The organism is Micromonospora sp. ZG13, from assembly GCF_059359355.1.
Map to the genome: position 1 here is coordinate 282,409 of NZ_JCADBQ010000001.1, position 115,343 is coordinate 397,751.

At 73.0% G+C, this 115,343-nt stretch carries 97 protein-coding genes and 6 pseudogenes (1 of these 103 running past the window's edge); 40 read left to right on the top strand and 63 right to left on the bottom strand.

Annotated features, from left to right (window positions below; translation table 11 throughout):
* Positions 1–757: the 5' portion of a bifunctional methylenetetrahydrofolate dehydrogenase/methenyltetrahydrofolate cyclohydrolase gene (locus AC5L34_RS01315; protein WP_441175592.1), read on the bottom strand. It extends 104 nt beyond the left edge of the window; the window shows 757 of its 861 coding nt (coding positions 1–757); its start codon is at positions 755–757; its stop codon lies off the left edge, out of view.
* Between the two features lie 430 nt (positions 758–1,187).
* Here AC5L34_RS01315 and AC5L34_RS01320 point away from each other — a divergent pair, with 430 nt between their 5' ends.
* The 5 genes from AC5L34_RS01320 (at position 1,188) to AC5L34_RS01340 (ending at position 7,017) form a co-directional block, all read left to right on the top strand.
* Entirely contained in the window at positions 1,188–2,792 is a 1,605-nt protein-coding gene (locus AC5L34_RS01320) for a peptide ABC transporter substrate-binding protein (protein WP_494823662.1), read from the top strand.
* A gap of 85 nt (positions 2,793–2,877) precedes the next feature.
* The gene (locus tag AC5L34_RS01325; protein WP_088998468.1) at positions 2,878–3,816 is read left to right on the top strand and encodes an ABC transporter permease; all 939 of its coding nucleotides are present in this window, start codon (positions 2,878–2,880) and stop codon (positions 3,814–3,816) included.
* Positions 3,817–3,914: 98 nt separating this feature from the next.
* On the top strand, positions 3,915–4,871 hold the full coding sequence (locus AC5L34_RS01330; protein WP_441175590.1) for an ABC transporter permease: 957 nt from the start codon (positions 3,915–3,917) through the stop codon (positions 4,869–4,871).
* Between the two features lie 96 nt (positions 4,872–4,967).
* Positions 4,968–6,005 (top strand): ABC transporter ATP-binding protein, encoded by a 1,038-nt coding sequence (locus tag AC5L34_RS01335; RefSeq protein ID WP_441175589.1) that lies wholly within the window; start codon positions 4,968–4,970, stop codon positions 6,003–6,005.
* Positions 5,989–7,017: an ABC transporter ATP-binding protein gene (locus tag AC5L34_RS01340; protein WP_441175588.1), complete on the top strand. Its 1,029-nt coding sequence runs from the start codon at positions 5,989–5,991 to the stop codon at positions 7,015–7,017. Before AC5L34_RS01335 ends, AC5L34_RS01340 begins: the two co-directional genes overlap by 17 nt.
* A gap of 109 nt (positions 7,018–7,126) precedes the next feature.
* Here AC5L34_RS01340 and purH read toward each other — a convergent pair whose 3' ends face one another.
* Both purH and purN read right to left on the bottom strand, forming a co-directional pair.
* A complete protein-coding gene (gene purH, locus AC5L34_RS01345; protein ID WP_441175587.1) occupies positions 7,127–8,698 on the bottom strand; it encodes a bifunctional phosphoribosylaminoimidazolecarboxamide formyltransferase/IMP cyclohydrolase in 1,572 nt (523 codons plus the stop codon).
* Positions 8,695–9,315 carry a phosphoribosylglycinamide formyltransferase gene (gene purN / locus AC5L34_RS01350; protein ID WP_357714131.1) on the bottom strand — a complete coding sequence of 207 codons (621 nt, stop codon included), beginning with the start codon at positions 9,313–9,315 and terminating at the stop codon, positions 8,695–8,697. Before purN ends, purH begins: the two co-directional genes overlap by 4 nt.
* 181 nt (positions 9,316–9,496) lie before the next feature.
* On the opposite strand from purN, the gene AC5L34_RS01355 reads away from it, so the two are divergent.
* Both AC5L34_RS01355 and AC5L34_RS01360 read left to right on the top strand, forming a co-directional pair.
* Positions 9,497–9,796 carry a CD225/dispanin family protein gene (locus AC5L34_RS01355; protein ID WP_441175586.1) on the top strand — a complete coding sequence of 100 codons (300 nt, stop codon included), beginning with the start codon at positions 9,497–9,499 and terminating at the stop codon, positions 9,794–9,796.
* 20 nt (positions 9,797–9,816) lie between these two features.
* Positions 9,817–10,452: a DUF4190 domain-containing protein gene (locus tag AC5L34_RS01360; RefSeq protein ID WP_441175585.1), complete on the top strand. Its 636-nt coding sequence runs from the start codon at positions 9,817–9,819 to the stop codon at positions 10,450–10,452.
* 112 nt (positions 10,453–10,564) lie between these two features.
* Here the strand turns inward: AC5L34_RS01360 and AC5L34_RS01365 are convergent, their stop codons facing one another.
* Positions 10,565–11,839: a cell division protein PerM gene (locus AC5L34_RS01365; RefSeq protein WP_494823663.1), complete on the bottom strand. Its 1,275-nt coding sequence runs from the start codon at positions 11,837–11,839 to the stop codon at positions 10,565–10,567.
* Between the two features lie 158 nt (positions 11,840–11,997).
* Between AC5L34_RS01365 and AC5L34_RS01370 the strand changes: the two genes are divergently transcribed.
* A complete protein-coding gene (locus AC5L34_RS01370) occupies positions 11,998–12,264 on the top strand; it encodes a hypothetical protein (protein WP_088998459.1) in 267 nt (88 codons plus the stop codon).
* Positions 12,265–12,334: 70 nt separating this feature from the next.
* Here AC5L34_RS01370 and sucD read toward each other — a convergent pair whose 3' ends face one another.
* From sucD to icmB, 3 genes are all read right to left on the bottom strand, one after another.
* A complete protein-coding gene (gene sucD / locus AC5L34_RS01375; RefSeq protein ID WP_088998458.1) occupies positions 12,335–13,222 on the bottom strand; it encodes a succinate--CoA ligase subunit alpha in 888 nt (295 codons plus the stop codon).
* Between the two features lie 2 nt (positions 13,223–13,224).
* Positions 13,225–14,403, bottom strand: a complete 1,179-nt coding sequence (gene sucC / locus AC5L34_RS01380) for an ADP-forming succinate--CoA ligase subunit beta (protein WP_441175583.1) — start codon at positions 14,401–14,403, stop codon at positions 13,225–13,227.
* 475 nt (positions 14,404–14,878) lie between these two features.
* The gene (gene icmB, locus AC5L34_RS01385; RefSeq protein ID WP_101412721.1) at positions 14,879–15,283 is read right to left on the bottom strand and encodes a coenzyme B12-dependent isobutyryl CoA mutase small subunit; all 405 of its coding nucleotides are present in this window, start codon (positions 15,281–15,283) and stop codon (positions 14,879–14,881) included.
* A 431-nt stretch (positions 15,284–15,714) separates the two neighbouring features.
* Here icmB and AC5L34_RS01390 point away from each other — a divergent pair, with 431 nt between their 5' ends.
* Complete coding sequence (locus tag AC5L34_RS01390; protein WP_441175582.1) at positions 15,715–16,431, top strand: M23 family metallopeptidase; 717 nt, start codon at positions 15,715–15,717, stop codon at positions 16,429–16,431.
* A gap of 272 nt (positions 16,432–16,703) precedes the next feature.
* Complete coding sequence (locus AC5L34_RS01395; RefSeq protein ID WP_441175581.1) at positions 16,704–17,462, top strand: M23 family metallopeptidase; 759 nt, start codon at positions 16,704–16,706, stop codon at positions 17,460–17,462.
* Between the two features lie 59 nt (positions 17,463–17,521).
* On the opposite strand, the gene pcrA is transcribed toward AC5L34_RS01395, so the two are convergent.
* Positions 17,522–19,927, bottom strand: coding sequence for a DNA helicase PcrA (gene pcrA / locus AC5L34_RS01400; protein ID WP_494823664.1), 2,406 nt, complete (start codon positions 19,925–19,927; stop codon positions 17,522–17,524).
* A 264-nt stretch (positions 19,928–20,191) separates the two neighbouring features.
* Between pcrA and AC5L34_RS01405 the strand changes: the two genes are divergently transcribed.
* Together AC5L34_RS01405 and AC5L34_RS01410 are read left to right on the top strand one after the other, a co-directional pair.
* A complete protein-coding gene (locus AC5L34_RS01405) occupies positions 20,192–22,042 on the top strand; it encodes a bifunctional metallophosphatase/5'-nucleotidase (RefSeq protein ID WP_494823665.1) in 1,851 nt (616 codons plus the stop codon).
* Between the two features lie 269 nt (positions 22,043–22,311).
* The gene (locus AC5L34_RS01410) at positions 22,312–22,704 is read left to right on the top strand and encodes a chorismate mutase (RefSeq protein ID WP_494823666.1); all 393 of its coding nucleotides are present in this window, start codon (positions 22,312–22,314) and stop codon (positions 22,702–22,704) included.
* 121 nt (positions 22,705–22,825) lie between these two features.
* On the opposite strand, the gene AC5L34_RS01415 is transcribed toward AC5L34_RS01410, so the two are convergent.
* The 8 genes from AC5L34_RS01415 to AC5L34_RS01450 form a co-directional block, all read right to left on the bottom strand.
* Positions 22,826–23,839, bottom strand: coding sequence for an ABC transporter ATP-binding protein (locus tag AC5L34_RS01415; protein ID WP_494823667.1), 1,014 nt, complete (start codon positions 23,837–23,839; stop codon positions 22,826–22,828).
* Entirely contained in the window at positions 23,832–24,854 is a 1,023-nt protein-coding gene (locus tag AC5L34_RS01420; protein WP_357660633.1) for an ABC transporter ATP-binding protein, read from the bottom strand. The genes AC5L34_RS01415 and AC5L34_RS01420 overlap by 8 nt, the downstream gene beginning before the upstream one ends.
* Before the next feature lie 26 nt (positions 24,855–24,880).
* Positions 24,881–25,858: an ABC transporter permease gene (locus tag AC5L34_RS01425; protein ID WP_357660506.1), complete on the bottom strand. Its 978-nt coding sequence runs from the start codon at positions 25,856–25,858 to the stop codon at positions 24,881–24,883.
* 72 nt (positions 25,859–25,930) lie between these two features.
* A complete protein-coding gene (locus tag AC5L34_RS01430) occupies positions 25,931–26,857 on the bottom strand; it encodes an ABC transporter permease (protein ID WP_441175577.1) in 927 nt (308 codons plus the stop codon).
* Between the two features lie 148 nt (positions 26,858–27,005).
* Entirely contained in the window at positions 27,006–28,649 is a 1,644-nt protein-coding gene (locus AC5L34_RS01435) for a peptide ABC transporter substrate-binding protein (protein ID WP_441175576.1), read from the bottom strand.
* A gap of 838 nt (positions 28,650–29,487) precedes the next feature.
* On the bottom strand, positions 29,488–30,648 hold the full coding sequence (locus tag AC5L34_RS01440) for a thioester domain-containing protein (protein WP_441175575.1): 1,161 nt from the start codon (positions 30,646–30,648) through the stop codon (positions 29,488–29,490).
* Between the two features lie 190 nt (positions 30,649–30,838).
* Positions 30,839–31,525, bottom strand: a complete 687-nt coding sequence (locus AC5L34_RS01445) for a response regulator (RefSeq protein ID WP_088998445.1) — start codon at positions 31,523–31,525, stop codon at positions 30,839–30,841.
* Positions 31,522–32,790, bottom strand: a complete 1,269-nt coding sequence (locus AC5L34_RS01450; RefSeq protein WP_089003206.1) for an ATP-binding protein — start codon at positions 32,788–32,790, stop codon at positions 31,522–31,524. Before AC5L34_RS01450 ends, AC5L34_RS01445 begins: the two co-directional genes overlap by 4 nt.
* A gap of 171 nt (positions 32,791–32,961) precedes the next feature.
* Between AC5L34_RS01450 and AC5L34_RS01455 the strand changes: the two genes are divergently transcribed.
* The 3 genes and pseudogenes from AC5L34_RS01455 to AC5L34_RS01465 all read left to right on the top strand — a co-directional run bounded on the left by AC5L34_RS01455 (position 32,962) and on the right by AC5L34_RS01465 (position 36,795).
* Positions 32,962–34,626, top strand: coding sequence for a PspC domain-containing protein (locus AC5L34_RS01455; RefSeq protein WP_441175574.1), 1,665 nt, complete (start codon positions 32,962–32,964; stop codon positions 34,624–34,626).
* A pseudogene (locus AC5L34_RS01460) lies at positions 34,623–34,868 on the top strand (hypothetical protein); the annotation flags it as partial. The gene AC5L34_RS01455 and the pseudogene AC5L34_RS01460, both read left to right, overlap by 4 nt.
* A gap of 673 nt (positions 34,869–35,541) precedes the next feature.
* Positions 35,542–36,795: a phosphatidylserine decarboxylase gene (locus AC5L34_RS01465; RefSeq protein WP_441175573.1), complete on the top strand. Its 1,254-nt coding sequence runs from the start codon at positions 35,542–35,544 to the stop codon at positions 36,793–36,795.
* 66 nt (positions 36,796–36,861) lie between these two features.
* On the opposite strand, the gene AC5L34_RS01470 is transcribed toward AC5L34_RS01465, so the two are convergent.
* From AC5L34_RS01470 to AC5L34_RS01480, 3 genes are all read right to left on the bottom strand, one after another.
* Positions 36,862–37,782, bottom strand: a complete 921-nt coding sequence (locus tag AC5L34_RS01470; RefSeq protein ID WP_441175572.1) for a CDP-alcohol phosphatidyltransferase family protein — start codon at positions 37,780–37,782, stop codon at positions 36,862–36,864.
* A gap of 362 nt (positions 37,783–38,144) precedes the next feature.
* A complete protein-coding gene (locus tag AC5L34_RS01475) occupies positions 38,145–39,071 on the bottom strand; it encodes an NUDIX hydrolase (RefSeq protein WP_441175571.1) in 927 nt (308 codons plus the stop codon).
* Positions 39,072–39,200: 129 nt separating this feature from the next.
* On the bottom strand, positions 39,201–40,148 hold the full coding sequence (locus AC5L34_RS01480; RefSeq protein WP_441175570.1) for an NUDIX domain-containing protein: 948 nt from the start codon (positions 40,146–40,148) through the stop codon (positions 39,201–39,203).
* A 144-nt stretch (positions 40,149–40,292) separates the two neighbouring features.
* On the opposite strand from AC5L34_RS01480, the gene AC5L34_RS01485 reads away from it, so the two are divergent.
* Positions 40,293–40,598, top strand: coding sequence for a PspC domain-containing protein (locus AC5L34_RS01485; RefSeq protein ID WP_441175569.1), 306 nt, complete (start codon positions 40,293–40,295; stop codon positions 40,596–40,598).
* A gap of 7 nt (positions 40,599–40,605) precedes the next feature.
* On the opposite strand, the gene guaA is transcribed toward AC5L34_RS01485, so the two are convergent.
* Positions 40,606–42,159: a glutamine-hydrolyzing GMP synthase gene (guaA, locus tag AC5L34_RS01490; protein WP_441175568.1), complete on the bottom strand. Its 1,554-nt coding sequence runs from the start codon at positions 42,157–42,159 to the stop codon at positions 40,606–40,608.
* Between the two features lie 46 nt (positions 42,160–42,205).
* Positions 42,206–43,030 carry a bacteriorhodopsin gene (locus tag AC5L34_RS01495; RefSeq protein ID WP_441175567.1) on the bottom strand — a complete coding sequence of 275 codons (825 nt, stop codon included), beginning with the start codon at positions 43,028–43,030 and terminating at the stop codon, positions 42,206–42,208.
* Positions 43,031–43,242: 212 nt separating this feature from the next.
* On the opposite strand from AC5L34_RS01495, the gene AC5L34_RS01500 reads away from it, so the two are divergent.
* Both AC5L34_RS01500 and AC5L34_RS01505 read left to right on the top strand, forming a co-directional pair.
* The gene (locus AC5L34_RS01500; protein ID WP_441175566.1) at positions 43,243–43,941 is read left to right on the top strand and encodes a bacteriorhodopsin; all 699 of its coding nucleotides are present in this window, start codon (positions 43,243–43,245) and stop codon (positions 43,939–43,941) included.
* The gene (locus AC5L34_RS01505) at positions 43,919–45,031 is read left to right on the top strand and encodes a Brp/Blh family beta-carotene 15,15'-dioxygenase (RefSeq protein ID WP_441175565.1); all 1,113 of its coding nucleotides are present in this window, start codon (positions 43,919–43,921) and stop codon (positions 45,029–45,031) included. The genes AC5L34_RS01500 and AC5L34_RS01505 overlap by 23 nt, the downstream gene beginning before the upstream one ends.
* 18 nt (positions 45,032–45,049) lie before the next feature.
* On the opposite strand, the gene AC5L34_RS01510 is transcribed toward AC5L34_RS01505, so the two are convergent.
* Positions 45,050–46,747: an FAD-dependent oxidoreductase gene (locus AC5L34_RS01510; protein WP_441175564.1), complete on the bottom strand. Its 1,698-nt coding sequence runs from the start codon at positions 46,745–46,747 to the stop codon at positions 45,050–45,052.
* A 135-nt stretch (positions 46,748–46,882) separates the two neighbouring features.
* On the opposite strand from AC5L34_RS01510, the gene AC5L34_RS01515 reads away from it, so the two are divergent.
* Entirely contained in the window at positions 46,883–48,007 is a 1,125-nt protein-coding gene (locus AC5L34_RS01515; RefSeq protein WP_441175563.1) for an LCP family protein, read from the top strand.
* 35 nt (positions 48,008–48,042) lie between these two features.
* Here AC5L34_RS01515 and AC5L34_RS01520 read toward each other — a convergent pair whose 3' ends face one another.
* The 4 genes from AC5L34_RS01520 to guaB form a co-directional block, all read right to left on the bottom strand.
* Complete coding sequence (locus tag AC5L34_RS01520; protein ID WP_441175562.1) at positions 48,043–49,506, bottom strand: M1 family metallopeptidase; 1,464 nt, start codon at positions 49,504–49,506, stop codon at positions 48,043–48,045.
* Between the two features lie 185 nt (positions 49,507–49,691).
* Positions 49,692–51,104: a M1 family metallopeptidase gene (locus AC5L34_RS01525; RefSeq protein ID WP_441175561.1), complete on the bottom strand. Its 1,413-nt coding sequence runs from the start codon at positions 51,102–51,104 to the stop codon at positions 49,692–49,694.
* 49 nt (positions 51,105–51,153) lie between these two features.
* Positions 51,154–52,272, bottom strand: a complete 1,119-nt coding sequence (locus tag AC5L34_RS01530; protein WP_441175560.1) for a GuaB3 family IMP dehydrogenase-related protein — start codon at positions 52,270–52,272, stop codon at positions 51,154–51,156.
* A gap of 29 nt (positions 52,273–52,301) precedes the next feature.
* A complete protein-coding gene (gene guaB, locus AC5L34_RS01535) occupies positions 52,302–53,864 on the bottom strand; it encodes an IMP dehydrogenase (protein ID WP_441175559.1) in 1,563 nt (520 codons plus the stop codon).
* 186 nt (positions 53,865–54,050) lie between these two features.
* Here guaB and AC5L34_RS01540 point away from each other — a divergent pair, with 186 nt between their 5' ends.
* Complete coding sequence (locus AC5L34_RS01540; RefSeq protein WP_363894221.1) at positions 54,051–54,461, top strand: DUF5319 domain-containing protein; 411 nt, start codon at positions 54,051–54,053, stop codon at positions 54,459–54,461.
* A gap of 132 nt (positions 54,462–54,593) precedes the next feature.
* Here the strand turns inward: AC5L34_RS01540 and AC5L34_RS01545 are convergent, their stop codons facing one another.
* Positions 54,594–55,418, bottom strand: coding sequence for a helix-turn-helix transcriptional regulator (locus AC5L34_RS01545; protein WP_441175558.1), 825 nt, complete (start codon positions 55,416–55,418; stop codon positions 54,594–54,596).
* A 252-nt stretch (positions 55,419–55,670) separates the two neighbouring features.
* Between AC5L34_RS01545 and AC5L34_RS01550 the strand changes: the two genes are divergently transcribed.
* Positions 55,671–56,054, top strand: a complete 384-nt coding sequence (locus AC5L34_RS01550; RefSeq protein ID WP_089003203.1) for a WhiB family transcriptional regulator — start codon at positions 55,671–55,673, stop codon at positions 56,052–56,054.
* A 111-nt stretch (positions 56,055–56,165) separates the two neighbouring features.
* Here AC5L34_RS01550 and AC5L34_RS01555 read toward each other — a convergent pair whose 3' ends face one another.
* From AC5L34_RS01555 to groES, 3 genes are all read right to left on the bottom strand, one after another.
* Positions 56,166–57,788 (bottom strand): molybdopterin-dependent oxidoreductase, encoded by a 1,623-nt coding sequence (locus AC5L34_RS01555; RefSeq protein ID WP_494823668.1) that lies wholly within the window; start codon positions 57,786–57,788, stop codon positions 56,166–56,168.
* 112 nt (positions 57,789–57,900) lie between these two features.
* The gene (gene groL / locus AC5L34_RS01560; RefSeq protein ID WP_441175556.1) at positions 57,901–59,547 is read right to left on the bottom strand and encodes a chaperonin GroEL; all 1,647 of its coding nucleotides are present in this window, start codon (positions 59,545–59,547) and stop codon (positions 57,901–57,903) included.
* 70 nt (positions 59,548–59,617) lie between these two features.
* The gene (gene groES, locus AC5L34_RS01565; RefSeq protein WP_088998427.1) at positions 59,618–59,932 is read right to left on the bottom strand and encodes a co-chaperone GroES; all 315 of its coding nucleotides are present in this window, start codon (positions 59,930–59,932) and stop codon (positions 59,618–59,620) included.
* Positions 59,933–60,181: 249 nt separating this feature from the next.
* On the opposite strand from groES, the pseudogene AC5L34_RS01570 reads away from it, so the two are divergent.
* The 8 genes and pseudogenes from AC5L34_RS01570 to AC5L34_RS01605 all read left to right on the top strand — a co-directional run.
* Positions 60,182–60,625 (top strand): annotated as a pseudogene (locus tag AC5L34_RS01570) (DUF8688 domain-containing protein); the annotation flags it as partial.
* A gap of 393 nt (positions 60,626–61,018) precedes the next feature.
* Positions 61,019–61,432, top strand: a pseudogene (locus AC5L34_RS01575) (THUMP-like domain-containing protein); the annotation flags it as partial.
* 85 nt (positions 61,433–61,517) lie between these two features.
* Positions 61,518–61,997: a Cys-tRNA(Pro) deacylase gene (gene ybaK / locus AC5L34_RS01580; protein ID WP_441175555.1), complete on the top strand. Its 480-nt coding sequence runs from the start codon at positions 61,518–61,520 to the stop codon at positions 61,995–61,997.
* A gap of 193 nt (positions 61,998–62,190) precedes the next feature.
* Positions 62,191–63,288, top strand: coding sequence for a sugar ABC transporter substrate-binding protein (locus tag AC5L34_RS01585; RefSeq protein WP_441175554.1), 1,098 nt, complete (start codon positions 62,191–62,193; stop codon positions 63,286–63,288).
* A gap of 105 nt (positions 63,289–63,393) precedes the next feature.
* A complete protein-coding gene (locus AC5L34_RS01590; protein WP_441175553.1) occupies positions 63,394–64,218 on the top strand; it encodes an ATP-binding cassette domain-containing protein in 825 nt (274 codons plus the stop codon).
* Positions 64,215–65,474, top strand: a complete 1,260-nt coding sequence (locus AC5L34_RS01595; RefSeq protein WP_441175552.1) for a sugar ABC transporter permease — start codon at positions 64,215–64,217, stop codon at positions 65,472–65,474. Before AC5L34_RS01590 ends, AC5L34_RS01595 begins: the two co-directional genes overlap by 4 nt.
* A gap of 28 nt (positions 65,475–65,502) precedes the next feature.
* On the top strand, positions 65,503–66,684 hold the full coding sequence (locus AC5L34_RS01600) for an ROK family protein (RefSeq protein ID WP_441175551.1): 1,182 nt from the start codon (positions 65,503–65,505) through the stop codon (positions 66,682–66,684).
* Between the two features lie 196 nt (positions 66,685–66,880).
* Positions 66,881–67,618: a DUF4142 domain-containing protein gene (locus AC5L34_RS01605; protein WP_441175550.1), complete on the top strand. Its 738-nt coding sequence runs from the start codon at positions 66,881–66,883 to the stop codon at positions 67,616–67,618.
* 596 nt (positions 67,619–68,214) lie between these two features.
* Here AC5L34_RS01605 and AC5L34_RS01610 read toward each other — a convergent pair.
* From AC5L34_RS01610 to AC5L34_RS01630, 5 genes and pseudogenes are all read right to left on the bottom strand, one after another.
* A pseudogene (locus AC5L34_RS01610) lies at positions 68,215–68,336 on the bottom strand (IS3 family transposase); the annotation flags it as partial.
* A 1-nt stretch (position 68,337) separates the two neighbouring features.
* Positions 68,338–68,694, bottom strand: coding sequence for a transposase (locus AC5L34_RS01615; protein WP_441175549.1), 357 nt, complete (start codon positions 68,692–68,694; stop codon positions 68,338–68,340).
* A gap of 154 nt (positions 68,695–68,848) precedes the next feature.
* The gene (locus AC5L34_RS01620) at positions 68,849–69,253 is read right to left on the bottom strand and encodes a hypothetical protein (protein ID WP_441175548.1); all 405 of its coding nucleotides are present in this window, start codon (positions 69,251–69,253) and stop codon (positions 68,849–68,851) included.
* Positions 69,254–69,476: 223 nt separating this feature from the next.
* A complete protein-coding gene (locus AC5L34_RS01625; RefSeq protein WP_494823669.1) occupies positions 69,477–70,550 on the bottom strand; it encodes a hypothetical protein in 1,074 nt (357 codons plus the stop codon).
* A gap of 212 nt (positions 70,551–70,762) precedes the next feature.
* On the bottom strand, positions 70,763–71,509 hold the full coding sequence (locus AC5L34_RS01630) for an ATP-binding cassette domain-containing protein (protein WP_441175546.1): 747 nt from the start codon (positions 71,507–71,509) through the stop codon (positions 70,763–70,765).
* A gap of 807 nt (positions 71,510–72,316) precedes the next feature.
* Between AC5L34_RS01630 and AC5L34_RS01635 the strand changes: the two are divergent.
* Together AC5L34_RS01635 and AC5L34_RS01640 are read left to right on the top strand one after the other, a co-directional pair.
* A pseudogene (locus AC5L34_RS01635) lies at positions 72,317–72,936 on the top strand (transposase); the annotation flags it as partial.
* 91 nt (positions 72,937–73,027) lie between these two features.
* Positions 73,028–73,486: pseudogene (locus AC5L34_RS01640) on the top strand (transposase); the annotation flags it as partial.
* A 132-nt stretch (positions 73,487–73,618) separates the two neighbouring features.
* Here AC5L34_RS01640 and AC5L34_RS01645 read toward each other — a convergent pair.
* From AC5L34_RS01645 to AC5L34_RS01710, 14 genes are all read right to left on the bottom strand, one after another.
* Complete coding sequence (locus AC5L34_RS01645; protein WP_441175545.1) at positions 73,619–75,196, bottom strand: Na+/H+ antiporter; 1,578 nt, start codon at positions 75,194–75,196, stop codon at positions 73,619–73,621.
* Positions 75,197–75,357: 161 nt separating this feature from the next.
* Positions 75,358–77,160 (bottom strand): ABC transporter ATP-binding protein, encoded by a 1,803-nt coding sequence (locus tag AC5L34_RS01650; RefSeq protein WP_441175544.1) that lies wholly within the window; start codon positions 77,158–77,160, stop codon positions 75,358–75,360.
* On the bottom strand, positions 77,160–78,860 hold the full coding sequence (locus tag AC5L34_RS01655) for an ABC transporter ATP-binding protein (protein WP_441175543.1): 1,701 nt from the start codon (positions 78,858–78,860) through the stop codon (positions 77,160–77,162). The genes AC5L34_RS01650 and AC5L34_RS01655 overlap by 1 nt, the downstream gene beginning before the upstream one ends.
* Positions 78,861–78,963: 103 nt before the next feature.
* Positions 78,964–79,218 carry a hypothetical protein gene (locus AC5L34_RS01660; protein ID WP_088998417.1) on the bottom strand — a complete coding sequence of 85 codons (255 nt, stop codon included), beginning with the start codon at positions 79,216–79,218 and terminating at the stop codon, positions 78,964–78,966.
* Between the two features lie 18 nt (positions 79,219–79,236).
* On the bottom strand, positions 79,237–80,283 hold the full coding sequence (tsaD, locus tag AC5L34_RS01665; protein ID WP_441175542.1) for a tRNA (adenosine(37)-N6)-threonylcarbamoyltransferase complex transferase subunit TsaD: 1,047 nt from the start codon (positions 80,281–80,283) through the stop codon (positions 79,237–79,239).
* Complete coding sequence (gene rimI, locus AC5L34_RS01670) at positions 80,280–80,735, bottom strand: ribosomal protein S18-alanine N-acetyltransferase (RefSeq protein ID WP_441175541.1); 456 nt, start codon at positions 80,733–80,735, stop codon at positions 80,280–80,282. Before rimI ends, tsaD begins: the two co-directional genes overlap by 4 nt.
* 55 nt (positions 80,736–80,790) lie before the next feature.
* Positions 80,791–81,468, bottom strand: a complete 678-nt coding sequence (gene tsaB / locus AC5L34_RS01675) for a tRNA (adenosine(37)-N6)-threonylcarbamoyltransferase complex dimerization subunit type 1 TsaB (protein ID WP_121399839.1) — start codon at positions 81,466–81,468, stop codon at positions 80,791–80,793.
* A gap of 58 nt (positions 81,469–81,526) precedes the next feature.
* Positions 81,527–82,378 carry a maleylpyruvate isomerase family mycothiol-dependent enzyme gene (locus tag AC5L34_RS01680; protein ID WP_441175540.1) on the bottom strand — a complete coding sequence of 284 codons (852 nt, stop codon included), beginning with the start codon at positions 82,376–82,378 and terminating at the stop codon, positions 81,527–81,529.
* A gap of 83 nt (positions 82,379–82,461) precedes the next feature.
* Entirely contained in the window at positions 82,462–83,163 is a 702-nt protein-coding gene (ung, locus tag AC5L34_RS01685; protein WP_441175539.1) for a uracil-DNA glycosylase, read from the bottom strand.
* A 60-nt stretch (positions 83,164–83,223) separates the two neighbouring features.
* The gene (gene tsaE / locus AC5L34_RS01690; protein WP_441175538.1) at positions 83,224–83,706 is read right to left on the bottom strand and encodes a tRNA (adenosine(37)-N6)-threonylcarbamoyltransferase complex ATPase subunit type 1 TsaE; all 483 of its coding nucleotides are present in this window, start codon (positions 83,704–83,706) and stop codon (positions 83,224–83,226) included.
* A complete protein-coding gene (locus tag AC5L34_RS01695) occupies positions 83,703–84,794 on the bottom strand; it encodes an alpha/beta fold hydrolase (RefSeq protein ID WP_441175537.1) in 1,092 nt (363 codons plus the stop codon). The genes tsaE and AC5L34_RS01695 overlap by 4 nt, the downstream gene beginning before the upstream one ends.
* Positions 84,791–85,909: an alanine racemase gene (alr, locus tag AC5L34_RS01700; protein ID WP_441175536.1), complete on the bottom strand. Its 1,119-nt coding sequence runs from the start codon at positions 85,907–85,909 to the stop codon at positions 84,791–84,793. The genes AC5L34_RS01695 and alr overlap by 4 nt, the downstream gene beginning before the upstream one ends.
* A 130-nt stretch (positions 85,910–86,039) precedes the next feature.
* Positions 86,040–87,509: an NAD(P)H-hydrate dehydratase gene (locus tag AC5L34_RS01705; RefSeq protein WP_494823670.1), complete on the bottom strand. Its 1,470-nt coding sequence runs from the start codon at positions 87,507–87,509 to the stop codon at positions 86,040–86,042.
* Between the two features lie 51 nt (positions 87,510–87,560).
* Positions 87,561–87,929: a holo-ACP synthase gene (locus AC5L34_RS01710; RefSeq protein ID WP_088998407.1), complete on the bottom strand. Its 369-nt coding sequence runs from the start codon at positions 87,927–87,929 to the stop codon at positions 87,561–87,563.
* A 174-nt stretch (positions 87,930–88,103) separates the two neighbouring features.
* Here AC5L34_RS01710 and AC5L34_RS01715 point away from each other — a divergent pair, with 174 nt between their 5' ends.
* Complete coding sequence (locus AC5L34_RS01715) at positions 88,104–88,400, top strand: type VII secretion target (RefSeq protein WP_441175534.1); 297 nt, start codon at positions 88,104–88,106, stop codon at positions 88,398–88,400.
* Between the two features lie 71 nt (positions 88,401–88,471).
* Positions 88,472–90,238: an alpha/beta hydrolase gene (locus AC5L34_RS01720; protein WP_494823671.1), complete on the top strand. Its 1,767-nt coding sequence runs from the start codon at positions 88,472–88,474 to the stop codon at positions 90,236–90,238.
* A 66-nt stretch (positions 90,239–90,304) separates the two neighbouring features.
* Here AC5L34_RS01720 and glmS read toward each other — a convergent pair whose 3' ends face one another.
* On the bottom strand, positions 90,305–92,218 hold the full coding sequence (gene glmS, locus AC5L34_RS01725; RefSeq protein WP_088998405.1) for a glutamine--fructose-6-phosphate transaminase (isomerizing): 1,914 nt from the start codon (positions 92,216–92,218) through the stop codon (positions 90,305–90,307).
* A gap of 203 nt (positions 92,219–92,421) precedes the next feature.
* On the opposite strand from glmS, the gene AC5L34_RS01730 reads away from it, so the two are divergent.
* Entirely contained in the window at positions 92,422–93,612 is a 1,191-nt protein-coding gene (locus AC5L34_RS01730) for a pyridoxal phosphate-dependent aminotransferase (protein WP_494823672.1), read from the top strand.
* A gap of 108 nt (positions 93,613–93,720) precedes the next feature.
* Here AC5L34_RS01730 and glmM read toward each other — a convergent pair whose 3' ends face one another.
* From glmM to AC5L34_RS01765, 7 genes are all read right to left on the bottom strand, one after another.
* A complete protein-coding gene (gene glmM / locus AC5L34_RS01735; protein ID WP_101412773.1) occupies positions 93,721–95,076 on the bottom strand; it encodes a phosphoglucosamine mutase in 1,356 nt (451 codons plus the stop codon).
* A gap of 110 nt (positions 95,077–95,186) precedes the next feature.
* On the bottom strand, positions 95,187–95,651 hold the full coding sequence (gene rpsI / locus AC5L34_RS01740; protein ID WP_088998399.1) for a 30S ribosomal protein S9: 465 nt from the start codon (positions 95,649–95,651) through the stop codon (positions 95,187–95,189).
* A gap of 20 nt (positions 95,652–95,671) precedes the next feature.
* Positions 95,672–96,115, bottom strand: coding sequence for a 50S ribosomal protein L13 (rplM, locus tag AC5L34_RS01745; RefSeq protein ID WP_088998398.1), 444 nt, complete (start codon positions 96,113–96,115; stop codon positions 95,672–95,674).
* Between the two features lie 192 nt (positions 96,116–96,307).
* Positions 96,308–97,693, bottom strand: a complete 1,386-nt coding sequence (locus AC5L34_RS01750; protein WP_441175531.1) for an MFS transporter — start codon at positions 97,691–97,693, stop codon at positions 96,308–96,310.
* A gap of 124 nt (positions 97,694–97,817) precedes the next feature.
* Positions 97,818–98,111 (bottom strand): type II toxin-antitoxin system PemK/MazF family toxin, encoded by a 294-nt coding sequence (locus AC5L34_RS01755; protein ID WP_088998396.1) that lies wholly within the window; start codon positions 98,109–98,111, stop codon positions 97,818–97,820.
* Entirely contained in the window at positions 98,101–98,358 is a 258-nt protein-coding gene (locus AC5L34_RS01760) for a DUF6364 family protein (protein ID WP_088998395.1), read from the bottom strand. Before AC5L34_RS01760 ends, AC5L34_RS01755 begins: the two co-directional genes overlap by 11 nt.
* Before the next feature lie 51 nt (positions 98,359–98,409).
* On the bottom strand, positions 98,410–99,105 hold the full coding sequence (locus tag AC5L34_RS01765) for a class I SAM-dependent methyltransferase (RefSeq protein ID WP_441175530.1): 696 nt from the start codon (positions 99,103–99,105) through the stop codon (positions 98,410–98,412).
* 147 nt (positions 99,106–99,252) lie between these two features.
* Between AC5L34_RS01765 and AC5L34_RS01770 the strand changes: the two genes are divergently transcribed.
* The 5 genes from AC5L34_RS01770 to AC5L34_RS01790 all read left to right on the top strand — a co-directional run bounded on the left by AC5L34_RS01770 (position 99,253) and on the right by AC5L34_RS01790 (position 106,926).
* Positions 99,253–101,376 carry a molybdopterin oxidoreductase family protein gene (locus tag AC5L34_RS01770; RefSeq protein ID WP_494823673.1) on the top strand — a complete coding sequence of 708 codons (2,124 nt, stop codon included), beginning with the start codon at positions 99,253–99,255 and terminating at the stop codon, positions 101,374–101,376.
* 37 nt (positions 101,377–101,413) lie between these two features.
* A complete protein-coding gene (locus AC5L34_RS01775) occupies positions 101,414–102,853 on the top strand; it encodes an FAD-dependent oxidoreductase (RefSeq protein ID WP_494823674.1) in 1,440 nt (479 codons plus the stop codon).
* 76 nt (positions 102,854–102,929) lie between these two features.
* Positions 102,930–105,449: a nitrite reductase large subunit NirB gene (gene nirB, locus AC5L34_RS01780; protein WP_441175527.1), complete on the top strand. Its 2,520-nt coding sequence runs from the start codon at positions 102,930–102,932 to the stop codon at positions 105,447–105,449.
* Positions 105,450–105,483: 34 nt separating this feature from the next.
* On the top strand, positions 105,484–105,837 hold the full coding sequence (nirD, locus tag AC5L34_RS01785) for a nitrite reductase small subunit NirD (protein WP_396869379.1): 354 nt from the start codon (positions 105,484–105,486) through the stop codon (positions 105,835–105,837).
* Positions 105,838–106,926, top strand: coding sequence for a uroporphyrinogen-III synthase (locus tag AC5L34_RS01790; protein ID WP_441175526.1), 1,089 nt, complete (start codon positions 105,838–105,840; stop codon positions 106,924–106,926).
* Positions 106,927–106,954: 28 nt separating this feature from the next.
* Here AC5L34_RS01790 and AC5L34_RS01795 read toward each other — a convergent pair whose 3' ends face one another.
* The 4 genes from AC5L34_RS01795 to AC5L34_RS01810 form a co-directional block, all read right to left on the bottom strand.
* The gene (locus AC5L34_RS01795; protein ID WP_088998389.1) at positions 106,955–107,578 is read right to left on the bottom strand and encodes a GTP-binding protein; all 624 of its coding nucleotides are present in this window, start codon (positions 107,576–107,578) and stop codon (positions 106,955–106,957) included.
* On the bottom strand, positions 107,559–107,924 hold the full coding sequence (locus AC5L34_RS01800; RefSeq protein ID WP_363894328.1) for a DUF742 domain-containing protein: 366 nt from the start codon (positions 107,922–107,924) through the stop codon (positions 107,559–107,561). The genes AC5L34_RS01795 and AC5L34_RS01800 overlap by 20 nt, the downstream gene beginning before the upstream one ends.
* Positions 107,925–108,013: 89 nt before the next feature.
* Positions 108,014–108,421 (bottom strand): roadblock/LC7 domain-containing protein, encoded by a 408-nt coding sequence (locus AC5L34_RS01805; RefSeq protein WP_067359650.1) that lies wholly within the window; start codon positions 108,419–108,421, stop codon positions 108,014–108,016.
* Complete coding sequence (locus AC5L34_RS01810; RefSeq protein ID WP_494823675.1) at positions 108,418–111,597, bottom strand: sensor histidine kinase; 3,180 nt, start codon at positions 111,595–111,597, stop codon at positions 108,418–108,420. The genes AC5L34_RS01805 and AC5L34_RS01810 overlap by 4 nt, the downstream gene beginning before the upstream one ends.
* Positions 111,598–112,042: 445 nt before the next feature.
* Between AC5L34_RS01810 and AC5L34_RS01815 the strand changes: the two genes are divergently transcribed.
* Entirely contained in the window at positions 112,043–113,224 is a 1,182-nt protein-coding gene (locus AC5L34_RS01815; protein WP_441175524.1) for an ABC transporter substrate-binding protein, read from the top strand.
* 57 nt (positions 113,225–113,281) lie between these two features.
* Here AC5L34_RS01815 and AC5L34_RS01820 read toward each other — a convergent pair whose 3' ends face one another.
* Both AC5L34_RS01820 and AC5L34_RS01825 read right to left on the bottom strand, forming a co-directional pair.
* The gene (locus tag AC5L34_RS01820; protein WP_494823676.1) at positions 113,282–114,127 is read right to left on the bottom strand and encodes an ABC transporter permease; all 846 of its coding nucleotides are present in this window, start codon (positions 114,125–114,127) and stop codon (positions 113,282–113,284) included.
* Between the two features lie 97 nt (positions 114,128–114,224).
* On the bottom strand, positions 114,225–115,256 hold the full coding sequence (locus AC5L34_RS01825) for an ABC transporter substrate-binding protein (protein ID WP_441175522.1): 1,032 nt from the start codon (positions 115,254–115,256) through the stop codon (positions 114,225–114,227).
* Positions 115,257–115,343: the final 87 nt, after the last annotated feature.

Sequence of the window (115,343 nt, forward strand, 5' to 3'; positions counted from 1 at the left end):
CCTCGGTGGCGACGTCGCCGGTGTAGCGGCCCTTGCCGTCGGGGCCGATCACCCGGGTGATGCCGACGTCGACGACCACCGCGCCCGGCGTGATCATGTCGGCGGTGAGCAGGCCGGGCACGCCGGCGGCCACGATGACGATGTCGGCGGCCCGGGTGTGCGAGGCCAGGTCGAGGGTGCCGGTGTGGCAGAGGGTCACCGTGGCGTTCTCGCTGCGCCGGGTGAGCAGCAGACCGAGCGGACGGCCGACGGTGTTGCCGCGACCGACCACGGCGACCTTGGCGCCGCGCAGCGCCACGTCGTGCCGGCGGAGCAGCTCGACGATGCCGCGCGGGGTGCAGGGCAGCGGGCCGTCGTAGCCGAGCACGAGCCGGCCGAGGTTGACCGGGTGCAGCCCGTCGGCGTCCTTGTCGGGGTCGATCAGCTCCAGCACCCGCTGGGTGTCGAGGTGGCCCGGCAGCGGGAGCTGGACGATGTAGCCGTGGCACGCCGGGTCGGCGTTCAGCTCGTCGAGCACGGCGTCGACCTGCGCCTGGGTCGCGTCGGCCGGCAGCTCCCGGCGGATCGAGGCGATCCCCACCTCGGCGCAGTCGCGGTGCTTGCCGTTGACGTACGCCTGGGAGCCGGGGTCCGCACCGACCAGGACCGTGCCGAGCCCGGGGGTGATACCGCGTTCCGCCAGTGCCTTGACCCGTGTCCGCAGCTCGTCCTTGATCTCGGCCGCGGTCGCCTTGCCGTCCAGAAGCGTCGCCGTCACGCCCAGATCGTCTCACGGTCCACGGCCGGTGATCCGACGACCCGCGTCAAGCCGGCCGCGCGATCACGAAGAGTGAGGTGCCGTTAATCACCCTGAGTCACGCCAGGGTGGCCGGGAGGCCTCCCCGATCCGGACGGAACGGTGGCGCGGGGGCCGGATCGGCACGGCCGGGACGGGCGGGACCAGACGGGCCGACCGTCGCGACCGGCCTCGGCGGCACCGAGAGTCTCCGCAGCCACACCCCACATCAGGGGCCCGACAGCCATAGCAGATGCGGGCCACCTCGACAAGGCTCAAGCCGGCACTCCGTTACCGGTTCGCAACCGACTCGTTGTCGATCGCCGACCGGCGACCTACCGTTGCCCAACGTTGCGCAGCGTTAACCCAGCGCCGGGCCTGACTGCGCAGCGTGAGGAGATGAGGAGGCTACATGCGTGTTCGTAGGCTCGCTGCCTGGACCGCCCTCCCGCTCGCGGTGACCCTGGGCCTGGTGGCCTGCGGCTCGGGCGGCGACGGTGGATCCGGCGAGAGCAACCCCGACGCGGCCGTGCGGATCGAGATCGCCGAGCCGCAGCACCTGGTGCCGACCAACACCAACGAGACGAGCGGCTCGCAGGTGCTCGCCGCCCTGTTCAGCCCGTTGGTCGACTACGACGAGGCCAACAAGCCCTACGAGGTGGCGGCCGAGTCGGTGACGTCCGAGGACAACACGACCTGGACGGTCAAGCTGAAGGACGGCTACACCTTCCACAACGGCGAGAAGGTCACCGCCGACAACTACGTCGACGCCTGGAACTACGGCGCCTACGCCCCCAACGGGCAGAACTCCAGCTACTTCTTCGAGAAGATCGCCGGCTACGAGGACCTGCAGGGCGAGACCCCCAAGGCCAAGACCCTCACCGGTCTGAAGAAGGTCGACGACCTGACCTTCACCGTCACGCTGTCCCAGCCGTACAGCGAGTTCAGGACCATGCTCGGCTACACCGCCTTCTACCCGATGCCGAAGGCCGCGTTCTCCGCGCCCGGCGTGCTGGCCGAGGCCTACGAGCAGGCGCCGATCGGTCAGGGCCCGTTCAAGATGAAGGGCACCTGGCAGCACGACGCCAAGGTCGAGGTCGAGAAGTACGACGCCTTCCCCGGCGAGAAGCCGAAGGTGGCCGGCGTCGAGTTCCGGATCTACCAGCAGCCGACCGCCGCGTACGCGGACGTGCTCTCGGACAACCTGGACGTCATCAAGACCATCCCGACCGAGAACCTCTCGACGGCCGGCACCGACCTCGGTGACCGGTTCAAGCAGAGCTCCGCGTCGTCGCTACAGGTGCTGGCCTTCCCGACGTTCCAGGAGGAGTTCAGCAACCCGGACGTGCGCAAGGCCATCTCCATGGCGATCGACCGGGACGAGATCACCAGGTCGATCTTCAAGGACTCGCAGCAGCCGGCCCGCTCGTTCGTCTCGCCGGTCGTCGCGGGCTACCGCGACAACACCATCGGCGAGGCCGGCGAGTTCGACGCGGCCAAGGCCAAGGCCCTGTACCAGGCCGCGGGCGGCCCGGCGAGGATCGAACTGTCCTACAACGGCGACGGCGGCCACAAGGACTGGATCGACGCGACCTGCAACCAGCTCAAGACCAACCTGGGCGTGGACTGCGTGGGCACCGCCGAACCGAAGTTCGCGGACCTGCTGACCAAGGTCAAGGCCAAGCAGCCGGTCGGCCTGTTCCGGATGGGCTGGGTCATGGACTACCCGTCCATGGAGAACTACCTGGGCCCGCTGTACAGCAGCAACGGCTCGTCGAACTACTACGGCTACGGCAACCCGGAGTTCGACAAGCTGCTCGCCGAGGGCGCCAGCGCCGCGAACGAGGACGAGGCGATCAAGAAGTACCAGGCGGCGGAGGACCTGCTGGCGGAGGACCTGCCGGTGATCCCGCTGCGGTACGGCCAGAACAACTTCGGCCACTCGACCAAGGTCACCAACGTGGAGATGGATCTCTTCGACCGGATCGACCTGCTGGAGATCGAGGCCGTCAAGTAACACCACGGTAGGACGGGTCGGGTCATCGGCGTACGGTGGCCCGACCCGCCTTCCTCTTCGCACTTTTTCCGCCAGACTGCCAAGTATGTTCCGCTTCATCCTGCGGCGTCTGCTCCAGATGGTCCTCGCGTTCTTCGGGACCACGCTGATCGTCTACGCGCTGATGTTCGCCGGCCAGGGCGATCCCATCCAGGCGCTCGCCGGCGAGCGCCCGGTCACGGCGGCCCAGCGGGCATACCTGACGGAGAAGTTCCACCTCGACCGCACCGGGGTCGGGGGCTTCTTCTACCGGTACTTCGACTACCTCAAGAACCTGCTCCAGGGTGACCTCGGGCAGTCCCTCACCGGACGCTCGATCGGCGACATCCTGGCCGCCGCCTGGCCGGTCACGGTCAAGCTGGCGCTAATCGCCATGGCGGTCACCATCCTCTTCGGGGTCACCGCGGGCGTCCTCGCCGGCATCCGGCGGGCCAGCATCTTCGACAACTCGACCCTGCTGCTGACCCTGCTGGTGCTCGGCATCCCCACGATCGTGCTCGCCCCGCTGGCGCAGTACCTCCTCGGCGTCAAGTGGCAGCTCTTCCCGCCCACCGCCGGCGCCGACCCGGACCTGTACGCGCTGCTGCTGCCGGGCATCGTGCTCGGCTCGCTCTCGCTGGCCACCGCGCTGCGGCTGACCCGGACGTCGGTGGCCGAGAACCTGCGCGCCGACTACGTCCGCACCGCCCGGTCGAAGGGGCTCGTGAAGCGGCGGATCGTCAGCGTCCACGTGCTGCGCAACTCGCTCATCCCGGTGGTCACCTTCCTCGGCGTCGAGCTGGGCAACCTGATGAGCGGCGCGATCATCACCGAGGGCGTGTTCAACATCCCCGGGGTCGGCTTCAACCTCTTCCGCGGCATCCGCACCGAGGACGGCCCGCTGGTGGTCGGCATCGTCAGCGTGCTCGTCGTGGTCTACCTCGTCTCCAACCTGGTGGTGGACGTCCTGTACGCCGTACTCGACCCGAGGATCCGCTATGAGTGAGCGCAGCGAACGAATCGGCAGCGCAGTGTTTCGCACCTCGGCGCGCCCCGGAGCGCAGCGACGGGGAGCGCCGAGCCAGTGCACCGAAGGAATCGGGCATGAGTGACTTCGAGACTGTCGCCGCGAGCGAGAACCAGGCCGCGCGGCGGGGGCCGTCGGGTGAGCCCGGCGCGCCGAACCAGGTGGGCGTACCGCAGAAGCCCCGCAGCCTGGCCGGCGACGCCTGGCGCGACCTGCGCCGCAAACCGATCTTCTGGGTCAGCCTCGCCCTGGTGGTGCTGGTCGCCGCCATGGCCGCCGTGCCCGGCCTGTTCACCGCGAACGACCCGCGCGACTGCGTGCTGGCCCGCCAGCACGCCGGTCCGTCCGGCGGGGCCATCTTCGGGTACGACTTCCAGGGCTGCGACACGTACTCCCGGGCGGTGTACGGCGCCCGCGCGTCGCTGCTGGTCGGCGCGCTCTCCGCGCTGCTCACCGGCCTGATCGCGCTCGCCGTGGGGATGCTGGCCGGCTACTTCGGCCGCTGGGTCGACGCGGTGCTCTCCCGGGTGATCGACATCGTCCTCGGCATCCCGCTCCTGCTCGCCGCGATCGTCCTGCTCAAGCGGGTCAACAGCGACAGCTCGGCGGTCCGGATCGGTGCGGTGATCTTCGTGCTGGCGGTCCTCGGCTGGACCACGGCCGCCCGAGTCGTCCGTTCCTCGGTGATCACGGCCAAGGAGCAGGACTACGTCGCGGCGGCCCGGATGCTCGGTGCCGGCAACGGCCGGATCATGCTGCGGCACATCCTGCCGAACGCGCTCGCCCCGGCGATCGTGGTGCTGACCATCGCCCTCGGCTCCTTCATCGCCGCCGAGGCCACGCTCAGCTTCCTGGGCATCGGCCTGAAGGCGCCGACCATCTCCTGGGGCATCGACATCGACGCCGGCCGGGTCCACATGCGCGAGTCGGCCACCCCGCTGCTGGTTCCCTCGGTCTTCCTGGCGCTGACCGTGCTGGCGTTCATCATGCTCGGCGACGCGATCCGCGACGCCTTCGACCCGAAGCTGCGCTGACCCCGCCCACCACCGTCACGAGCGAGAGGCAGAGACCATGCGAGCGCGAGGAGTGAGCGCAGCGAGCCCCGCAGGCGCGGGCGAAAGGCGTGAACCGTGAGCCAGTCCGCCGTCCGGCCCACGCCGGCCTCCCCCACGCCCGAGGGCGGCCACCTGCTGGACGTACGGGACCTGCACGTCGAGTTCCGCACCGGCGAGGGTGTGGCCAAGGTGATCAACGGGGTGTCGTACCACCTGGACCCCGGCGAGACGCTCGCCGTGCTCGGCGAGTCGGGCTCGGGCAAGTCGGTCACCGCCCAGGCGATCATGGGCATCCTCGACACTCCCCCGGCCGTGATCCGCTCCGGCGAGATCCGCTACCGGGGCCGGGACCTGCTGAAACTGCCGGAGGAGCAGCGCCGGCAGGTGCGCGGCAAGGAAATCGCCATGATCTTCCAGGACGCCCTCTCCGCGCTGAACCCGGTCTTCGGAGTGGGCTGGCAGATCGGCGAGACGCTGCGCCAGCGCGAGGGGATGTCGAAGGCCGCCGCCCACGCGCGGGTCGTGGAGCTGATGGACCTGGTACGGATCCCCGGCGCCGCCAGCCGGCTCGGCGACTACCCGCACCAGTTCTCCGGCGGCATGCGGCAGCGCGTCATGATCGCGATGGCGCTGGCCATGAACCCGAAGGTGCTCATCGCCGACGAGCCGACCACGGCCCTGGACGTCACCGTGCAGGCCCAGATCATGGACCTGCTGGCCGACCTGCGCCGCGACCTCGACATGGCGATGATCCTGATCACGCACGACCTCGGCGTGGTCGCCGGCGTCGCGGACCGGATCGCCGTCATGTACGCCGGCCGGATCGTCGAGCACGCCGACGTCCACTCGCTGTACCGGGCGCCGGCCCACCCGTACACGAAGGGGTTGCTGGAGTCGATCCCGCGCCTCGACGTGCGGGGTCAGGAGCTCTCCACGATCAGGGGGCTGCCGCCCAACCTCATGCGGATCCCGTCCGGTTGCCCGTTCCACCCCCGGTGCCCGTACGCCCAGCAGGTCTGCGTCGACGTGGTGCCGCACGACCTGGTGCTGGGCGACGGCCGGACCAGCGCGTGCCACTTCGCCCAGGAGGTCCGTGATGACAGCGCCCGCTAGCCCGACCAAGGTGCGTGGCGAGACCATCCTCGCCGTCGACGACCTGGTCAAGCACTTCCCGATCCGGCAGGGCGTGCTGTTCCAGAGGCAGGTCGGCGCCGTGAAGGCCGTCGACGGGGTCAGCTTCGAGCTGCGCCGGGGCGAGACCCTCGGGGTGGTCGGCGAGTCGGGCTGCGGCAAGTCCACGTTGGCCCGGCTGCTGATGCGGCTGGAGACGCCGACCGCCGGGCGGGCCACCCTGGAGGGCAGGGACCTGTTCTCCGCCTCCGGTGCCGAGCTGCGCCGGCTGCGGCGCAACATGCAGATGGTCATGCAGGACCCGTACACCTCGCTGAACCCACGGATGACGGTCGGCGACATCATCGGCGAGCCGTTCGAGATCCACCCGGACGCCGCGCCGAAGGGCAGCCGACAGACCCGGGTGCGGGAGCTGCTCGACCTGGTCGGCCTGAACCCGGAGCACATCAACCGGTACCCGCACCAGTTCTCCGGCGGTCAGCGCCAGCGCATCGGCATCGCCCGGGCGCTCGCCCTGCGGCCCGAGATCATCGTATGCGACGAGCCGGTGTCCGCCCTGGACGTGTCGATCCAGGCGCAGGTGATCAACCTGCTGGAGAAGCTCCAGGACGAGTTCGGTCTGTCGTACATCTTCATCGCGCACGACCTGTCGGTGGTCCGGCACATCTCGGACCGGGTCGCGGTCATGTACCTCGGCAAGATCGTGGAGATCGGCACCGAGGACGAGATCTACGAGCGGGCCACCCACCCGTACACGCAGGCGCTGCTCTCGGCCGTGCCGGTGCCCGACCCGGAGGCCCGCGACCAGCGCACCATGATCAGGCTTACGGGCGACGTGCCGAGCCCGGCCGACCCGCCCAGCGGCTGCCACTTCCGCACCCGCTGCTGGAAGGCCCAGGAGGTCTGCGCGACCCAGGAGCCCCACGCTGTCCCCCGCGCGGCGGACCCGCACCCCTCGGCCTGCCACTTCGCCGAACTCCGCCCCGCACCCTGACCCACCCCGCCCTGTCCCCCCGGATCATGCAGTCGTGGTGGGCGGATTCCGCCTTCACCCCTTTCGCGGGGCACCACAACTGCATGATCCACAAAGGAGGGAGGTCGGCTCAGTGGAAGAAGTGGCGGGTGGAGGTGAGGTACATGGTGACGCCGGCCTCCTTGGCGGCGGCGATCACCTCCTCGTCGCGGATCGAGCCGCCCGGCTGCACGATCGCGCGTACGCCGGCGTCGATGAGGATCTTCGGGCCGTCGGCGAACGGGAAGAACGCGTCCGAGGCGCAGACGGCCCCACGGGCCCGGTCCGCGCCGGCGCGGCTGACCGCGAGCTGCGCCGAGTCGACCCGGTTGACCTGGCCCATGCCGACGCCGACGGTCGCGCCGTCCTTGGCGAGCAGGATCGCGTTGCTCTTCACCGCGCGCACGGCCCGCCAGGCGAAGGCCAGGTCGCGCAGGGTCGCCTCGTCGGCGGCCTCACCCGTGGCCAGTCGCCAGTTGGCCGGGTCGTCGCCCTCGGCGTCGATCCGGTCGGCCACCTGCACCAGTACGCCGCCGGTGACCTGCCGCCACTCCGCCGGCAGCGGGTCGAAGGCCGGCGCGTGCAGCAGCCGGATGTTCTTCTTCGCCTGGAGGACCTCCACCGCACCCTCGTCGAAGCCCGGCGCCACCAGCACCTCGGTGAAGATCTCCGAGACCTGCCGGGCCAGCTCGACCGAGACCGGCCGGTTGACCGCGATCACCCCGCCGTACGCGGACACCGGGTCGCAGGCGTGCGCCTTGCGGTGCGCCTCGGCCACGTCGGCGCCGACGGCGATGCCGCACGGGTTGGCGTGCTTGATGATCGCCACGGCCGGCTGGTCGGCGAAGTCGTTGGCCGCCCGCCACGCCGCGTCGGCGTCGACGTAGTTGTTGTAGGACATCTCCTTGCCGTGCAGCTGCTCGGCCTGGGCGAGCCCGGCCGGGCTGGCCGGGTCGACGTAGAGCGCGGCCGGCTGGTGCGGGTTCTCGCCGTAGCGCAGCACCGCCTGCCGGCGCAGCGACAGCCCGGCGAAGTCCGGCCAGCCGTTCTCCTCGGGCGCCAGCGTGGTGGCGCACCACTCGGCCACCGCGACGTCGTACTCGGCGATGACGGCGAAGGCGCGGGCGGCCAGCACCCGCCGCTGGGCCAGCGTGAAGCCGCCCCCGTCGAGCGCGGCGAGCAGCGCCGGGTACGCGGCCGGGTCGGTGACCACGGCGACCGAGGCGTGGTTCTTGGCGGCGGCCCGGACCATGGCCGGCCCACCGATGTCGATCTGCTCGACGCACTCCTCGACGCCCGCGCCGGAGGCGACCGTGGCCTGGAACGGGTAGAGGTTGGACACCAGCAGGTCGATACCGGCGATGCCGTGCTCGTCGAGCTGGGCGACGTGGGTGTCCTTGCGCAGGTCGGCGAGGAGCCCGCCGTGCACCTTCGGGTGCAGCGTCTTGACCCGCCCGTCGAGGATCTCCGGGAAGCCGGTCACCGTCTCCACCGGGGTCACCGGCACGTCCGCGCCCGCGATCGCCGAGGCCGTGCTGCCGGTCGAGACGATCTCCACCCCGGCCGCGTGCAGCGCCCGGGCCAGCTCGACCAGGCCGGTCTTGTCGTAGACGCTGACCAGCGCCCGCCTGATCGGGCGGCGTTCGTCCTGAGTGGAACTCACGGAACCGTGACCTTTCTTCCGGTGATCGTCCAACCTTCGCGGACCAGGCGGCCCACCTGCTCGACGAGCTGGCGCCGCTCGGCTTCCTTGATGCGCTCGGTGAGCGTCTCGACGTCGTCGTCGTCGTGCACCGGCACCGCGACCTGCGCGACGATCGGGCCGGTGTCCATGCCGGCGTCGACGAAGAAGAGGGTGGCCCCGGTGACCTTCACGCCGTAGGCGAGGGCGTCGCGCGGGCCGTGGATGCCGGGGAACGCCGGCAGCAGCGTGTTGTGCGTGTTGAGGTAGCGGTCGCCGAAGGCGGCCAGGAAGCGCGGGCCGACCAGCTTGAGGAAGCCGGCGGAGACGACCAGGTCGGGCCGGTGTTCGGCGACGCGGGCGGTCAGCGCCGCGTCCCAGTCCTCTCGGGTGGGGTGGTCGGCGACCCGCTCGACGAAGGTCGGCACCCCGGCCGCGGCGGCCCGGTCCAGGCCCGCGATGCCGTCCCGGTCGGCGCCGACGGCCACCACCCGGGCCCCGTACGCCGGATCGGCGCCGGCGTCGAGCAGTGCCTGGAGGTTGCTCCCGGAGCCGGAGACGAGGACGACGATGCGGGCGACGGACGCGGGCTCGGTCACCGGGCCACCCTATCGGGCCTGCCGCCGGGTCCATCCGCTGGGCATTGCGACATTCACCGACGACGCGAATGGCCCGGACCAGGTACGCTGCCGGTCGCTCGGGCCCGGCGCGCGTCCGGCCCGCACCCGTCAGTGATCCGACGCCCCGCAGGGTGTCGAGTGGAATGAGGAGTACGCCGAGATGCAGCCCGGATACCAGCCGCAGCAGCCGCAGATCAACAACAACATGACGATGTCGATCGTCGCCATCTTCCTCTTCTGGCCGCTGGCCATCCCGGCGATCATCAACGCCTCCAAGGTGAACCCGCTGCTCCAGCAGGGCGACTACGCCGGGGCCCAGGCCGCCGCCGCCGAGTCGAAGAAGTGGTCCAAGTGGGCGCTCATCGTCGGCATCAGCTGGTACGTGATCGTGCTGGTGTGCTGCCTGCTCGGTGGGCTCGCCGGCGTGGTGGGCGGCAGCACCTCCACCAGCAGCTACTGACAGATCGGACGAGGAGTCGCATGCAGCCCGGTTACCCCGGACAGGATCCGTACGGCCAGCAGCCGCACCAGGATCCGACCGCGCCGCACCACGACCCGTACGCCCCGCCGCCGGCGGCGCCGTACGGTCAGCAGCCCACCTCCGGGCAGCCGAACGACCCGTACGCCGCGCCGCAGGATCCGTACGGCCAGCAGAACCCGTACGGCCAGCAGGACCCCTACGGGCAGCCGCCCACGTCGGGTCAGCCCTACGGGCAGCCGATCTCCGGCCAGCCCTACGGCCAGCCGGCGTCCGGTCAGCCGTACGGGCAGCAGCCGTACCAGGACCCCTACGGCCAGCAGGCGTACCCGCCGCCCATGTATCCCAACGCGGGGTTCGCCGCGAAGGGGCCGGGGCAGCAGCAGAACACCCTCGGCCTGGTGTCCATGATCCTCGGCATCGCCTCGATCCCGCTGGTCTGCTGCTACCTCGGCATCCCGCTGGGTCTCGGTGCGCTGGTGACCGGGTGGCTGGGCAAGCAGAAGGCCGCCCAGGGGCTGGCCGACAACAACGGTCAGGCCCTCGCCGGCATGATCTGCGGCGCCGTCGGCGTCGTGCTCGGCCTGCTCCAGATCGTCTTCCTGGGCTTCAGTCTGACGCTGCCCAACCAGCCCTGACCGGCATGCGACAGGGGCGTCCCGGCTCGTCCGGGGCGCCCCTTCGGCGTCTGCCGGCTCGCCGCGCCTGCCGGGCCCTCCGCGTCTGCCGGCTCTCGGCGTCTGCCGGCCCTCAGCGGGACGAGCGGGACAGCACCCTGGTCGCGGCGGCACCGAGGAGTGCCCCGACGGCGACGACCGCGGTGGCCACCGCCGCCACCTGCCAGGCGACGGGCCCCACCTCGGCCAGCCGGCCACCGCCGAGCGATCCGGCGGAGCCGGCCGCGGCGGCGCCCAGCAGCAGACCGGCCACCGGGCCGGCGATCACCGCCGGCCCGAGCAGCGGCCCCCAGCGCAGCGGTGCCCGGTCGTCGGCGGCGAGCCGGAGCAGCCGGCGGGCGAGCAGCCAACCCGCGGCCATCCCGGCGAGGACCGGCACCGCGAGCAGCCCGGCCCCGAGCCCGTCGACCGGCCCGCGCGGCAGCCCGGCCAGCAGCGGTACGGCCGGCAGCGCCCCCACGGATACCTCGCTGGTGCGTACCGCGGTGTCGGTGCCGACGGCGAAGCCCGGACCGAGCAGGTAGCTGACCGCCCAGATCGCGGCGTTGGGCGCGTAGGCGAGGCTGACCAGTGTGATCCCGGCCTGGCCGGCGACCCCGGTGCGGTAGGCCCCGATCAGGTCGGCGGCGTCGCCGCCCCCGACGGCAACGGCGAGCCCCGCCGCACCGGCCCCCGCGCCGAGGAGCAGCAGCGCGGCCACCAGCCCGGTGCGGATCCCGTCGCGCAGCGGCGCCGGGGAGCGCACGGCGAGCAGGCCGGCCACGTGCGTCGTCCGGGCCGAGCCGACGAGGGCCCCGAGTGTGCCGAGCACCACGAGGGTCAGCCCGGCGCGCACCGGTGACGCGCCGGCCAGGACCGCGCCGAGCACCCCGAGCAACGCGTACGCGACGCCGACCGCGCCGGCGGCGAGGAGCGCCTGCCGGGGCGACCGCCCGCCGCGCGCGCCGATGGCCCGGCTGGCGTGCACGCCCGCCCTGGTCAGCCGCCAGAGCACCAGCGCGGTCAGCGCCAGCGGGGTCAGCCCGAGCGGGCCGGCGGGGGTGTCCAGCGGGACGCCGTGCCCGAGCAGCGAGCCGGCCAGCCCGGCGCGCAGCGCGCCCGGCACGGAGGCGGCGCCCTCGCTGAGCTGGAACAGCCAGAGCACGAGCGCGACCGGCAGCCACGAGGTGAGCGCCGCCCACCCGGCGGCGACCCCGGCGGCGACCACGAGCGGCGCACGGCTGCGGCGCGGCTCGCCGGCGCGCGGCGCGGGCACCCGCCGCCCCCGCCCGACGGGCGCGGCCGGGCGGGCGCCGGGGCCGACGTCGACGCCGGGACGGCTGGGCTGATCAGGGGTGACGGAGGACATCGCGTCTACTCTGGCATGCCGGGCCGGCGGTGGCAGTCCGATACCGCCCCCCAGGGGCGACGAGTTCCGTGATCCACCGTCTTCGGCCCCCGTTCCGGTCTAGCGTCAGGCGCAGGGACGCGATCGAGAGTCGCGGCACCGACGCCCGGAGGAGAGTCGTGAACACTCCGTATCCGCCGCCCCCACCACCACCGGCCGCGGCCGGCAGCGACCGCACGGTGCTCTGGGGCGTGCTCGGCATCATCCTCGGCCTGCTGTGCTGCGGCATCCTGGGGATCGTCTTCGGTTACCTGTCGATCCGGGACGCCAAGCGCTACGGCCAGTCGCCCGTGCTCGGCTACCTGGCGATCGCGTTCGGCGTACTGAACATCGTCGGCAGCGGCATCCTCTGGGCCGGCGGCAACTACCCGCTCTACAACGACTGAGGCCGACCGGCCCACGACGACGGAGGGCCGACCGCGAACGGTCGGCCCTCCGGTCGTACGTCAGTCGGGCTCAGCCCGCGGACATGATCTCCCGCATGAGCTTGGCGGTCTCGGTCGGGGTCTTGCCGACCTTGACGCCGACGGCCTCCAGCGCGCTCTTCTTGGCGTCGGCGGTGCCCGCCGAGCCGGAGATGATCGCACCGGCGTGGCCCATGGTCTTGCCGGGCGGCGCGGTGAAGCCGGCGATGTAGCCGACCACCGGCTTGGTCACGTTCGCCTTGATGAACTCGGCGGCCCGCTCCTCGGCGTCGCCACCGATCTCACCGATCATGACGATCGCGTCGGTGTCGGGGTCAGCCTCGAACGCGGCGAGCGCGTCGATGTGGGTGGTGCCGATGATCGGGTCACCGCCGATGCCGACGCAGGTCGAGAAGCCGATGTCGCGCAGCTCGTACATCATCTGGTAGGTCAGCGTGCCGCTCTTGCTGACCAGGCCGATGCGGCCGGTGCCGGTGATGTCGGCCGGGATGATGCCGGCGTTGGAGGCGCCCGGCGAGGCGATGCCCGGGCAGTTCGGGCCGATGATCCGGGTCCGCTCCCCCTTGGCGACGTTGTACGCCCAGAACGCGGCGGTGTCGTGCACCGGCACGCCCTCGGTGATCACCACGGCCAGATCGATCCCGGCGTCGATCGCCTCGACGACCGCGCCCTTGGTGAACTGCGGCGGTACGAAGATCACGGTCACGTCGGCACCGGTCTGCGCCATCGCGTCCGCGACGCTGGCGAAGACCGGCAGCTCGGTGCCGTCGAAGTCGACCGTCTGGCCCGCCTTGCGCGGGTTGACGCCGCCGACGACGTTGGTGCCCGCGGCGAGCATCCGCCGGGTGTGCTTGGAACCCTCGGAACCGGTCATCCCCTGGACGATGACCTTCGAGTCCTTGGTCAGCCAGATAGCCATTGTCAGACCCCCGCAGCCGCCAGCTCGGCGGCCCGCTCGGCCGCGCCATCCATCGTGTCGACCCGCTGGACCAGCGGGTTGTTCGCGCCGTCGAGGATCGCCCGGCCGGCCTCGGCGTTGTTGCCGTCGAGGCGGACGACCAGCGGCTTGGTGACCTGCTCGCCGCGCTGCTCGAGCAGGGCCAGCGCCTGCACGATGCCGTTGGCGACCTCGTCGCAGGCGGTGATGCCGCCGAAGACGTTGACGAAGACGCTCCTCACCGACGGGTCGGACAGGACGATCTCCAGCCCGTTCGCCATCACGGCGGCGCTCGCGCCGCCGCCGATGTCGAGGAAGTTGGCCGGCTTGACGCCGCCGTGCCGCTCACCGGCGTACGCGACCACGTCGAGGGTCGACATGACCAGGCCGGCGCCGTTGCCGATGATCCCGACCTCGCCGTCGAGCTTGACGTAGTTGAGGTCCTTCTCCTTGGCGGCCTGCTCCAGCGGGTCCACGGCGGCCTGGTCGACCAGCGCCTCGTGGTCCGGGTGCCGGAACGCGGCGTTCTCGTCGAGGGTGACCTTGGCGTCGAGCAGCAGCAGCTTGCCCTCGCCGGTCTTGGCCAGCGGGTTCACCTCGACCAGCGTGGCGTCCTCGGCGACGAAGGCCTTCCACAGCCCCACGGCGACCTCGACGACCTGGTCGGCGACCTCGGCCGGGAAGTTGGCGGCGGTGACGATCTCGCGCGCCTTCGCCTCGTCGACGCCGGTGTTGGCGTCGATCGGAGCCTTGACGACCTTCTCCGGGGTCTCGGCGGCGACCTGCTCGATGTCCATTCCACCCGCGACGCTGGCGATGCAGAGGAAGGTGCGGTTCGCCCGGTCGAGCAGATAGGAGAAGTAGTACTCCTCGGCCACGTCCGCGGTCACGGTGATCATGACCTTGTGGACGGTGTGGCCCTTGATGTCCATGCCCAGGATGTCGGTGGCGCGGGCCACCGTCTCCTCGGCGCCCTCGGCCAGCTTCACGCCGCCGGCCTTGCCTCGGCCACCGACCTTCACCTGCGCCTTGACGACCACCCGACCGCCGAGGCGTTCGGCGATCGCGCGGGCCTCCTCCGGGGTCGTGGCGACGCCGCCGGCGAGCACGGGCAAGCCGTGCCGCTCGAACAGGTCCCGCCCCTGGTACTCGTACAGGTCCACGTTTGCGCGTCCCGTCCCGTCTCCGCGGCGCGCCGTCGCGCCGCCACCAGCGTTATGGAAAACAGTTTGACGCCTGTCATCACTTGAAACAGGCCATTGGGCGCAGCCTAGCGAGGTGGACACCGCCGGCAACCGAGCGGGTGCGCGTTGTGTGGTAATGCACATTCGGCGGCGTCACGCGGCCTTTTCGCGACTTCGGCCCGATCTCAGCCGTCCGGGCGATGTTGCCGGGGGTGCGTAACCCCGCCGTGGGGGCGTCGTTGAGTCAGGTGTCGGAGCGCTGATCGCAGCGCGACGGCGGGAGCGGCCGATGCCCTGTCGGTCGAGGGGTGGCGGCGGGGCATCGTGCATAGAGGGGCCGGACGTGTGAGGGGTGCGTCCGGCCCCTCCCCCTGTCCGGCTCCGGCCGACCGGCCCCGCGGCTGCCGTCAGACGGCAGGCTGCGCGACTGCTGTCAGGCGACCCGCGGCTGCCGTCAGGCGACCGGCTGGGCGACGTTCTGCCGGACCCACTCGACGATCGACTGGGTGGTCGCGCCCGGCGTGAAGATCTTCGCGACGCCGATCCGCTGCAACTCCGGGATGTCGGCGTCGGGAATGATGCCGCCGCCGAACACGACGATGTCGCGGGCGTCGCGCTCACCGAGCAGCTCCACCACCCGCCGGAACAGCGTCATGTGCGCCCCTGACAGCACGGAGAGCCCGACCGCGTCGGCGTCCTCCTGGATCGCGGTCTCCACGATCTGTTCCGGGGTCTGGTGCAGGCCGGTGTAGATGACCTCCATGCCGGCGTCCCGCAGGGCACGCGCGACGACCTTTGCACCACGGTCGTGGCCGTCCAGGCCCGGCTTGGCGACGACGACCCGAACACGAGAGCTCATCAGCGCATCCCTTTCACCGGCTCCGCGGCTTCACTGAACGAACGGTAACCCGCCCGGCCCCGCCCGGGAAATCCGGGCGGCGAACCGCACGGCAACCGGGCGCGGTCGCAGCTCTGCGGGAGCGGGCGCGGCAGACCGCGCCAACGGCCGGCGTCAAGCCGGACACCTCCGCCGTTCGGTCACCCTGCGCGACGAACGGGCAGTTAGGGGGGCACCGTTCGAGGGGTACGAGCCATGACAATCACGGACGCAAAGGGACAGAACGCGGTAGCAATTCGGCGCTTCGGCTTGTGACGGGACTGGTGGTTGGCTAACGTGTCCACGGTTGTCATCAGGTCCACGGACGGGTGACGACGCGGCCAGGCGACGTTCACCCGAGTCTCACGGGCGTCGAGGAAGCCGCATCGGATCCCCGACAACGGAGGGTGTGCGTGCGCCAGCGCCTGTCGTCTGAGCCCGATCGATATCGCGGTCGTCGCCGCGTACCCACCCCCCCGCGTAGCCGCTACGCGGCCGTCGTCACCACCGCGTTCGTCGGGGCCGGCATCGTCGCGATCGGCGCGGGCGCCCTGCCGGACGCCAAGAGCGTCAGCCCGTCGGTCCTCGACGAGCTCAAGGCCGCCTCGACCATCAACCAGGACACCGCGGCCCGCGCCGATTCCGCCAACCGGGCCAGCCGCGACAGCGACCGGGCCGGTGCCGACGAGTCCGCCGAGTCCGAGGTCTGGCTGCTCCCCCTCCAGGGCTACGAATTCAACTCCCCCTACGGCATGCGCTGGGGCAAGCTGCACACCGGCGTCGACCTGGTCGCCGCCGAGGGCACGCCCTACGTGGCCATCCACGGCGGCACCGTCACCAAGGCCGGCTGGTTCGGCGGCTACGGCTACACGGTGATCGTCCAGCACGCCGACGGCAGCGAGGCGATCTACGGCCACTCCTCCGCGCTCAGCGTGAAGGAGGGGCAGCAGGTGAAGGCGGGCGACCAGCTCGGCCTCGTCGGCAACACCGGCCACTCCTACGGCTCCCACCTGCACCTCGAGGTGCATGTCAAGGGTGAGCCGCTCGACCCGGTGCCGTGGCTCAAGGAGCGCGGAGTGGACATCCAGCTACAAGTCGAGGCTTACTACAGCGAGGTAGCCGCGCCCTGACGCTGCGCATCGCACGGTGACCGCCCGGATCTGTCGATCCGGGCGGTTTTTCGTTGGCGACAATTAGCCGAAGTAAGCCGCGTCACACTCACGACTGTGACGGGCGCCATTCACCGGCATGATCACTTTTGCCCGCGAATACCCCTAACGGGCACGCAACAGACGGCGACGGCCGCCACGGCCCGCCCCGACTCCGTATCCCTACCCGTCACGCGGCGTGGCGACACCAGTATTTCGAGGTCAAGTGCCCCCTCGATCAGTGAAGGTCCGCCGTGCAGGAAGACATTCGGAACGAGAACACCCCCGACGCCCCCGTCCGGCACCGGCGGCGGATCGGCAGCCGTACCCGCGTGATCATCGCAGCGGCGGCCCTGGCCGGCCTCGGTCTCGGCGGAGCCGCCTTCGCGGCCACCGGGAACGACGAGCCCTCCGTGCCGGCCGCCGCCGCGGAGCCGCAGGCCCGCGCGCAGGCCGCCGACCGCGCCGACCGCGCCGCCCGGGAGACCACCGCCCCGGCCACCCCCTCGGCGAGCCCGACGCCCAGCCCCACGAAGGCCAGCCCTTCGGCGAAGCCCCGCCCCAAGGCCACCACCGCCAAGCCGAAGCCGAAGGCGACCACCAAGCCGAAGCCCAGTTGGGTGATCCCGATGAAGGGCGCGGCGATCACCTCCTGCTACGGCCCACGCTGGGGCACGCAGCACGCCGGCATCGACTTCGCGCTGCCCGCCGGCACCCCGGTCCGCGCGGCCTTCGGCGGCACCGTCACCAAGGCCGGCGACGTCGGCGACGGGTACGGCATCTCCGTCTTCGTCGACCACGGCAACGGCTACCTGACCCACTACGCGCACCTGAGCACCACCAAGGTGGGCGTGGGCGACAAGGTCGACGCCGGGCAGACCATCGGCCTGGAGGGGTCCACCGGCGACTCCACCGGCCCGCACCTGCACTTCGAGGTGCACCAGGGCCAGATGTGGAACCAGATCGATCCCGCGCCGTTCCTGCGTGCCCGGGGCATCGACGTGGCCTGCTGACCCCGTAGCCACCGGGACGGCCCGGTCCGGCGTGCTGCCGGGCCGGGCCGCGGCGCGTCTCAGAGCTTGTCGATCGGGGCGTGCCGGAGCACCAGCCACATCGTCTGGTCGCCGAAGTCGATCTGCGCCCGCGCGCCCGGGCCGTGCCCCTCGACGGCGAGCACCCGGCCCAGGCCGTAGCGCTGGTGGTTGACCCGGTCGCCCACGGCGACCTTCGGCCCCTGCGGCAGCTCGCTCGCCGTGGTGAGGCGGCTGGCGTCGACCCCCAGCCGCTTCGCCAACTGCGCGGCCTTGGGAGTGCCGCCGTTGAAGCCCCCGCGCCCGCCGGGCACCCGGTCCGCGCGGCCACCCACGCCGCCGCCCCCGCCGGCCCACGAGGTGTACGAACCCTCGGTGCGCTCCCAGCGCACCAGCTCCGGCGGCAGCTCCTCCAGGAAGCGCGACGGCGGGTTGTAGGCCGGCTGCCCCCACGCCGAGCGGGTGACCGCCCGGGAGAGGTAGAGACGCTGGCGGGCCCGGGTGATGCCGACGTACGCCAGCCGGCGCTCCTCCTCCAGCTCCCGGCTGTCGCCCAGCGAGCGCAGGTGCGGGAAGACGCCGTCCTCCAGGCCGGTCAGGAAGACCACCGGGAACTCCAGGCCCTTGGCGGTGTGCAGCGTCATCAGCGTGACCACGCCCTGGTGGTCGGGGTCGTCCGTCGGCACCTGGTCGGCGTCGGCGACCAGCGCGACCTGCTCCAGGAAGCCGGCCAGGGTGGCCCGCTCCCCCTCCTCGCCGAGGGCCTCGATCCGCTCGGTGTACTCCCGGGCGACGCTGACCAGCTCCTGGAGGTTGTCGACCCGCCCCGCGTCCTGCGGGTCGAGGCTCTCCTCCAGCTCGGTGAGGTAGCCCGAGCGGGTCAGCAGCGCCTCCAGCACCTCCTCCGGGGTGCCCGTCTCGGCCAGCTCGCGGGCGCCGTCGAGCAGGGCCACGAAGTCGGCGATGCCGTTGGCCGCCCGAGTGGAGATGCCCGGGGCGTCCTTGGCCCGCCGCAGCGCCGCCCCGAAGGAGACCCGGTCGCGGCTGGACAGCGCCTCCACGCACGCCTCGGCCCGGTCGCCGATGCCACGGCGCGGCGTGTTGAGGATCCGGCGCAGGCTGACCGTGTCGTCGTCGTTGACCACCGCGCGCAGGTAGGCCAGCGCGTCGCGGACCTCCTTGCGCTCGTAGAAGCGCACCCCGCCGACCACCTTGTAGGGCAGGCCGACGCGGATGAACACCTCCTCGAAGACCCGGGACTGGGCGTTGGTGCGGTAGAAGACGGCCACGTCACCGGGGCGGGTCTCGTCGGCGTCGACCAGCCGGTCGATCTCGCGCGCCACCCAGTCGGCCTCGGCGTGCTCGGTGTCGGCCACGTAGCCGACGATCGGCTCGCCGGCGCCCGCCTCGCTCCACAGCCGCTTCGGCTTGCGCGACGTGTTGCGGTCGATCACCGCGTTGGCCGCGTTGAGGATGGTCTGCGTGGAGCGGTAGTTCTGCTCCAGCAGGATCGTCCGGGCGTCGCCGAAGTCGCGCTCGAACTCCAGGATGTTGCGGATCGTGGCGCCCCGGAACGCGTAGATCGACTGGTCGGCGTCACCGACCACGCAGAGCTCCGCTGGCTCGATCCCCTCCGTGCCGGCGACCAGCTCCTTGATCAGCACGTACTGGGCGTGGTTGGTGTCCTGGTATTCGTCGACCAGGACGTGCCGGAACCGCCGGCGGTAGCTCTCCGCGACGTGCGGGTGGGACTGGAGCAGGTGCACCGTCGTCATGATCAGGTCGTCGAAGTCCAGCGCGTGCGCCTCGCGCAGCCGCCGCTGGTAGAGCGTGTAGGCCTCCGCCAGCGCCCGCTCGTTGGGCCCCTTGGCGCGGCCCGCGAACTCCTCGGGGTCGACCAGCTCGTTCTTCAGGTTGGAGACCTGGGCGGCCAGCCCGCGCGCCGGATAGCGCTTCGGGTCGAGGTCCAGCTCCCTGGCGACCATCTGCATGAGTCGGCGGGAGTCGTCCGCGTCGTAGATCGAGAAGGTCGACTTCAGCCCGGCGTGCTCGTGCTCGGCGCGCAGGATGCGTACGCACGCCGAGTGGAACGTCGACACCCACATCAGCCGGGCGCGGGGACCCACCAGGTGGGCGACGCGCTCCTTCATCTCGCCGGCGGCCTTGTTGGTGAAGGTGATCGCGATGATCTCGCCGGGGTGCACGTCCCGGGCGGCCAGCAGGTAGGCGATCCGGTGGGTGAGCACCCGGGTCTTGCCCGAGCCCGCACCGGCCACGATCAGCAGCGGCGAGCCGGCATGGGTGACGGCGTCGCGCTGCGGGCCGTTCAGGCCCTCCACCAGGGCCTGCGGGTCGAGGTGGACGGCCGACGACCTGGGCCGGTGCGGCGAGGTCGGGGCGGGCGCCGGCGCGGGCGGGGACGCGGGGATGTCGAAGAGAGGATGCATCGCACGGCGAGTCTATGCCGCCGGGCGGACAGTTCCCCCGCCGCGCGTACCCCGGCTCGCCCGAGCCGTTCCCCGGCCGGTCGATCCGCCCGGTCCGCGTCGCCGCCGGCTGCCCGCCGAGGCGCGGGGTGGAGGGAATCGTCCCCCGACTCATCCGGTCGAGACGAAGATGTCACCCTGTCGTGTCTGGTGCCGCCGTCCCCCGTGCAGAACGATGACGGTGAAAATCCGGCTCCTCCCCCGTACACGACTGGGAGAACGACCATGACTCAGCCGCGTTCGCGCGGTCGGGCGGTGCTGCGCCACCTCGCCGCGCCCACCCTCGCGTTGGCCGTCGTCGCCACGCTGTCCCCCGCTTCCCGGCCCGCGCCGGCCCCCGCCGCCGACCAGACGGCCGGCCTCACCCCCGTCTCGGTCTCCTACGCCGCCCCGACCAGCGGCGAGGTCAGGGGCAACTTCCTGAGCTACAACGACTTCCACGGCGCCATCGACCCGCCCGGCGGCAGCGGCGCGGTGGTCAACGGCACCCCCGCCGGAGGCGTGGAGTACCTCGCCACCTGGCTGAAGAAGCTGCGCGCCGAGGCCCGGGCCGAGGGGCGGAGCACCACCACCGTCGGGGCCGGCGACCTGATCGGCGCCACCCCGCTCGTCAGCGCCGCCTTCCACGACGAGCCGACCATCGAGCTGATGGACGAGATCGGCCTGGACGTCAGCAGCGTCGGCAACCACGAGTTCGACGAGGGCGTCGACGAGCTGATCCGGATCAACAAGGGTGGCTGCCACCCGGTCGACGGCTGCCAGGACGGCGACGGTTTCGCCGGCGCGAAGTTCACGTACCTGGCCGCCAACACCGTGAGCAGGAAGACCGGCCTGCCGATCCTGCCCCCGGTGGACCTGCGGTTCGTCGGTGGCGTGCCGGTCGGCTTCGTCGGCGTGACCCTGGAGGGCACCCCGGGCATCGTCAACCCGGCCGGCATCGCCTCCGTACGCTTCACCGACGAGGTGGCGACCGCCAACAAGTGGGGCGGCCTGCTCAAGCTCTTCGGCGTCAAGGCGATGGTGCTGCTGGTGCACGAGGGCGGCGCCCAGTCGCCGCCGCCGGCCACCCCGGGCGTCTCGGACTGCGCCAACTTCTCCGGCCCGATCGTGGACATCGTCCGCGGCCTGCGGCCGGAGTTCGGGCTGGTCGTCTCCGGCCACACCCACCGCTTCTACTCCTGCTCCCTGCCGAACTCCTCGGGCGCCCCCAGCGTGGTCACCAGTGCCGGCAACAACGGTCAGTTGATCACCGACGTCGACTACTCGCTGGACCGGCGCACCGGCCGGTTCACCGGGATCACCGCCCGCAACGTGGTCGTCGAGAACGGCGTCCGCAACCCGGACGGCACCTGGCAGCAGAGCACCCCGGGCACCTACGTGCGCAACCCCGACCTGGTGGACCCGGGCGCCAAGGCCCTGGCCGACAAGTACCGGGCGGCCGTTGCGCCCATCGCCAACCGGGTGGTGGGCCGGATCTCGGCCGACATCGTCCGCGACGCCCGCCCCAGCGGGGAGAGCCCGCTCGGTGACGTCATCGCCGACGCCCAGCTCGCGTACACCCGCTCGAACGGGGCGCAGATCGCGCTGATGAACCCGGGCGGCATCCGGGCGTCCCTGCCGTACGCGGCCTCGGCCGGGGGCGAGGCGCCGGGTGAGGTCACCTACGGCGAGGCGTTCACCGTCCAGCCGTTCAACAACCTGGTGGTCACCCAGACCCTCACCGGCGCGCAACTGCGCAACGTGCTGGAGCAGCAGTTCGTGGGCTTCAACGGGCAGACCACCCAGCGCATCCTCCAGGTCTCGGCCGGGCTGACCTACTCGTACGACAGCACCGCCCCGGCGGGCTCGCGGGTCAGCGCCCTGGCGTTCGACGGCGCGCCGGTCGACCCCGCCGCCAGCTACCGGGTCACCACGAACGACTTCCTGGCCAACGGCGGGGACGGGTTCACCGAGTTGCGGGCCGGCACGGCGCGGACCACCGCTCCCGGCTTCGACGTCGACGCGCTGATCGCCTACCTGGGCGCCGGCGCCCCGGTCGCCCCCGGGCCGGCCGACCGGATCACCCGCCTCGGCTGAGGCGCGGCCGGTCCCGGCGTCACGACGGCGCCGGGGCCGCCCGTCCGGGCACAGGTTGCGCCGAATCCTTGCGCCGGCCGGGCCGGGGTCGGCATACTCGACGACGTGTTCGGTCAGCGCTTCTACTTTTACTACGGCACCGGGAGTCCGGCAGCCGTAGGTCGCGCCTGATCGACAAGACCTACGAGAAAGCCCCGGGCTCCTGGAAGCCCGGGGCTTTCTCCGTCCCGGGATCCGGGCACCGGGCACCTGACGGCGAGGGGTACCCGATGATGACAGACGTGGTGGAGTCCAACGGCAGCCTGACGCGACCCGAGGCGGGCCGGCCCGGCCCGGGTGCCTCCGGGTCCCCGGCCGACGGCCCGAACGGCGCAGACGACGCCAGGCCGGAGGCGAGCACCGGCACCCCGGAGCCGGCCGCGGCCGCCCGGATCGTCGAGATCCGGGAGCGGATCGACGAGATCGACCGGGCGTTGATCGAGCTGTGGCAGGAGCGGGCCCGGCTCTCCCAGGAGGTCGGGGTGACGCGGATGGCCTCCGGCGGCACCCGGCTGGTGCTGTCCCGGGAGCGGGAGATCCTGGAGCGCTTCCGGGTCGCCCTCGGCGCCGACGGCACGCAGCTCGCGCTGCTGCTGCTGCGCGCCGGCCGCGGCCCCCTGTGAGGCGTACGCCGGCAGCGGCCCGCCGTGCGCCCCCGTGGGGCCCGGGCGGGTCGCCCGTGCCCGGAAACGACGAAACCGCCCGCCGTCGTCGCGGTGACGTCGGCGGGCGGTTCCGTGGGGCTCACACCTCGTGCGTCTGCACGATCTCGCGCTTCTCCGCGAAGTGGCAGGCGCTCGGGTGGTCCGAGCTCGGGCGGACCTCCAGCAGCGGGACCTGCTCGGCGCAGATGTCCTGCGCCTTCCAGCAGCGGGTCCGGAACCGGCAGCCCGACGGCGGGCTCACCGGCGAGGGCACGTCACCGGTGAGCCGGATGATCGCCTTGTTGTCCCGCACGGTCGGGTCCGGCACCGGCACGGCCGAGAGCAGCGCCTGCGTGTACGGGTGGGTCGGCCGCTCGTAGATCTCGTCCTCGGTGCCGATCTCGGCGATCTTGCCGAGGTACATGACCGCGACCCGGTCCGACAGGTGCCGGACCACCGACAGGTCGTGCGCGATGAACACGTACGACAGGCCGAACTCGCCCTGGAGCTTCTCCAGCAGGTTCATCACCTGCGCCTGGATCGACACGTCCAGGGCGGACACCGGCTCGTCGCAGACGATGATCTCGGGCCGCAGGGCGAGCGCCCGGGCGATGCCGATGCGCTGGCGCTGACCGCCGGAGAACTGGTGCGGGTACCGGTTGATGTGCTCCGGGTTCAGACCCACCAGGTCGAGCAGTTCCTTGACCTTGTCCCGGCGGCTGGCCTTGGGCGCCACCTCCGGGTGGATCTCGAACGGCTCACCGATCAGGTCGCCGACCGTCATCCGCGGGTTCAGCGAGGTGTACGGGTCCTGCATCACCAGCTGGATCTGCCGGCGCAGCCGACGCAGCGCCGTGCCGGACAGCTTGGAGATGTCCTGGCCCTTGTAGAGGACGCTGCCACCCGTCGGCTTCTCCAGGTTCATCAGCACCCGGGCCAGCGTCGACTTGCCGCAGCCCGACTCGCCGACCACACCCAGGGTCTCGCCGGCCTTGAGCTCGAAGGAGACCCCGTCGACCGCCCTGACGTGACCGATGGTCTTCTTGAACACCACGCCCCGGGTCACGGGATAGTGCTTGACCAGGTCACGGACCTCGAGGATGTTCTCAGTCACGGTTCACCAGCTCCTCGGCGAAGTGGCAGGCGCTGGCCCGGCCGGAGCCGACCTGCAGCAGCGGCGGGACCTTCTCCCGGCAGACCGGCTGCGCCATGGGGCAGCGCGGGTTGAACGGGCAGCCCGGCGGGATGTTCATCAGGTTCGGCGGGAGACCCTTGATCGTCCGGAGCTGCTGCCCCTTCTCGTCGAGCCGCGGGATCGAGTTGATCAGGCCGATCGTGTACGGGTGCGCCGGCTTGGCGTACAGGTCGTAGACGTCGGCTTCCTCGACGATCCGGCCCGCGTACATCACCGCGATCCGGTCCGCGACGTCGGCGACCACGCCGAGGTCGTGGGTGATCAGGATCAGGCCCATCTGCCGCTCACGCTGGAGCTCGGCGAGCAGGTCCATGATCTGCGCCTGCACCGTCACGTCGAGCGCGGTGGTCGGCTCGTCCGCGATCAGCACCTCCGGGTCCAGGGCGAGCGACATCGCGATCATCGCGCGCTGCCGCATACCGCCCGAGAACTGGTGGGGGTAGCTGCTGAACCGCCCCTTGGCGTTCGGGATCTTGACCTGGTCGAGCATCTCGATCGCGCGCTTCTTCGCGTCGGCCCGGCTCATGCCGCGCCGCACCCGGAACTGCTCGGCGATCTGGAACCCGACGGTGAAGACCGGGTTCAGCGCCGAGAGCGCGTCCTGGAAGATCATCGCGATGCCCTCGCCGCGGATGCGGCGCCGCTCCTCGAAGGACATGGCGAGCATGTCCTTGCCGTGGAAGCGGACCTGGCCGCCGGTGACGTAGCCGGGCGGCGTGTCGAGGATGCCCATGATGGTCTGCGCGGTGACGCTCTTACCGGAGCCGGATTCGCCGAGCACGGCGAGGGTCTCCCCCGCGTCGACGTGGTACGTGACCCCGTTGATGACCTTGGCGATGCCGTCCCGGGTGCGGAACTCCACCCGGAGGTCGTCGACCTCGAGCAACCTGCCCGAGGGGCGGCCGGACGCACCGGCCGCGGACTGCTCGGACACCAGAATGTCGGACAACTGAATCTCCCCTAGCGGAGTTTCGGATCGAGGGCCTCGCGGACCGCCTCACCGAGCATCACGAAGCTCAGGACGGCGGCGACGAGGAACGCGGCGGGGAAGAAGAGCAGGTAAGGCGCCACGCGCAGGAGGTTCTGCGCCTCGTTGATCATGATGCCCCAGGAGACCACCGGGCTCTTCAGGCCGACGCCCAGGAAGGACAGCGTCGCCTCGGCGCCGATGTACGAGCCGACCAGGATCGTCCCGTAGACCAGCAGCGGCGCGAGGCAGTTCGGCAGCAGGTGCTTGAGGATGATCCGGCCGGTGCCGGCGCCCAGCGCGCGGGCGGCGACGATGTAGTCCGCCTCCTTGGTGGCCAGCACCGAGGAGCGCATCAGCCGCATCACGACCGGCCAGCCCAGCACGATCAGCGAGATGCTCACCAGGGCCATGATCTCGGCCTTGCTGTTGCTCGTGCCCGACCCGTTGAAGGTGGTCAGGATGACGATGGCGCCCAGCACGAACGGCAGACCGAAGAAGACGTCGGCGATGCGGGAGAGCAGCGCGTCCACCCAGCCGCCCCGGTAGCCCGCGACGATGCCCATCGCGCCACCGAAGAGCAGCACGCCGAGCACGGAGAGCAGGGACACCACGATGGACGCGCGGGCGCCGTAGATCACCCGGGCGAAGACGTCGCGGCCCTGGAAGTCGTAGCCGAACCACGCCTCCGACGACGGGCCGACCAGGCTGTTCTGCAGGTTGCCGTTCTCCGGGTCGCCGGAGCTGAACAGCGAGGGGAACGCGGTCATCAGCATGAAGACGAGGATGAACGTCGCGGAGATCCAGAACAGCGGCTTGCGCCGCAGGTCGCGCCACGCGTCGCCGAGCAGGCCGCGCGGCTTCTCCTTGCGGGCGTTCTCCGGCAGGCCGGCGTTGGTCGGCGCCCCGATCTCGTCGGGGGCCTGCGCGGGCGGCGTGCTGACGATCGAGGCGGAACTCGGGTCGCTCATGCCCGCACCTCACTCCGCTCGGCGCGGGCGCTCGTGCCCGCGGACGCTGCAATCATGATTCGTTCGCTGCGCTCACTCATAGCGGATCCTCGGGTCCAGGGCGGCGTAGAGCAGGTCGACCAGCAGGTTCATCACCAGGTAGACGAGCACCAGGACCACCACGATGGAGACAACGGTAGCGCTCTCCTTGGTGACGATCGCGCGGTAGACCTGGCGGCCGATCCCGTTGATCTGGAAGATGCCCTCGGTGACGATCGCGCCGCCCATCAGGGCGCCGAGGTCGGTGCCGAGCAGCGTCACCACCGGGATGAGCGAGTTGCGCAGCAGGTGGATTCCGACCACCCGGCGCATCGGCAGGCCCTTGGCGATCGCGGTGCGCACGTAGTCGGCGCGGCGGTTCTCCGCGATGCTCGTGCGGGCCAACCGGGCGATGTACGCCATCGAGGCGCTGCCCAGCACGAAGCCGGGCACGATCAGCTCGGAGAGCCGCATCTCGCTGGAGACCGTCGGCTTGACGATGCCCCACTGCACGCCGAGCAGCCACTGGGCCACGAAGCCGATGACGAAGATCGGCAGCGCGATCAGGAAGAGGCTGGAGACCAGGACCAGGTTGTCCAGGAAGCCGTTGCGACGCAGACCCGTCAGCACACCGGCGGTGAGGCCGATGACCGCCTCGATGGCCAGCGCGACCAGCGCCAGCTTCAGGGTGTTCGGGTACGCCGTGGCAATGATGTCGCCGATGTCCCGGTTGTTGAACGTCTGCCCGAAGTCACCTTGGAACAGGTTCTTCATGTAGTTGCCGTACTGCACGACCAGCGGCTCGTCGAGCTTGAACTTCTCGGTCATCTGGTTGACGAAGCTGTCGGGGCAGCGTCGCTCGCCGCACTTGCCGGCGAACGGGTCGCCGGGCACCGACCACACGAGCCAGTAGATCAGGAACGTCGTCCCGATGAAGACCGGGACGAGTTGGAGCAGCCGTCTCAACAGATAACGGCCCATGGGGTGGTCCTCCAGACAGGGGGCGCGCGTCGGACGGCCGACACGGGGATGACAGACGTGGCGAGGAAGTGTGGTGACACCTCCTCACGGAACGGCCCGGGTCGGGCTCACCGGTAGGTGAGCCCGACCCGGGGTCAGACCGTTCGGATCAGAGCTCGACCGAGGTGAGGTCGAGTTCACCGACGTTGGAGAGCTCGAGCTTCTTGATCTTCTCCGAGTGGCCGGACTGCTGACCACCGAAGTAGACCGGGATCGAGGGGACGTCCTGGTCGATCAGGGCGACCGCCTCGGCGTACTTGGCGTGCGAGGCCTCCAGGCTCGGCGCGGAGGCGGCTTCCTTGGCCAGCGCGTCGACCTGCGGGTTGCTGTACTTGCCGTCGTTCGAGGAACCGCCGGTCACGTAGAGCGGGCCGACCCAGTTCTCCACGTCCGGGTAGTCCTGCTGCCAGCCGGCGCGGTACATGCCGGTCATCTTGCCGGCGTTGATGTTCTGGCGGAACACCGCGAAGGTCGGGACACCCTCGGCGCGGGCGTTGATGCCGAGGTTCGTCTTGACCTGCTGCGCGACGGCCTCCATCCACTCCTTGTGGCTGGCGTCGGCGTTGTAGAACATGACCAGCTCGCCGGAGAAGCCACCGGCCTCGGCGAGGAGCTTCTTGGCCTCCTCGACGTTGAACTGGCACGCGGTGCAGTTGCCCGCCTTGGCGCCCGGGGTCAGCGGGTTGGCCCAGCTGTCGGCCGGCTTGCGCGAACCGAAGAAGATCTTGTCGCTGATCTCCTGGCGGTTGATCGACATCGAGATCGCCCGACGCAGCTTCGGGTTCTGGAAGCGCTTGTCGTAGATCGGGAAGGCGATGATGCCGGTCGACGGCGTGGTGGAGGGGATGGCCCGGTCAGCCAGGTCGGTCTTCCACTTGTCGCCCGCGATCGCGGAGACCGGAACCTGCTGCTGGAAGTCCAGGTTGCCGGCGAGCAGGTCGTTGTACGCCGCCGTGTCGTCCTGGTAGAGCTTGATGTTGACGTCCTTGATCTTCATCTTGTCGTTCAAGGAGTAGTCATCGAAGCGCGTCAGCTTGATCTGGACGTCGTCTTCCCACGACACGAACTTGATCGGGCCGTTGCCGATCGGCTTCTTGCCGAACGCCTCGGCGCCCTGGGTGAAGAACGCGTCCGGCAGCGGCATGAAGGTGCTGTAGCCGAGCTTGGTCGGGAACACGGCGGTCGGCGCCGCGAGGGTGACCTCGAAGGTGAAGTCGTCGACGACCTTCAGGCCGGACATCTCCTTGGCCTTCGGCTCCGGGGCCTTCTGCGGGCCCTCGGCGCCGTCCGGGTCCTCGGTGTGGACGTCCGCGAAGCCCTGGATGTCGCCGAAGAAGCTGCCGTTCTGCGCGCCGTTCGGCGAGTAGGCGCCCCAGTTCCAGGCGTCCACGAAGTTCTTGGCCTTGACGACGGTGCCGTCGTGGAACTTCGTGTCCTTCTTGATCTTGATCGTGTAGACCTTGGAGTCGGTCGTCTCGATCGACTCGGCGACCGCGTTGCGCGGGGCGCTGCCGTCGTTCGGGTACTCGACCAGACCGGTCCAGATCCAGTCGATGATCGCCCCACCACCGGTCTCGGTGGTGTTCGACGGGACCAGGCCGACCTCCGGCTGCGTGCCGTCGATGGTGATCGCGCCGTCCGAGCTCGCGCCGGCGTCGCCGCCGTCGCTGTCACTGCTCGAGCAACCGGACGCGACGAGCGCGAACGCCGCGCCCAGCGCGACCGCGCTGCTTGCCCGCTTCGAGACTCTCATTCCGAGGGGCCTCCTCTTTCTGAACCTGGTTCCGTCGTGGGTATCACGCACGTTGGGGGGTGACACGTCCGGCGCCCGCACCGCGGGAGCCGGTTTCACCGCAGAGAATTCGGGACAAGATGTTGTACGAATCCGCCGGGCCGCCCCGCCCTTGACGCTCGGCACCGCGCACACGAGACCACCACGGAGCACCGTCAACAGGCGGATCCCATGGTCGTCAGGCCGTACGGAGTGCCTCACATGAGGGGTGAGGTGCTGCCACTGTGACACCCACCGGCCCGTTCCGTGAAGGTGCCGTTATCAAGCCGTTAGTTGGTCGCCACGTTGCCGATACTTGAAAAAAGATCATGATCTACGCCGGTCGTACCGCTCTGAGCAGGAAAGACACGGTTCGGCGGGGGCGCCGGCCCGGGCGTGGAGGCTGCGGCTGTGACCTTCCCCGCGCCCGCTCCGGCGCTCACGGACGCCGTCCGGGCGTTGGCCGTTTTTGCCCATCCGGAGGATGCCGACCCCGGCTGTGCGGGCACCATCGCCACCTGGGTGGACGAGGCCATCGACGTCGCGTACCCGCCTGTCACCCAGGGTGACCCGACGGTTGCGGCACGACGCCCGCGCGGCGAAGGGCGGCGCCGATCCCCTACCGCTGGCCGAGGGCCGTGGCGCGGTCACCGCGCAGGAGTCGGCCGATGGCGGCGTCGATCAGCGTGGTGCGGTCGCCTCCGGCGGGGCTGGAGCCGTGGGTGGTCCCGGCGATCCGACACGCCGGGTAGGCCGGACAGCGGACGGCCCCGACACCGCGCGGGCGGTGCCGGGGCCGGGGCCGTGGAACGGGTGTCGATCAGGCCGTGAAGCGCAGCTTGCGACGGCGGAACAGCAGCACGGCGACCGCGCCGGCGGCCAGCAGCGCCACGCCGGCGGCGATCGAGGCGGCGATCGGGGAGCCGGTCAGCGGCAGGTCCCCGCCGCTGCTCGCGGGCGAGGTCGACGGGGCCGGGCTGTCGACCGGGGCGCTCGGCGACGGCGACTCCGCCGGGGCGCTGGGCGACGGCGACTCCGCCGGCGCGCTCGGCGACGGCGACTCGGTCGGGGCGGCGGTGAACGCGGCCTCGGCCTTGGCGGTCACGGTGGCGCCGGTGCTGCCACCGAGGATCAGCTTCTGCGCGGCGCGCTCGCCGGTGAAGAGGAACACCCGGCCGAAGGAGACCGAGTCCTGGGCGGAAACGGTCACCTTCACCTCACCGGCACCGTCGGCGACCAGCCAGAACTGCCCGCCGTTGGTGGTCGTGGTGACCGGCTTGCCCTCGGCGTCGACCGCCGAGCCGCCGTCGACCGCGACGGTGATCTCGCCCGCCGGGCCCTTGACGGTGAAGGGGCCGGCCTTCTCGCCGACGGTGGCCTTGGCGCTGGCCGGGTCGACGCTCAGCTCGGCCTTCGGCTCGGGCTGGTCGGTGGCGTTGGCGACCAGGTAGTCGTGGACCTTCTTGACCACGTCGTACTGGTTCTTGCCGAGCAGCTTCGAGTTGTCGACCCAGTCACCCAGCTTGACGCCGTCGCTGAAGTTCCAGATGGCGGTCTGGGTGCCGAAGTAGAGCAGCTTGTCGGCGTCGGCCTTCGCCGGGGCGGTGGCGCCGGCGGCGGCCAGCAGCTTGGCGGCGTCGGCGTTCGGGTAGCCGTGGGTGAGCACCCACTGCACCTTGCCGAGGTTCTTCACCTGGGACTCGTCCCAGGTGCCCTCCTTGTACTTACCGTCGATCGCCACGTTGGTGTGGTAGTCGATGCAGAAGGCGGGGACGAGCTTGCCATCGATCTTGAGCGCCAGCGCACCGGTGCTCTTCGGCTGCCCGTTGAGCATGAGCGTGACGTTGCTGCCCTTGACCGACTTGGCCACGCCGGTCTTGTCGGCGGCGGCGGCCGGCGCCACCGCGCCGAGTGCCAGCGCGCCACCGGCGACGGTCGCCAGGGCGATCCGCGCCCAGCGCCGTCCTCGTTGTCCGAACATCAGATTCGTGCACCTCTCCCCAGGGGTGACCCGCGCACGGCGGGTTGCGTGAAGCCGCCGTTCCCGCGGGATGCGCACCACCCGCACGCGAGAACGCGACGGGGCATTATGTGACGTCAGTTGATCGTTTGTCAGCCCCTGTGGGCCACATTCGTCACTTCCGTCCCAAATGACGGGGAAAAGAAATGGATCACACGAGCCGACGGTCGGCCGCCCAGCGGGACAACTCGTACCTGTTGGACATCTGGAGCTTGCGCAGCACGTTCGACACGTGCGTCTCCACGGTCTTGATGGAGATGTAGAGCTCCTTGGCGATCTCCTTGTAGGCGTACCCCCGGGCGAGCAGCCGCAGCACCTCGCGCTCGCGGTTGGTGAGCTGGTCCAGCTCGGGGTCGGCCACCGGGGCGTCCGGACGGGCCGCGAACGCGTCGAGCACGAACCCCGCCAGCCGGGGGCTGAACACCGCGTCGCCGTCGGCCACCCGCCGGACCGCGGCGGCCAACTCCTCCGGGGAGATCGTCTTGGTGACGTAGCCCCGCGCGCCGGCCCGGATCAGCCCGATCACGTCCTCCGCCGCGTCCGAGACGCTCAGCGCCAGGAACTTGACCTGCGGGTGGGTACGCCGCATCGCCTCCAGCACCGCGCGGCCGCCGCCGTCGGGCATGTGCACGTCGAGCAGCACCACGTCGGGCAGCGTGACGGCGATCCGGGTGACCGCCTCGCCGACGGTGCTCGCCTCCCCCACCACCTCGACGTGCGCGCCCAGCTCGGCGCGGACCCCCGCGCGGAACATGGCGTGGTCGTCGACGAGGAAGACCCGCAGCCGCTCGGTACGGGCAGCAGCCCCCTCGACCGGTTCCATCGACTGCTCGGTCATCCCTTGTCCCTTTCCGCCGTTGCCGAGTCCCGGCTGATCGGCAGGATCAACCGGACCTCGGTCCCTTCCCCCGGCCCGGAGCGGATCTCCGCCCGGCCGCCGTGCCGCTTCATCCGCCCGATGATCGAACCCCGGACCCCGTGGCGGTGATCCTCCACCGTATCCGGGTCGAAGCCCTTCCCCCGGTCCCGGACGAAGACGCTGACCTGTTCGGGCTCGACCTCGGCATAGAGCGAGACGGTCTGCACCCCCGCGTGCCGGGCGGCGTTCACCAGCGCCTCGCGCGCCGCCGCCACGAGCGCGCCGACCCGTTCGTCGGTCTCCCGGTCGCCGACCACCACCGCCTCCACGGTGATCGCGAACGTGTCCTCGACCTCGGCCGCGGCCTGCTCCAGGGCGGCGGCGAACCGCTCCGTGGGCGAGCCGGTGGGCTTGTAGAGCCAGTTGCGCAGCGAGCGTTCCTGCCCCCTTGCGAGCCGCTGGACGGTCTTCACGTCGCTCGCGTTGCGCTGGATCAGGGCCAGGGTGTGCAGCACCTGGTCGTGCACCATGGCGGCCAGTTCGGCCCGCTCCTGCTCGCGGATGCGCCCCTCGCGCTCCGAGCGGAGCTGGTTGTACGTCCGCCACAGCACCGGCGCGGCCACCACGCCGACCCCGGCGAGCCCCACCAGGGCGAAGATCACGCCGTTGAGCACGGCGTCGAAGTTCTGCGCCGGGGAGTAGACCGCGGCGACGCCGATGATGCCGACCGCGACCAGCACCCCGCCGCCGATGAACCGGAGCACGAAGGCCCGCCGGTCGCTCTCCTCCACGACCGCGCCAAGCCAGGGCACCGGCATGGAGTCGCCCCACTGCCGCCGCCGCTCCGGGGCCGACTGGTGCCAGATCACGCCGGCGCCGACCGCGATGATCGCAACCAGCCAGCCGGCGGTGCCCGCCGCGCCGATCGAGTCGAAGACCATCACCTGCACCAGCAGCACGCCGAGGCCGATCACCACGAACGGCAGCAGCTGGGCGACGTCCCTGCGGGGCGGTACGGCGGTGTCGCCCGGGCGCAGCGGCACGACCGCCCAGAAGGCCGCGTAGAGCAGCAGGCCGAGGCCGCTCAGCCCGAGCAGCACCATGAAGGCGACGCGTACCCGCAGCACCGAGATGCCGAGGTGGTCGGCGATGCCGGCGGCCACCCCCGCGGCCATCCGGTGCTCGGGGGCGCGGTAGAGGCGCGGTGGCTGGGTCACGGCACTGATCGGAGACTCCCTGGTCACGACGGGCACGCGGCGGGCGACGGTCCGTCGCCGGCGCCGGGTCGATCGTCACACGGCGCGCCGTCGCCCGACCACGGGGACGCCCCCGACATTCGGGCCACCGGGATCTCAGGGTGGGGTCAGGGTCGGCTCCTGAGGCCGTCCGGCGGGTCGGGGCAGCAGGATCGAGGCATGAACGAGGAAGCTGCCCAGTCCGCCGGTCCCGGGGCGGCACAGCCGGGTGGGCCACCGGCCGCCGCGACGCCGCCCGGCGGCTCTGCGACACCGCCGCCCGTGGCCGCGCCGGCCGCCGGGGGCGCGGGTGCGCCGCCACCACCCGGGCCCGGCCCCGGACCGCAGCCGTCGTTCGGCGGCGCCGGCTTCACCTCGCGGTACGGGCTGGTGCGCCCCCGCGACGGCCGCTACCTGGCCGGCGTCTGCGCGGCGATCGGCCGGGCCACGAACACGGACCCCGTCCTCTGGCGGGTGCTGCTGGCGGTGCTCGGCTTCTTCGGCGGCATCGGCATCCTGGTCTACGTCACCGCGTGGCTGATCATCCCGGGCGAGGGCGACAGCGCCTCCCCCGTCGAGTCCATGCTGGGCCGGGGCCGGTCCAGCATGTCCCCGGTCACCGTGATCGTGCTGAGCATCCTGGTCGCGATCAGCTTCGGCTACATCGTCACGGACGCGTTCCGGGCGGTGCTGCTCGGCGCCACCATCCTGGTCGGCGGCGCGCTGCTGCTCAACCGCGACAACAGGGGCGCCCAGCAGGCTCCGGTCGGCCCCGTGTCGCCCGGTGCCCCGCCCGGGCCGGTGCCGCCGGTCACCCATCCCGCCCCGGTCGCGTACGCGGCCCCGCCGACCGTGACCGTGCCCCCCGGCGCGGGCCCGGTCCCGGCCCCGCCGGCGACCGCCACCCAGGCCGCCTGGAGCGCCCCGGTCCCCACCCCGCCGGCCGACCAGACCGCCGGGCTGCCCGCCTGGCCGCCGGCCGCCCCGGCCGCGCCCGCCCGCCCCTCGACGGGTACGCCGACCGCCGGCTGGCCGCCGGCCCCGCCCACCTCGGGCTGGCCCGCCCCGACCTCGGGCTGGCCCGCCGCGACGTCGGGGGCACCGGCTCGCCCGGTCGCCCCGCCGCTGCCGCCGGGCTACCGGCCCCCCTTCGCCCCGCACGGCCCGTACGCCGCGCAGACCCCCGTGCCACCGGCGCCACCGAAGCCGCGGGTGAAGCCGCCGAAGCGACCCCGCGAGCGCTCCCCGCTCGGCGCGGTGACGTTCTCGCTGATCTTCCTCGCCCTGGGCGTGGTCGCCGTCGTCGACCTGCTGGACGTCTTCGACGTCGGGGCGTCGGCGTACTTCGCCGCCACGCTGGCCACCATCGGGTTCGGGCTGCTGGTCGGCACCTGGTTCGGGCGGGCCCGCTGGCTGATCGCGCTCGGCGTGGTGGCCGCCGCCGCGCTCGGGGTGGCCACCGTCGCCGAGTCCTACGACCGGATCCGGGGCGTCGACGGCAACGTCACCTGGGCGCCCACCGACCACCGCGACCTGGCCCTGCGGTACGAGAACAGCTTCGGTGACACCGTGCTGGACCTGCGCGCGGTCGACTTCGACAAGAAGAACACCGAGATCACCGTCGCCGTCAACTTCGGCGAGTGCACGGTGGTCGTGCCGCCCAACGTCGACGTCACCACCGTGGCCGACGTCAACGCCGGCGACGCGCTCGTCTTCGGCAAGCGCTCCGGCGGGCTCGCCGGCGAGCTGCGGGAGACCACCGACCTCGGCCCGGACGGCACCGGCGGCGGCGCGCTACGGCTCTACATCCACGTCAACGCCGGCAACCTGGAGGTGACCCGGTGAAGGCCCACCGCACCGACATCGTGTCGTTCGCCTTCGGGCTGATCTTCCTCGGCCTCGCCGCGTGGTGGCTGCTCGCGCAACTGCTCGGGCTCGCCCTCCCGGCGGTGGGGTGGTTCCTGGCCGGCGCCCTGATCCTGATCGGCCTGCTGGGCCTGGTGGGCGCGCTGCGCTCCGGGCGGCCCGCCGACACGGCCCCGCGACGCGACGCCGCCGCCCCCGACGACGGCCCCGGAGCCTCGGAGCCGGCCGGCTCCGACTCGGCCCCGCCGGAGCCGTCGGGCCGGGTGGGGACGGACCAGCCCGCCGAGGTCGACCCGACCCGCTGGGACCTCGACCGGCCCGCGCCGGCCGACGAGCCGACGGCGTGGGGCGGCCGGCGCTCCGACTGGGGCGAACCGACCGACTGGGGCACGCGGTCCGAGTGGGACGTCTCCGCGCCGACGACCGGCGCACCGACGACGGCCGGATGGCCGCCGAGCGGAGCGACGACGGAGGAGCCGACGGCCGCCGGACCGATGGCGGAGGGTCCGGGGGCCGGCGGGCCGACGGCGGAGGGTCCGACGACCACCGGGCAGACGACGGACGGGCCGGCGACAGGCGGGCTGCGGGCGGGGAACGAGGCCGACGAGTGGCCGACGGAGGCCGCCACCGACGTCCGGCCCGAGGCGGTGGAGGACCGCGCCGCCGACGAGGGCGCGCCGCAGCGGCGCACCGACCGGCCGCCCGCCGACGAGGAACGCCCGCGCGGCTGACCACAGCGGTGCGGACGCTGTCGGCGGCGGCCTATGCTGGCCGTGGAGAACTCGCCCTCCGCCGGCCGGCCCGCGCCGACCGGGGCGCCGCGCCGGCCGGACCGCGCCGCCGTGGCGGTCCCGCCGCGATTCCCGTCTCTACCCCGTCAGGAGTCCGTCCGACATGACGCAGTCCCCCGCCGTGCGCACCTCCGGCCGCTCCGGTCCGGTCCGCATCGGCGAGCGAGCCGCCCGTACCCTCGTCTCCGAGCTCGCCCGGATCAACGACCCGAAGGCCGCGCTGCTGGTCGGCGCGACGCCCGAGTCCGCGGTGCTGGCCGCGGCGATCGACGCGCTGCTGCCCGGCGACACCCTCACCCTGGTGCCCGCCGGTTCGGCTTCCGCGGCGGCCCTGCGCGAGCACGTCACCGCCCAGGGCCGTTGGGTGGCCGACCGGGTCCGCGTGGTCGACACCCTCGCCGAGGCCGAGCCCGCCGCGGTGGTCGTCGCCGCGGAGCCGCTCACCGGCACGGCCGACGAGACCCGCGCCACCGTCGAGGGCCTGACGAAGTACCTCACCGACGGCGCGGTGCTGAGCGTTGCCACGACCGCCACGCCGGGACGTACCGCGGGCGCGGCCGCCGAGCTGGAGCGGCAGGGCGCGCTGTACGGCGTCGGCGTCGACCTGGTGCTGCGCAACACGCCACCGCTGCGGGTGTACCGGCTCCGCTACACGCCGGCCGACGCCGCGTCGGCGGTCGGGCTGGCCCCGGCGTACCGCCCGTCCAGCGTCCCGCTGACCCGCGGCATGCACATCGACTCCAACGGGGTGGCCGCGGCCGGCATCGCGCTGGGCCTGGCCGCGGTGGCCCGGGCCACCCGGCCGAAGTCGAAGCTCTGGCTGCTCCCGGCCCTGGCCGCCGCCCCGGTGGCCGCCTTCTTCCGGGACCCGGAGCGCGACGTACCGGAGGACGCGTCGGCGGTGGTCGCCTCGGCCGACGGTCGGGTGCTGTCGGTGCAGCGGCTGCACGACGAGCGCTTCGGCGAGGGCGAGTGGCTGCGGATCGCGGTCTTCCTGTCGGTGCTGGACGTGCACGTCAACCGTGCCCCGGTGGCCGGCAAGGTGGTCGACTACTTCGTCGCCGACGGTGGCTTCGCCAACGCCATGAAGCCGGCGGCGGAGCACAACGCGGCCGCTTACACGGTGCTGGACACCGCGCACGGCACGGTGGTCGTGGCGCAGCGCACCGGCCTCATCGCCCGGCGGATCGTGCAGCGGGCGCCGATCGGCGCGCTGCTGGCCCGGGGTGAGCGCTTCGGCCTGATCCGGTTCGGCTCGCGCACCGACGTCTACCTGCCGGCCGACGCCGCGGAGCCGCTGGTCGGCCCCGGGGACAAGGTCGTCGGGGGTTCGAGCGTCATCGCCCGCTGGCGCTGACGGACCGGACGGACGACACGAAGAAGGGGCGCCGCGGATCGCGGCGCCCCTTCTCGCGTACGTGCCTCAGGCGGTGCGACGCTGACGCAGCCAGAGCACCGGGCCGCTGACCAGGTAACCGACCACGATCAGGGCGAAGGTGAGCCGGATGTCGATCAGCGCGCCGATCACCGGGGCCAGCCACAGCCACGGCGGAAGCTTCACCAGCCGCGCGAGCTTCGCGTAGGGGAAGCTGGAGACCATGGCGAAGGCCAGCAGCGCCACGCCGGCGACCAGGACGATGCCCGGCACGGGCAGCCCGATGGCGACGGTCAGGGCGAGCACGGCGGCCGCCATGGTGGTGGGCACGCCGCAGAAGAACCGGCCGTCCTTCGGCGAGACGTTGAACCGGGCGAGCCGGATCGCCGCGCACGCCGCCACGAGGGCACAGGCCACCGCGGCGGCCGGTGTCGAGACCGAGCCGGCCAGCGAGGCGTAGACGACCACCGGGGCGGCGAGGCCGAACGAGCACATGTCGGCCAGCGAGTCCATCTGCGCGCCGAACGGGCTGGCCACGCCGAACTTGCGGGCGAGCGCGCCGTCGAGGCCGTCGAAGATGACGCAGGCGATCAGGAAGAGCGCGGCGACGCGCACCTCGCCCTGCATCGCCAGGAAGATGGCCAGCATGCCGAGCATCAGGCTGCTGAGGGTGCAGGCGTTGACCACCGCGAACTTCATCCGGCGGGCGACCGTACGCTCGCCCGGAAGCAGCGGGATCGACATCGCGGCATCGTCGTCGACCGGTGTCGTGGGGCCGAGGGCGGGGCTGACCGGGACGATCGAGGCGACCTCGGCGCGCTCGACGCGGGTCAGCCCGTTGCGGCGGCGTGGCCGGTCGGCGTAGCGGTGCTCGGGCATCGACAGGTCGCTGCCTCCGTGCAGGTCACCGTCGCGGCGCCCCACCCGGACCAGCAGCACCTGCCGGGCGAACGTGCTGCTGCGGCGCAACGGGCCCGCCCAACGACGCCCTGCGGGACGCGGACTGTCAGTGGTACGACGCCGGCGCCATGGGGCTCTCGGCACGTTTCCTCCATCACCGGATCGGCTTACCGCCGCGAGGGCGGGTGTCCGGCTGTCTCGTGCCGGACCTTTCTGGCCCGGCAGCCGTTTTGCGGAGTACACCATCGCATAGGGGAACGGGGGTTGGCGATAGCTGCCGGCGGTACTTATATCTGGTCTAACCGCTCGAACCGCGCTCTTATTCCCATCCCGGGCTCCATCGCCCGTTTCCTCCACCAACCCCACATCGAATGTACCGGACCCCGTCTCCACCGGCTCGGCGAGCGGGCGTCAGGGACGCCGATGTCCGGTTACGGACGGCCGGCGGCGGGCCCCCCGGCCAGCGCCAGTACGGCGATCTCGGTCAGCGGCAGCCCGACGAGCCGCCCGGGCGTGAACCAGGCCGCCCGGGCCGTGGAGCCGCCGGCGAGTTCGGTCACCCGTGGCTCGGTGGGCAGGTCGACCGCCACCCGGTAGACCACCCGGACGCCGTGCCAGTCGAGCGGGCGCCCCTCCGGGCCCAGCGCGGCCGGATTGTGCAGGTTGTCGACGCCGACCAGCTCGACCACCCGACCGAGCTGACCGGACTCCTCGACCAGCTCACGTAGCAGGGCGGACACCGGCTGCTCGCCGTGGTCGGTCCCGCCGCCGGGCAGGTGCCACCGGCCCGCGCCCGGGTAGCCGTCGGCGATCATGGTGAGCAGCACCCGACCGGCGGGGTCCGTGACCAGGCCGTACGCCCCGAAACGCTGCCTCCGGTCGGGCGGGAGCGCGGCGGCGGGCTCGGTCGCCGACGAACGGGGCAGACCGGACGGCAGGGGCGACACGGGCAGGTCGAGCAGCTCGGCGGTGAACGGCATCAGCGGCACCGCCGCCGCCTCGTCGGTCGTGAACCAGCCCAGCTCGTCGCTGCCGCCGGCCTGCTCCGGTCGCTGTCCGCCGCTCCGCGCGCCGACGTCGAAGACCAGGCGGTCGGTGTGCACCGCGACGCCGGCGTCGCGGAAGGTCGTCACGTCGGCGAGCGCGGCCCGCAGCCCCGCCACCTCCACCGTGAGGCCGGTCGCCTCAGCGAACTCGCGGACCACCGCGTGCGCCGGATGCTCGGCGTGCTCGACCCCGCCCCCGGGAAGCTGCCAGACGCCCGGGAACGGGCACGAGCCCGAGCCGCGGGCCAACAACACCCGCCCGTCCGAACGCCGACACACCCCGTACGCGCCGACCCGCCGCCGTTGCTCCACCCGCTCGCACTCCCCCGCCTGCCCGGCCGATCCCGGGTCGCCCCGTCGATCATGAGGCTAGTCGCAGCGCAGCTCGCGCGCCGCCCGGTCGAGGTCATGATCGGCGAACGGGATGCGGGGGTGGGAGAGTCAGGCCAGATGGGCGGCCTGGACGGCCTCCGCCGTCACCTCGGTCAGCCGGTCGGTCGGCAGGGCGCCCAGCTCGTCGCGGGCGAACCAGCGGGCCTCGCAGGTGGAACCGCCGACGTCGGCGACGGTGGGCGGGGCGGGCTTGTCGACGACGACCCGGTAGAAGGCGCGTACGCCGTGCCAGTCGATCGGGTAGCCCTCCGGGCCGAGGGAGGCGGCATCGCGGTGGCTGGCCACGCCGAGCAGCTCGACGAGGCGGCCGTTCTGCCCGGTCTCCTCGACCAGCTCCCGGATCAGGGCGGCACCGGGCTGCTCGCCGTAGTCGGTGCCGCCGCCGGGCAGGTGCCAGCAGCCCGCGCCCGGGTAGCCGTCGGAGACGCGGGTGAGCAGCACCCGCCCGTCCGGGTCGGTCACCACGGCGTACGCGGCGAAACGCTGGGCCCGGTGCAGCCCGTCGGGGCCGGGCACGGCGTAGAACGAGGGGAACTCCGGCGCCTCGTCCGGCACGATGTCGGCCGACGAGGCGGGCAGGCCCAGCGCCCGGGCGGTGAACGAGCGCAGCGGCAGCTCGCGCGCCTCCGCCGGGGTGAACCAGCGGGCCAGGTCGGTGGGCCGGTCGACCCGGTCGGCGAGCGTCCCGCCCCGCACCGAGACCTGGTAGATCAGGCGGTCGGTGTGGATGGTGATGCCCCGCTCCGGCAGCGCCCGCATGTCGGCGAGCACGTCGTGCAGGCCGGCGACGGTGACGGAGAGGCCGGTCTCGGCGGCGGTCTCCCGGACGACGGTGTGGTGGGGGTCCTCACCGTGGTCGACCGCCCCGCCGGGCAGCGACCACGTGCCCGGGGTGCCGGAGCGCTCCGATGCGCGGACCAGCAACACCCGGCCGACTGAATCAGCACAAACTGCGTATGCCGCGATTCTGCGGAGCGGCTCCAGCATGGTGGTCACGGGGCCAAATTCTCCCCGGCCCAGGTTGCCTCCATCGAAAAGAGTCAGATTCCTGACTGAATGCTCGCGCCTCAGGGCCGGCTCAGGGTAGGGATCCGGGCGGTCACCGAGGCCGACCCGACGACCGGCGCGGACCGTGGAGACATGACCTACACCGCCCCGCCCCAGCCCCCGTACAAGCAGCTCCGCCGGCCCGTCACGGACCGGATGGTCGCCGGCGTGGCCAGCGGCCTCGGCCGGTACTTCGCCGTCGACCCCACCCTGGTCCGGGTGGTCTTCGCCGTCGCCGGCCTGCTCACCGGCGGGCTCGCGCTGCTCGCGTACCCGATCATGTGGTTCCTGATGCCCGAGGAGCCGGCCGACGCGCCGGCCTGGCCGCACCCGGCGCAGGCCGCGTCGCCGGCCGACGGCGCGCAGCCGGCACCGCCGGCCTACCCGCCGGCGGCGTGAGGCGGGCTCACTCCCACTCGATCGTGCCCGGCGGCTTGCTCGTCACGTCCAGCACGACGCGGTTGACCTCGGCGACCTCGTTGGTGATCCGGGTGGAGATCCGGGCGACCACCTCGTAGGGCAGCCGGGACCAGTCGGCGGTCATGGCGTCCTCGCTGGAGACCGGCCGCAGCACCACGGGGTGCCCGTAGCTGCGGCCGTCGCCCTGCACCCCGACGCTGCGCACGTCGGCCAGGAGCACGACGGGGAACTGCCAGACGCCGCGGTCCAGGCCGGCGGCGGTCAGCTCCTCCCGGGCGATCAGGTCGGCCCTGCGGAGCAGGTCGAGCCGCTCCCGGTCGACCGCGCCGATGATCCGGATCGCCAGGCCAGGGCCCGGGAACGGGTGCCGCCAGATCATCGCCTCGGGCAGGCCGAGCTGGAGGCCGAGCGCGCGGACCTCGTCCTTGAACAGTGTGCGCAGCGGCTCGACCAGCGCGAACTTCAGGTCCTCCGGCAGGCCGCCGACGTTGTGGTGGCTCTTGATGTTGGCGGTGCCGGTGCCGCCGCCGGACTCGACGACGTCCGGGTAGAGGGTGCCCTGCACGAGGAACTCGACGTCGCCGTGGGCGGCGACCTCCCGCGCGGCGGCCTCGAAGACCCGGATGAACTCGCGGCCGATGATCTTGCGCTTCTGCTCCGGGTCGGTGACCCCGGCCAGGGCGCCCAGGAACCGGTCGGCCGCGTCGACCACCTTGAGCTTGATGCCGGTGGCGGCGACGTAGTCCTTCTCCACCTGCTCGGCCTCGCCGGCACGCAGCAGGCCGTGGTCGACGAAGACGCAGGTGAGCTGGTCGCCGACGGCCCGGTGCACCAGCGCGGCGGCGACGGCCGAGTCGACCCCGCCGCTCAGGCCGCAGATGACCTCCTTGTCGCCGACCTGCTCGCGGATGCGCGCGACCTGCTCGTCGATGATGTTCTCGGGCGTCCAGGTCGGCTCGATGCCGGCGATGTCGTGCAGGAAGCGGCGCAGCATCTCCTGGCCGTGCGCGGTGTGCCCGACCTCCGGGTGGAACTGCACGCCGGCACGGCGGCCGGCCACGTCCTCGAACGCGGCGACCGGCGCGCCCGCCGACTCGGCGGTCACCGTGAAGCCCGCCGGGGCCTCGGTCACGCAGTCGCCGTGGCTCATCCAGACCGGCAGGTCGTCGGGCAGCTCGCGTAGCAGCACCCCGGCCTCGGGGCGGGCGCGCAGCGGGGTGCCGCCGTACTCGCGGTTGCCGGTGCGGGCCACCGTGCCGCCGAGCGCCTGGGCCATCGCCTGGAAGCCGTAGCAGATGCCGAAGACCGGCACCCCGGCGTCGAACATGCCGGCGTCGATCTGCGGGGCGCCCGGCGCGTAGACGCTCGACGGGCCGCCGGACAGGATGATCGCGGCCGGGTCCTTCGCCAGCATCTCGGCGACCGGCATCGAGTGCGGCACGATCTCGGAATAGACGTTGGCCTCACGCACCCGACGCGCGATGAGCTGGGCGTACTGGGCTCCGAAGTCCACCACGAGGACGGGGCGAGGCGTGCTCATGGCAGCAGATCCTACCGACGCCACCCGCGCCACCCCCGCCGGTCCGTCACCGCGCCGCCGCGGTGATCCCCCCGCGTGGGCGGGCGACGTCGTCCTCGACCGCCGGGGCGTACCCCTCGGCGGCGCTGACCTTGCGCGCGATGACGCTGAGCAGCACGCCGTAGATCACCTTGGAGGTGATGTCGGCCACGGTGTAGGTGATCTGCCTCGCCACCACCCCGTCGGCGGAGTCCCACATCGCCGGCATCAGGTAGGCACCCGGGTAGAGCAGCCAGGAGATGAGCACCAGCCACCAGACGGCGCGCGCGAGACCCCGGGCGGACTCCGGCAGTCGGGCCAGGCTGCCGAAGATCACCCGGGCGACCAGGACGAGCAGGAACAGGAAGAACGCCGTGCTGACCAGGCCCCAGATCCAGTACGGGGCCGAGCGGTCCACCTCGTAGAACTGCCCGGCGTAGCCGGTGTAGATCATCCCGAGGCCGCCGACCACGAACATCGCCCAGTTGCGATGGAACGCCCGACCGGTGACCCCCAGCACGATGAGCAACTGGATCAGCAGGACGGGGACGTCGATGGACCAGTTCATGTACCGGTAGCCGTTGGAGAAGAGCACGTCCGACTGGACGTACGCTGTCCCGTTCCAGGTGAAAGCCTGGCGCCAGCGTTCCGAGAGCACCCACAGCTCGAAGAAGGCCGACACCATCACCACGGCGGAGAGCACCGAGGCGAGCTGGTAGCGCGGTGCGGCAGAGCCGCGGGTCGCGAGGAAGTAGACCAGGCCGGCAGCCATCACCGCGAAGCCCAACGTGAGCACGTGGGACACCAGCGTGTACTGGATCACGTTGTAACCGAACAGGTTCTCGACGTTCACGGTGACCTCACGGCTTTCTGCGGCTCGAACCGCCGCTATTGCCCCTTAAGGGCCTTATGACGCGTATAGGTTATCTGTGCCAGCCGGCACCGGACTCCCGAACGAGATCTCCACCGGCGTGCCGGCAGCGGCGCCCCGCTTACCTCCGGGTCGTCACACGCGGCCGCCCGGCGGGTGCGGCGCCGCCCCAGAACCGGCCGAGGAGCGGACACATGACCGAGTGGTGGCTGTGGACGTACGTGGCCGCCATGGCGGGCGGGGTCCTGCTGTTCAGCCGGTGGCGCGCGGACCCGCGGGGAGTCCCGCGCAGCGAATACCGGGTGGCGATCGCGATCCCGCTCTGGTCCGGCTTCTGGTATCTCGTCATGGCGCTCGGCGGCGGGCGGGCGGAGGTGGCCGGCCACACGGTCTACTGGGCGCGGTACGTCGACTGGGTGGTCACCGCCCCGCTGCTGCTGGTGGCCCTGATGCTGACCGGGACGCACGCCCTGCCCGGACGCCGCTGGCGGTTGATGACCGCCCTCGTCGGGGCGAACGTGGTGGTGATCCTCAGCGGCCTGGCAGCCGATCTCACCGCGAGCGCCACATCCCGCTACGGCCTGTACGCGATCGGGATGCTGTCCCTGCTCGCGGTCTACGCCCTGGTCTGGGGGCCGCTGCGCGCCCACGCCCACCGCCAGCCGGAACGGATCGCGGCCGTCTACACGGAGGCCGCCCTTCTGCTCAGCGTGCTCTGGGCCGGTTACCCGCTGTTCTGGCTCCTCGGCCCGTCCGGGGTGGGCCTGCTCGGTTCCACCGCCACGAGCATGCTCTTCGTCGGGCTGTCCATCCTGTCGAAGGTGGGCTGGAGCATCGTCGATCTCAGCCGGCTACGCACCCTGTCCGACCGTGGTCACCTCACCGTCGTCTGATCCGGCCAGCGGGGTCGCCCCTCCGGTGCCGGTGGCCCAGGACCGGGCCCGGCTCCGACGCCGACAATCTTCCGCGTGTGGAAGCGCGGCGCCGGCGCAGCAGCCGGACCGGCTGCTGCGAGGTGCCGGGACCGCCTCGCAGCTCGCGCTCGGCGGGCTGCTGGCGCTGGCGCCGCTGATCGGCGCCGCCGGGCTCGGCGGCTCGCCGGCCTTCCTGATCGCGGGACTGCTCCTAGGGCTCCCGCACGGCGCGGTCGACCATCTCGTGCCCGCCTGGCTGTCGGCGCGCGCCCGGCCGCTGCCGGCCCGCGTGGCGCTGCTGGTGGTCTACACCGCCGTGGCCGGCGCCGGGCTGGTGGCCTTCCGGGCCGCGCCGGACCTGGCGCTGGTCGGGTTCCTCGTGGTGTCCATCGTCCACTTCGGCAGCGCCGACGTGGCGTTCCACGCCGAGCGGGACCGCCGGCCCGTGCGGCCGAGAGTGACGGCCGTGCTCGCGTACGGGGGACCGCCCGTGGTCGTTCCGTTGGCGCTCTGGCGGGACCAGGTCGACCCGGTGCTGGCCGCTGTCTCCCCCCGGGTCCCGGCCCTGATCGCCGTCGAGGTACGGGCACTGGCGTTGGCCACCGTGCTGTGCGCGGTCGTGCTCACCGCGATCCGGGAGGTCCGCGCCGGACGGCCGCGCGACGCCGTCCAGCCCCTCCTCCTCGTCGCACTGTTCGGCACCGTGCCGCCGGCCCTGGCCATCGGTGCGTACTTCGCGCTCTGGCACTCCTGCCGCCACGTCGCCCGGTTGCTGCGGCACGACCCACGCAACACCGCCGATCTGGCCGCCGGGCGGGTCGGACGGCCGCTGCGTCGCTTCGCCCGGCAGGCGGCGGCTCCCACGGTGCTCGCCGTCGTCGCCCTGATCGCCCTGGTCACCTGGCCCGGCCACCGGGCGGACCCGCTGCCCGCGACGTTCGCCGTACTGGCCGCGCTGACCCTCCCGCACGCGGTGCTGGTCGCCTGGACGGACCGACGCGGGTCCGGGCCCCCGTGCCGGGCGGGTGGCGGGCTGCTCCCCCGCCGGGACACCCGGCGCCGCAGTTGACCGGGCACCGGGCCCTGGTCACGTCCGCAGGGCGCCGGGGGCGTGCGGGGGGACGGCGGGGTGGCGCGGGGGAACCGGGGGCAGGCGACGGTACGGCGAGCCGACCGGCGGCCGCGGGTCCTCCTCGCCCTTGTTGGGCCAGAACGACATGGCCCGCTCCGCCTGGGCGGTGATGGTCAGCGACGGGTTCACCCCGAGGTTCGCCGACACCGCCGCCCCGTCGACCACGTGCAGCCCCGGGTGGCCGAAGACCCGGTGCCACGGGTCGATGACGCCGTCGGCCGGGGTGGCGCCGATCACCGCCCCGCCCAGGATGTGCGCGGTCAGCGGGATGTCGAACGGCTCGGTCAGCGCGCCGCCGGGCGTACCGCCGATCTCCTCGGCCAGCAGGCGCGCCGCCTCGTTGCCGGCCGGGATCCAGGTCGGGTTGGGCGCGCCGTGCCCCGGCCCGGAGACCAGGCGCCGGCCGAGCAGGCCCCGCCGCAGCCGGGTGGTCAGCGAGTTGTCCGCCGACTGCATGACCAGGGCGATCACCGTACGCTCCGACCAGCCGCGCACCGAGGCCAGCCGGGCCGCCGTGCCGGGCTGACGCAGCAGGATCCCCAGCCAGCGGCGTACCCGGTGCGGCCCGCCGTCGACCAGCAGCGACTGGAGCAGCCCCATCGCGTTGGAGCCCCGGCCGTAGCGGACCGGCTCGATGTGGGTCTGCGGGTCGGGGTGGAACGAGCTGGTGATCGCCACCCCCTCGGTGAAGTCCAGCCCCTGCTCGCGGGCCCGCCGGCGGGGCACCGAGGCGCCGAGGATCGCCTCCGAGTTGGTCCGGGTCAGCTCCCCGAGGCGGGGCGAGAGCGCGGGCAGCGCACCCTCCGCCCGCATGGAGTGCAGCAGCCGCTGGGTGCCGAGCGCGCCGGCGGCGAAGACCACCTGGTCGGCGTGGATCACCTGCCGTCGCGTACGCAGCCACGCCCCGGTACGCACGGTGTGCACGGCGTACCCGCCGCCGTCGACCGGGCGGACGGCGGTGACCGTGGTCAGCGGGTGCACCCGCGCGCCCAGCCGCTCGGCCAGCCAGAGGTAGTTCTTGACCAGCGTGTTCTTCGCGCCCTGCCGGCAGCCGGTCATGCACCCCCCGCAGTGCGTGCAGCCGGTGCGCTCCGGCCCCGCGCCGCCGAAGTACGGGTCGGCGGCCCGCCGGCCGGGGCTGCCGATGAACACGCCGACCGGGGTGGCGTGGTAGGTGTGCCCCACCCCCATCCGGTCGGCCACCGCCCGCATCGCCCGGTCCGCGCGGGTGACCAGCGGGTACGTGGTGGCGCCGAGCATCCGCTTCGCCTGGTCGTAGTGGCGGGCCAGCTCGTCGCGCCAGTCGGTGACGTCCCGCCACTGCGGGTCGTCGTAGAAGGCGTCCAGCGGCTCGTAGAGCGTGTTGGCGTAGACCAGCGAGCCGCCGCCGACCCCGGCGCCGGAGAGCACCAGCACGCCGCCGCCGGCCTTCCGGTCGGCCGGGCGCAGCAGGGTGAGCCGCTGGAGGCCGTAACAGCCGAGGCGCGGCGCCCACAGGAACCGCCGCAGCCGCCAGGAGGTCTGCGGGAACTCGTCGTCGGCGAAGCGCCGGCCGGCCTCCAGCACCCCGACGGAGTAGCCCTTCTCCGCCAGCCGCAGCGCGGTGACGCTGCCGCCGAAGCCGGACCCGATGACGAGCACGTCGTACCGCATGACCGCATCATTACCGCTCAGTAGCCATCGCGCCAGCGCCCGTTTTCGCGGGATCATGCACGCGGTCCGCGATCCGGAGGCGCCCGCCCGCAACTCGGTGCCCCCGTCCGGACGTTGTCAACACGGGGGTGTCGCATGACGGAGCGGACAGGGGCACCGCGCCCGCGCTGGATGCTGGGGCTGGCCGTCCTCGCGGCCGTGGTCCTGGTGGCCGTGGGCACGCTGGTGGTGACCCGGCTCGTCCGCGACGACGGGCCGCAGCGCGGCGCCGGGCCGACGGCCGCCACCGGGACGCCGCAGGCGAGCCCCACGCCCAGCCCGAGCCCGACCGTGCCGCCGGGCGCCGGCATCACCGGCCCGCTCAACCTCCTGCTCGTCGGGGTGGACACCCGGGTCAGCGTGCCGGGCTGGGAGCCGCACGGCGACGCCGTACTGGTGCTGCACGTGCCGAAGGGTCTCGACCGCGCGTACCTCTTCTCCCTCCCCCGCGACCTGCTGGTCGACATCCCGGCCTTCCCGAAGGCCGGCTACCGCGGCGGGAAGACCAAGCTCACCCACGCGATGAGCTACGGCAGCCGGGTGCCCGGCAAGCCCAAGCAGCCGAGCACCGCCCAGGGGTACGAGCTGCTGCGCAGCACGGTCAGCGGCTACACCGGGCTGCGCTTCGACGCCGGCGCGGTGCTCACCTTCAACGGCTTCGACCGGCTCGTGGACAGCCTGGGCGGGGTGGACATCTACGTCGACCAGCGGGTGGTCTCGCTGCACCGCCGCCCCGACGGTCGGCACCGGGAGCCCGCGCCGGGCGGCGGCGGCTACGTCGGTCCGCAGATGGTGTACGAGAAGGGCGAGCGCCACCTCACCGGCTGGCAGGCGCTGGACTACGCGCGGCAGCGCTACGTCACCGGCGGCGGCTACGCCCGGCAGCGCCACCAGCAGCAACTGATCAAGGCGATGGCCACGAAGATCCTCGACGAGAACCTGGCCCGGCAGCCGGAACGCGTCCAGCAGGTGGTCGACGCGCTCGGCGACACCCTGGTCTACGCGGGCGGGCCGCGCGTCGTCGACGTGGCGTACGCCCTCGGCGGGCTCACGCCGGAGAGGTTCGTGCTGGTCGACCTGCCCGGCGCGGGCGTGGGGCGGGGCAGCGCCTACCGGGGCGAGGAACTCACGTCGACGGGGCGGAAGTTCCTCACGGAGCTGCGCGCCGGCCGGGCGGACGCCTACCTGGCCGCCAACCCGAAGCTGCGCATCACGCGCTGACCGCCGTCACCGGCGCTCGGGGCGGGCGGACACCGTCACCGGCGCTCAGGGCGGGCGGGGCGCTCGGTGCCGTACAGCCACGCCTCGAAGAGGTCGTCGAGCTGCTCACCCGAGACCCGCTCGGCCAACGCGACGAACTCGGCCGTGGTCGCGTTCGCGTCACGCTTCTGCGCCGCCCAGGTCTTCAGGATCTCGAAGAACGCCTTGTCGCCGACGGTCACCCGCAGGGCGTGCACCGTCATGCCGCCGCGCTCGTAGACCGACTCGCTGAACAGGTTCGCCGCCCCCGGCTCGCCCGGCGGCGTACGCCAGACCTGGCCGGACGAGCCGGCGTAGCGGACGTCGAACGCCTGCTGGGCGGTACGCCCGCCGTCGTGCTCGGCCCACAGCCACTCCGCGTACGTGGCCAGGCCCTCGTTGAGCCAGATGTCCTGCCACTTCGCCAGCGACACGCTGTTGCCGAACCACTGGTGCGCCAGCTCGTGGGCCACCACGCCGGTGTTCTCGCCCCGGGAGAAGAAGCTCGCGCCGTAGACCGGGCGGCTCTGCGTCTCCAGCGCGTACCGGATCCGGTCGTCGGCGACCACCACGCCGCCGTACGCCCCGACCGGGTACGGCCCGAACACGCTCTCCAGGTAGTCGGCCACCTCGACCGTGTCGGCGATCGACCGGTCCGCCGCGCCCTTCGGCAGGTCCGTGGTGATCGCGTGGAACACCGGCCGTCCCTTGTGCTCGCCCTCGGTGATCCGGAACCTGCCGATGACCACGGTGCTCAGGTAGCTCGCCATCGGGCTGCGCTCGGCCCACTTCCAGGTGGTCCAGCCGCCGGTCGTGCTCTTCCCCGCCGGCACGCCGTTGCTGACCGCCGTCAGCCCCTCCGGCACGGTGATCTCGAAGTCGTACGTGGCCTTGTCCGAGGGGTGGTCGTTGACCGGGAACCAGGTGCTCGCCGACTCGGGCTGCCCGAGGGCGATGGCCCCGTCCTCGGTGTGCAGGAAGCCACCGACGCCGAGGGCCTCGTTGCGCAGCGGCTCCGGCTCGCCCTCGTACACGATCTCGGCGACGAAGCCGTTGCCGGCGATCAGGCCGCGGGCCGGCGTGACGACCAGCTCGTCGCCCTTGCGGCCGTGCTTCGCCGGGGCCCCGTCCACCGTCACGGACCGCACGGTCAGCCCGGCCAGGTCCAGGTTGAACGCGGACAGGTCGCTGGTCGCCGCCGCCTGCACGGTGGTGGTACCGCTCAGGCGGTCCTCCGCCGGGTCGTAGCGCACCTTGACGGTGTAGCGGCTGACGTCGTACCCGCCGTTGCCGTAGGTCGGGAAGTACTCGTCGCCCGCGCCGGCCGCCCCGGGGCTGAACTGGCGCGACACACCGGGCGAGGCGGCGGCCGGGGTCGGTGCCGGCGTCGGCTCGTCGGCCGACCCGCACGCGGTCAGCCCGAGCGTCCCGGCCAGCAGCAGGCCGATGCCCGCACACAGCGTCCGCCGCGACAGCGTCATCGCCTCGCCCCTCCCTGCGCCGCCGGCTGCCCCACCGGCCACGCCCTAGCGGACCCGCGCCCGGCGGGTGCCGCTCGCCCGGGTCGGCGGCGCGGAGGCGGCCGGCGCGAACCGGGCGGTGCGGCGCCGGGGTCCGGCGGCAGCCTACCGAGCGTCGCCGGAGGCCCGGACCCTGCCCGCCCGGCTCAGGGCAGCGCGGGGGCGGTGCCGCCGACGAGCCAGGCGTCGAAGACCGGGCGCAGGGGCCGCCCGGCGACCCGCTCGGCCAGCGCGACCAGGTCGTCGGTGGTGGCGTTGCCGTCGCGTCGCTCGGCGGTCCAGGTCCGCAGGATGCGGAAGAACGTGTCGTCGCCGACCGTACGGCGCAGGGCGTGCACGGCCAGCGCGCCACGCTTGTAGACGGCCGCACCGAACAACCGGGACCGTCCCGGGTCGACGGACGGACGGGACCAGTCGGTGGCGGCGTACTCCAGCTCGAAGTTGCGCTGCGCGGTGCGACCGCCGTCGTGCTCCTCCCACAGCCACTCCGCGTAGCTGGCGAAGCCCTCGTTGAGCCAGATGTCGCTCCACCGGCTCAGCGCCACGCTGTTGCCGAACCACTGGTGGGCCAGCTCGTGCGCGACCACGCCCAGGTTGGGCCGGCCGCCGCGGAAGAACCCCGGCCCGTAGACCGGCCGCGACTGCGTCTCCAGCGCGTAGCCGACCCGGGGGTCGGTGACCACGACGCCGCCGTAGGAGTCGAACGGGTACGGCCCGAACCGGGTGGCCAGGAAGTCGGCGATCTCGCCCGTGCGGGCCAGCGAGGCCGCCTCCGGCCCGGTCGCCGGCAGGCTCGCCGGCACCGCCGTGACCATCGGCCTGCCGGCGTGCGTGCCGCTGTGCACCCGGTAGTCGCCGATCACCAGGGTCGTCAGGTAGCTGGCCATCGGCGCGCGCTCGGCCCAGCGCCAGGTCGTCCAGCCGTCGGCGCTCGTCCGTTGCCCCGGCACCCCGTTGCTCAGCGCGGCCAGCCCCTCCGGGACGGTCACCTCGATGTCGTACGTGGCCTTGTCGGACGGGTGGTCGTTGACCGGGAACCAGGTGGCCGCCGACCAGGGCTGGCCGAGCGCGATCGCGCCGTCGGCGGTGTGCAGGAAGCCGCCGCTGCCGAGCTGCCCGTCGGCCTTCGCCGCCGGCACGCCGGAGTAGTCCACCTCGACGGTGAACCGGGCGCCCCGGGAGAGCCCGTCGCGCGGGGTGACCACCAGCTCGTCGCCGTCGCGGGCGGACCCGGCCGGCCGGCCGTCGACGGCCACCCGCGACACGTCCAGCCCGGCGAGATCCAGGTTGAACCGGGACAGCGCCGCGGTCGCGGTGGCCGTGAGCGTGGCCCGCCCCGAGAGCCGGTCGGTCGCCGGGTCGTAGCGCACGGCGAGGCGGTATCCCGCGACGTCGTAGCCGCCGTTGCCGGCCCCCGGCACGTACGGGTCGGCGAGGTCGGCCGCTCCCGGCCGGAAGTCGCCCCGCTCCTCGCCGCCGTCGGTGCAGGCCGCGAACACCAGCGCCGCGACGACGGCGACGGCGAGCGCGGGACGGATCCGACGGCGGGTACGACGCACCGGCCGAGCCTATCGGCGCGGCCGGTGCGGGTGGTGCTGCTTGCGCAGGTCAGCGGTCGAGGACCAGGCCGACCTTCTGGAACTCCTTGAGGTCGCGGTAGCCGCACTTGGCCATCGCGCGGCGCAGGCCGCCGAAGAGGTTGAGCTGGCCGTCCGGCTCGTCGGCCGGACCGAAGAGCAGCTGCTCCATCGAGCCGAGCGGGTCGCCGGCGGTCTCGAACGCGCCCCGGGGCAGCGACGGGTGGCTGGCGGCGGAGTGCCACCAGGCGCCACCGGCCGGTGCCTCGGCGCAGAGCGACAGCGGCTCGCCGAGCATCACCGCGTCGGCGCCGCAGCCGAGGGCCTTGGCGATGTCGCCCGAGGTCTGGATGTCGCCGTCGGCGATCAGGTGCACGTACCGGCCACCGGTCTCGTCGAGGTAGTCCCGGCGGGCGGCCGCCGCGTCGGCGATGGCGGTCGCCATCGGCACCCGGATGCCCAGCACCGACTCGGTGGTGGACCACTCGTCGCCGCCGATGCCGACGATCACGCCGGCCGCACCCGTACGCATCAGGTGCAGCGCGGTCTTGTAGTCGGTGCAGCCGCCGACGACGACCGGGAGGTCCAGGTCGGCGATGAACTCCTTGAGGTTGAGCGGCTCGTCGGTGGTCGAGACGTGCTCGGCGGAGACGATGGTGCCCTGGATGACCAGGATGTCCACGCCGGCGTCGAGGATCACCGGGGCCAGCGCCAGGGTGTGCTGCGGGGAGACCCGAACCGCCACCGTGCCGCCGCCGGCGCGCAGCTCGCGGACCCGCTCGGCGATCAGGTCGGGGCGGATCGGCTCCGCGTACACCTCCTGGAGCCGCTTGGTGGTGCGGGCGTCCTCGTCGAGCCCGGACAGCTCCTCCAGGACCTTGGTCGGGTTCTCGTAGCGGGTCCACAGGCCCTCGACGTTGAGCACGCCGAGACCGCCCAGCTGGCCGAGCCGGACGGCGGAGGCCGGGCTCATCGTCGCGTCCGAGGGGTGCCCGACGCACGGGATGCCGAACTGGTAGGCGTCGAGCTGCCAGGCGGTGGAGACGTCGTCGACGTCCCGGGTCCGGCGGCTCGGCACGATGGCGATGTCGGCCAGGTGGTAGCCGCGCTGCGCGGTCTTGCCCAGCCCGATCTCGACCACGTCACGCATGGGGGACTCCAGTTGTCGCAGGGGGATGGTCAGCGGGAGTGGTAGTTGGGCGCCTCGACCGTCATCTGGATGTCGTGCGGGTGGCTCTCCTTGAGCCCGGCCGCCGTGATCCGGATGAGCTGACCGCGGCGGTGCAGCTCGGGGATGCTCTCCGCGCCGACGTAGCCCATCGCCGCGCGCAGCCCGCCGGTGAGCTGGTGGGCGACCGCGGACAGCGGGCCCCGGTAGGGCACCTGGCCCTCCACGCCCTCGGGGACCAGCTTGTCCTCGGCCAGCACGTCCTGCTGGAAGTAGCGGTCCTTGGAGTAGGACTTGCCCTGGCCCCGGGACTGCATCGCACCGAGCGAGCCCATGCCCCGGTAGGCCTTGTACTGCTTGCCGTTGATGAAGATCAGTTCGCCGGGGCTCTCCTCGCAGCCGGCCAGCAGGCTGCCCAGCATCACCGTGTCGGCGCCCGCGACGAGCGCCTTGGCGATGTCGCCCGAGTACTGGATGCCGCCGTCGCCGATCACCGGGACGCCGGCCGGCCGCGCGGCCCGCGCGGCCTCCATGATCGCGGTGATCTGCGGCACGCCCACCCCGGCGACGATCCGCGTGGTGCAGATCGCGCCCGGGCCGACGCCGACCTTCACGCCGTCGGCGCCCGCCTCGACCAGCGCCTTCGCGCCGGCGTAGGTGGCGACGTTGCCGCCGACGATGTCGATCGTCACGTCCTTCTTGAGCTGGGCGACCATCTCCAGCACCGCCCGCTGGTGGCCGTGGGCGGTGTCCACGATCAGCACGTCGACGCCCGCGTCGACCAGCGTCCGGGCCCGCTTGTACGCGTCGTCGCCCACCCCCACGGCGGCGGCGACCCGCAGCCGGCCGGCGTCGTCCTTGGTGGCGTTCGGGTACTGCTCGCTCTTGGTGAAGTCCTTGACCGTGATCAGCCCGCGCAGTCGGCCCGAGTCGTCGACGATCGGCAGCTTCTCGACCTTGTGGCGGCGCAGCAGGTCGAGGGCGTCGTCCTTGCTCACCCCGACCGGGGCGGTGACCAGCGGGGTGCGGGTCATGATCTGGTGGACCGGGGTGGCCGGGTCGGAGACGAACCGCATGTCGCGGTTGGTGACGACGCCGACCAGCTGACCCTCGCCGTCCACGACGGGCACGCCGGAGATGCGGTAACGCCCGCAGAGGGAGTCGACGTCGCGCAGCGTGTCGTCGGGGCTGGCGGTCACCGGGTTGGTGATCATGCCGGACTCGGAGCGCTTCACCAGGTCGACCTGGAGCGCCTGGTCCTCCAGGGAGAGGTTGCGGTGCAGCACGCCGATGCCGCCCTGGCGGGCCATGGCGATCGCCATCCGGGCCTCGGTCACCGTGTCCATCGCGCTGGAGAGCAGCGGGATCGACAGGTTGATGTTGCGGGTCAGCTTCGTCACGGTGTTGACCCGGCTGGGCACCACGTCCGACTCGCCCGGCTGGAGCAGCACGTCGTCGAAGGTCAACCCGAGCGGAACCACCCGGGCGGAGCCGGCGGGCAGCTCCGGCAGGTGGCCGCCCAGCTCGCCGTTGTCGGCGCCGGCCGGAAGATCGGTGCTGGGCGAAAATTCCACGATTGCTCCCCTGAGCTGGTCGTACGGGCTTCAGTGAGGTGGCGCGGGCGGGCACCGGCACACGCCGGGTGACGGGCGCGTCGTCCCATCGTACCCACCGGCCCGGGCCGTCCCCGGCCGGTGGCGGCCCAGGTCACCGGTAGCCGGGGGCGGACGCGGCCCGGGCGTTGGGTCTACGGTGAGGGGGTGCACGACGAGCCCATCGACCCCTTCAACGGCGACCCGGCCGATCCGGCCGCCGGCCTGCACGATCCGGGCGACGACGCCCCACTCGACCCGCTGACCGACGTCGAGCGACAGGACGTGCTGGAGGATCTCGCCGACCTGGAGATCTACCAGGCGCTGTTGGCGCCGATCGGGGTGCGCGGGCTGGTCATCGAGTGCGAGGACTGCCGGGAGCCGCACTACTTCGACTGGGACCTGCTGCGGGGCAACCTGCGCCACCTGCTCAGCTCGGGGCGTCCCCGAGTGCACGAGCCGGCCTACGACCCCGACCCGGACCACTACGTCACCTGGGACTACGCCCGCGGCTACGCCGACGGGGTGCACGACACGCTGACCGAGGGCACCGACGAGGAGCCCGAGCCCGAACGCTGAGGCGGGCCGGGGCCGCATCGGGTGGGCTCAGCCCGCCGCCCGGCTCCGCGCGCCGAGGACTTCCGGCCGGCCGTACGGCTCGGGCCACCCGCCCCGTTCCGCGCGCCCGGGCCTTCCGGGGGGCCGTACGGCTCAGGCCACCAGGCCGGCGCGGAAGCCGGCCGCCACGGCGTGGGCGCGGTCCCGCGCGCCGAGCTTGCGGAACAACCGCCGGGCGTGGGTCTTCACGGTGTCCTCCGAGACGAACAGCTCGCGCCCGATCTCGGCGTTGCTCTTGCCCTCCGCCATGCCCAGGAGCACCTGGAGCTCGCGTTCGGTCAGCCCGACCTGGGACCGGCCGCCGCGCTGACCGGGCCCGCCCCGCCGTCCAGCGGGCGCGGCCTCGGCCGGCTCCTCGGCGGCCTCGGCGGGGTCGTCGCCGCGCTGCGCCGGCACCACCGTCGGCGCGCCGCTGGAGCCGTCGGGGGACGTCGCCGACCAGGTGGGGCCGGGCTCGGCCGGTGCGCGCTTGGCCGTCGCGGTCCGGGCGGGACCGCCGACCGCGGCGGTGTCCCGGGCCGGGTCGGTGACCGCGCGCCGGGCCGGCCGTCCGGGCGAGGAGAGCAGCAGCAGGGCCTTGGCGACCGCGCTGGTCAGGTCGTGGTCGACGCCCTGGATCAGGCCCCGGGCGCCCGCGCTGATCGTGGCCGCGGCCGCCTCGGACTCCTCCGTGCCGAGCAGCAGCACGGAGGCCTGCGGCGCGCGGGCGAGCACCCGCCGGACGAAGCCCGCGCTGTCCGGCCGGGTGAGGGCGGTGTCCGCGAGCACCACGTCGGCCGGGCGCTCGGCCAGCCGCAACATCACCTCGGGATCGGAGACGGCCGTCCGCACCACGGCGGACAAACCGAGCCGTGCCGCCGCGGACGCGAGATGCTGCGCCGCGAGCGGTGTCCGAACGCACACGAGAACCGTACGCACAGTGGTCTCCTCTCCGCCCAAGAGCAGACCATGGCCGGGTCGGGTCGCGAGGGGGTTCCGGCAATCCTCCGAACTTTTCCGACAAGTGGGGCATATGCCACCGATTGCCGGAAGTTTTCGATCACAGGTGTGTGAGCCGGCGACCGCCCGGGTACTCCAGGCTCAGGCCGGAAACGGCGCGCCTGCGCGGACCGTCGCCCGGACGCCGATTCACCAGGATCTGCGCGGTGCCGCGCGGGAGGAGGGGTGCTGATGTCGAACGTACGCAGACTGCCCGGACCCATCGTCGACCTCTGGGACTGGCAGCGACTCGGTGCCTGCCGGGGCCGGGACAGCGCGCAGTTCTTCCACCCGGACGGCGAGCGCGGCTCGTCCCGCCTGCGCCGGGAGTCCGGCGCCAAGGCCGTCTGCCGCGCCTGCCCCGTACGGGCCGAGTGCGCCGCCCACGCCCTCGCCGTCCGCGAGCCGTACGGCGTGTGGGGCGGGTTCAGCGAGTCGGAGCGGCTGCGCCTGCTCGCCGTGGGCTGGGAGGACCTGGCCGACCGCCGCCAGAGCCGGGTCGACGTGGCCCGACTGGAGGCCCGCCTGGGCCAGCCGCACCGGTCGACCGTCCCCGCCCAGCGCAAGATCGCCTGAGCCGGCCGCCCTCGAAGACCACACCGACGCCGCGTCCCCGCCCGGGGGCGCGGCGTCGCGGCGTTCCCGGCCGCGCGCGGGCACCATCCCCGGACGGCGCCACGGTCTTGCTCAACGCACCGTGACGGTGACGGTGTGCCAGCCGGTGGCGCCGTCCGGGGCGACCGCCTGGCGCCGCCCGGTCTGCGTCTCGCCGGTGACGTCGGTCGCCCGGACGGCGAGGGTGTGCTCCCCCGGGGTGGCGTCCCACCGCCACGACCACTGGACCCAGGTGTCCACCGAGACCACGGGCGCCAGCTCCGCCTCGCGCCACGGCCCGTCGTCGACGCGTACCTCGACGCGGCTGATGCCACGGTGCTGCGCCCAGGCCACCCCGGCCACGGTGACGGCACCGGCGGTGAGCCGGTTGCGCGGGCGGGGGGTGTCGATGCGCGACTGGGTCTTCACGGGCCCCTGCGCCGACCAGCCGCGCGGCACCCAGTACGCGTCGAAGTCCGCGAAGCTGGTCAGCTCCAGCTCGGTGATCCACTTGCAGGCCGACACGTACCCGTACAGGCCGGGCACCACCATCCGCGCCGGGAAGCCGTGCTCCACCGGCAGCGGCTCGCCGTTCATCCCCACCGCCAGCAGCGCGTCGCGCCCGTCCCGGAGCACGGCGGTCGGCGTGCCACAGGTCCAGCCGTCCACCGAGCGGCCGACGACCTGGTCGGCGCCCTCCTGCGGCTCCGCCTCGTCGAGCAGTTCCCGGATCGGCACGCCCAGCCAGCGCGCGTTGCCCACGAGGTCCCCACCCACCTCGTTGGAGACGCAGGCGAGGGTGACGTACCGCTCGACCATCGGGCGGGCGAGCAGGTCGGCGAAGCTCAGCTCGATCTCGTTGCGTACCCGGCCGTGGATGCGCAGCCGCCAGCTCTCCGGGTCCACCTGCGGCACTACCAGGGCGGTGTCGATCCGGTAGAAGCCGAGGTTCGGCGTGACGTAGGGCGCGAGCTGGGTCAGCGACAGGTCCGCCCCCGCCGGCACCGTCGGGGCGGGCGCCACCGGGGCGGGTAGCACGACGGCCTCGCGGGCCGCCGACACGCCCCGCCGGCCGGCGAGCCAGCGACCGCCCAGCCCGGCCACCCCGGCAGCGCCGACCAGCACCCCGGCCCCGGTCAGGAACCGCCGCCGCGACGCCGGGTCGCTGGGCTCCAACGGCTGCGGAGGCGCTGTGGCAGCCGGCGGCACGGGCCCGTCGGCGGGCAGCGGCGTGGCCCTCTCGGCGGGCGGCGGCGCGGGCGGGGACCAGGGCCAGGGGTCGAGTTCGAGCGGGCCGGCGACGAAGGCCCAGAGCACCGCCGCGCCGAGCACCGCGCCGAGCAGCGAGGGCAGCGCGTCGGCGGGGCCGGCGCCGGCCCGGGTCACGGCGGCGGCCACGCCGAGGGCGGCGAAGGCGGCGATGCCGGCGAGGCCGATCGCCAGCCGGCGCCGGGACAGCATGCCGAGCAGCGCGGCGAAGGCGGCGAGCAGCAGGCCCGTCCCGACCAGCAGGGCGATCTTGTCGTACGTGCCGAAGAGGGCGATGCCGAGCTGTTTGAGCGGCTCGGGCACCGTGTCGACCACGAGCCCGCCGACGGCGACCAGCGGCGCCGAACGGGGGCCGGTCAGCACCGCCACCAGTTCGGCGGAGCCGATCGCCACCGCGGCGGCGGTGACCCCGGCCAGGGCGGCGTAGCCGCGTGTCGTACTGCTCATCGGGCCAGTGTTTCCGATGCACCGGACGGCCGGTAGTCGCGTCGGTGCCCACAAGGGCGTCGGGGCGCACCGTCACGCGGACGGTGCGCCCCGACGAGGCGTACGGCGAGGGTCAGAAGCCCGGGCCGTGCTGGTGGCCGTGACCGTGGCCGTGGCCGTGCCCACCGGCGGCGGCCGGCTCGGCCTTCTCCGGCTTCTCCACCACGAGGCTCTCCGTGGTGAGCAGCAGGCCGGCGATCGACGCGGCGTTGGTGACCGCGTTGCGGGTCACCTTCACCGGGTCGAGGATGCCGGCCTTCGCCAGGTCGACGTACTCGCCGGTGGCGGCGTCGAGGCCGTGGCCCCACTCCTTGCCGGCGACCTTGTTCACGACGACGTAGCCGTCGTGGCCGGCGTTCTGGGCGATCCAGCGCAGCGGCTCGACCAGCGCCTTGCGCACGATCGAGACGCCGACCTTCTCGTCACCGGTGAAGCCGAGGTCGTCGTCGAGCGCCGGCAGGATCTGCACCAGGGCGGCGCCGCCGCCCGGGACGGTGCCCTCCTCGACCGCGGCCTTGGTGGCGGCGATCGCGTCCTCGATGCGGTGCTTGCGCTCCTTCATCTCGACCTCGGTCGCGGCGCCGACCTTGATGACCGCGATGCCGCCGGAGAGCTTGGCCAGCCGCTCGGCGAGCTTCTCGCGGTCCCAGTCGGAGTCCGAGGCCTCGATCTCCTTGCGGATCTGCGCGACCCGGTCGGCGACCTCGCTGGACTTGCCGCCACCGTCGACGACCGTCGTGTTCTCCTTGTCGACCACGACGCGCCGGGCGGTGCCGAGCACCTCCAGGCCCACCTGGTCGAGCTTGTAGCCCAGCTCGGGCGCGACCAGCTCGGCGCCGGTGAGGATCGCCATGTCCTGGAGCATCGCCTTGCGCCGGTCACCGAAGCCGGGGGCCTTGACCGCGCAGACCTTGAGGGTCTTGCGGATCGAGTTGACCACCAGCGTCGACAGCGCCTGGCCGTCGACGTCCTCGGCGATGATCAGCAGGGGCTTGCTGTTCTGGAGGACCTTCTCCAGCAGCGGCAGCAGCTCCTCGATCGCCGAGATCTTCTGGGTCGTGATCAGGATGTACGGGTCCTCCAGGACCGACTCCTGCGACTCCATGTCGGTGACGAAGTTCGGCGAGATGAAGCCCTTGTCGAACTGGAGACCCTCGGTCACGTCCAGCTCTGTGTGCAGGGCGGAGCCCTCCTCGACGGTGATGACACCGTCGCGGCCGACCTTCTCCATCGCCTCGGCGATCAGCTCGCCGATCGTGGCGTCCTGCGCGGAGATCGTCGCGACGTGCGCGATCGACTTCTTGTCGGCGACGTCGACCGCGCGGCCGAGCAGCGCCTCGGAGACCTTGGCGGCCGCCGCGTCGATGCCCCGCTTGAGGCCGGCCGGGTTGGCGCCGGCCGTGACGTTGCGCAGGCCCTCGCGGACCATCGCCTGGGCCAGCACGGTGGCGGTGGTGGTCCCGTCGCCGGCGACGTCGTTGGTCTTGGTCGCCACCTCCTTGACCAGCTGCGCACCGAGGTTCTCGTAGGGGTTGGTGAGCTCGATCTCCTTGGCGATGGTCACGCCGTCGTTGGTGATCGTGGGCACACCGAACTTCTTGTCCAGGACGACGTTGCGCCCGCGCGGGCCGAGGGTGACCTTGACCGCGTCCGCGAGGGCGTTGACACCGTGCTCGAGCAGGTGCCGGGCGTCGTCCGAGAAGCTCAGGATCTTCGCCATGAATGTCCCTTCGAAGCGACGTCGCCCCGGCCCGGCGAGCCGGACCGGGGCGACGACACTGATCGGTTGCTTACTTCTCGATGACCGCGAGGACGTCGCGGGCGGAGAGCACCAGGTACTCCTCGCCGGCGTACTTGACCTCGGTGCCGCCGTACTTCGAGTAGAGGACGGTGTCGCCGACCTTCACGTCGACCGGCACGCGGTTGCCCTTGTCGTCGATCCGGCCCGGGCCGACAGCGAGGACGGTGCCCTCCTGCGGCTTCTCCTTGGCGGTGTCGGGGATCACGATGCCGGAGGCGGTGGTGGTCTCGGCCTCGTTCGCCTGGACCACGATGCGGTCCTCGAGCGGCTTGATCGCAACCTTGGTCGCGGTAGTCACGGGCATACCCTCCTGGGGTACTGGTTTCGTTACCGGTCGGCGAGCCGACCGGCGTCAATCTGCCACATGCCACCGGGCGGGGCCGTCGTCGCGGGTGCCGGTCCGCCTGGCGTTCAGCGTCCGGGCCACGAGGCCCGGAAGCTGGCACCCTCAGGGCGAGAGTGCTAATCGCAGGTTATTCCTCGGCTAGCACTCCGTCAAGGAGAGTGCCAACCCGCCGCCCGGCGCGTCGGGTCCGACGACCACAATGACCGGGTGGATCTCGACCAGCTCGCCGCCCTGCGTACGCCCGAGGGGTCGGCCGCGCTCGACGCCGCCGCGCGGGTGGCCGGCGGCGACCCGCTGACCGCGGCGGCCGCGCTCCGCTCGGCCGGGCTGCCGGCCGGGCTGGCGTCGGCCGCGCTCACCCAGGCCGAGCTGCGGCGCCGGGCGGTCGGTAAGTTCGGGCCGGCCGCTACGGGCATGTTCCTCACCCGGGCCGGGCTGGAGCAGGCCACCCGGGGGGTCGTCGCGGCGCGGCGGGCCGACCGGTTGCGGGTCGCCGGGGTGCGCACCCTCGCCGACCTCGGCTGCGGCCTCGGCGCGGACGCGCTCGCCGCCGCCCGCGCCGGCATCCGGGTGTACGGCGTGGAGGCCGACCCGGTGACCGCCGCGATGGCCGCCGCGAACGCCGAGGCGGCCGGGCTGGCCGAGCTGTTCACCGTGGAGTGCGGCGACGCCACGGCGTTCGACGTGGACCGGGTCGACGGGGTGTTCTGCGACCCGGCGCGGCGCAGGGCGGGCACCGGGCGACGGATCTTCGACCCCAACGCCTACTCCCCGCCCTGGGACTTCGTGGTCGGGCTGGCCCAGCGGGTGCCGCACACGGTCGTGAAGGTGGCCCCCGGCATCGACCACGCGCTGGTCCCGGCGGGCGCGGAGGCCGAGTGGGTGAGCGTCGACGGCGACCTGGTCGAGGCGGCCCTGTGGTGCGGCGAGCTGGCGCGGGTCCCCCGCCGGGCCACCGTGCTACGCGGCAGGGCAGGGCTTCCGGCCGACGCCCCCGGCGCGGCGGCGGAGGCCTCCGCCCGACCGGCCGGCCCCGGCGGCTGCCACCAGCTGACCGGCTCCGGCGTCGCCGAGGCCGCCGTCGGTCCGCCGCGCCGCTTCCTGTACGACCCGGACCCGGCGGTCGTCCGCGCGCATCTGGTCGCGGAGCTGGCGGACGTCCTGGGCGCGACGCTGGCCGACCCGAGCATCGCCTACCTCTACGCGGACGCCCCGACGCCGACGCCGTTCGCCCGCTGCCTGGAGGTCACCGACGTGCTGCCGTTCTCGCTCAAGCGGCTGCGGTCGCTGCTGCGGGAGCGTCGGGTCGGGCGGGTGGAGATCCTCAAGCGCGGGTCGGCGCTGGAGCCGGAGAAGCTCCGGCGGGACCTGCGGCTGGCCGGGGACGAGCCGGCCAGCCTGGTGCTGACCCGGGTCGCCGGGGCGCCGACGGTGCTGCTCTGCCGACCGGTCGGGTAGCGCGCGAGAGGGTGGGTGCCGGTGTCGTCGACCGCCCGGCGCTTTCGGCTCGCGGGTCGCGCGGGGTCGGGTTAGCTTGACCGTCATGGCGGGACAGGGCACTCCGGCGACCGCGCTGCTGACGAAGCGGAAGATCGCCCACACCACCCATCCGTACGACGTCTCCCCCGATGCGCCGAACTACGGCGCGCTGGTCGCGGCGGCGCTGGGGGTGCCGCCGGAGCGGGTGTTCAAGTCGCTGGTCGCCGAGGTCGACGGCGCGCTGACGGTGGCGGTCGTGCCGGTCACCGGCGAGCTGGACCTCAAGGCGCTCGCGGCGGCGGTCGGCGGCAAGCGGGCCGCGATGGCCGACCGGGCGGTGGCCGAACGGGCAACCGGCTACGTACGCGGCGGGATCAGCCCACTCGGGCAGCGGCGGCGGCTGCCGACCGTGCTCGACTCGTCGGCGCTCGACCATCCCACCGTCTACGTCTCGGCGGGCCGGCGCGGGCTCCAGCTCCAGCTCGCCCCGCAGGATCTGGTGGCGCTCACCGGGGCGGTCACGGCCCCGCTGGCCGCCCACTGAGCTGCGCCGCTCCGGCGCGCGCCGGGAGAGCGCTCCCCGGTGGACGTCGGCCGGGTGTCAGGGACGTTGCTGAATTGTTACCGCCGACAACAAACTCGCGACCTCGGTGGTCTTGTGCCCACGGCGCGAAGCGGAATACGTTGCCGGACACAACAAAACAACATCATCCCCCACCCCCGAAAGGACCCTGCTGATGCGCAAGGGCTTCCTCACCTTCGCCGCTGTGGGCCTGCTGGCCACCGGCGGCCTGACCGCCTGCGGCGACGACTCCGGTTCCGAGGCCGGCGGCTCCACCGAGAAGAAGCCGAAGATCGGCGTGATCCTGCCGGACAGCAAGTCCTCCGCCCGCTGGGAGGGCGCGGACCGCAAGTTCCTGGAGGAGGCGTTCAAGGCCGCCGGCGTCGACTACGACATCCAGAACGCCCAGGGCGACAAGACGGCGTTCCAGACCATCGCCGACCAGATGATCACCAACGGCGTGACCGCCCTGATGATCGTCAACCTGGACTCCGGCACCGGCAAGGCCGTGCTCGACAAGGCCAAGTCCCAGGGTGTGGCCACGATCGACTACGACCGGCTCACGCTGGGCGGCTCGGCCACCTACTACGTCAGCTTCGACAACGAGGCCGTCGGCAAGCTCCAGGGCGAGGGCCTGAGCAAGTGCCTCACCGACAAGGGCGTCAAGAACCCGGTGGTGGCATACCTCAACGGCTCGCCGACCGACAACAACGCCACCCTGTTCAAGAACGGGTACGACTCGGTGCTCAAGCCGAAGTTCGACTCGAAGGAATACACCAAGGGCCCGGACCAGAACGTTCCGGAGTGGGACAACACCCAGGCGGCCACGATCTTCGAGCAGATGCTCACCCAGCAGCGGGGCAAGATCGACGGCGTGCTCGCCGCCAACGACGGCCTCGGCAACGCGGCCATCTCGGTGCTGAAGAAGAACAAGCTCAACGGCAAGGTCCCGGTGACCGGCCAGGACGCCACCCCGCAGGGGCTGCAGAACATCCTCGCCGGCGACCAGTGCATGACCGTCTACAAGGCGATCAAGGAGGAGGCGAAGGCCGCCTCGGACCTGGCCATCGCGGTGGCCAAGGGTGAGAAGAAGGAGACCGGCCAGACGGTCAAGGACCCGGAGGGCGGCCGGGACGTCCCGGCGGTCCTGCTGACCCCGAAGCTGATCTTCAAGGAGAACGTCAAGGACGTCATCGCCGACGGCTTCGTCACCAAGGACGAGGTCTGCGCCGGGGCGTACGCCAAGCTCTGCGCCGACGCCGGCATCAGCTGACCCGTACCCGATTCCACGCGCACGCCGCCCGGCACGGACCCTGTGCCGGGCGGCGGTTCGCGCCGGACGGGATCCGAGACCTCCCCTCCACCTGAAGGAGCCCCCGTGTCCGCAACCCCCCTGCTGGAACTACGCGGGATCGACAAGAGCTTCGGTCCCGTCCAGGTCCTGCGCGACGTCGCCTTCTCCGCCCACCCGGGCGAGGTCACCGCGTTGGTCGGCGACAACGGCGCCGGCAAGTCGACCCTCGTCAAGTGCATCAGCGGCATCTACCCCACCGACGCCGGCGAGTTCCACTTCGACGGCCGGCCCGTGACCATCCACAGCCCCCGCGACGCCGCCGCGCTCGGCATCGAGGTCGTCTACCAGGACCTCGCGCTCTGCGACAACCTCGACATCGTGCAGAACATGTTCCTCGGCCGGGAGAAGCGCAGCGGCATCGTGCTCGACGAGCCGACCATGGAGCAGATGGCCGCCGACACCCTCGCCGGGCTGAGCGTACGGACCGTGAAGTCGCTGCGGCAGCACGTCTCCAGCCTCTCCGGCGGCCAGCGCCAGACCGTCGCGATCGCCAAGGCCGTGCTCTGGAACAGCAGGCTCGTCATCCTCGACGAGCCGACCGCCGCGCTCGGCGTCGCGCAGACCGCCCAGGTGCTCGAACTGGTCCGCCGGCTCGCCGACAACGGCCTGGCCGTGGTGCTCATCTCGCACAACATGAACGACGTCTTCGCCGTCTCCGACCGGATCGCCGCGCTCTACCTCGGCCAGATGGTCGCCCAGGTGAAGACCACCGACATCACCCACTCGCAGGTGGTCGAGCTGATCACCGCCGGCCGCTCCGGCGGGCACGGGCTCGCCGCCGAGCCGGCCAACGGCGGCAACGGGCACGGCGCGGAGCCGGCCGACAGCAACCCAGGAGGCGTCCGATGACCACCACCGTCGTGCACAAGGACGGCCCGGCGGCCGCCACACCGCCACCCACCCTCGGCAGCCACGTCCGCAACTACGTCAGCCGGGTACGCGGCGGCGACATCGGTGCGCTGCCCGCCGTACTCGGTCTGGTCGTGCTCTGCACGGTCTTCTCGATCATGCGGCCGTCCTTCCTCACCGCCGGCAACTTCGCCAACCTGTTCACCCAGGGCGCCGCTGTCACGCTGATCGCGATGGGGCTGGTCTTCGTCCTGCTGCTCGGCGAGATCGACCTCTCCGCCGGCTTCGCCAGCGGGGTCTGCGCCGCCATCCTCGCCAACGTCGTCACCGTGCTCGGCTACCCGTGGTACGTGGCCGTGCTCGCCGCCCTCGTCACCGGCGTGGCGATCGGCACCACCCTCGGCTTCCTGGTGGCGAAGATCGGCATCCCGTCCTTCGTGGTGACCCTCGCCGGGTTCCTCGCCTTCCAGGGCATCGTGCTGATGCTCATGGAGGAGGGCACCAACATCTCGGTCCGCGACGAGGTGCTGGTGGCCATCGCCAACCGCAACCTCCCGCCCGTCCTGGGCTGGCTGCTGGCCGCCGTGGCGGTCGCCGGCTACGCGGCCGTGCAGTTGCTCCGGCACCGTAAGCGGGCCGCCCGGGGCCTGACGACCGACCCGATCGCGGTGGTGTTCGCCCGGATCGGCGGGCTGGCGCTCGTCCTCGGCGCGGCGGTCTTCATCCTCAACCTGGAGCGCAGCCGCAACGTCGTGATCAGCTCCCTCAAGGGCGTGCCGATCGTGGTGCCGATCATCGCCCTGCTGCTGATCTTCTGGACCTTCGTGCTCCAGCGCACCAGCTACGGCCGGCACGTCTATGCCGTGGGCGGCAACAAGGAGGCGGCGCGCCGGGCGGGCATCAACGTGGACCGCATCCGCATCTCGGTCTTCGTGATCTGCTCCTCGATGGCGGCCGTCGGCGGCATCGTCGCCGCCAGCCGGGCCAACTCGGTGGACCCGAACACGGGTGGCAGTAACGTACTGCTCTACGCGGTCGGCGCGGCGGTCATCGGAGGCACCAGCCTCTTCGGCGGCAAGGGCCGGGTGCTCGACGCCGTCCTCGGTGGCGCGGTCGTCGCGGTCATCGACAACGGGATGGGCCTGATGGGATACAGCTCGGGGGTGAAGTACGTGGTCACCGGCGTGGTGCTGCTGCTCGCCGCGAGCGTGGACGCGTTCTCCCGCCGGCGCTCCACCGCCACCGGCAACCGTTGACCGCGCGGCACCGGAAGTGACGACGGCGATGCGCGCAGGACCGAGCCAGGACGAGATCCGTCGGCAGAACCTGGGCGCGTTGCTGCGCTACGTGCACGTGCACGGGGCCACCACCCGCGCCGAGCTCACCACCGCGCTCGGGCTCAACCGCAGCACCATCGGAGCGCTGACCGCCGACCTGGCCGGCGCCGGGCTGGTCAGCGAGGGGACGCCGAAGGAGACCGGCCGGGCCGGACGACCGTCGCTGGTCGTCCGGCCCGAGTCGGACCGGGTGCACGCGTACGCGTACAGCATCGAGGTGGACCGGCTGCGGGCCGCGCGGATCGGTCTGGGCGGCGCGGTGCTCGACCGCCGGGAGCTGGACCGCCCCCGCGGTCTGACCGCCGCGGAGGCCGCCCCGCTGCTGGCCGGGGCGGTCAAGGAGATGCAGCAGAGCGCGCCGGCGGACGCCGTCTGCGTCGGCGCGGGCGTCACCGTCTGCGGCATGGTCCGGCGCGACGACGGGCTGGTCCGGCTGGGCCCGACCACCGGGTGGGTGGACGAGCCGATCGGCGCGGCGCTCGGCGCCGAGCTGGGCTGCGACGTACCCGTCACCGTGGGCAACGTGGCCGACGTGGCGGCCTTCGCCGAGCACGCCCGGGGCGCGGCCGCCGGCTGCGACAACGTCATCTACCTGTACGGGGACGTGGGCGTCGGCGCCGGCATCATCGCCGGCGGGCGCCGGCTGACCGGGCACGGCGGCTATGGCGGCGAGGTCGGCCACATGGTGGTCGTCCGGGACGGCGCACCCTGCGAGTGCGGCTCCCGGGGCTGCTGGGAGACCGAGATCGGGGAGTACGCGCTGCTGCGTGCGGCCGGCCGCTCCGACGCGCGGGGCCGCGACGCGCTGCTGGCCGTCTTCGACGCCGCCGACCGGGGCGACCTGCGGGCCCAGACGGCGGTACGCCAGGCCGGCGACTGGCTCGGCTTCGGGGTGGCGAACCTGGTGAACATCTTCAACCCGGAGATGGTCATCTTCGGCGGCGGCATGCGGGACCTCTACCTCGCGTCGGCGGCCCAGGTGCGCAGCCGGCTCAACTCGGTCGCCCTGCCCGCCTGCCTGGAGCACGTCCGACTGCGTACCCCGATACTCGGCGACGACGCGGCGCTGATCGGCGCCGCCGAGCTGGCCTTCGAACGCCTGCTCGCCGACCCCCTCGACGCCGGCTGACCGGTCCCGCCCCCCGGCCCGGAAGCGCCGTCCCGCCCTCGGCCCTGAGGCACCGTCCCGCCCCCGGTCCCGGAGCGCGGCGGGGCCGGTCCGGTGAACCGATCGGACGGCCCGTCCGTACCAGTGCGCGGACGGGCGAGGGCGCAGCGGCGCCGGCCCGGACCCGTTTCGGACCGGACGAGGAGGCACCACGGACATGGCACCGCTCAGATCCGCCCGTCGCCCGCGCGGACCTCGGAGTCTTCGCCTGGCGGTGCTGCTCGTCGCCGTCGCCGCCGGACTCGGCCCGCTACCCGGCGTGGCCGTCGCCGCGCCGGGCGGTCAGCAGCTCAACGCGGCCGACGCCGCCCTGCTCAACGGGGTGCGCCTGGCGGGGCTCTGGGAGATGCCGGCCGGGCAGATGGCCGCCGAGAAGGGGCAGAGCCCGAAGGTACGCGAGATCGGCGCCGGCATCGCCACCGAGCACGAGGAACTGGACCGGCTGACGGTCGAGGCGGCCAACAAGCTCGGGGCGAGCATCCCGAACGACCCGACCGCCGAGCAGAAGGGCTGGCTGACGGAGATGCAGAACGCCTCCGGAGCCCGCTTCGACCAGCTCTTCGTCACCCGGCTCCGGGTCGCCCACGGCAAGATCTTCCCCGTCATCGGAGCGGTCCGCGCCAGCACCCGCGACCCGGTGATCCGCCAGCTCGCCGACGACGCCAACCGCTTCGTCCTGCACCACATGCAGATGCTGGAGAGCACCGGACTGGTGCGCTGGCCGGAACTGCCGCCGGCCGCCCTGCCGGCCCCCGGTGAAGACGGCCTGCTCGCCGCCGCCTCCGCCAACTCCGGCCCGCCGATCGGGGTCAGCAGCACGGTGGTCTGGCTGGTCTTCCTCGCCGCCCTCGGCACGGGCGGCATCGCCACGTACCGCATCCTGCGCCGCACCTGACCACGGCGGTCCTCCCGGCGGCCACGGCCGGGAGGCCGTCGAACCGCAGGGGATCCTGCCGCCCTGGCGGTTCAGCGGTGTAGCGGTGTAGCGGTGTAGCGGCTCGGCGGCCTGGCTGCCTGGCGGTGTGGCTGCCTGGCTGTTCGCGGCCCTGCTTTGAATGTCCTGCTGTTAGCGGACCAGCCGACGACGTTACTTTCGGTAATCGCTAGGGGTGTCACACCATCGCCACCGGGCACCCGCCTCGGCCCCTTTGCTCTGCAGCCGCCGACGCACCAGCCACCCTCCGTAGCTGGTGCGTCGGCGGCTGCAGAGCAAAGGGTGCGTGAGGACGATCGGCCGGCTCGGTGTTCGCGAGAAGAAACCGCTGGTGAGCAGGCTCAGTGCCGAAAACGAGTCCGCTCGCGCTTGGAAGCCAAGCAAATACGACTATCGTGCGTGATAACTGCGGCCCCTCGCGCTCATCGTCACGATGAGTTATCAGCGACAGATCTACTCAGCGGTCGACCGCGTGCCGGCACGTCGGTGCGGCCCGCAGGCCCGCACACCCGGCACGCCCGCCTGCAGGGGCCGGGCCACTTCTTGCGCAGGAATGCGCCTTGCAGGCCGGCGTGGCGCATCAACCGCTCGACCGCTTGCGGCCGACGTGGCGGCCTTGGCGGCGCAGCATGGCGTGCACCCGCGGGCTGCCGTAGGTGCGGCCGGAGACGTCGTGGATCTCAGCGACCTCCACCGCAAGGTCCGCGTCCTCGCGCCGTCGAAGGGAGGGGTTGGCTGCCTGGGCGTGCCAGCCGTAGTAGGTGGAGGCGGCGACGTTGAGGACCCGGAGGACGGGCTCGACCCCGAAGCGGTCGCGTAGCTCGTTGACGAGCGTCACGACCGTCGCCGGGTCGGGTCGAGTTCCGAGGCGAAAAAGCCGAGGCGGCCTTCAGGATCTCGTTGGCCCGCTTCAACGCGGTGTTCTCCCGCCGCAGCCGGCGCAGCTCCTCCAGCTCGGAGATCGTCGGCCGGTCGTCACGCTGGCCCCGGTCGGCCTCATCTTGGCGGATCCAGTTGCGCAACGCTTCGTGATGCACACCAAGCTACCGCGCCAACTGGCGGGTCACGGGCTTCGGGTCCGACTCCCGATACAAGCGCACCGCACGTTCACGCAGCTCATCGGGGTACTTCTTCCGTGCTGCCACGGTGACTCCCTTCAGCTCCATCAGAGCATGATCGAAAGCCTCCGAGCTACCGGGGGAACCTCAACCGACGCCAAGGCGTGAGCCAATACGACGTGCAACCAACCCCGAGCAGAACAAGACACAACGCCAGGCTGGACGGGTCATCGAACCGATGCGCGCTGAAGTCCCACCACTCATAGCGACCAGACCCCGCATAACCCCAGTAAAGGGCCGCTACCACCGCGACCGCTGGGCCGGTCCAGGCTAGGCGCCAGCCGAACATCCGCGCCGACAACAAAGCCAGCCCGAACCACCCCAGCCATGCCCGGACAGCAGTCGCGAGGGACACCAGCGGCAATTCTGCCGCTGCCAGCCCCAGAAAAACCACCAGGCAGGTGACACTCAAGCCCAGGAGAAAGCCGTCCTGGAATCGCCGCAACCTCGCGGTGACGACGTGTTCGAGGCTGGCCATGGTGCTGTGCTGTCCGAGCACAGGTATAACTGCCACAGCCAGGACGAGGAGATGCCACAGGGGCCGCCCGGCTTGAGCGTCTGTGACCGCTCCCGGCGCCGATGCGTTGGTGCCGCCCCAGAAGACCGCAAGGAACCCTGCGATCGCTGCTCCCAGAACCGCCGGTTGCCCTCGTCGAACGGCGACGCGGCGCAGGACACTGGTCAGCCTCTCCCCATCCTCGTCACTTACAGTAGCGACCACGAAGATCAACTACCTCTCGCTCAGCCCAAGAAAACTGATCGGACTTACCCTTTTCACTCGCAATGGACCAGCCCTCCTCCCACGCCTGCTGAATCTCAGCCGGCGCATCCGTACGGTAGTCAGGGCGACTACTTCCCGCCAAATATCCCTCGAGCCAGGCATCCAGTACGAGTAGGCGCCGCTCGTCACTCGGCGTCAGCCGGTTCCAAGCGCAAGCGTCCGCATCAGCGAACTGAAACGTTCGGACCTGAATCGCCGATGCGATCGACCCGGAGTAGGACCAGATACTTCCCTGGATAATCTCAAAAGTCGGGGCCTCAAGATCGTCCACGACCCGAACCTCTCCGTTGCTCCCAAGCTGCCGCTGTTGCTTGAGTCCCACCGCATTCAACTCAACCGGCCACTGGAAAGCGGCGGGCAGGGCGCGCACGCGCTCACTCACTTCGCGTAGCTCAGGCAGATATTTCCTCTGTTCGGGCCAGACGCAGATCCGCGGGCCTTCACTGGCGCATGCGACTGCTTTCTGGACCGGATTCCGCGGCGTCAGCGTGCCTACCGCGGAGAGCGCGAACACCACTGCCAGCGCTGCAACCACCGACGGCCACGCCTGGATTATCCGCCAGTTTGAGGGCGGCTTGAGGGGCAGCCACGCAAGGGCTGCCAACAACGTGCCGACAGCCAGAATACGCACACCTAGGCCGACTGTGTTGACCATCATTTCCGGACGGCCGCGTAGGACGATATTTCCCGGCGCCAAGTTGACGATCACTACTAAAAGAACCCATCCGAGCGCTGCAACAAGTGCCGCGAACACCGGGCTCAGCAATTTGCCGACGAACCAGCCGAGCGCAACCGACAGCAACACGACGAATTCCCCCAGCGCGACATAGCCCCACCAGAGCGAGATGCCCGGCGGCCAATTGGGCGCAGTCATCGCGAATGCGACCGACTGACCGACCAGGTACGGTAGAGACAATAGGAGACCCGTGCTTCCCAGCCGGCAAGCCTCCACCACTGCCGGGTGAACCTGGGCAGCCCCGATCTGCTCTGTCATGCCATGTCGCACAGGCGCTGATGCAGCCCACGCCGCAGCCGGGGCCGACAAGGCACCGAGCAAATACGGCGGAACCTGAGCGGCCGCGCCGGCCTCTGGCCAGACACCGGCCCAGTAGGTGTCTCGAATAAGCAGGACTCCGAGATCGAGCAACAGGAGAACCGGTAGATACCACCGCACGGGCGCGATGCGGAGATGGAACCAGAGTGTCCTCACAGTCGCTGCTCCTCGGCGGGCATGAGACGCATGTAAGCTCTCTCGAGCGGGGAATGACCAGGCAAATCCTCCCGGCCCATGACCTCCAACTCGGAGACGGGACCTTCGAACTGCACGGCGCCGCCATTCACGACGACAACGCGGTCGCAGATTGCCGCGACGTCGTCGATCAGGTGCGTGCTCAGCACGACAATCGTGTCGCGAAGGCCGCCGATAATGCCCCGAAAGTGAAGGCGCTGGCGCGGATCCAGCCCGACCGTAGGCTCGTCGAGAAGCACCAGCCGCGGTCCGCCGACGATAGCCCAGGCAACGCCGGCACGCTGACGCATCCCGCCGGAGAGTCTCCCCATACGGTCACGTCTGCGATCAGCAAGATCGACGAGGCCAAGCACGTGCTCGATCGCTTGCCCAGCCGCTCGCGCTGGCACTCCCCGAAGCCAAGCGCCATAGGCAACAAAATCCCACACGTTCATCTGCGGATCGCACCCGAAGTGCTGGGGCAGATACCCGATCCCGTTACGCACCGCGCGGGCACTCTTCTCGTCCCTAACCTCGACACCGTCAATAGCGACCGTGCCGGAACGCGGTGGCATGACGGTCGCCAACGTGCGAAGGAGAGTCGATTTTCCAGCCCCGTTGGGCCCCACCAGGGCGGTCACGCCAGGGCTGAGGGTGAGACTGAGTTGATCGATGACGTTTGAGGTGCCATACCCTTGAGAAACATCAGCGAGCACTACACTCATCTAATAGGCCTGTTCTCGTAATTCGAATGATGGGGAAGCGCGAGAACGCTTCCCCATCATCACTTCACTTCATCGAAGCTCGGTTCAGGTTCCCTCGTAACCGATGGTCCCGGAGATCACCGAGAAGGTGCAGTCGTGACCAGAAACCGGGCCGACGCTGCCCTTGTTTCGCCAAGGCCGGATGGACGACCCGACCTGAGCCGTGCAGGTGACACTCGAGCGGTAGTAGCCAGCAACGGACGCACCCGCACTGGTGCACTTCTGCGCCCAAGCGGTGCTCCACCACTGCGTGTAGCAGTTGTTAACCGTGCCGGTCTGGCCTGCAGCGACTGCAGGCGCGGCACCAACAGCAGCAATACCACCAGCCATCAGCCCGAGCACTGCAATTTGAGTGGCACGCTTAATGCCCGGCCGCGACGTTCTTTCCACGTAAATGCCCTCCGTTCGTAGACGCGAGGGAAAGCGGTATCCAAATGTGAATTTCGGATACGACCCCCGTCGATTGATTTGGACTCTAGCACGGTGATCAGCGCGCCGATGTCCCCACAAGAGAGGCACCCGAAAGGCAGCTACAGAGAGTCACGATGCTACTCGACGCGCCCCCACCGAGCCCTGCCAACATTCGATGAGTAGCGTCTAGGACAACAGAATGTGATAATCACAGTTAGGTAACAAAAGATCATTTACGTGGTTGCGTCCACGGGAGTGGTGTACGACTTGCCCGTGATGGGCGTGTTGCGTAGATGAGAGAGGGCCATCGCGTCGGTCCTTCCAGACGACCAAGTCAGAGAAGGAAGAGAGGACACGATGGCCGCTTCACAGAGCGTGAACCCTGTTGACCTACTGCGCGAGCAGCTCGAAGGCGCGTCGCCGGACATGTTGCAGGCGATGATCAACGTTCGCGCAGGCGGTGATGTCCGCCGAGGCGGACGTGGCCTGCGGTGCCGGGTATGGGCAGCGCAGCGACGAGCGGGTGAACTCCCGCAACGGTTACCGGCTGCGGGAGTGGGACATCCGGGCCGGGACGATCGACTTGGCGATCCCGAAGCTGCGGCAGGGCTCCTACTTCCCGGACTGGCTGCTGACGCACCGGCGGTGGGCGGAGCAGGCCCTGGTGTCGGTGGTAGCGACGTCGTATCTGCTCGGTGTGTCGACCCGGAGGGTCGAGGAGCTTGTCGAGCAGGTGGAAGCGTTCCGGAACCGGCCCCTCGACGCCGCCCACTACACGTTCGTGTGGATGGACTCGTTGACGATGAAGGTCCGCGAGAGCCGACGGCAGGCGCGAAGTGCTGGGCGTGGATGTCGCGTCGGACGAGGACGGCGCCGGCTGGCTGGCGTTCCTACGGTCGCTGACCGCCCGCGGCCTGACCGGAGTCCGTCTCGTCATCTCCGACGCCCACGCCGGCCTCGTGGCCGCGATCGGGGCAGCCACCAGCCCGACGCCGACGCCGTCTGGGCCCGGGCCCAGTTCGACCGGGTCGTGGCCACGATCGAAGCAAAGTTCCCGACCGCGGCTTCCTCTACCTGGCCACCGTCACCGACCTGCACTCCCGGCGCCTGGCCGGCTGGGCGATCGCCGATCACATGCGCACCGACCTGGTCCTCGGCGCCCTGCACGCGGTGCAGCGCACCCGAGGCAGCCTGCACGGGGCGATCATGCACACGGATCACGGAGCCCAATGCACCTCTCGGGCCTTCGCCGCCGAATGCCAGGCCGCCGGAGTCCGGCAATCAATGAGCGCGGTCGGTAGCTCCGCCGACAACGCCGCTGCGGAGTCGTTCAACGCCACCTTCAAACGCGAGACCCTGCAAGGCCGCCGCGCCTTCACCGAGGAACGCCAAGCACGGCTGACCACGTTCCGGTGGCTGCACCGCTACAACACCGTCCGACGCCACTTCCGGCTCGGACAGCAGTCACCGATCACCTACGAGAAGAGCACCCGGCCAGCGCCAGCTACGCTGGCCCCGGCCGCATAAACCCGGTGTCCAGGATCAGGGGTCAAGCCCCGCACGCACGACCCGCACACCTGGCACGCCCGCACGACCCGCACACCCGGCAGGCCCGCACGCCTGGCACGCCCGGACGCCCGGCGCGACGGGCGGCCATGGCTACTCGTTGACCTCCGGGCCGAGCAGGCGGATCTCCTCGATGTCCAGGACGGCCTGCAACTCCCGCAGGACGATGTCGTCGATCTCGTTCGTGTCCCGCAGCCGGGTGATCTCGCGGCGCTTGTGTTCGAGCACGGCGAGGCGCAGCCGCCGGTCCAGCTCGCGGGCCTGCTCCGTCGCGCGGCCCTCCTCGGTGGAGCGGACGTCGTCGAGGTGCTGCTCGTAGTCCGCCCGGATCCGGTCGACCGCCTCCGGCCCGGCGCCGATCCGGTCGGCGACCTCGGGCAGCACCGCCAGCGCGGCCTCGGTGGCGCGCATCCGGGCCAGCCGCAGCTCGGCCAGTCGCCGGGTGTCGCCGACCAGGCCCGCCCACCCGACGACGGCGGGCAGCGTGGTGCCCTGGACCAGCATCGTCAGCAGGATGACCACGGCGGTGGCGAAGATGATCAGGTCGCGCTCGTGCACAGGTGTGCCGGTGGGGGTGGTCACCGGCACCGCCAGGGCGGCCGCGAGGGAGACCGCGCCCCGGAACCCCGCCCACCCGGCCGCCGTGCGTACCCGCCAGTTGACCCGCTCGTCCTGCTGCGCCGCCCGGCGGTCGACGACCAGGAAGGCGAACGCCGCCAGGTGGATCCACAGCATCCGGGTCAGGACGACCACGCCGGTCACCACGACCGCGATGGCCAGCGCCCGCATCACCGACAGGCTGGTGACCCCGCGCAGTGCGCGCGGAATCTGCATCCCGAGCAGCACGAAGAGCCCACCGTTGATCAGGAACGTGGCGAGGTCCCAGAAGCCGTACGCCAGCACCCGGGAGCGGGCCCGGATGACCCGGGGGGCGGCGTACGACAGCATGAGGCCCGCGACCACCACCGCCAGGACGCCGCTGGCGTGCACGAACTCGGCGAGAAGGAAGGCGACGAACGGCGTGAGTACGCTCAGCGCGCCCTCGCGCAGCGGATCGTCGAGGCGCCGCCGGACCAGGATCACCGCCCCGCCGACCAGCAGGCCGGCGGTGATGCCACCGGCCGACGCAAGGACGAACCGCTCGGTCAGCCCGAGCACCCCCGGCTCGGTGCCGCCCACGATGAGGCCCACGCCGACGGAGAAGAGCACCAGCGCCGTACCGTCGTTGATCAGGCTCTCCGCGTGCAGGGTCGTCAGGATCCGGCGCGGCATCCGCTTGGCCAGCCCGGCGACCGCCGCGGCGTCGGTAGGCGCGAGCACCGCGCCGAGCACCCAGGCGGCGGCCGGATCCACGCCGAACCGCTGCGCGACGAGCGACACCGCCACCATCGTCGCCACCACCAGCCCCACCGCGAGCAACGCGATCGCGAAAAGGTTCGTGCGGATCTCGCGCAGACTGGTGGTGATGCTCTCCTTGTAGAGGATCGCCGGCAGGAACAGCAGCAGCACCACGTCGGGCTCCAGCACCACGTGGGACAGCGGCGGCAGGAGCGCGAGCAGCGCGCCCATCGTGATGAGCAGGACCGGGGGCGCCACGCTGTACCGGCCGCCGAGGGTCGTGCCGATCAGCACCGTGACGCCCAGCACCACGATCAGCTCGAGACCGCCCACGTCGCACCCCCGTCACCGGCCGACGCCACGGTGACCGGTGCGCGCCGGTCGCCTGCCGCTCCACCATCGTGGTACGACGCCGCGACGCGGCACCCTCGAACCCGGAAACAGGCCCTGCCCACCGGCATCGGCGGCGACGCCCTCGAACAGGGCGCGGCGCGTCAGGAGCCCGTGCCGTGCCAGGAGCGCCAGAGGGCCGCGTAGGAGCCGTCGGCCGCGACCAGCTCGTCGTGCGAGCCGATCTCGGCGATCCGTCCGTCCTCCACCACCGCCACCCGGTCCGCGTCGTGCGCCGAGAAGAGGCGGTGTGCGATGGCCACGACCGTACGGCCCGCGAGGACGGCCGCGAGGGACCGTTCCAGGTGCCGGGCGGCACGGGGGTCGATCAGCGAGGTGGCCTCGTCGAGCACCAGGGTGTGCGGGTCGGCCAGCACCAGCCGGGCCAGCGCGAGCTGCTGCGCCTGCGCGGGCGACAGCGGGTGCCCGCCGGCGCCGACCAGCGTGTCCAGCCCGTCCGGCAGCCCGGCGGCCCAGTCGAGCGCGTCGACGGCGGCCAGCGCCGACTCCACGGCCGACTCGTCGGCGCCCGGTCGCACCATCGCCACGTTCTCGCGCAGCGTACCGATGAAGACGTGGTGTTCCTGGGTGACCAGGGCGACGTGCGTACGCAGCTCGGCCAGGGGCAGCTCGTCGAGCCGCCGACCGGCCACCGTGACCGAGCCGGTGCGGGGCGCGTGCACCCCGGCGAGCAGCCGGCCCAGGGTGGACTTGCCGGCGCCCGAGGGACCCACCATGGCCAGCTTCTCCCCCGGTTCCGGCACCAGGGTCACCCCGTGCAGCACGTCCCGGCCCTCCCGGTACGCGTACCGGACGTCCCGGGCGGCGAGCCGCCGGTCCCCCGGTGGGGCGGGATCGGCCGGACCCGGGGAGCCCTCGGCGGGCGGGGCCGGTGCGCCGACGGGCGGGGCCGGTGCGCCGGGCGGCGCGTCGGCGGCGGCCACCCCGAGCAGGCGGGCCATCGAGGCGCCGCCCACCTGCAACTCGTCCAGCCAGGAGAGCAGCCGGTCGACCGGGTCGATCAGCTGCTGCACGTAGAGCGTGGCCGCGGTGACCTCGCCGAGGCTCACCCAGCCCTTCAGGTAGAACCAGCCGCCGATGAGCAGCGTCGCCACCACCGGCAGCACGTAGCCGATCTCGGCGACCGGGAAGAACACCGTGCGCAGCCGCAGGGTGTAGCGCTCGGCCGCGTACGACCGGCGGATGTCCGCGTCGGTGCGGGCCCGGCGGCGCGCCTGCTGCCGCAGCGCCTCCGTGGTCCGCGAACCCTCGACGGTCTCGCTGATGCCGTCGGTGATGTCGGAGTAGGCGGCGTTCTCCCGCAGGTAGCCGGCAGGGGCACGGCGCAGGTACCAACGGGTGCCGGCCCACAGCAGCGGCACCGCGAGCAGGCAGGGCAGCGCGAAGAGCGGGTCGACCAGGAGCAGCGCGCCGACGATGAAGCAGCCGGTGACCACCGCGATCAGCGTCTCCGGTACGGCGAACCGGACCGTCCGCGACAGCGCGGAGACGTCCCGGGACGTCCGGGTGAGCAGGTCGCCCGTGCCGGCCCGCTCGACGGTGGCCAGCGGCAGCGCCAGGATCCGGTCGACGAACTCCTCGCGCAGCTCGGCCAGCACCCGCTCGCCCAGCCGGGCCGACGCCAGGTGGGCGAAGCGGACCAGCACCGCCTGCACCAGCACGAACCCGGCGATCAGCAGGGCGATGCGGTCGACGGTGACGCCGGACGTGCCGCGCGAGACCCCCTCGACCAGGTCGCCGAGCAGCCACGGCGCGACGAGCCCGGCCGCGGCGGCCAGCGCGTGCAGGCCGAGCGCGGCCCCGAGCGCCCTCGGGTGCCGGTGGACGAGCGTACGGGCGTAGCGGCGCACCTGGCGCGCGTCGGCGACGGGCAGCTCGGTGGCCATCAGTCCTCCCCCCGGCTGACCGTCGCCCGGTAGCGCGGCTCGCCGTCGAGCAGTGCGGTGTGCGCCCCCTCGGCCACCACCTTGCCGTCCTCCACGAAGATCACGCGGTCGGCGCGGTGCAGCACGAGCGGGCTGGTGGTGCAGACCAGCGTGGTCCGGCCCGCCCGGGCGGCGCCGAGCCGGTCGGCGATCCGGGCCTCGGTGTGCGCGTCCACGGCGCTCGTCGGCTCCACCAGCAGCAGGGTCTCCGGGTCGGCGACCAGGGCCCGGGCCAGCCGCAGCCGCTGCTGCTGGCCGCCGGAGAACTCCCGGCCGCGCTCGGCGACCGCGCTGTCCAGCCCCGCCGGCAGCGCCTCGACGATGTCGGTCGCGCTCGCCGCCGCCAGCGCCGCCGCGATGGTCGCGTCGTCGGCCCGGTCGTGCGGGTCCAGCTCCGCGCGGAGCGGGCCGGTGAACAGGTGCGCGTCGTTGTCGGCCACCAGGATCCGCTCGCGCACCGTCGCCAGCGCCACCTCCCGCAGCGGTACGCCGTGCAGCGTCGCGTCCGAGTCGACGTACCGGCCGAGACGGTCCACGATCGCCACCGCGTCCTCGGGCGCGGTGGCCGCGAGCGCGGTGAGCCGGCCCGGCCGTACCGTCACGCCGGAGGCCACGTCGACCAGCTCACCGGGGCCGTCCGGCAGGGCGGCCGGGCGTGCCGGGTCGAGCAGTTCCGGGGTGAGCCGCAGCAGCCGCACCACCCGCCGGGCGGCGACGTGCCCGCGGGTCAGCTTGTCCACCGCCTCGGTGAGCTGCCGCAGCGGGCTGACCAGGAACGCGGTGTAGCCGTAGAACGCCACGAGTTCGCCGGCGCTGATCTCGCCGCGCAGCGCGAACCGGGCGCCGAGCCAGGTGACCAGCACCAGGAACGCCCCCGGGAGCAGCACCTGGGCCGCCTCCAGCAGCGACTCGATGCGGGCCACCCGCAGCCCGTCGGCGCGCAGCGCCTGCGAGCGCGCCCGGTAGTGGTTGGAGAGCACCGGTTCGCCGCCGACGCCGCGCAGCACCCGCAGCCCGGAGACGATGTCGCCGGCCCGCGCGGTCAGCGCCCCCTCCGAGTCCCGGTACGCCTGCTGCTGCCGGTGCAGCGGCCGGATGAGCAGCCCCACGACCGCCATCAGCAGCGGTACGCCCAGCACCACGACCAGCCCGAGCGGCACGGAGGCCCCGAGCAGGATCACCCCGACGGTCACGATCGCCACGACCGCGCCGGTGCCCCGGGCGGTGATGTCGATGGCCGAACCGATCTGGCTGATGTCGGCCGTGCCGATGCTCACCACCTCGCCGGCGGATACGCGACGGGGCAGCGCGGCGCCGAGCCGGTTCGCCGCGCCCACGGTCAACTGCACCGTCCCGTACGCGCCGGCGAGGAAGTTGTGCACCGCGCAGCGGTGCCGCAGGATCCCCGCGACCGCCTGGAGCACGCCCAGCCCGAACAGCACCAGTCCCCAGGTGAGCAGGGCGTCCTCGTCGCGGCGGGTGAGCCCGTCCACGGCCCGGCCGACGGCCGCCGGCACCAGCGCCTGGGCGACCATCCACACGACGCCCAGCAGGATGCCGACGGTGAGCAGCGCCTTGTGCCGCCCGGCGAGCCACACGAGGTAGCGGGTCGCCGAGCGGATGTCGGGTACGCCGGGGTCCCCGGCCGGTGTGAAGCGCATGGCCCACCGACGCTAGGTGGCGGGCCGGTCACCCCGCCAACCAATTACCGCCTCGGCGTGCCGTGGCTCACGTATCTTCCGCCGTCGCCCGGCCGGCCCCGCCTCAGCGGTCGACCTGGGTGAAGTCCCACGAGTGCGGCGGGCGGGCGAGCAGCATCGCGGGCGGCGCCGGCAGCGGGCGCGGGTTGCTGCGCCACTTGGAGATGACCACCACCCGGTGGTCGGTGGAGGAGAACACCTCGCTGGACAGGTGCATCGGGTCGTGCTCGAACTCCGGCAGCGCGGTGTCGCAGACCCAGGTGATCAGGTCCGTGACGCCGTACGGCTCCGCCCGCGCCTCCCACATCCGCACGATCACGTCAGCCATCCTCGGGGTTCACACGCTGACCGTGGTCAGCGGCATGGCGGAGTCGGCGGGCAGGTCCAGCCGGCTCGGCGCGACACCGGCGGCGACCAGGTGCGAGCCGAGGGCGGCGACCATCGCGCCGTTGTCGGTGCAGAGCCCGGGGCGGGGCACCCGGACGCGGATGCCGTGCGCGGCGGCGCGGTGCTCGGCCATCGCCCGCAGCCGGGAGTTCGCCGCCACGCCTCCGCCGATCACCAGCGTCTCGACGCCGTTGGCCCGGCAGGCATCCAGCGCCTTGCGTACCAGCACGTCGCAGACCGCCTCCTGGAAGGACGCGGCGACGTCGGCGACCGGCACCGGCTCGCCGGCCCGCTGCCGCGCCTCGACCCACCGGGCCACCGCCGTCTTCAGCCCCGAGAAGGAGAAGTCGTAGCGGTGGGCGGCGAGGTCCTTGGCGGCGGTCAGGCCGCGCGGGAACCCGATGGCGGCCGGGTCGCCGGCCCGGGCCTCCCGGTCGATGTACGGACCGCCGGGGAACGGCAGCCCGAGCAGCCGGGCCACCTTGTCGAACGCCTCGCCGGCCGCGTCGTCGATGGTGGCGCCGAGCGGGGTGACGCCCCGGGCCAGGTCGTCGACGAGCAGCAGGGAGGAGTGCCCGCCGGAGACCAGCAGGGCGATCGCCGGCTCGGGCAGCGGGCCGTGTTCCAGGGTGTCCACGGCGACGTGCGCGGCCAAGTGGTTGACGCCGTAGACCGGCTTCTCGGCGGCGATGGCGTAGCCCTTCGCGGCGGCCACCCCGACCAGCAGCGCACCGGCCAGCCCCGGCCCCGAGGTGACCGCGATCGCGTCGATGTCGGCGAGGGTCACCCCCGCCTCCGTCAACGCCCGCTGCATGGTCGGCACGATGGCCTCCAGGTGGGCCCGGCTGGCCACCTCGGGCACCACACCGCCGAAGCGGGCGTGCTGTTCGACGCTGGAGGCGAGCGCGTCGGCCAGCAGGGTGTGCCCGCGTACGATGCCGACCCCGGTCTCGTCGCAGGAGGTCTCGATGCCGAGGATCAGGGGTTCGTCAGTCATCGCTCACATCCTGCGCTGCGCTGCATGACCAGCGCGTCGGTGTTGCTCGGTTGGTAGTAGCCGCGCCGCACGCCGATCGGCTCGAAGCCGTACGTCGCGTAGAGCTTCTGGGCGGGGGCGTTGTCCGCCGCGACCTCCAGCAGCGTGCTGCGGGCGCCGAGCCGGGCGGCCTCGGCGAGCAGCGCCTCCAGCAGGAGCCGGCCGACGCCGCGCCGCTGGGCGTCCCGGCGCACCGCGACGTTCTGCACCCACGCCTCGTCGGGCGGTGCCACGGCGAGGCCGGCGTAGCCGAGCACCTCGCCGTCGTCGGTGGCGACCAGGTAGAAGTGCCCGTTGGCCAGCTCGTTCCAGAACATCGCCGCCGACCACTGCTCGGCACCGAACAGGTCCGCCTCGATCGGCAGCACCTCGTCGACGTGCCACCACCGGAACCGCTCCAGGCGGACACTCACGGCGTCACCTCGGTTCGCGACTGCGGGGCTCGCAGACCCGGCTCACTCCTCGCGCTCACGGCAGGACCGGCTTTCGGGCGGTCGCCGCCACGGCGTCCGGGCGGCGCAGGTAGAGCGGGGTGAGCGCCTCCGAGGGGGCGCCGGCCCGGATGCGCTCGGCGGCCAGGGTCGCCAGCACGCCCGCGTCCGGGTAGCGTGGCTCGTCGCGCACAGGCAGGCCGAGCGCGTCCGCGTACCGGTGCGCGCCGTCGCCGACCGCCGCCGTGACGGCCAGGCCGCGGGCGCGTTCGGCGGCGACCGCCGGCACGGACACCTCCGGCCCGACGATCCGCTGGCCCGCACCGTCGTAGACCGCCCAGTAGATCTCCCGGCGGCGCGCGTCGCTCGCCGCCAGCACCGGCTCGCCGGCGGCCGCCGGGTGGCCGATGGCGTCCAGCGAGCAGACACCGTACGTCGGGACGCCCAGCACCTGGCCGATGGTGGCGGCGGTGACCAGCCCCACCCGCAGCCCGGTGAACGGGCCGGGGCCGAGCCCGGCGACGATCGCGCCCAGGTCGGCCGGGCGGGCGCCGGCCTCGGTGAGCACGGCGTCGACCTGCGGCGCGAGCAGTTCACCGTGGGCGCGGGCGTCGACCGTGCAGCGGTGCGCGCGGGTCGCCACGCCGTCCGCCGCGACCTCCACCAGCGCCGCGGTCACCGCGGGGGTCGAGCTGTCCACCACCAGTACGAGCACGGTAAGCCAGCCTAGTCGCCCCCGGTCACACCCCGTCCGGCGGCGCGGGCGGGCACGGTCAGCTCGGGGTGCGGAACTTGCGCAGGAAGCCCGGCAGCAGCCAGGGGCGCCGCCCGCTGACGCGCACCCTGCCGGTGAGCACCGCCCGGGCCCGGCTGACCCGGCCGAACATCATCAGGTTGAGCGTGCCGGGGTCGTGGTCGATCCGGGCGTCGGGCCGGGCGTCGGGGTCGGCGAACGTCATCCGCCCCCGGTGCAGCAGGAGCCGGACCGGGGCCGCGTACGCCGAGCGGAACTCGACCACGACCGGGCGTTCGCTCGGCGGCGCGCCGCCGTCGATCAGCCGCCCGTAGCCGTGCCGGACCACCCCGGCCACGAACAGCTCCATGAACAGCGCGGCGTCCCGGCCGGGGAGCGACCACGGCCGCCCGGCGACGCGGGCGACGTCGTGACCGTGGATGAGCAGCTCGTTGACCAGGTGCGCGCAGAGGCCGGCGAGGGGCACCCGGGCCCCGCCGAGCCAGGGCACCGTCTCGTCGGGGCGCCGGCCCTCGCAGGCGAGGAGGAGCCGCCCCACGTCGGCCCGCAACCGGTCGGCCAGGGCCTGGGGCTCGCGCTCGGTGAGGTGCCGCAGCAGCACGTCGTTGAAGTCCGCCACCGTGTCGACGGTGACGTCGGAGAGCTGCCGGAGCAGACCCGGCACCGGCAGGGGTGGATGCTCCGGGTCCACCAGGCACACGTAGTACCACGCGAGGGAGCCCACGTGGGCGAGCGTGTCGGCCACCGACCAGTGGGCGGTGGCCATGGCGTCCGCCGGGGTGGCGCGAACCAGGTCGAGGAAACGGTCCGTCTGGTCCGCCAGCGCCGTCCGCGCCACCCGCCACCGCTCTGCGCTGACCGTCGCCGCCATCGCCGCCTCCCGGCTCGCCGACCGCTCGAGGCACAGGCTACAACGGACGGTCACCGCCCGGTGACCGCGAAAGTGCGCAGCTGTCAGCCGGCGGAACGCTCCCAGTCGACGGTCGGCAGGCCGGCGTCGGCGAGCGCCTTGTTGGCGGCGCTGAACGGGCGGCTGCCGAGGAAGCCACGCGGGTTCATCGGGCTGGGGTGCCCGGCCTCCAGCACCACGTGCTGCGAGTTGGTGACCAGGGCGGCCTTCTTGCGCGCGTAGCCGCCCCAGAGCAGGAAGACCACCCGGGACTCCATCGCGTCGAGCGCCCGGATGGTGGCGTCGGTGAACTCCTCCCAGCCCCGGTTGGCGTGCGAGCCGGGCGTCGCCTCGCGGACGGTCAGCACCGAGTTGAGCAGCAGGACGCCCTGCGCCGCCCAGCCGCTGAGGTTGCCGCCGCGCGGCTTCGGCACGCCGAGATCCTCGCCCAACTCCTTGAAGACGTTGCGCAGCGAGGGCGGCACGCTCACGCCCTCGCGCACGCTGAAGCTGAGCCCGTGCGCCTGCCCCGCCTTGTGGTAGGGGTCCTGCCCGAGGATCAGCACCCGGCAGTCGGCCGGCGCGCACAGCCGGTAGGCCGAGAAGAGGTCCTCGACCGGCGGGAAGACGGTGCGGGTCGCGTACTCCCCCGCGACGAACTCGGCCAGGGCGGCGGTGCGCGCCGGATCGAGGTGCGGGGTGAGCACGGCACGCCATTCCTCCGGCAGCAGCGCCAGCAGGTCCAGGGTGGGGGCGTCGTCGGGCATCGGCAACCTTTCGCCTGTCGGGTCCGTCCCGCGCACTCTAGGCAGCCGGTACGACAGCGCTCACCCGAGGGCGGTCAGGCGCTGCGCCCAGTCGCCGCCGACCGGCTCCAGCTCGACCACCCGGGTGTCGTCGTCGCGCCGGTCGACGCGTACCCGCAGGTGGGCGTCGACGAGCTGCTCGACCAGGCCCTCGCCCCACTCCACCACGGTCACCGACTCGTCCACCGAGGCGTCCAGGTCGAGGTCGTCGATCTCGGCGCGCGGGTCGGCGGCGTCCCCCAGCCGGTACGCGTCGCCGTGCACCAGCGCCACCGTGCCGCCCCGGGCCGGATCGGGCCGGTGCACCCGGGCGATCACGAAGGTGGGCGAGGTGACGTCCCCGAGCACGCCGAGCCCGACCCCGATGCCCCGGGTCAGCGCGGTCTTGCCGGCGCCGAGCGGTCCGGTCAGCAGCAGCAGGTCGCCGGCGCGCAGCAGCCCGGCCAACCGCCGCCCGAACTCGTGGGTGTCCTCGACCGTCGGCAGCTTCACGACGTGGCTCACAGCGCCTCCAGGAACCGCAGCAGCGCCGCGTTGACCTCGTCGGCGTGCTCCAGCATCACCACGTGCCCGCTGTCGGAGATCTTGACGAACTCGGCGTGCGGCAGCCGCCGGACGATCTCCTCGGAGTGCGTCACGGGGGTGATCATGTCCTTGTCGCCGACGACCACCAGCACGGGGGTGTCCGCCAGCGCGGCGAGCGCCGGGAACCGGGAGTGCGTGGCCAGCGTCCGCAGGTAGCGCGTCACCGTGTCGGCGGACGTGCGGGAGTTCATCGTCTCGACGTACGACACCAGGGCCGCGCTGGGGTGGCGGGTGCCGAAGCCGTACTTGCGGGTGAGCAGCCAGGCCACGTTGGTGGTGGAGCGGCGCGCCCGCTCGATCACCGGGCCGCCGTAACGGGTGACGTTGCCGACCATGTGCAGCACCGGCGCGCCGACCCGGCCGAGCAGGGCGGGCGCCACCAGCTTGGTCTCGGCGAGCAGGCCGCCCGAGGTGGCCATCAGCACGGTGCCCACGACCCGGTCGCCGAACAGCTCTCCGAACAGCTCGGCGAACGCCATGATGGTCATCCCGCCCATCGAGTGGCCGACCAGCACCAGCGGCCCCTCCGGGGCGGTCCGGTCGATCACCTCGCGCAGCGTCCGGCCGAGCGCGGTGAGGTCGTACTCGCCGGTCTCCAGCCGCCCGGACCGGCCGTGCCCGGGCTGGTCGTACGCGACGATCCGGTGCTCGCCCCGCTCGGCGAGCAGCTTGCGCTGGAAGTGGAAGGTGCCCATGTCGAGGCAGAAGCCGTGCACCAGCACCACGGTCGGGTTGCCGGGCCGGGGGCGGGTCGGCTCCACCACCTCGACGTGGATGTCGGTGCCGTCGGGCATCTCCAGCCGGAAGGACTCGTCGTGCCGCTGGTCGCCGAAGACCTCGCCCGCGTACGGGTCGGCGGGGTCGGCCTTGAGCTTGCGGACCAGGGCACGTTCGGTGGCGACGCCGGCCGCGAGCCCGGCGGCGGCGACCCCGACGGCGGCCAGGGCGCCGACGGCCGCCCTGGCGTGCCCGGTACGCGGCAGCGGGATGCGGGAGCGGGACGTCACGGGCGCTCGCCGTCGTAGACGCGGGACACGCGGGTGCCGCCGAACCGCGTGACGATCTCGTAGTTGATCGTGCCGACCGCCTCGGCCCAGTCGTCGGCGGTGGGCCCGCCGTCGGCGCCGTCGCCGAAGAGGGTGACGACGTCGCCGGCGGCCACTGGGTCGTCGCCGCAGTCGAGCACGAACTGGTCCATGCAGACCCGACCCGAGATCGTCCGGCGCTTGCCGCCGAGCTGCACCGGGCCGCTGTTCGAGGCGTGCCGGGGCACCCCGTCGGCGTAGCCGAGCGGCACCACCGCGAGGTTCGCCTCCCGCTCGGTGGTGTAGGTGTGCCCGTACGAGACGCCGGAACCGGCGGGGACGCGCTTGGTCAGCATCACCCGGGCCCGGGCGGTCATCGCCGGGCGCAGCCCGTAGCGCTCGCCGGCCACCGGCGAGAGGCCGTAGATGGCCAGCCCGGGCCGGACCAGGTCGAAGTGGGTGTCCGGCCGGGTGAGGGTGGCGGCCGAGTTGGCCAGGTGCCGGTAGCGCGGCCGCAGGCCGGCCTGCTCGGCCATGCCGATCCCCTCGTGGAAGACGGCGAGCTGGCGGTCGATGGTCGGGTGGCCGGGCGAGTCCGCGTACACGAAGTGGCTCCACACCCCGACCACCTCGACCAGGCCGTCGGCCTGCGTCTTGGCGGCGGCGTCGAGCAGGGCCGGCCAGTCGGCGACGGTCGCGCCACCCCGGGCCAGGCCGGTGTCGATCTTGAGGTGCAGCCGGGCCGGCCGGCCGGCCGCGCGGCCCGCCTCGACCATCTCGGCGAGCTGGGGCAGGCTGGCGACGCCGAGGTCGACCCCGGCGGCGACGCCCTCGTGCAGCGGCAGCCCCGGCGCGAGGAGCCAGGCCAGCACCGGTACGTCGATCCCGGCCCGGCGCAGCGTGAGCGCCTCGTCCAGGGTGCAGACCCCCAGCCAGTCGGCCCCGCCGTCGAGGGCGGCGCGGGCGGCCGGGACCATGCCGTGGCCGTAGCCGTCGGCCTTCACCACCGCCATCAGCTCGGCGCCGGTGCCGGACCTCAGCCGGCTCACGTTCTCGCGGATCGCGTCCAGGTCCACGCGCACCTCGGCCTGCCACATGCCCCCAGCCTACTTTCCGCGCCGATCCCCCCGACCGAGGCTGGCGTAGCCGGTCGTGGCCGGTCGTGGCCGGTGCCGCGTCCCCTGGGCACGGGAACGCGGCACCGCCGACGTGGAGGGTGCGGCCGGATCAGCGCAGGCGGGCGAGGACCGGGCGCAGGGCGTCGGCCACGTCGGGCGCCGTCACCGGACCGCCCCGGGCCGCCTCCCGTCCGGCCAGCCCGTGCAGGTACGCGGCGGCGGCCGCCGCCCGCTCCGGGGGCAGCCCGGCCGCGAGCAGCGCGCCGAGCAGCCCGGCCAGGACGTCGCCGGTGCCCCCGGTGGCCAGCGCGGGGGTGCCGGTCGGGTTGACGTACGCCCGGCCGTCCGGCGTGCCGATCACCGTACGGTCGCCCTTGAGCAGCACCACCGCGTTCATCCAGGCGGCCAGCCGCAGCGTCGCGCCCACCCGGTCGGCGCCCGGTTCCTCCCCGCAGAGCCGGGTGAACTCCCGGTCGTGCGGGGTGACCACGATCGGGGCGTCCCGCCTGCGCAACCGGTCGGCGAGCGAGCCGTCGACCAGCAGGGTCAGCGCATCGGCGTCGAGCACCACCGGAACCGGGGCGGCGAGCACCGCCCGCAGCTCCCCGGCCGCCTCCTCGCCGGTGCCCAGGCCGGAGCCGCAGACCCACGCCTGCACCCGTCCGGCGTCGGCGACCCGACCGGTCGCGATCACCGACGGGTGCCGGCGCAGTACGTCGGCCCGCGCCGAGCCGGCGTAGCGGACCAGACCCGTCGGGCCGGCCAGCGCGCCCGCGACCGAGAGCACGGCCGCGCCGGGGTAGGTCGCCGAGCCGGTCGCGACGCCCACCACGCCCCGGGTGTACTTCTCGGAGGCCGGGCCGAGCCGGGGCCACCAGTCGGCGACGTCCGACCACTCGGTGACGCCCAGCGCCGGGCTGCCCCGCAGCCACGGCTCCAGCCCGATGTCGACCAGCTCCACCTCGCCGGCGAGTGCGGCGGCCGGGCCCACCACCAGCGCGGGCTTCAGGCCGCCGAACGTCACCGTCACGTCGGCCCGTACGGCGCTGGGGCGGCCGGAGGCGGTCAGCGGCACGTGGCCGGTGTCGACCGCCACCCCGCTGGGCACGTCCACGGCGACGACGGCGGCGGGGGCGCCGTCGCGGCCGCAGTGCCGTACGAGGCTGGCGGCGAGCTGGTCGGCGGTGTCGCGCAGCCCGCCGCGCCCGCCGATGCCGACGATGCCGTCCAGCACCAGGTCGACGGTTCCCGGCGGCCGGTCGACGATCCGCCCACCTGCGGCCCGCAGCGCGGCCAGCCCCTCCGCGTGCGCCCGGCCGGGGGTCAGCAGCAGCGCCGACACGGCCGCGCCCCGCCGGGCCAGGTGCGCGCCGGCGTAGAGCGCGTCGCCGCCGTTGTCGCCGGAGCCGACCAGCAGCAGCACCCGCGCGGCGTAGACGCCGCCCCGCTCGGCGAGCAGCAGGGCGCAGCGGCGGGCCAGCCCGGCGGCCGCCCGCTTCATCAGCGTCCCGGCGGGGAGCGTGGCCATCAGGCCCGCCTCCGCCGCGCGTACGTCCGCGACCCGCCACACCTGTCTCATGCCACCCCGTCCCGTCCGACTACCGGCGTGCCGCGACCCGGCACGCTTCGATCACCGTTCCGCGACCACCATCGCCGAGGCGATCCCGCCGTCGTGCGACAACGAGAGATGCCAGCGGTTGACCCCGCGTTCGGTGGCCGCCGCCGCGACCGTGCCGGAGACGGTCAGCCAGGGCCGGCCGTCCGGGTCCGGCACGATCTCGCAGTCGTGCCAGCTCAGGCCGGCCGGTGCGCCGAGCGCCTTGGCGACCGCCTCCTTGGCGGCGAAGCGGGCCGCCAGGGACTCGGGCGAGCGCGGGTTGCCCGAGCGCGTGCGGCGCTCGGCCTCCGTGAAGAGCCGGTCGGCGAGCAGCGGTGTGCGTGCCAGTGCCTTGGCGAACCGCTCGACGAGGACGACGTCGATGCCGACAGCGACGATCACCCGCTCACCCTACCGGCGGGGGCGGGCGCACATTAGCCGCCGGTTGCGCGCGCGGCAACGCCTGTGGACGACCGGCCGTGGGCCGCAGGGGCCGTCGTCCACAGGGCACGCGCCGGGGTGTGGACGGCGCCTAGCGTCGCAGCCGTCGATGTTTCCGCGAGGCGGGGGCCGAGGATGACCGAGGAGCCGTTGACCGTACGACCCGACGTGCTGCGCCGGGCCGCGCACGGGCTCGACGACGACGCGTACCGGCTGGGGCACGGGCTGGCCGGGGCGTCCGGGCTGGTGGTGCCGGCCCCGCAGTGGTCGGCCGGGGCGGCGCTGGCCGGGCTGGAATCGGCCGTGCACGCCTGGTTCTGTGGGCTCGCCGCCCGGGTCGCCGGCACGGCCGGGGCGGTCCGGACGGCCGCCGAGGCGTACGAGACGGTGGACGACCGGGCGGCCGGCCGGCTCACCGCGCTGTCCCGGTGACCGCCCCGGCACCCCCGGCGTCGGGTCCGGCGGCCGGGGCATCGGGTCCGGCGGCCCCGACGTCGGCTCCGGTGGCCCGGGCCGGGCATCCGGCGCGCCCGGCACCCCCGAGGCCTCCGACGCGCCCGGCGCACCCCGCCGACCGGGCGGCGGACGTCGGCCACCGGGCGGCGCACGTCTCCTACCGGCAGCTGTGGGCAGCCGATCCCGACGCGTGGCGGGCTGCCGGCGCGGCCTGGCGGGGGCTGACCGAGCCGGTGGCCCACCGGGCCGGCGCGCTGGCCGCCGGCGCGGCGGTGCTGCGGGGTGGCTGGTCGGGTGGGGCGGCCGACGCCGCCGACGCCCGGCTCGCGGCGCTGCGCGGTGAGCTGACGGCCGTCCGCCCCGCCCTGATCGAGGCCGACCAGGTGCTGGCGGAGTTCGCCGCCCGGCTGGGCGTCGCCAAGGCCCGGCTCGCCGCCGCCGTGGCCCACGCCGAGGCGGCCGGGCTGCTGGTGGACCGCCAGGGCCGGGTCACCGCCGGCCCCTCCCGCGCCCCGACGACGGCCCGTCCCGGGACGGGCAGGGCCGACACGGGCGCAGCCGGCGCGAACGCGCCCGGGTCCGGCGCGGGCGGAACCGGCGGGTCCGGGACGGACCCGGCCGAGGCGGGGGCGGCGATCCGGGCGGCGCTGGAACTGGCCGGTACGGCCGACCGGGAGGCCGCGGCCCGGCTGGACGCGCTGGCCGACGGCGCCCGCGTGGCATGGGCCGACGTGCCGCCGCCCGGTCGCCCGGCACCCGGCGCCGACCCGGCCACGGTTCGGGCGTGGTGGGCAGGGCTCACCCCGGCGCAGCGCCGGTGGCTGGTCGCGTACGAGCCGGGGCTGGTCGGCCGCCTCGACGGGGTGCCGGTGGCCGCCCGGGACCAGGCCAACCGGTTGCTCCTCGGGGTGCGCCGGGAGGAGCTGCTGGCCGCGCGGCGGCGGCTGCTGGAGCGGGTGCCGCGGGGGCCTGTCGAGCTGGCCGGGCTGGCGCGCGTCGGAAAGTCCCTGGCGGGGCTGGACGCGCTGGCCGCCCGCCTGACCGGCGACGAGCAGCCCCGGGCCTACCTGCTGACGCTGGGCACAGCCGGTGAGGGGCGGGCGGTGGTGGCGCTGGGCAACCCGGACCGGTCGGCCCGGGTGCTGACCTACGTGCCGGGGATGACCTCCGGCCTGCACGACGTGCCCGGCGAGCTGGGTCGGGCCGCCCGGGTGCTGTCCCGCTGCGGCGCGCTCGACTCCGGGCAGGAGGCCGCCGCCGTGCTCTGGCTGGACTACGACGCGCCCGACTTCCTGCACGAGGCGGCGTGGTCGGGCCAGGCCCGCGACGCCGGCCCGGCGCTGCACCGCTTCCAGGAGGGGCTGCGGGCGACCCACGACGACCCGCCGGGCCGGCAGACCGTGCTCGGGCACAGCTACGGCTCGCTGGTGGTCGGCACGGCCGCCCGCGACCACGGGCTGGCCGCCGACGCGCTGGTCTTCGTCGGCTCGCCCGGGGTGGGCGTCGCGCACGCGGGCGAGCTGGGCCTGCCGCCCGGGCAGGTCTGGGCGAGCACCGCGCCGGACGACGTGATCCGGTGGGCCCGGTCCCCGGACGAGCTGACCCGCCGGGCCCTGCTGGGCGCGTCGCCGGTCGGCCCGGCGATCGGGGCACTGCTCGGCGCGCCGGAGCGGGAGCTGTGGTTCGGGCAGGATCCGTCCCACCCGGGCTTCGGCGGGCGTACGTTCCCCAGCGGCCGGCACGGGCACACCGGCTACTGGGAAGCCGGCAACCCGGCCCTCGACGGGATGGCCCGGGTGGTGCTCGGCCGGTGACCCGCGCACGCGGCGGGCCCCCGCCCACCGGCGGGTGGACGGGGGCCCGTGGCGCGGCGGTGCGGGCTACTCGACCGTGACCGACTTCGCCAGGTTGCGGGGCTGGTCCACGTCGTGCCCCCGGGCGGCGGCGATCTCGGCCGCCATGACCTGCAACGGCACGGTCGTGACCAGCGGCGCGAGCAGCGTCGGCGTACGCGGCACGTAGATCAGGTGGTCGGCGTAGCGGACGACCGCCTCGTCGCCCTCCTCCGCGATCACGATCGTCCGGGCGCCGCGCGCCCGTACCTCCTGGATGTTGGAGACGACCTTGTCGTGCAGCATCCCGCGGCCGACCGGGGACGGCACGATGCAGATGACCGGGGTGCCCTTGTCGATCAGCGCGATCGGGCCGTGCTTCAGCTCGCCGGCGGCGAAGCCCTCGGCGTGCATGTACGCCAGCTCCTTGAGCTTGAGCGCGCCCTCCAGGGCCACCGGGTAGCCGACGTGCCGGCCGATGAAGAGCACGGTCGGCTCGGCCTTCAGGTCGCGGGCCAGTTCGCGGACGGGCTCGATCCGCTCCAGCAGCTCGCGCAGCTTGCCCGGCATCTCCTGGAGCTGGGCCACCACGGCGGCCACCTCGTCGGCGAACTTGATGCCGCGCACCTGGGCCAGGTGCAGGCCGATCAGGTAGCAGGCGACGAGCTGGGTGAGGAACGCCTTGGTGGAGGCGACGGCGATCTCCGGCCCGCCGTGGGTGTAGAGGACGGCGTCGGACTCGCGGGGGATGGTGGAGCCGTTGGTGTTGCAGATGGCCAGCACGCGGGCCTTCTGCTCCTTGGCGTGCCGCAGCGCCATCAGGGTGTCCATCGTCTCCCCGGACTGCGAGATCACGACGATCAGCGTGGACCGGTCGAGGACCGGGTCGCGGTAGCGGAACTCGCTGGCCAGCTCCACCTCGCACGGGATCCGGGTCCAGTGCTCGATGGCGTACTTGGCGACCAGACCGGAGTGGTACGCGGTGCCGCAGGCGACGATGAAGATCTTGTCGACGTCGCGCAGGTCCTGGTCGCTGAGGCGGACCTCGTCGAGCATGATCTCGCCGGAGTCGGTGAGCCGGCCGAGCAGCGTGTCGGCGATGGCCTGCGGCTGCTCCTCGATCTCCTTGAGCATGAACCAGTCGTAGCCGCCCTTCTCGGCGGCGGAGGAGTCCCAGTCGATGTGGAAGTCCTTGCCGCTGGCGGGCTGGCCGGCGAAGTCGGTGATCTCGATGGTGTCGCCGGTGATGAGGACGATCTGGTCCTGGCCGAGCTCCACCGCCTCCCGGGTGTGCTCGATGAACGCGGCCACGTCGCTGGCCAGGTAGTTCTCCCCGTCGCCGCGCCCGACGACGAGCGGGGAGTTGCGGCGGGCGCCGACCACCGCGCCGGGCACCGCGGCGTCGACGGCGAGCAGCGTGAACGCACCCTCCAGTCGCTGGCAGACCACCCGCATGCCGGCGGCGAGCAGCTGCGGCCCGTCGGGGTGGCCGGCGGCGCGCAGGTCGGCGAGCGCGGCGGAGAGCAGGTGCGCCGCGCACTCGGTGTCGGTGTCGCTGGTGAACTGGACGCCGTCGGCCTCCAGCTCGGCGCGCAGCTTCGCGAAGTTCTCGATGATGCCGTTGTGGATCACGGCGACGCGGCCGTCGGGGGCCAGGTGCGGGTGGGCGTTGCGGTCGGTCGGGCCGCCGTGGGTGGCCCAGCGGGTGTGCCCGATGCCGGTGGTGCCGTCCCCGATGCCGATCGGGCTGGCCGCGCAGGACGTGGGATCCTCGGCGGCCCGCTCGGAGAGCACCTTCTCCAGGTTGGCCAGCTTGCCGGCCTTCTTCTCGGTCAGCAGCGCGCCGTCGCAGACGATGGCGACGCCGGCCGAGTCGTAGCCGCGGTACTCCAGCCGCCGCAGTCCGTCGAGCACGATGCCGAGCGCCGGGCGCGCGCCGGCGTAACCCACGATTCCACACATGACCCGCAGCCTAACCTAGTTCCACTCATCGCGCGTGCGCGAAAGCCGGCCAAACGATCAGCCAACTTGAGCGATCGGAGGGGAATCGACACGCTCGGTGACATACTTCCGCCGGCCGGAGGGGGCGTCGGAGCCGGTTCCGGGCGTGGCGGCGGCCCCGGCAGGGGGTTGAAGCCGCGCCGGGAGTCCGTAGGCTGGCGGGCGTGACGACCGCCGACGTGGATCCGCTGGTGGCCCGGATGCGTCCGTTCGGGACGACCATCTTCGCCGAGATGTCCGCCCTCGCCGTCCGCACCGGCGCCGTCAACCTCGGGCAGGGCTTCCCCGACACCGACGGGCCGCCGGAGATGCTCGCCGCCGCCGCGCAGGCGCTGCGCAGCGGGCAGAACCAGTACCCGCCGGGCCCCGGCGTCCCGGCGTTGCGCGCGGCGGTGGCGGCGCACCAGCGCCGGTTCTGGGGGCTGGAGTACGACCCGGACGGCGAGATCGTGGTGACGGCGGGCGCCACCGAGGCGATCGCCGCCGCCATCCTCGGGCTCTGCGAGCCGGGCGACGAGGTGGTCTGCTTCGAGCCCTACTACGACTCGTACGCCGCCTCGATCGCCCTGGCCGGCGCGGTCCGGCGCCCGGTCACGCTGCGTCCCGCCGCCGACGGCCGGTACGCCTTCGACCCGGCTGCCCTGCGCGCCGCGTTCGGCCCGCGTACCCGGCTCGTGCTGCTGAACTCGCCGCACAACCCGACCGGCAAGGTGTTCACCCCCGACGAGCTGGCGCTGATCGCCGAGCTGTGCCGGGAGCACGACGCGTACGCGGTGACCGACGAGGTCTACGAGCACCTGGTCTTCACCGACGCGGCCACCCCGCACGTGCCGCTGGCCACGCTGCCCGGGATGCGCGAGCGCACCCTGCGCATCTCCTCGGCCGGCAAGACGTTCTCCTGCACCGGCTGGAAGGTCGGCTGGGCGAGCGGGCCGGCGGCCCTGGTGTCGGCGGTGCTGCGGGTGAAGCAGTTCCTCACCTTCGTCAACGCCGCGCCGCTCCAGCCGGCGGTCGCGATGGCCCTCGCCCTGCCGGACGGCTACTTCACCGACTTCCGCGACGGCATGCAGGCCCGCCGCGACCAGCTCGTCGGCGGGCTGACCGACGCCGGTTTCGAGGTGCTCGCGCCGGAGGGCACCTACTTCGTCACCGCCGACGTCACCGGGCTCGGCGGCCGGGACGGGGTGGAGTTCTGCCGGTCGCTGCCCGCGCGCTGCGGCGTGGTCGCCGTGCCGACCCAGGTCTTCTACGACGACGCGGAGGCGGGCCGGCACCTCGTCCGCTTCGCCTTCTGCAAGCGCCCCGAGGTGCTGGCCGAGGCCGTCGACCGGCTGCGTCGCCTGGCAACCGGTTGACCACCGCGAGGGCTGCGCGGACGGCCGGCGCGGCACCCGCCGCCGGGCCGGTACGGAAAAGGCGGCTGCCCGGGCCCGCCAGCGGCGGGCCCGGGCAGCCGGGAGAAGTCAGGCGGTCGGGCTGGCGGTGCGGACCTGCTCGGCGATGCGCTCGGCCGTCTCGCGGGCGGCGCGCTCGGTGGCCGCCTCGACCATGACCCGGACCAGCGGCTCGGTGCCGGAGGGACGCAGCAGCACCCGCCCGGTCTCCCCCAGCTCCGCCTCGGCGCGCTCGACCTCGGCCCGGACGGCGGGCGCGGCAGCGCCGACCGTACGGTCGCCGACCGGCACGTTGATCAGCACCTGCGGCAGCTTGGTGACCACGGCGGCCAGCTCCGCGAGGGACCTGCCGGTGGCGGCGAGCCGGGACATCAGGTGCAGCCCGGTCAGCACGCCGTCGCCGGTGGTGGCGTACGCCGGCATGACGATGTGCCCGCTCTGCTCGCCGCCCAGCGCCAGGCCGGACGCGCGCAGCTCCTCCAGCACGTACCGGTCGCCGACCTTGGTCTCCAGCAGCCGGATGCCCTGCGCGGACATGGCCAGCCGCAGGCCGAGGTTGCTCATCACGGTGGCGACGAGGGTGTCGTCGGTGAGCGTGCCGGCCTCACGCATGGCGAGCGCGAGGATCGCCATCACCTGGTCGCCGTCGACCTCGTCCCCGTCGGCGGTCACCGCGACGCACCGGTCGGCGTCGCCGTCGTGGGCGATGCCCAGGTGCGCGCCGTGCTCGACCACGGCGGCCCGCAGGGCTTCGATGTGGTTGGAGCCGCACTCGTCGTTGATGTTGAGCCCGTCCGGCTCGGCGTGGATGGCGACGACCTCGGCACCGGCCTCCCGGTACGCCACCGGCGCCACCTCGGCCGCCGCGCCGTTGGCGCAGTCGACCACGACCTTGATCCCGTCGAGGCGGTGCGGCACCGTGCCGATCAGGTGCTGCACGTAGTGGTCGGCGCCGTCGAGCAGGTCGTGCACCCGGCCGACGCCGGCGCCGATCGGCCGCTTCCAGGCGGTGGTGGCGTTCGCCTCGACGGCCGCCTCGATCCGCATCTCGATCTCGTCCGGCAGCTTGTGCCCGCCGGCGGCGAAGAGCTTGATCCCGTTGTCGGGCATCGGGTTGTGCGAGGCGGAGAGCATCACGCCCAGGTCGGCCTTGGCCTCGGCGGTGAGGAACGCCACGGCCGGGGTGGGCAGCACACCCACCCGGACCACGTTGGCGCCGGCGCTGGTGAGCCCGGCGACCACGGCGGCCTCCAGCATCTCGCCGCTGGCCCGGGTGTCGCGCCCGACCACGGCCAGCGGAGGATGGCTCCGGTCCGACTCGGCGAGCGTGTGCGCGGCGGCGACCGCCACCGCCAGCGCCAACTCAGGCGTGAGATCCGCGTTCGCCCGCCCGCGTACGCCGTCCGTGCCGAACAACCGGCCCATACCCGCCAACCTCCGATGAAACGGTCCAGGAAAGGCGAACGGCCGGGCCACCTCCCATCCAGGGGAGGTGAACCCGGCCGTTCGTCAGAAGTACAACGTGCAGCTGTTGATCAGCGCTTCGAGTACTGGGGAGCCTTGCGGGCCTTCTTGAGGCCGTACTTCTTGCTTTCCTTGACCCGGGCGTCCCGGGTGAGGAAGCCGGCCTTCTTCAGCGCCGGGCGGTCGTCCGGCTCGTTGACGATCAGGGCCCGGGCGATGGCGAGCCGCAGCGCGCCGGCCTGACCGGTGGTGCCGCCGCCACGCAGGTTGGCGATGACGTCGAACGCCTCCGGCTTCTCGGCGGTGACCAGCGGGTCCTTGATGAGCTGCTGGTGCACCTTGCTCGGGAAGTAGGCCTCGAGGTCACGGCCGTTGCAGGTGATCTTGCCGCTGCCGGGGACGATGCGCACCCGGACGATGGCCTCCTTGCGCCGACCCACGGTCTGGATCGGGCGGTCACCACGCGGCGCGCGGGCGACGGGCGCCGGCGCCTCGGTGGCCTCGGGGGCGACCTCGGTCTCGGTGATGTCGGTCATGCTGTTTCCTTCGCCCGCGCTCACTGCGCGATCTGCTTGATCTCGAACGGCACCGGCTGCTGCGCGCCGTGCGGGTGCTCGGCACCGGCGTAGACCTTCAGCTTCTTGATGAGCTGACGGCCGAGCTTGTTGTGCGGGAGCATGCCCTTGACGGCCAGCTCGATGGCCCGCTCGGGACGCTTGGTCAGCAGCTCGTCGTAGCCGACCTGCTTCAGACCACCCGGGTAGCCGGAGTGGCGGTAGGCGACCTTGGTGTGGCGCTTGTTGCCGGTCAGCGCGACCTTGCCCGCGTTCACGATGACGACGAAGTCGCCCGTGTCGACGTGCGGCGCGAAAGTCGGCTTGTGCTTGCCGCGCAGCAGCGTGGCGGCGTGGGTGGCCAGGCGGCCCAGCACGACATCAGAGGCGTCGATGACGTGCCACTGACGCTCGATCTCACCCGGCTTCGGGCTGTACGTACGCACAGGTATACCTTGTCTCGTCGTCGGTCTGGGGTCGCGCGCCGAGGTTACCGGGCGCGCACGAACGACCAAGCGTACCTCAGGCGGCACGCCTCTGGATGTCGTACAACAGCAGGCAACGATACCCGCCGCCCCGTCGGCAGGTCAAAACGGGGTACCGCCCCCGCCTGGCCCTCCGAGGATACCCGGCGGGGCTCACTCCCCGGCCGGCCGGTGGGCTCCCGGCCGCAGATAGACCAGCCACGTCACCGCGAGGCAGACCGCGTACGCGGCGATGAAGGCGACGTACGCCGCGTCCGCGCTGCCCCGGGTCAGGAACGACTGCCGGAAGGCGACGTTCACCAGCACCCCGCCGGAGGCCCCGACCGCCCCGGCGACACCGATGAGCGAGCCGGTCATCCGCACGGCCCAGCGCTGCGCCGGGGCCGCCTCCCGCCGACCGGCCGCCACGTCGGCCGTCGCGCGGGCCCGGAAGATCGCCGGGATCATCTTGTACGTCGAGCCGTTGCCGATGCCGGAGAAGACGAAGAGCGACAGGAAGCCGAGCAGGTAGAGCCCGAACGACCGCTCGCGGGCGGCGTACAGCACCAGCGAGGCGCCGGCCGCCATCGCGACGAAGTTCCAGAAGGTCACCCGGGCCCCGCCGAGGCGGTCGGCGAGGTGCCCGCCGACCGGCCGGACCAGCGAACCGATCAGCGGGCCGAGGAAGGTCAGCCAGACGGCGTCGGCCGGGGTCGGGAAGCGCTCGGCGAACTGGAGCTGGAGCACCTGGCCGAAGGCGAAGCCGAAGCCGATGAACGAGCCGAAGGTGCCGACGTAGAGCAGCGACATGATCCAGGTGTGCGGATCGCGGGCGGCCTCGCGCAGCGCGCCGGGCTCGTTGCGCGCCCCCGGGACGTCGTCCAGCCAGCGCGCCGCGGCGAGCGCGGCCAGCACGATCAGCGGCAGGTAGACCGCCGGCACCAGGCGGGGGTACGCGGCGCCCGCCGTCGCCAGCACCGCCAGGCCGACCAGTTGCACCGCCGGCACGCCGAGGTTCCCGCCACCGGCGTTGAGCCCGAGGGCCCGGCCCTTGAGCCAAGACGGGTAGAAGAGGTTGATGTTCGCCATCGAGGAGGCGAAGTTGCCCCCGCCCACGCCGGTCAGGCAGGCCAGCACCATCAGGGTGGAGTAGGAGACGCCGGGCTCCAGCAGCACCGTCATCGGCACGGCCGGGACGAGCAGCAGCAGCGCGCTGACGATCGTCCAGGTCCGTCCGCCGAAGCGCGCCACGGCCAGCGTGTAGGGCAGCCGCAGCGCCGCCCCGAGGGCGGCCGGCACGGCGGTGAGCAGGAACTTGCCCGCCGGGTCGATGCCGTACTCGGGGCCGAGGAAGAGCACCGTGACGGACCAGAGGCTCCACACGGAGAAGCCGACGTGCTCGGCGAAGATCGAGACCCAGAGGTTGCGGCGGGCGATCGGCGCCCCGGTCGTACGCCAGAAGTCCGGGTCCTCGGGCCGCCAGTCGTCGATGCGGCGCCGGCGGCCGGCGGCCGGCGGGGCGGCCTCGGCCAGGGGTGCGGTGGGGGCCAGTGTGCTCACGGCGACTCCTCCTCGTCGGTGTGACCTGGAGGAACGCTAGGAACCGTGGATTACCCGACCGTGCCCGTCGCGGGTCGGGCCGGAAACGGAGACCGCACCGCGGGCGGGTGCGGCCCGTGAGATGTCAGAGCTCCTGGAGGATACGCAGCGCCCGACCGACCCGGAGCATGGTCTCGGTGTCGGCGACGTCCACGCACTCCGTGAACCACTTCTTCATCGGCGAGGAGAGCCGGTCGGGCATCACCACGTACGCGCCCATCCGCACCGCCAGGGGCGAGTCGCGCAGCAGCGCCTCCTCGACCACCTCGGCCACGATCACGATCGGCACGTCGGTGGAGTTGTAGACGTCGGAGCTGATCACCAGCCCGAGCCGTTCCCGGGCGCCGTCGATGCGCCAGACCTCGCCCCTACGCAGCACGCGGGCGCCCGCCGAAGAGCACGTCGTCGACCATGCCCACCTCGCGGGCGTCGGCGAGGGCGGCGGCTTCGAGGTCGAGACCGGCCCGGCCGACGGCGGCGGCGTGCGCGGTGAAGACCTCGCGCAGCGCCTTCTCGCGGGCCGCCTGGTCCATCCACGCCGAGAGGGAGAGCCCTTCGCGTTTGGCGAACCGCCGGGCCTCCTCGATCGTCTCGTCCGAGAACGACAGGGTCACCTTGGCAGTCATGCCGAGCAGACTACCCAGCGGTATGACCGGCAGTCATCCCGCCGCGGCCCGCTATTCGCGCCGGCCGCCGAACACGGCAAACCGCCACTGCTTGAAGAAGCAGTCGACGTCGACCAGGCCCGCCTCGGCGAGCCAGCGGCACTGCGCGTCGACCGGGGCCGGCCGGTCGTACGCCATCCGGCCCTCGGCGGCGGCGATCTCGTCGGCGTCGGAGCCCAGCGCGGCGACCTGCCCCAGCCACACCTCGTGGTAGCGCCGGTCCAGCGCGGCCGTGGGGCCGGCGACCTGCTCGGCGTTGACGAAGACGCCGCCGGGCGCCAGCGCCGCCGGCACCCGGCGGTAGAGCGCGCGCTTACCGGCGTCGTCGAGGTGGTGCACGGCCAGCGCGCTGACCACCGCGTCGTAGCGGCCGGCCGGCAGCGGGTCGGCCAGGTCGGCCAGGACCGTCCGGTGGGCCACCCCGCGGGCGCGCAGGTGGTCGGCGGCGACGGCGAGCATGGCCGGCGCGGCGTCGACCAGGGTCAGCCGGGCCCCGGGCACCGCCGCGGCGAGCAGCAGCGACAGCAGCCCGGTGCCCGCGCCCAGGTCCAGCACCTCGGGGGTACGCCCCGCGGCGAGCGCGGCGCGCAACGGTGGCGCGGCCACCTCGACGGCGGTGCCGTAGAAGGCGTCGAAGCAGGGCACCAGGCGACGGCGGGCCTCGTCGTAGCTGCCGGCCACCGCGTCGAAGACCTCGGCCACGTCCATCGTGTCTCCCGAAATATAGGACTGATTTCCCAGATTGTAGACCCCCGCGAGCCGATCCGCCGCCCCCGTGCGGTGTGAGCGGCTCTTGACAGGACCGAAACAAACGGGACCCGGACCGGAAATCGCCCCCCGGCACGCTTTGCCGACATGACAGACGGTGCACACGCGGCGACCGGACCGGGGCGCACGCCCCGGGAGGTGGCGACGCACTGCCCGTACTGCGCCCTCCAGTGCGGGATGACGCTGCGCGAGGAGCCCGACCGGGTGACGGTGCTCCCCCGGCGGTTCCCCACCAACCGGGGCGGCCTCTGCCAGAAGGGCTGGACCGCCGCCGAACTGCTCGACCACCCTGAGCGGCTGACCACCCCGCTGCTGCGGGACCCGACCGGGGGCGGCCTGCGCCCGGCGAGCTGGGACGCCGCCCTCGATCGGATCGTCACCGGCCTGCGCGCCGTCCAGGAGGGACACGGCCGCGACGCGGTGGCCGTCTTCGGCGGCGGCGGGCTCACCAACGAGAAGGCGTACGCGCTGGGCAGGTTCGCCCGGGTGGCGCTGCGCACGAAGCACATCGACTACAACGGACGGTTCTGCATGTCCTCGGCGGCGGCGGCCGGCACGCGCGCCTTCGGCATCGACCGGGGACTGCCGTTCCCCCTGGCCGACCTCGGCCGGGCCGACACGCTGCTGCTCGTCGGCGCAAACCCGGCGGAGACCATGCCCCCGCTCGTGCGCTGGCTCACCGAGCAGCGCGAACGCGGCGGCCGGCTGATCGTGGTCGACCCCCGGGTCACCGCCACCGCCCGGCTGGCCGACCTGCACCTACAACCCCTGCCGGGCACCGACCTGGCGGTGGCGAACGCGCTGCTGCACATCGCGCTCACCGAGGGCTGGATCGACAGGGAGTACGTGGCCGACCGCACCACCGGCTTCGAGGCGGTCCGCCGGAGCGTGGCCGGCTGGTGGCCGGCCCGCGCCGAGGCGCTCTCCGGGGTGCCGGTGGCCGACCTGGAGGCGACCGCCCGGGCCCTCGGCACCGCCGGACGCGTGATCATCCTGACCGCGCGCGGCGCCGAGCAGCACGCCAAGGGCGTCGACACCGTCACCGGCTTCGTCAACCTGGCGCTCGCCCTCGGGCTGCCCGGACGCCCCGGCTCCGGCTACGGCTGCCTCACCGGACAGGGCAACGGACAGGGCGGCCGGGAGCACGGGCAGAAGGCCGACCAGCTCCCCGGCTACCGCAGGATCGACGACCCGGCCGCCCGGGAACACGTCGCCGGGGTCTGGGGGGTGCCGGCCGAGGACCTGCCCGGGCCGGGCGTGCCGGCGTACGAGCTGCTGGAGTCGCTGGGCACGCCCGCCGGGCCGAAGGCGCTGCTGGTCTTCGGCTCGAATCCGGTGGTCTCCGCGCCCCGGGCGGCCCGGATCGAGGGCCGGCTACGGGACCTCGACCTGCTGGTGGTCGCCGACTTCCTGCTCTCCGAGACGGCCGCGCTGGCCGACGTGGTGCTGCCCACCGCCCAGTGGGCCGAGGAGGACGGCACGATGACCAACCTGGAGGGCCGGGTGCTGCGCCGCCGCGCCCTGCGTACGCCGCCGCCGGAGGTCCGTACGGACCTGGAGATCCTCGCCGACCTGACCGCCCGCCTCCGGGATGGTGCCGGCGGCGCGGACGCCAGCGACCCGCGGGTCGTGTTCGCGGAGCTGCGGCGGGCCTCGGCCGGCGGGACCGCCGACTACGCCGGGGTGAGCTGGGAGCGGATCGACGCGCACGACGGCGTCTTCTGGCCCTGCCCGGCCGAGGACGCCCCGGACACCCCCCGGCTCTTCGCCGACCGCTTCGCCACCCCGGACGGGCGGGCCCGCTTCCACGCCGTCGAACACCGGCCGGCGGCCGAGGAGGTGTGCGCCGAGTATCCGCTGCACTTCACTACCGGCCGGGTGCTCGCCCAGTACCAGTCGGGCACCCAGACCCGCCGGGTCGCCGCCCTGCGCCGGGCCGCCCCGGACGCCTTCGTCGAGCTGCACCCCGACCTGGCCGGGCGGCTCGGCATCGGCGACGGCGAGCCGGTGCGGGTGGTCTCGCGCCGGGGTGAGCTGCGCGCGCCGGCCCGGCTCAGCACCGCCATCCGGCCGGACACCGTCTTCGCGCCGTTCCACTGGGGTGGCGCCGCGCGGGCCAACTCGGTCACCAACGACGCCGTCGACCCGGTCTCCGGGATGCCGGAGTTCAAGATCTGCGCCGTCCGGCTGGAAAGGGTGGACGCACCATGAGCGAGCGAACCGTCCCGCAGAGCCCGGTAGCGCGGCCATGACCGAGCGGGTCGTGATCGTCGGCAACGGGATGGCGGGCTCCCGGCTGGCCGGCGAGCTGCACGCCCGGGGCGGGGACCGCAAGGTCACCGTGCTCGGCGCGGAGCCGCACCGGGCGTACAACCGGATCATGCTCTCCACGCTGCTGGCGGGCCGGATCGGCGAGGCGGACGTGGAGCTGGCCGAGGCCGCCGGGCAGGGCGTCGACCTGCGCAGCGGGGTGGCCGTCACCGCCGTCGACCGCGCCGCCGCGACCGTCCACACCGACGACGGCGACCGCGTCGCGTACGACCATCTGGTGCTCGCCACCGGCAGCCGGGCCGTCGTACCCCCGCTGCCGGGGCTGGCCGGGCCCGGGCTGCCGGAGCGGGTGGTGCCGTTCCGCACCCTCGACGACTGCCGGCGGATCCTCGCCGTGGCCGACGGCGCGCGCAGCGCCCTGGTGCTCGGCGGCGGGCTGCTCGGGCTGGAGGCGGCCCGCGGGCTCGCCGCCCGGGGTTTGGCCGTCGGGGTGGTGCACCCGGTGCCGTACCTGATGGAACGGCAGCTCGACCCGGCCGGCGCGGCCGTGCTGGCCGACACCCTCGCCGGCCTCGGGGTGACCACCCACCTGGCCGTGTCGGCCACGGAGGTGGTCGCGGACGCCGACGGGGTACGCCTCGACCTGGCCGACGGCCGCTCGCTCGCCGCCGACCTGCTGGTCCTCTCCTGCGGGGTACGCCCCGACACCGCCCTCGCCGCCTCGGCGGGGCTGGCCGTCGAGCGGGGCGTGCTGGTCGACGACCGGCTGCGCACCAGCGACCCGCGGATCTCGGCGATCGGCGACTGCGCCCAGCACGACGGTGCCCTCACCGGGCTGGTCGCCCCGGCCTGGGCGCAGGCCCGGGTGGTGGCGCAGCTGCTCACCGGGGAGGACCCGGGCGCCCGCTACCGGCCCCGGCCTGCGGTGACCCGGCTCAAGGCGGCCGGCATCGACCTCGCCGCCATGGGCGACCCGGGCGACGGCGGGACCGGCGAGGAGCTGACCTTCGCCGACCCGGCCCGGGGCACGTACGCCCGGCTGCGCATCCGCGACGAGCGGCTGACCGCCGCGATCCTGCTCGGCGACAACCCGGCGGTCGGCACGGTCATCCAGCTCTTCGACCGGGGCCAGCCGGTGCCGGCCGACCGGCGTTCCCTGCTACTCGGCCGGTCGTTCGGCGCGGCGACAGCAGCGCCGGCCGCCACCCCGGCGCTGATGCCGGACGCGGCGACCGTCTGCCGGTGCAACGACGTCAGCAAGGGGGCGCTGGTGGGTTGCTGGCGCTCCGGGGCCCGGACGGTCGACGCCGTGGTCGCCGCGACCCGGGCCGGTACGGGATGCGGCGGCTGCCGGGACGCCGTCGCCGGCATCGTCGACTGGTTGTCCGAGGTGGAATCGGTGGAGGTGGCGCGATGAGCGAGCGGAGCGAGCGAATCAGCAGGCTCAGTGCGACGGTGCCTCATGACGGCACGCAGCGGAGCGGAGTGCCGTCATGAACGGTGGCCGGTTGGTGGTCGTCGGCAACGGGATGGTCGGGCAGCGCTTCGTCGACGCGCTGCGCGCCCGCGACCCGCAGGGGCGGTGGCGGGTCACCGTGCTCGCCGAGGAGAACCGCCCGGCGTACGACCGGGTGCGGCTCTCGGCCTTCTTCGACGGGGTCGGCGCCGAGGAGCTGAACCTGCACACCCCCGACGACGGGGTGGAACTGCGCCTGGGCGAGCCGGCCACGGAGATCGACCGCGAGCGGCGGCTGGTCCGTACGGCGGCCGGCGAGCACCCGTACGACGCCCTGGTGCTGGCCACCGGCTCGTCCGCGTTCGTGCCGCCGGTGGCCGGCGCGACCCTGCCCGGGGTCTTCGTCTACCGCACGCTGGACGACCTGGCGGCGATCCGGGAGTACGCGCGGGGCCGGCGCACCGGCGCGGTCGTCGGCGGCGGGCTGCTCGGGCTGGAGGCGGCGAACGCGCTGCGGCTGCTCGGGCTCGACACCGCCGTGGTGGAGTTCGCGCCCCGGCTGATGCCCGTGCAGGTCGACACGGCCGGCGGCGCTATGCTGCGCCGCTACGTCGACGAACTGGGCGTGGCGACCCACCTGGGCGTCGCCACCACCGCGCTGCGGCCCGGGCCCGACGGCGCGGTCGCCGGGCTGGAGCTGGCCGACGGGACCGTCGTCGACGCCGACCTGGTGGTGGTCGCCGCCGGCATCCGTCCCCGCGACGAGCTGGCCCGGGCGGCCGCTCTCGCCCTGGGCCCGCGCGGCGGGGTGCTGGTCGACGACGCCTGCCGCAGCGCCGACGCGCGGATCTGGGCGGTCGGCGAGTGTGCCGCCGTCGACGGCGTCTGCCACGGCCTGGTCGCCCCCGGGTACGCGATGGCCGAGGTGGTCGCCGACCGGCTGGTCGGCGGGGCGGCCACCTTCCCCGGCGCGGACACCGCCACGAAGCTGAAGCTGCTCGGCGTGGACGTGGCCTCGTTCGGCGACGCGCACGGCACCACGCCGGGCTGCCTCGACGTGACGTTCACCGACCCGGCCACCCGGGTCTACGCCAAGCTGGTCCTCTCCGACGACGCGCAGACCCTGCTCGGCGGGGTGCTGGTCGGCGACGCGAGCGCCTACCCGACGCTGCGGGCCAGCGTCGGCGGCCCGCTGCCCGCTCCCCCGCTGGCGCTGCTCGCCCCCGCCGGCGCGCCGGGGGCGGGCGCGGGGGCGCTGCCCGCCGCCGCCCAGGTGTGCTCCTGCAACGCGGTGACCCGCGCCGACATCGACGACGCGATCGCCGGTGGCTGCGCGGACGTGCCGGCGCTGAAGGCGTGCACCCGGGCGGGTACGAGCTGCGGCTCCTGCGTGCCGATGCTCAAGCAGCTCCTCGACGCCGCCGGGGTGCGGCAGTCCACCGCGCTCTGCGAGCACTTCGACGCCAGCCGGCAGGAGCTGTTCGACATCGTCCGGGTGCGCGGCATCCGTACCTTCTCGCAGCTCGTCGCCGAGCACGGCCGGGGTCGCGGCTGCGACATCTGCAAACCGGTGGTCGCCTCGATCCTCGCCTCGCTGGGCACCGGGCACGTGCTGGACGGCGAGCAGGCGTCGTTGCAGGACACCAACGACCACTTCCTGGCCAACCTGCAACGCGACGGCAGCTACTCGGTGGTGCCCCGGATCCCGGGCGGGGAGATCACCCCGGAGAAGCTCATCGTGATCGGCGAGGTGGCCCGCGACTTCGGGCTCTACACGAAGATCACGGGCGGGCAGCGGATCGACCTGTTCGGGGCCCGGGTCGAGCAGCTTCCGCAGATCTGGCGGCGGCTGGTCGACGCCGGCTTCGAGTCCGGCCACGCGTACGGCAAGGCGCTGCGCACGGTGAAGTCCTGCGTCGGCGAGACGTGGTGCCGGTACGGGGTGCAGGACTCGGTCGGGCTGGCCGTCGCCCTGGAGCTGCGCTACCGGGGGCTGCGCGCCCCACACAAGATCAAGTCGGCGGTGTCGGGCTGCGCCCGCGAGTGCGCCGAGGCACGCAGCAAGGACTTCGGCGTCATCGCCACCGAGACCGGCTGGAACCTCTACGTCGGCGGCAACGGCGGCTTCCGGCCCCGGCACGCCGACCTCTTCGCCACCGACCTGTCGACGGAGGCGCTGGTCCGGCTGATCGACAGGTTCCTGATGTACTACGTCCGCACCGCCGACCGGCTGCAACGCACCGCCGCCTGGATCGAGGCGATGGAGGGCGGGCTGGAGCACCTGCGCGCCGTCGTCGTGGACGACTCGCTCGGCCTGTGCGCCGAACTCGACGCCGCGATGGCCCGGCACGTCGAGTCGTACTCCGACGAGTGGCGCGACGTGCTGGAGGACCCCGTACGACTGCGCCGGTTCGCCTCCTTCGTCAACGCCCCCGACGTGCCCGACCCGTCGATCACGTTCGCGCTGGAGCGGGGCCAACCCGTCCCGGCGGGCCGTACGCCGGCCGACGGGGTCCGCCAACCGGTCGCGCTCGGCATGCCGGAGCTACGGCGATGACCACCACGACGCCCGGACTGCTGGAGGTACGGCGATGACCATCACGATGACGACGACGCGCACCTGGGCGCCGGTCTGCCCGCTCGACCGGCTGGAGCCGGAGCGGGGCGTCGCCGCGCTCGTCGACGGCGTGCAGGTGGCCCTGTTCCGCACCGCCGACGGGCTCTTCGCCATCGACAACCTCGACCCCGTCGCCGGCGCGTACGTGCTGTCGCGCGGGATCGTCGGTAGCCGGGGCGGGGTGCCGACGGTCGCGTCGCCGCTGCACAAGCAGGTGTACGACCTGCGTACCGGCGCGTGCCTAGACCTGCCCGGCGTCGCCGTGCCCCGGCACGACGTGCGCTGCCGGGACGGCCTGGTCGAGGTGCGGCTGCGACGGGAGGGGTGAATGCGCGACGAACTGGCCGGCTTCACCATCGGGGTGACCGCCGACCGACGACGGGACGAACTCGCCGCGCTGCTGCAACGGCGGGGCGCCCGGGTGGTGATCGCCCCGGCTCTGCGGATCGTGCCGCTGGCCGACGACACCGACCTGCGTGAGGCCACCCGGGCCTGCCTGGACCGGCCCCCGGACGTCCTCATGGCCAACACCGGCATCGGGATGCGCGGCTGGCTGGAGGCGGCCGAGGGCTGGGGGCTGGCCGAGCCGCTGCGCGGCGTGCTCGCCGACGCGTACGTGGTGGCCCGGGGTCCCAAGGCGCGCGGGGCCATCCGGGCCGCCGGCCTGCACGACCAGTGGTCGCCCGACTCGGAGAGCTGCGACGAGGTGGTCGCGCACCTGTGCCGGCGCGGGGTGGCCGGGCAGGTGGTCGCCATGCAGCTACACGGCGAGCGGCAGCCGGAGTGCACGCTGGCGCTGGAGGCGGCCGGGGCGACCGTGATCGAGGTGCCCGTCTACCGGTGGGCGCCGCCGACCGACCCGGCCCCGCTGCACCGCCTGATCGACCTGGTCGCCGGCCGGCTCGTCGACGCGGTCACCTTCACCTCGGCCCCGGCGGCCGAGGCGCTGCTGCGCGCCGCCGGGGACCGCTGCGACGCGGTGCTCGACGCGTTCCGGGGCGACGTGCTCGCCAGCTGCGTGGGCGCGGTCACCGCGGAGCCGCTGCTGCGGCGCGGGGTGCCGGTCAGCGCGCCGGCCAGGGCCCGCCTGGGCGCCCTGGTCCGGACCATCGTCGACGAGCTGCCGCGCCGGACGGTCACCCTGAAGGTGGCCGGTCACCTGCTCACGCTGCGCGGGCACGCCGCCGTGGTGGACGGGGAGCTGCGCCCGCTCGCGCCGGCGCCGATGGCGGTGCTGCGGGCGCTGTGCGGCTCGCCGGGTCGGGTGCTGTCCCGGACGGCCCTGCTGCGCACGCTGCCGCGCGGCGCGGACGAGCACGCCGTGGAGATGGCGGTGGCCCGGCTGCGCGCCGGGTTGCGCGCGCCCCGCGTGGTGCAGACGGTCGTCAAGCGCGGCTACCGTCTCCGGGTCGACTGACGCGACCCGGAGACGGTGGCCGTCCCGTTCAGCCGACCGGCGCCGGGTAGCCCCGGCCGTGCTCGGCCTCCAGGCGGAGCATGGCGTGCTCCACGACGGTCACGAGCACCTGCTTGACGGCGTCCCGGTGCCGGGCGTCGGTCAGCACCAGCGGCACGTCCGGCGAGATGGCCAGCGCCTCGCGGACCTCCTCCAGCTCGTACTGCGGCGCGCCGTCGAAACGGTTCAACGCCACGACGTACGGCAGCCGGCGGTTCTCGAAGTAGTCGAGCGGCGCGAAGGCGTCGGTGATCCGGCGGGTGTCGACCAGCACGGCCGCCCCCACCGCGCCCTTGATGATCTCGTCCCACATGAACCAGAACCGGGTCTGACCCGGCGTGCCGAAGAGGTACAGGATCAGGTCCTCGGCCATGGTGATCCGGCCGAAGTCCATGGCGACCGTGGTGGTCTGCTTCCCCGGCACCTTGGACGGGTCGTCGATGCCGACGCCGGCCGCGGTCATCACCGCCTCGGTTCTCAGCGGGGTGATCTCCGAGATCGCGCCGACCAGCGTCGTCTTGCCCACGCCGAAGCCGCCCGCGACCACGATCTTCGCGGAGATGATTCCCCGGTTTCGGCGGGCCCCGGCGGGGTCATAGCCTGCGAAGTCCACTTAGCACCCTTCCAAGGATTTCCATCCGCTCCTCGAACCCCTCGGCGGGAGCGGCAGTGTGTAGCGTCAGCAGGCTCTCGGCCACCATGTCGGCGACCAGCACCCGGGTGACGCCCAGCGGCATCCGGGTGTACGCGGAGATCTCGGCCAGCGACTGTGCCCGGCCCTCGCAGACGGTGGCGATGCGGTGCTTGTCGTGCCCCGCGAAGCGGGCCTCCGCGGCCTGGGTCGCGTTGGCCGTCAGGACCGCCTCCAGGGCGATGTCCATCCGGGCCTCGGTCCGGCCGCGGGTGACCGCGTACGGCCGTACCAGCGCACCACGTGGGTCCACGCGCCGTTGGTCCATTGACGATCACCTCCTCTCCCGGCCGGGCCCCTGGTCGGGCACCGGATCTTCTCGTTCCTGGCGACGTACGGCCCGCACGTCGCGTCCCGCTAGGACCGCACCGCGTCCCGGGGCAGCGGCACCAGCGCCGCACCGACCCGCTCGACCAGCAGCGCCATCTCGTAGCCCACCTGACCGACGTCGCAGCTGCGGGCCGCCAGCACGGCCATCGACGAGCCGTCGCTGATCGACATCAGGAACAGGTAGCCGCTGTCCATCTCGATGACCGTCTGGAGCACGCCGCCGGCGCTGAACATCCGGGCGGCGCCCTCGGTCAGGCTGACGACGCCCGAGGTGATCGCGGCGAGCTGGTCCGCCCGGTCCGCGGGCAGGTCCCGCGAGGAGGCGAGCAGCAGCCCGTCGGCGGACACCGCCACCACGTGGGCGATTCCCGCCACGCTGTCGGCGAAGTTGGTGAGCAACCAACTCATGTCCTGCATGGCCGCTGGCCTGTTCATCGACTCGTCTCCTTGGTCGAGGTGCTGTTCTGGTCCGTGCCGGCCGCCCGGCCGCGCTGCACGCCGCGGTGGTAGGCCGACAACAGGCCCCGAACTTCGTCCGGGGTACGCCGGCTGCGGTCGCGGCCGCCCCGGGGCTCGATCCCGCCCGGCACGAGCTGTGCCTGCGGCTGCCGCTTGGGCAGCCCCGAGCGGGTGGTGCCGGCGGTGGCGGGGGCCGCCGCCCGGCTGGCCCGGGACCAGCCCTCGTCTGCCGCCGTCCGCCAGGCTTCCGTGTCGGCTGCGGGCGCCGCCGGCGGCGGGTCCGCGACCGGCGCCGCAGGCGGGGTGGGGGGCGCCGCGGGAGGCGCCGCGGGGGGTGTGTCCGGCGTGGTGGGCCGCGCCGCGGCCGGCGGGGTGTACGACGGCGGTGCCGGCTGCGCGGTCGGCGCGGTCGGCGCGGTGGTGTCGGTGCTGCCCGGCGTACGCGTGGGCAGCCGCGGCGCGCGGGGCGCCGGTGCCGGCTGGGCGGCTGCCGGCGCGGCCGCGCTCGGCGCTGCGGTGCTCGGCGCTCCGCCGGCCTGCTGCGCGGCGGGCGACTGGCTGAAGTCCGGGCGGGTGAAGATGGCCGTGGCGTCGTTACCGTGCGACCGGAACCACACCGCCTCCATCTCCCGGAAGATCGGCGCCTCGGCCGGCAGCTCGGGGCGCGGGGTGATCGGCGCGGCCGGGGCGGGGGCGAGCGGAGCCGTGGCGGCCAGGTTGGCCCCGAGGCCACGGCCGGTGCCCTGGTCGGAGCCGGCGAGGCCCGCCGACAGCCCGGCGGTGGCCGGCGAGCCGGCGATCGGGCCCACCGGCAGCCCGGGCGCACCCGGGGCCGCAGCCTCCCCGCCGGGGACGCGCTTGGGCAGCGCCTCGACCGTGGGGTACGCGACGGTCGGCGTGCCGACCGAGACGCCGCCGAAGGCCGGCCGGGCCGGGGGCGCCGGCGGGGCGGGCGGCGGTGCCGCCGGCAGGCCACCTGCCTGAACCGGGGCCATGGTGTCCCGCGCCTGCTCCGGGGCCTGCCACGGCGCCGGGGCGGCGGAGCGCCACTGGTCGGTCAGGGTGGCCGAGGCGGTACGCCCGGCGCCGGCCGGCTCGGCGAGGCCGGCCGGGGTGAGCGGGTTCTGCTCGACCGCGAGCGGCTGCCGGGGCCGGGTGATCTGCTGGTCCCGGCTGTGCACGGGCGGCAGCACGACCGTCGCGGCGGGCAGCGTCACCTGGGCGACGGTGCCGCCCTCCACGTTGCGGCGCAGCTCCACCCGGATGCCGTAGCGGGAGGCCAGCCGGCTGACCACGGCCAGACCCATGAGCCGGAACGCCGCGACGTCGACGCTCGGCGGGGCGGCCAGTCGCCGGTTGAGCGAGTCGAGCTGGTCGTCGGTCAGGCCGAGACCCCGGTCCTCGACCTGGATGAGGACGTAGTCGCGGATCCGGCGGCCGTCGGCGACCACGGTGGTGGTCGGCGGCGAGAAGCGGGTGGCGTTGTCGAGCAGCTCGGCGACGAGGCGGACCACGTCGTTGACGGCGTGCGCGGCGACCGAGATGTCGGTGTCGACGGTGCCGAACTCGATGCGGTTGTAGAGCTCCACCTCGGACTGCGCGGCCCGCAGCACGTCCACCAGCAGGGCGTCGTCGCGGCGCGGCACGGCGGAGTCGGCGCCGGCCAGGACGAGCAGGTTCTCGTCGTTGCGGCGCATCCGGGTGGCCAGGTGGTCCAGCTCGAAGAGCTGCGCGAGCCGCTTCGGGTCCTCCTCGCCGCGCTCGATCGCGTCGAGCTCACCGATCATGCGGTCGACCAGGGTCTGACTGCGCCGGGCGAGGTTGAGGAACATCGCCGAGACGCTGGTACGCAGCGCGGCCTGCTCGGCCGCCACCCGGACCGCCTCGCGGTGCACGACGTTGAAGGCGAGCGCCACCTGGCCCACCTCGTCGCGGTTGTTGAGCTGGATCGGGTCGCGTACCTCCCGGACGATCTCCTCGACGCCGCCGTCGCCGACGTTGCCGACGTTCTGCAGCCGCTTGACCGCGTCCGGCAGGTCGTGGTTCGCCACCGAGAGGGCGCCCTCCCGCAGCCGGCGCAGCGAGTGGTTGAGCGAGCGGGCCAGCACCACGGCGAGGGTCACGGCGACGATGAGGGTGAGCAGCACCAGCGCCGTCTCGATGACGGCCTGCCGGATGACGTCCGAGCGGGCCTGGTCGGCCTGGCTGAGCAGCCGGTCCTGGAGCCGGATCTCGGCCCACCGCATCAGGTCGTTGACGGCGCCGATGGCGGCGGTGGCGTCCTGGGCGGTCACCAGGGAGGGCTGCCCGACCGAGCGGGTGATGTCGGCGGCCACCCGGTCGGCGAGGGTGACCGCGTCGCCGGAGACCGTGCTCTCGACCAGGGCCCGCTGGGTCGGGTCGGCGGCGAGGGTGAAGGCGCCCAGCGCCTCCTGCTGGCTGGTCAGCGTGGCGACGAAGGAGGAGAACTGCTCCTCGTCGAGCCGGCCGCCGAGGAGGGCGGTGAAGGCGACCGACTGCTCCTCGGCGACGGCCGCCTTGGCGCGGGCGAACGCGGCGACCGCGCGCCGGGCGTCCGCGAGCCGCTCGTCGCCGGGCAGCTGGGCCAGCCCGTCGCCGTACGCGACCAGGTCGGTGATGATGACGCCGTAGCGCAGGGCCGCCTCGGCGACCGCCATCTGCTGGCGGTCCAGCACCTCCTGCCGGGTGGCGGCGAGCGTCTCCAGGTGCTCGTCGATGGTCGCCAGCCGCTCGCGTACGGCGGACGGCAGGTCACCGATCCGACCGCGCTCGGCCCGGTACGCCGCGACCCGCTCGTCGGTGCTGCGCACCCGCAGGTTGTAGGCGTCGGCCTTCTGCTGGGGGGTCGACAGGAAGGCGGCGGCGGCCATCCGCTCGGCGTGCAGGTCCTGCGTCAGGGCGGAGACGTCGATGGAGAGCGCGGTCAGCGCCCGGGCCTGGTTGGCGTCGAAGGTGTTCTCGCCGACGGCGACGAGTCGGACCGTCGCCAGCGCGAGCACCGCGGCGAGCGGCACGACCAGGATCAGCGCGAGCTTGGAGCGGATCCGCACGTCGCGGAGCCGGGGCAGCCGACGCCGCTTCGGCTGATCGGTGTCGCCACTCGCGGGCAGGGTCGTCGGTCCGGTGCTCACGACATCGCCTCCGTCGTTTCTTCCACGCCTGCCCCGCCGACTCGCGCCCGGTGCAGCGGACTGCGCCACACGCGGCACGGCCGCGATTTCATCAGAAGTGATCCTGTTTGGGAAGCCGCAGCGGGGTAGGAAACGGTCGGAGGGCACGCATCCCGTGATCCGGTCAACTAATACCTTCAATTCTCCATGCCCGTGAACAGGGCATGTAACTCCAGAGTGGTCATCCGTGTCGTATTAGTAAGCGTTTGCAAACTTCCCGTTGCCCCACCATGTGGGATACGCGTCCCGAAACGCTTCAGACGCTCCGCTTGACCGCAGGGCCCGGCGTTGGCAAGGTTTTGCAGGCTTCGCGCACACCGTACGGCAGACCGATCCCGTTCCTCTACTGAGGACGGACAACCCGGCGGTGACCGGGTATCGCCCGGGCCGCATCTGGAGGACTGAGTTGAGCCCCATCCGCTCCGCGACCGCCGCGGCGCTCGCATCGGCCGTGCTGGCCACCACGCTCACCGGCTGCCAGTTCGGGGCGGACGAGCAGGACACCAGTCCCATCGTCATCGCCGCGGACCTCGAACTCTCCGGCGCCGCCGCGCCGGTCGGCAAGGCGTACCAGCGGGCGCTGGAACTGAAGGTCGAGCAGCTGAACTCCTCCGGTGCGCTGAACGGCCGGAAGGTCGAGCTGAGGGTGAAGGACAACCGGTCGGACGCGAGCGAGTCGCTGCGCAACATCGGTGACTTCAGCGCTGATTCCCAAGTCAGCGCCATCATCATGGGCGGCTGCAACGAATGCGCCGTCGGTGCCGTACGCACCATCAACGAGAAGCGAATTCCCACCATTGCGCTCGCCGCGTCCAGCGCCGTGTCCACCCCGGTCGCCGAACGGCGGTACGTGTTCAAGCTCTCGCCGAACGCGGCCGACAGCGCCGCCGCCCTCGCCGGCGAGATGCGCCGCAAGGGCGTACGCAAGGCGGGCGTGCTGCACAGCGACGACGCCTATGGCCGTGAGGGGTTGACCGCGCTGCGCGCCGAGTTCGCGAAGGCCGGCGTCAAGCTGGTGCGCGAGGAGGCCGTACGCACCACCGACACCGAGGTCGGCCAGCAGGTCAAGGACCTGATCGCGAAGAAGCCGGACGCGCTGGTCGTCTGGACCCCGGCGGAGCAGGCGACGCTGGCCGCCACCGCCGCGCAGCAGGCCAAGTTCGAGGGCGGCCTCTTCTTCGACGCGGCGGCGGCCGGCGACCTCTTCCTCGGTGCCGCGTCCCGGGCGACCGAACGCGCCACGCTGGTCTTCACCCAGACCATGGTGATCGACGACGTGATCGCCACGACCCCGGCGAAGGCGGCCCGCCGGCAGTGGTTCCAGGACTACACCGCCCGCTTCGGCAGCTACAACGGCTCCTCGTCGTTCGCCGCCGACGCGGTGCAGCTCATCGCCGACGCCGAACTGCGCGCGGGCGGCGAGCCCGGCGAGGTCGACCGCGACGGCATCCGGGACGTGCTGGAGACGACCCAGTTGGACGGTCTCTCCGGGCCGATCCGGATGACCCCGGACAACCACTCCGGCCTGATGCCGCAGGCCCTCACCACCCTGGTCGCGCGCAACGGGCGCTGGCGCCTCGCGAGCTGACCGGCCGGTGTGGCCCGCCGGAGGACGGCGGGCCACACCGGCGGTTGGCCGAACGGGTCAGCGGGCCGAGGTGGTGGCGCGCACCCACGGCAGGGCGAGCCGCTCGACCAGGGACAGCGCGCTGTAGAGCAGGATGCTCATCAGCGCGATCAGCACGATCGCCGCCCAGGCGGTCGCGGTGTCCCCGATGCCGTTGTACTGCAGGATCTGGTAGCCCAGCCCCGGCTTGTCCGAATAGAACTCGCCGATCACCGCGCCGATCGCGGCCAGCGGCATCGCCACCTTGAGCCCGACGAAGATCTGCGGCAGCGCGGCGGGGAGACGCACCTTGCGGAAGGCCTGCCACCACGAGGCGTTCAGCGACCGGGCCAGCTCGGCCAGGTCGTTCGGGGTGGTGGTGAGGCCGGTCGCCGTGGAGAGCACGACCGGGAAGAAACAGAGCAGGAACACCATGGTCAGGATCGGCTTCGTGCCCCAGCCGACCGAGACCACCAGCAGCGGGCCCAGGGCGATCTTCGGCACCGCGTTGACCGCCACCAGCAGCGGCGCGAACATCCGCTCGACCCGCCGGGACCCGGCCAGGGCCATCCCGATCAGCACCCCGGCAACCGCCGACAGCAGGAAGCCGACCACCGTCATCGTGGTGGTCACGCCCAGCGCCGGCAGCAGCACGTCGATCCCCGCCACCATCGCCTGCCACACCGACTGCGGCGGGGGCAGCGCTACCGGGTGCACCAGTTGCAGGCCGGACGTGACCAGCCACCAGGCGGCCAGCGTGATCACGGCCCCGAGCAGCGGCAGCCCGACGGCCGCGGGGCGTACGCCGGACCGGCGCGGGGGTGCGCCGGCACCCGTGGGCTTCTTCCCGACGTGGCCGGACCGGGTAGCGGTCGTCTCCGTCACGGGTTCTCCTCTCCTGCCGGCCGGGCCGGCACGCGACGGGGGTGCGGCCGCCGGGTCGCCCCGGCGGACCGCACCCCCGTGCCGTGGTCGGCGTCCGTCAGGCCTTCGGCGCGAGGCTGAAGTCGATGATCTGGTCGGGGGTGATGTTCTGCTTGAGCGCGCCGGCGCCCTGGAGGATCGCGATGCTCTTGGCGACCCGGCCGCTGTCCAGCGTGCCGAGCTGGGTGCCGGAGTTGCTGGAGCGCACGTAGCCGGCCATGAGCTGGAGCTCGGCGGCGGCCGCGGCGGGGTTGGCGGCGTCGACGTTCTTCTTCAGCAGCTCACCCGCCTCCTGCGGGTTGGTCAGCGCGTACTCCAGGCCCTTCATCAGGGCCGCGGTGAACCGCTTGACCATCTCCGGCTTCTCCTTGGCGATCTTGGCGGAGGTGATCAGCACATTGCCGTAGAGGTCCTGCATCACGTTGCTGTAGGGCAGCATGACGGCCTTCTGCTTGGTCACCGTCTCGATCGTGGGCTGGCCGACGACGAACTGGCCGATGCCGTCCACCGTGCCGGAGCCCAGCATGCCCATCAGGGCCTGCGCCTGACCGGGTACCCAGGTCACCTTGCTCGCGTCCACGCCGGCCAGCCGGGCGTACGTCGGGAAGAGGTTGCGGACGACGGAGCCCTCGGTGTCGGCGAGCTTCTTGCCCTCCAGGTCCTTCGGCGACGCGATGCCCTTGCCCTCGACGGTGGCGATGGCGGCCATGGTGCGCTGCTGGATCGCGGCGACCGCGACGAAGTCCTTGGCCGCGCCGTTGCCGAACTGGAGCAGACCGCCGGTGAGGTCGATCGGGCCGAACTGGGCCTGCCCGCCGACGATTGTCCCGATCACGGCGTTGGTGCCCTGACCCGGCTTGATGTCGACGTCGAACCCGGCCTCCTTGAAGAAGCCCTTCTCCTTCGCGACCCAGGCGTAGGAGTCACGGCCGAAGTTGCCGAACGAGGTGAGGTAGGTCACCTTCTCCAACGCCGTGCCGTTGCCGCTCTTGGCGTCGGCGCCGGAGTCCGAGTCGCCGCTGCACCCGGAGACCAGGGCAAGGGCGGTGGCCAGCGCAGCGGCAGCGACCGTACGGGTCAGCCTTCTCATCAGTGCACCATGTCCTTTCCGACCGGAGCGGCGCGCCGCCACCGGAGGGGGTTGTCTAGGTGGGCCGGCCGAGGGGTTGGGCCGACA

What these genes read in the sequence shown, in the direction of transcription:
- AC5L34_RS01320 (WP_494823662.1), top strand. Translation starts at nt 1,188, where the DNA reads ATGCGTGTTCGTAGGCTCGCTGCCTGGACCGCCCTCCCGCTCGCGGTG.
- AC5L34_RS01325 (WP_088998468.1), top strand. Translation starts at nt 2,878, where the DNA reads ATGTTCCGCTTCATCCTGCGGCGTCTGCTCCAGATGGTCCTCGCGTTC.
- AC5L34_RS01330 (WP_441175590.1), top strand. Translation starts at nt 3,915, where the DNA reads ATGAGTGACTTCGAGACTGTCGCCGCGAGCGAGAACCAGGCCGCGCGG.
- AC5L34_RS01340 (WP_441175588.1), top strand. Translation starts at nt 5,989, where the DNA reads ATGACAGCGCCCGCTAGCCCGACCAAGGTGCGTGGCGAGACCATCCTC.
- AC5L34_RS01355 (WP_441175586.1), top strand. Translation starts at nt 9,497, where the DNA reads ATGCAGCCCGGATACCAGCCGCAGCAGCCGCAGATCAACAACAACATG.
- AC5L34_RS01360 (WP_441175585.1), top strand. Translation starts at nt 9,817, where the DNA reads ATGCAGCCCGGTTACCCCGGACAGGATCCGTACGGCCAGCAGCCGCAC.
- AC5L34_RS01365 (WP_494823663.1), bottom strand. Translation starts at nt 11,839, where the DNA reads ATGTCCTCCGTCACCCCTGATCAGCCCAGCCGTCCCGGCGTCGACGTC.
- sucD (WP_088998458.1), bottom strand. Translation starts at nt 13,222, where the DNA reads ATGGCTATCTGGCTGACCAAGGACTCGAAGGTCATCGTCCAGGGGATG.
- icmB (WP_101412721.1), bottom strand. Translation starts at nt 15,283, where the DNA reads ATGAGCTCTCGTGTTCGGGTCGTCGTCGCCAAGCCGGGCCTGGACGGC.
- pcrA (WP_494823664.1), bottom strand. Translation starts at nt 19,927, where the DNA reads ATGCATCCTCTCTTCGACATCCCCGCGTCCCCGCCCGCGCCGGCGCCC.
- AC5L34_RS01405 (WP_494823665.1), top strand. Translation starts at nt 20,192, where the DNA reads ATGACTCAGCCGCGTTCGCGCGGTCGGGCGGTGCTGCGCCACCTCGCC.
- AC5L34_RS01410 (WP_494823666.1), top strand. Translation starts at nt 22,312, where the DNA reads ATGATGACAGACGTGGTGGAGTCCAACGGCAGCCTGACGCGACCCGAG.
- AC5L34_RS01425 (WP_357660506.1), bottom strand. Translation starts at nt 25,858, where the DNA reads ATGAGCGACCCGAGTTCCGCCTCGATCGTCAGCACGCCGCCCGCGCAG.
- AC5L34_RS01430 (WP_441175577.1), bottom strand. Translation starts at nt 26,857, where the DNA reads ATGGGCCGTTATCTGTTGAGACGGCTGCTCCAACTCGTCCCGGTCTTC.
- AC5L34_RS01435 (WP_441175576.1), bottom strand. Translation starts at nt 28,649, where the DNA reads ATGAGAGTCTCGAAGCGGGCAAGCAGCGCGGTCGCGCTGGGCGCGGCG.
- AC5L34_RS01440 (WP_441175575.1), bottom strand. Translation starts at nt 30,648, where the DNA reads ATGTTCGGACAACGAGGACGGCGCTGGGCGCGGATCGCCCTGGCGACC.
- AC5L34_RS01445 (WP_088998445.1), bottom strand. Translation starts at nt 31,525, where the DNA reads ATGACCGAGCAGTCGATGGAACCGGTCGAGGGGGCTGCTGCCCGTACC.
- AC5L34_RS01455 (WP_441175574.1), top strand. Translation starts at nt 32,962, where the DNA reads ATGAACGAGGAAGCTGCCCAGTCCGCCGGTCCCGGGGCGGCACAGCCG.
- AC5L34_RS01465 (WP_441175573.1), top strand. Translation starts at nt 35,542, where the DNA reads ATGACGCAGTCCCCCGCCGTGCGCACCTCCGGCCGCTCCGGTCCGGTC.
- AC5L34_RS01485 (WP_441175569.1), top strand. Translation starts at nt 40,293, where the DNA reads ATGACCTACACCGCCCCGCCCCAGCCCCCGTACAAGCAGCTCCGCCGG.
- guaA (WP_441175568.1), bottom strand. Translation starts at nt 42,159, where the DNA reads ATGAGCACGCCTCGCCCCGTCCTCGTGGTGGACTTCGGAGCCCAGTAC.
- AC5L34_RS01500 (WP_441175566.1), top strand. Translation starts at nt 43,243, where the DNA reads ATGACCGAGTGGTGGCTGTGGACGTACGTGGCCGCCATGGCGGGCGGG.
- AC5L34_RS01510 (WP_441175564.1), bottom strand. Translation starts at nt 46,747, where the DNA reads ATGCGGTACGACGTGCTCGTCATCGGGTCCGGCTTCGGCGGCAGCGTC.
- AC5L34_RS01515 (WP_441175563.1), top strand. Translation starts at nt 46,883, where the DNA reads ATGACGGAGCGGACAGGGGCACCGCGCCCGCGCTGGATGCTGGGGCTG.
- AC5L34_RS01520 (WP_441175562.1), bottom strand. Translation starts at nt 49,506, where the DNA reads ATGACGCTGTCGCGGCGGACGCTGTGTGCGGGCATCGGCCTGCTGCTG.
- AC5L34_RS01530 (WP_441175560.1), bottom strand. Translation starts at nt 52,272, where the DNA reads ATGCGTGACGTGGTCGAGATCGGGCTGGGCAAGACCGCGCAGCGCGGC.
- AC5L34_RS01550 (WP_089003203.1), top strand. Translation starts at nt 55,671, where the DNA reads ATGTCGAACGTACGCAGACTGCCCGGACCCATCGTCGACCTCTGGGAC.
- AC5L34_RS01555 (WP_494823668.1), bottom strand. Translation starts at nt 57,788, where the DNA reads ATGAGCAGTACGACACGCGGCTACGCCGCCCTGGCCGGGGTCACCGCC.
- groL (WP_441175556.1), bottom strand. Translation starts at nt 59,547, where the DNA reads ATGGCGAAGATCCTGAGCTTCTCGGACGACGCCCGGCACCTGCTCGAG.
- groES (WP_088998427.1), bottom strand. Translation starts at nt 59,932, where the DNA reads ATGCCCGTGACTACCGCGACCAAGGTTGCGATCAAGCCGCTCGAGGAC.
- ybaK (WP_441175555.1), top strand. Translation starts at nt 61,518, where the DNA reads ATGGCGGGACAGGGCACTCCGGCGACCGCGCTGCTGACGAAGCGGAAG.
- AC5L34_RS01585 (WP_441175554.1), top strand. Translation starts at nt 62,191, where the DNA reads ATGCGCAAGGGCTTCCTCACCTTCGCCGCTGTGGGCCTGCTGGCCACC.
- AC5L34_RS01595 (WP_441175552.1), top strand. Translation starts at nt 64,215, where the DNA reads ATGACCACCACCGTCGTGCACAAGGACGGCCCGGCGGCCGCCACACCG.
- AC5L34_RS01600 (WP_441175551.1), top strand. Translation starts at nt 65,503, where the DNA reads ATGCGCGCAGGACCGAGCCAGGACGAGATCCGTCGGCAGAACCTGGGC.
- AC5L34_RS01605 (WP_441175550.1), top strand. Translation starts at nt 66,881, where the DNA reads ATGGCACCGCTCAGATCCGCCCGTCGCCCGCGCGGACCTCGGAGTCTT.
- AC5L34_RS01620 (WP_441175548.1), bottom strand. Translation starts at nt 69,253, where the DNA reads ATGGCCAGCCTCGAACACGTCGTCACCGCGAGGTTGCGGCGATTCCAG.
- AC5L34_RS01625 (WP_494823669.1), bottom strand. Translation starts at nt 70,550, where the DNA reads ATGACAGAGCAGATCGGGGCTGCCCAGGTTCACCCGGCAGTGGTGGAG.
- AC5L34_RS01630 (WP_441175546.1), bottom strand. Translation starts at nt 71,509, where the DNA reads ATGAGTGTAGTGCTCGCTGATGTTTCTCAAGGGTATGGCACCTCAAAC.
- AC5L34_RS01650 (WP_441175544.1), bottom strand. Translation starts at nt 77,160, where the DNA reads ATGGCCACCGAGCTGCCCGTCGCCGACGCGCGCCAGGTGCGCCGCTAC.
- AC5L34_RS01655 (WP_441175543.1), bottom strand. Translation starts at nt 78,860, where the DNA reads ATGCGCTTCACACCGGCCGGGGACCCCGGCGTACCCGACATCCGCTCG.
- tsaD (WP_441175542.1), bottom strand. Translation starts at nt 80,283, where the DNA reads ATGACTGACGAACCCCTGATCCTCGGCATCGAGACCTCCTGCGACGAG.
- AC5L34_RS01680 (WP_441175540.1), bottom strand. Translation starts at nt 82,378, where the DNA reads ATGGCGGCGACGGTCAGCGCAGAGCGGTGGCGGGTGGCGCGGACGGCG.
- ung (WP_441175539.1), bottom strand. Translation starts at nt 83,163, where the DNA reads ATGCCCGACGACGCCCCCACCCTGGACCTGCTGGCGCTGCTGCCGGAG.
- alr (WP_441175536.1), bottom strand. Translation starts at nt 85,909, where the DNA reads ATGTGGCAGGCCGAGGTGCGCGTGGACCTGGACGCGATCCGCGAGAAC.
- AC5L34_RS01705 (WP_494823670.1), bottom strand. Translation starts at nt 87,509, where the DNA reads ATGAGACAGGTGTGGCGGGTCGCGGACGTACGCGCGGCGGAGGCGGGC.
- AC5L34_RS01715 (WP_441175534.1), top strand. Translation starts at nt 88,104, where the DNA reads ATGACCGAGGAGCCGTTGACCGTACGACCCGACGTGCTGCGCCGGGCC.
- glmS (WP_088998405.1), bottom strand. Translation starts at nt 92,218, where the DNA reads ATGTGTGGAATCGTGGGTTACGCCGGCGCGCGCCCGGCGCTCGGCATC.
- glmM (WP_101412773.1), bottom strand. Translation starts at nt 95,076, where the DNA reads ATGGGCCGGTTGTTCGGCACGGACGGCGTACGCGGGCGGGCGAACGCG.
- rpsI (WP_088998399.1), bottom strand. Translation starts at nt 95,651, where the DNA reads ATGACCGACATCACCGAGACCGAGGTCGCCCCCGAGGCCACCGAGGCG.
- AC5L34_RS01760 (WP_088998395.1), bottom strand. Translation starts at nt 98,358, where the DNA reads ATGACTGCCAAGGTGACCCTGTCGTTCTCGGACGAGACGATCGAGGAG.
- AC5L34_RS01765 (WP_441175530.1), bottom strand. Translation starts at nt 99,105, where the DNA reads ATGGACGTGGCCGAGGTCTTCGACGCGGTGGCCGGCAGCTACGACGAG.
- AC5L34_RS01770 (WP_494823673.1), top strand. Translation starts at nt 99,253, where the DNA reads ATGACAGACGGTGCACACGCGGCGACCGGACCGGGGCGCACGCCCCGG.
- AC5L34_RS01775 (WP_494823674.1), top strand. Translation starts at nt 101,414, where the DNA reads ATGACCGAGCGGGTCGTGATCGTCGGCAACGGGATGGCGGGCTCCCGG.
- nirB (WP_441175527.1), top strand. Translation starts at nt 102,930, where the DNA reads ATGAACGGTGGCCGGTTGGTGGTCGTCGGCAACGGGATGGTCGGGCAG.
- nirD (WP_396869379.1), top strand. Translation starts at nt 105,484, where the DNA reads ATGACCATCACGATGACGACGACGCGCACCTGGGCGCCGGTCTGCCCG.
- AC5L34_RS01790 (WP_441175526.1), top strand. Translation starts at nt 105,838, where the DNA reads ATGCGCGACGAACTGGCCGGCTTCACCATCGGGGTGACCGCCGACCGA.
- AC5L34_RS01800 (WP_363894328.1), bottom strand. Translation starts at nt 107,924, where the DNA reads ATGGACCAACGGCGCGTGGACCCACGTGGTGCGCTGGTACGGCCGTAC.
- AC5L34_RS01805 (WP_067359650.1), bottom strand. Translation starts at nt 108,421, where the DNA reads ATGAACAGGCCAGCGGCCATGCAGGACATGAGTTGGTTGCTCACCAAC.
- AC5L34_RS01825 (WP_441175522.1), bottom strand. Translation starts at nt 115,256, where the DNA reads ATGAGAAGGCTGACCCGTACGGTCGCTGCCGCTGCGCTGGCCACCGCC.